101 protein-coding genes, 1 tRNA gene and 1 pseudogene (2 of these 103 only partly in view) are annotated in these 115,343 nt (G+C 71.8%); 48 read left to right on the top strand and 55 right to left on the bottom strand.

Features of this window, described 5'->3' with window-relative positions; translation table 11 throughout:
* The 7 genes from ACTWM8_RS12725 to ACTWM8_RS12755 form a co-directional block, all read left to right on the top strand.
* Positions 1–623: the 3' portion of a ParA family protein gene (locus tag ACTWM8_RS12725; protein WP_154937924.1), read on the top strand. Its footprint begins 301 nt before the window's first position; only the last 623 of its 924 coding nucleotides appear in the window; its start codon lies beyond the left edge, outside the window; the stop codon is at positions 621–623.
* 53 nt (positions 624–676) lie between these two features.
* Positions 677–1,723: a segregation and condensation protein A gene (locus ACTWM8_RS12730; protein WP_446213987.1), complete on the top strand. Its 1,047-nt coding sequence runs from the start codon at positions 677–679 to the stop codon at positions 1,721–1,723.
* 347 nt (positions 1,724–2,070) lie between these two features.
* The gene (gene scpB / locus ACTWM8_RS12735; RefSeq protein WP_446214537.1) at positions 2,071–2,859 is read left to right on the top strand and encodes an SMC-Scp complex subunit ScpB; all 789 of its coding nucleotides are present in this window, start codon (positions 2,071–2,073) and stop codon (positions 2,857–2,859) included.
* The gene (locus tag ACTWM8_RS12740) at positions 2,846–3,616 is read left to right on the top strand and encodes a pseudouridine synthase (protein WP_446213988.1); all 771 of its coding nucleotides are present in this window, start codon (positions 2,846–2,848) and stop codon (positions 3,614–3,616) included. The genes scpB and ACTWM8_RS12740 overlap by 14 nt, the downstream gene beginning before the upstream one ends.
* A 188-nt stretch (positions 3,617–3,804) precedes the next feature.
* Positions 3,805–4,485, top strand: coding sequence for a (d)CMP kinase (gene cmk / locus ACTWM8_RS12745; RefSeq protein ID WP_446213989.1), 681 nt, complete (start codon positions 3,805–3,807; stop codon positions 4,483–4,485).
* Positions 4,482–5,888 (top strand): ribosome biogenesis GTPase Der, encoded by a 1,407-nt coding sequence (der, locus tag ACTWM8_RS12750; protein ID WP_446213990.1) that lies wholly within the window; start codon positions 4,482–4,484, stop codon positions 5,886–5,888. Before cmk ends, der begins: the two co-directional genes overlap by 4 nt.
* 178 nt (positions 5,889–6,066) lie before the next feature.
* A tRNA-Pro gene (locus ACTWM8_RS12755) sits at positions 6,067–6,140 on the top strand.
* 26 nt (positions 6,141–6,166) lie between these two features.
* Here ACTWM8_RS12755 and ACTWM8_RS12760 read toward each other — a convergent pair.
* From ACTWM8_RS12760 to ACTWM8_RS12805, 10 genes are all read right to left on the bottom strand, one after another.
* Positions 6,167–7,192: a tyrosine-type recombinase/integrase gene (locus tag ACTWM8_RS12760; protein ID WP_446214538.1), complete on the bottom strand. Its 1,026-nt coding sequence runs from the start codon at positions 7,190–7,192 to the stop codon at positions 6,167–6,169.
* Between the two features lie 173 nt (positions 7,193–7,365).
* Complete coding sequence (locus tag ACTWM8_RS12765) at positions 7,366–7,590, bottom strand: helix-turn-helix transcriptional regulator (protein WP_446213991.1); 225 nt, start codon at positions 7,588–7,590, stop codon at positions 7,366–7,368.
* 57 nt (positions 7,591–7,647) lie between these two features.
* The gene (locus ACTWM8_RS12770) at positions 7,648–9,219 is read right to left on the bottom strand and encodes a replication initiator (RefSeq protein WP_446213992.1); all 1,572 of its coding nucleotides are present in this window, start codon (positions 9,217–9,219) and stop codon (positions 7,648–7,650) included.
* Entirely contained in the window at positions 9,216–10,265 is a 1,050-nt protein-coding gene (locus ACTWM8_RS12775) for a hypothetical protein (RefSeq protein ID WP_446213993.1), read from the bottom strand. The genes ACTWM8_RS12770 and ACTWM8_RS12775 overlap by 4 nt, the downstream gene beginning before the upstream one ends.
* Positions 10,262–10,942, bottom strand: a complete 681-nt coding sequence (locus tag ACTWM8_RS12780) for a hypothetical protein (protein ID WP_446213994.1) — start codon at positions 10,940–10,942, stop codon at positions 10,262–10,264. Before ACTWM8_RS12780 ends, ACTWM8_RS12775 begins: the two co-directional genes overlap by 4 nt.
* Positions 10,939–11,337: a DUF6197 family protein gene (locus tag ACTWM8_RS12785; RefSeq protein ID WP_446213995.1), complete on the bottom strand. Its 399-nt coding sequence runs from the start codon at positions 11,335–11,337 to the stop codon at positions 10,939–10,941. Before ACTWM8_RS12785 ends, ACTWM8_RS12780 begins: the two co-directional genes overlap by 4 nt.
* A gap of 89 nt (positions 11,338–11,426) precedes the next feature.
* On the bottom strand, positions 11,427–11,756 hold the full coding sequence (locus tag ACTWM8_RS12790; protein ID WP_446213996.1) for a hypothetical protein: 330 nt from the start codon (positions 11,754–11,756) through the stop codon (positions 11,427–11,429).
* Positions 11,753–12,592, bottom strand: a complete 840-nt coding sequence (locus ACTWM8_RS12795; RefSeq protein WP_446213997.1) for an FtsK/SpoIIIE domain-containing protein — start codon at positions 12,590–12,592, stop codon at positions 11,753–11,755. The genes ACTWM8_RS12790 and ACTWM8_RS12795 overlap by 4 nt, the downstream gene beginning before the upstream one ends.
* Before the next feature lie 14 nt (positions 12,593–12,606).
* The gene (locus ACTWM8_RS12800; RefSeq protein ID WP_446214539.1) at positions 12,607–13,065 is read right to left on the bottom strand and encodes a single-stranded DNA-binding protein; all 459 of its coding nucleotides are present in this window, start codon (positions 13,063–13,065) and stop codon (positions 12,607–12,609) included.
* A gap of 68 nt (positions 13,066–13,133) precedes the next feature.
* Positions 13,134–13,985, bottom strand: a complete 852-nt coding sequence (locus ACTWM8_RS12805) for a hypothetical protein (RefSeq protein WP_446213998.1) — start codon at positions 13,983–13,985, stop codon at positions 13,134–13,136.
* Positions 13,986–14,210: 225 nt separating this feature from the next.
* Here ACTWM8_RS12805 and ACTWM8_RS12810 point away from each other — a divergent pair, with 225 nt between their 5' ends.
* Positions 14,211–15,515 (top strand): helix-turn-helix domain-containing protein, encoded by a 1,305-nt coding sequence (locus ACTWM8_RS12810; RefSeq protein WP_446213999.1) that lies wholly within the window; start codon positions 14,211–14,213, stop codon positions 15,513–15,515.
* 3 nt (positions 15,516–15,518) lie between these two features.
* Here ACTWM8_RS12810 and cutA read toward each other — a convergent pair whose 3' ends face one another.
* From cutA to ACTWM8_RS12835, 5 genes are all read right to left on the bottom strand, one after another.
* Positions 15,519–15,839, bottom strand: coding sequence for a divalent-cation tolerance protein CutA (gene cutA, locus ACTWM8_RS12815; protein ID WP_446214540.1), 321 nt, complete (start codon positions 15,837–15,839; stop codon positions 15,519–15,521).
* Positions 15,840–16,279: 440 nt separating this feature from the next.
* Entirely contained in the window at positions 16,280–16,720 is a 441-nt protein-coding gene (locus tag ACTWM8_RS12820; protein WP_446214000.1) for a hypothetical protein, read from the bottom strand.
* A gap of 33 nt (positions 16,721–16,753) precedes the next feature.
* The gene (locus ACTWM8_RS12825) at positions 16,754–17,332 is read right to left on the bottom strand and encodes a hypothetical protein (RefSeq protein WP_446214001.1); all 579 of its coding nucleotides are present in this window, start codon (positions 17,330–17,332) and stop codon (positions 16,754–16,756) included.
* A 297-nt stretch (positions 17,333–17,629) separates the two neighbouring features.
* The gene (locus ACTWM8_RS12830) at positions 17,630–19,270 is read right to left on the bottom strand and encodes a GmrSD restriction endonuclease domain-containing protein (RefSeq protein ID WP_446214002.1); all 1,641 of its coding nucleotides are present in this window, start codon (positions 19,268–19,270) and stop codon (positions 17,630–17,632) included.
* 1,223 nt (positions 19,271–20,493) lie between these two features.
* Positions 20,494–20,658, bottom strand: a complete 165-nt coding sequence (locus ACTWM8_RS12835) for a hypothetical protein (protein ID WP_446214003.1) — start codon at positions 20,656–20,658, stop codon at positions 20,494–20,496.
* Between the two features lie 1,488 nt (positions 20,659–22,146).
* Between ACTWM8_RS12835 and ACTWM8_RS12840 the strand changes: the two genes are divergently transcribed.
* Positions 22,147–22,506 carry a hypothetical protein gene (locus ACTWM8_RS12840; RefSeq protein WP_446214004.1) on the top strand — a complete coding sequence of 120 codons (360 nt, stop codon included), beginning with the start codon at positions 22,147–22,149 and terminating at the stop codon, positions 22,504–22,506.
* Between the two features lie 329 nt (positions 22,507–22,835).
* Here ACTWM8_RS12840 and ACTWM8_RS12845 read toward each other — a convergent pair whose 3' ends face one another.
* A complete protein-coding gene (locus ACTWM8_RS12845) occupies positions 22,836–24,023 on the bottom strand; it encodes a PIN domain-containing protein (RefSeq protein WP_446214005.1) in 1,188 nt (395 codons plus the stop codon).
* A gap of 974 nt (positions 24,024–24,997) precedes the next feature.
* Here ACTWM8_RS12845 and fxsT point away from each other — a divergent pair.
* The 5 genes from fxsT (at position 24,998) to ACTWM8_RS12870 (ending at position 32,268) form a co-directional block, all read left to right on the top strand.
* On the top strand, positions 24,998–28,033 hold the full coding sequence (gene fxsT, locus ACTWM8_RS12850) for an FxSxx-COOH system tetratricopeptide repeat protein (protein WP_446214006.1): 3,036 nt from the start codon (positions 24,998–25,000) through the stop codon (positions 28,031–28,033).
* A 565-nt stretch (positions 28,034–28,598) separates the two neighbouring features.
* A complete protein-coding gene (locus ACTWM8_RS12855) occupies positions 28,599–29,132 on the top strand; it encodes a DUF6817 domain-containing protein (protein ID WP_446214007.1) in 534 nt (177 codons plus the stop codon).
* A 56-nt stretch (positions 29,133–29,188) separates the two neighbouring features.
* Positions 29,189–29,614, top strand: coding sequence for a pantetheine-phosphate adenylyltransferase (gene coaD / locus ACTWM8_RS12860; protein WP_446214008.1), 426 nt, complete (start codon positions 29,189–29,191; stop codon positions 29,612–29,614).
* Positions 29,615–29,727: 113 nt separating this feature from the next.
* Entirely contained in the window at positions 29,728–31,401 is a 1,674-nt protein-coding gene (locus tag ACTWM8_RS12865) for a DUF885 domain-containing protein (protein WP_446214009.1), read from the top strand.
* Between the two features lie 261 nt (positions 31,402–31,662).
* The gene (locus tag ACTWM8_RS12870; protein WP_446214010.1) at positions 31,663–32,268 is read left to right on the top strand and encodes a YdeI/OmpD-associated family protein; all 606 of its coding nucleotides are present in this window, start codon (positions 31,663–31,665) and stop codon (positions 32,266–32,268) included.
* Positions 32,269–32,473: 205 nt separating this feature from the next.
* Here ACTWM8_RS12870 and ACTWM8_RS12875 read toward each other — a convergent pair whose 3' ends face one another.
* Entirely contained in the window at positions 32,474–32,893 is a 420-nt protein-coding gene (locus tag ACTWM8_RS12875; protein WP_446214011.1) for a hypothetical protein, read from the bottom strand.
* Between the two features lie 605 nt (positions 32,894–33,498).
* On the opposite strand from ACTWM8_RS12875, the gene ACTWM8_RS12880 reads away from it, so the two are divergent.
* Both ACTWM8_RS12880 and ACTWM8_RS12885 read left to right on the top strand, forming a co-directional pair.
* Positions 33,499–34,164: a Type 1 glutamine amidotransferase-like domain-containing protein gene (locus ACTWM8_RS12880; RefSeq protein WP_446214541.1), complete on the top strand. Its 666-nt coding sequence runs from the start codon at positions 33,499–33,501 to the stop codon at positions 34,162–34,164.
* A 145-nt stretch (positions 34,165–34,309) separates the two neighbouring features.
* Positions 34,310–34,720: a hypothetical protein gene (locus ACTWM8_RS12885; protein WP_446214012.1), complete on the top strand. Its 411-nt coding sequence runs from the start codon at positions 34,310–34,312 to the stop codon at positions 34,718–34,720.
* A gap of 99 nt (positions 34,721–34,819) precedes the next feature.
* Here the strand turns inward: ACTWM8_RS12885 and ACTWM8_RS12890 are convergent, their stop codons facing one another.
* Together ACTWM8_RS12890 and ACTWM8_RS12895 are read right to left on the bottom strand one after the other, a co-directional pair.
* On the bottom strand, positions 34,820–35,929 hold the full coding sequence (locus tag ACTWM8_RS12890) for an IS110 family transposase (protein WP_446214013.1): 1,110 nt from the start codon (positions 35,927–35,929) through the stop codon (positions 34,820–34,822).
* 322 nt (positions 35,930–36,251) lie between these two features.
* Positions 36,252–37,004 (bottom strand): alpha/beta fold hydrolase, encoded by a 753-nt coding sequence (locus tag ACTWM8_RS12895; protein ID WP_446214014.1) that lies wholly within the window; start codon positions 37,002–37,004, stop codon positions 36,252–36,254.
* Between the two features lie 62 nt (positions 37,005–37,066).
* Between ACTWM8_RS12895 and ACTWM8_RS12900 the strand changes: the two genes are divergently transcribed.
* Entirely contained in the window at positions 37,067–37,594 is a 528-nt protein-coding gene (locus ACTWM8_RS12900) for a PadR family transcriptional regulator (RefSeq protein ID WP_446214015.1), read from the top strand.
* Positions 37,595–37,666: 72 nt separating this feature from the next.
* Here ACTWM8_RS12900 and ACTWM8_RS12905 read toward each other — a convergent pair whose 3' ends face one another.
* The 6 genes from ACTWM8_RS12905 to ACTWM8_RS12930 form a co-directional block, all read right to left on the bottom strand.
* Positions 37,667–38,773 (bottom strand): IS110 family transposase, encoded by a 1,107-nt coding sequence (locus tag ACTWM8_RS12905; RefSeq protein ID WP_446214016.1) that lies wholly within the window; start codon positions 38,771–38,773, stop codon positions 37,667–37,669.
* 441 nt (positions 38,774–39,214) lie between these two features.
* On the bottom strand, positions 39,215–39,658 hold the full coding sequence (locus ACTWM8_RS12910; RefSeq protein WP_446214017.1) for a low temperature requirement protein A: 444 nt from the start codon (positions 39,656–39,658) through the stop codon (positions 39,215–39,217).
* Complete coding sequence (locus ACTWM8_RS12915; RefSeq protein WP_446214018.1) at positions 39,547–40,341, bottom strand: low temperature requirement protein A; 795 nt, start codon at positions 40,339–40,341, stop codon at positions 39,547–39,549. The genes ACTWM8_RS12910 and ACTWM8_RS12915 overlap by 112 nt, the downstream gene beginning before the upstream one ends.
* A 531-nt stretch (positions 40,342–40,872) precedes the next feature.
* A complete protein-coding gene (locus ACTWM8_RS12920) occupies positions 40,873–41,382 on the bottom strand; it encodes a DinB family protein (RefSeq protein WP_446214019.1) in 510 nt (169 codons plus the stop codon).
* Between the two features lie 200 nt (positions 41,383–41,582).
* Complete coding sequence (locus ACTWM8_RS12925; protein WP_446214020.1) at positions 41,583–41,837, bottom strand: hypothetical protein; 255 nt, start codon at positions 41,835–41,837, stop codon at positions 41,583–41,585.
* A gap of 40 nt (positions 41,838–41,877) precedes the next feature.
* Positions 41,878–42,396, bottom strand: a complete 519-nt coding sequence (locus tag ACTWM8_RS12930) for a transposase (RefSeq protein WP_446214021.1) — start codon at positions 42,394–42,396, stop codon at positions 41,878–41,880.
* A gap of 55 nt (positions 42,397–42,451) precedes the next feature.
* On the opposite strand from ACTWM8_RS12930, the gene ACTWM8_RS12935 reads away from it, so the two are divergent.
* The 4 genes from ACTWM8_RS12935 to ACTWM8_RS12950 all read left to right on the top strand — a co-directional run bounded on the left by ACTWM8_RS12935 (position 42,452) and on the right by ACTWM8_RS12950 (position 47,369).
* Positions 42,452–42,682: a hypothetical protein gene (locus ACTWM8_RS12935; RefSeq protein ID WP_446214022.1), complete on the top strand. Its 231-nt coding sequence runs from the start codon at positions 42,452–42,454 to the stop codon at positions 42,680–42,682.
* Positions 42,683–42,872: 190 nt separating this feature from the next.
* The gene (locus ACTWM8_RS12940; protein ID WP_446214023.1) at positions 42,873–43,586 is read left to right on the top strand and encodes an SDR family NAD(P)-dependent oxidoreductase; all 714 of its coding nucleotides are present in this window, start codon (positions 42,873–42,875) and stop codon (positions 43,584–43,586) included.
* A gap of 639 nt (positions 43,587–44,225) precedes the next feature.
* The gene (locus ACTWM8_RS12945) at positions 44,226–46,061 is read left to right on the top strand and encodes a glycoside hydrolase family 15 protein (protein ID WP_446214024.1); all 1,836 of its coding nucleotides are present in this window, start codon (positions 44,226–44,228) and stop codon (positions 46,059–46,061) included.
* A 399-nt stretch (positions 46,062–46,460) separates the two neighbouring features.
* Positions 46,461–47,369: a hypothetical protein gene (locus tag ACTWM8_RS12950; RefSeq protein WP_446214025.1), complete on the top strand. Its 909-nt coding sequence runs from the start codon at positions 46,461–46,463 to the stop codon at positions 47,367–47,369.
* Between the two features lie 475 nt (positions 47,370–47,844).
* Here the strand turns inward: ACTWM8_RS12950 and ACTWM8_RS12955 are convergent, their stop codons facing one another.
* Positions 47,845–49,110, bottom strand: coding sequence for a PP2C family protein-serine/threonine phosphatase (locus ACTWM8_RS12955; RefSeq protein ID WP_446214026.1), 1,266 nt, complete (start codon positions 49,108–49,110; stop codon positions 47,845–47,847).
* Positions 49,111–49,587: 477 nt separating this feature from the next.
* On the opposite strand from ACTWM8_RS12955, the gene ACTWM8_RS12960 reads away from it, so the two are divergent.
* Positions 49,588–50,703, top strand: coding sequence for an FUSC family protein (locus ACTWM8_RS12960; protein WP_446214027.1), 1,116 nt, complete (start codon positions 49,588–49,590; stop codon positions 50,701–50,703).
* 225 nt (positions 50,704–50,928) lie between these two features.
* On the opposite strand, the gene ACTWM8_RS12965 is transcribed toward ACTWM8_RS12960, so the two are convergent.
* The gene (locus ACTWM8_RS12965; protein ID WP_446214028.1) at positions 50,929–51,354 is read right to left on the bottom strand and encodes a nuclear transport factor 2 family protein; all 426 of its coding nucleotides are present in this window, start codon (positions 51,352–51,354) and stop codon (positions 50,929–50,931) included.
* 267 nt (positions 51,355–51,621) lie between these two features.
* Between ACTWM8_RS12965 and ACTWM8_RS12970 the strand changes: the two genes are divergently transcribed.
* The gene (locus tag ACTWM8_RS12970; protein ID WP_446210232.1) at positions 51,622–52,740 is read left to right on the top strand and encodes an IS630 family transposase; all 1,119 of its coding nucleotides are present in this window, start codon (positions 51,622–51,624) and stop codon (positions 52,738–52,740) included.
* A gap of 30 nt (positions 52,741–52,770) precedes the next feature.
* Here ACTWM8_RS12970 and ACTWM8_RS12975 read toward each other — a convergent pair whose 3' ends face one another.
* The 4 genes from ACTWM8_RS12975 to ACTWM8_RS12990 all read right to left on the bottom strand — a co-directional run bounded on the left by ACTWM8_RS12975 (position 52,771) and on the right by ACTWM8_RS12990 (position 55,370).
* Entirely contained in the window at positions 52,771–53,199 is a 429-nt protein-coding gene (locus ACTWM8_RS12975; RefSeq protein ID WP_446214029.1) for an Imm10 family immunity protein, read from the bottom strand.
* 273 nt (positions 53,200–53,472) lie between these two features.
* Positions 53,473–54,174: a DUF4184 family protein gene (locus ACTWM8_RS12980; protein ID WP_446214030.1), complete on the bottom strand. Its 702-nt coding sequence runs from the start codon at positions 54,172–54,174 to the stop codon at positions 53,473–53,475.
* Positions 54,175–54,241: 67 nt separating this feature from the next.
* On the bottom strand, positions 54,242–54,622 hold the full coding sequence (locus ACTWM8_RS12985) for a VOC family protein (RefSeq protein ID WP_446214031.1): 381 nt from the start codon (positions 54,620–54,622) through the stop codon (positions 54,242–54,244).
* A 100-nt stretch (positions 54,623–54,722) separates the two neighbouring features.
* On the bottom strand, positions 54,723–55,370 hold the full coding sequence (locus tag ACTWM8_RS12990) for an FMN-dependent NADH-azoreductase (protein ID WP_446214032.1): 648 nt from the start codon (positions 55,368–55,370) through the stop codon (positions 54,723–54,725).
* An 83-nt stretch (positions 55,371–55,453) separates the two neighbouring features.
* On the opposite strand from ACTWM8_RS12990, the gene ACTWM8_RS12995 reads away from it, so the two are divergent.
* Positions 55,454–55,951 carry a MarR family winged helix-turn-helix transcriptional regulator gene (locus tag ACTWM8_RS12995; protein ID WP_446214033.1) on the top strand — a complete coding sequence of 166 codons (498 nt, stop codon included), beginning with the start codon at positions 55,454–55,456 and terminating at the stop codon, positions 55,949–55,951.
* 182 nt (positions 55,952–56,133) lie between these two features.
* Here ACTWM8_RS12995 and ACTWM8_RS13000 read toward each other — a convergent pair whose 3' ends face one another.
* Positions 56,134–57,177, bottom strand: coding sequence for a hypothetical protein (locus tag ACTWM8_RS13000; RefSeq protein ID WP_446214034.1), 1,044 nt, complete (start codon positions 57,175–57,177; stop codon positions 56,134–56,136).
* A gap of 463 nt (positions 57,178–57,640) precedes the next feature.
* Here ACTWM8_RS13000 and abc-f point away from each other — a divergent pair, with 463 nt between their 5' ends.
* The gene (gene abc-f / locus ACTWM8_RS13005; protein ID WP_446214035.1) at positions 57,641–59,278 is read left to right on the top strand and encodes a ribosomal protection-like ABC-F family protein; all 1,638 of its coding nucleotides are present in this window, start codon (positions 57,641–57,643) and stop codon (positions 59,276–59,278) included.
* A 12-nt stretch (positions 59,279–59,290) separates the two neighbouring features.
* Here abc-f and ACTWM8_RS13010 read toward each other — a convergent pair whose 3' ends face one another.
* From ACTWM8_RS13010 to ACTWM8_RS13020, 3 genes and pseudogenes are all read right to left on the bottom strand, one after another.
* The gene (locus ACTWM8_RS13010; protein ID WP_446214036.1) at positions 59,291–59,413 is read right to left on the bottom strand and encodes a hypothetical protein; all 123 of its coding nucleotides are present in this window, start codon (positions 59,411–59,413) and stop codon (positions 59,291–59,293) included.
* A gap of 41 nt (positions 59,414–59,454) precedes the next feature.
* Positions 59,455–59,994 (bottom strand): annotated as a pseudogene (locus ACTWM8_RS13015) (SDR family NAD(P)-dependent oxidoreductase); the annotation flags it as partial.
* Between the two features lie 77 nt (positions 59,995–60,071).
* Entirely contained in the window at positions 60,072–60,293 is a 222-nt protein-coding gene (locus ACTWM8_RS13020) for a hypothetical protein (protein ID WP_446214037.1), read from the bottom strand.
* A 160-nt stretch (positions 60,294–60,453) separates the two neighbouring features.
* Here ACTWM8_RS13020 and ACTWM8_RS13025 point away from each other — a divergent pair, with 160 nt between their 5' ends.
* Positions 60,454–61,338 (top strand): aminoglycoside phosphotransferase family protein, encoded by an 885-nt coding sequence (locus ACTWM8_RS13025; protein WP_446214038.1) that lies wholly within the window; start codon positions 60,454–60,456, stop codon positions 61,336–61,338.
* Positions 61,339–61,430: 92 nt separating this feature from the next.
* The gene (locus ACTWM8_RS13030; RefSeq protein ID WP_446214039.1) at positions 61,431–62,231 is read left to right on the top strand and encodes a Stf0 family sulfotransferase; all 801 of its coding nucleotides are present in this window, start codon (positions 61,431–61,433) and stop codon (positions 62,229–62,231) included.
* Here the strand turns inward: ACTWM8_RS13030 and ACTWM8_RS13035 are convergent.
* From ACTWM8_RS13035 to ACTWM8_RS13045, 3 genes are all read right to left on the bottom strand, one after another.
* Complete coding sequence (locus ACTWM8_RS13035) at positions 62,180–62,824, bottom strand: GNAT family N-acetyltransferase (RefSeq protein WP_446214040.1); 645 nt, start codon at positions 62,822–62,824, stop codon at positions 62,180–62,182. The genes ACTWM8_RS13030 and ACTWM8_RS13035 overlap by 52 nt on opposite strands.
* A 42-nt stretch (positions 62,825–62,866) precedes the next feature.
* Positions 62,867–63,868 carry a LacI family DNA-binding transcriptional regulator gene (locus ACTWM8_RS13040; RefSeq protein ID WP_446214041.1) on the bottom strand — a complete coding sequence of 334 codons (1,002 nt, stop codon included), beginning with the start codon at positions 63,866–63,868 and terminating at the stop codon, positions 62,867–62,869.
* A 164-nt stretch (positions 63,869–64,032) separates the two neighbouring features.
* Positions 64,033–64,692, bottom strand: coding sequence for an HNH endonuclease family protein (locus ACTWM8_RS13045; protein ID WP_446214042.1), 660 nt, complete (start codon positions 64,690–64,692; stop codon positions 64,033–64,035).
* 254 nt (positions 64,693–64,946) lie between these two features.
* On the opposite strand from ACTWM8_RS13045, the gene ACTWM8_RS13050 reads away from it, so the two are divergent.
* The gene (locus tag ACTWM8_RS13050; RefSeq protein WP_446214043.1) at positions 64,947–65,321 is read left to right on the top strand and encodes a hypothetical protein; all 375 of its coding nucleotides are present in this window, start codon (positions 64,947–64,949) and stop codon (positions 65,319–65,321) included.
* Positions 65,311–66,039 carry a Fic family protein gene (locus ACTWM8_RS13055; RefSeq protein ID WP_446214044.1) on the top strand — a complete coding sequence of 243 codons (729 nt, stop codon included), beginning with the start codon at positions 65,311–65,313 and terminating at the stop codon, positions 66,037–66,039. The genes ACTWM8_RS13050 and ACTWM8_RS13055 overlap by 11 nt, the downstream gene beginning before the upstream one ends.
* Here the strand turns inward: ACTWM8_RS13055 and ACTWM8_RS13060 are convergent.
* Complete coding sequence (locus ACTWM8_RS13060) at positions 65,978–67,198, bottom strand: PucR family transcriptional regulator (RefSeq protein WP_446214045.1); 1,221 nt, start codon at positions 67,196–67,198, stop codon at positions 65,978–65,980. The genes ACTWM8_RS13055 and ACTWM8_RS13060 overlap by 62 nt on opposite strands.
* Before the next feature lie 83 nt (positions 67,199–67,281).
* Here ACTWM8_RS13060 and ACTWM8_RS13065 point away from each other — a divergent pair, with 83 nt between their 5' ends.
* The 4 genes from ACTWM8_RS13065 to ACTWM8_RS13080 all read left to right on the top strand — a co-directional run bounded on the left by ACTWM8_RS13065 (position 67,282) and on the right by ACTWM8_RS13080 (position 71,836).
* Positions 67,282–68,373: a ferredoxin reductase gene (locus ACTWM8_RS13065; protein ID WP_446214046.1), complete on the top strand. Its 1,092-nt coding sequence runs from the start codon at positions 67,282–67,284 to the stop codon at positions 68,371–68,373.
* A 14-nt stretch (positions 68,374–68,387) separates the two neighbouring features.
* Positions 68,388–69,536 (top strand): fatty acid desaturase family protein, encoded by a 1,149-nt coding sequence (locus tag ACTWM8_RS13070; protein WP_441148312.1) that lies wholly within the window; start codon positions 68,388–68,390, stop codon positions 69,534–69,536.
* Positions 69,537–69,791: 255 nt separating this feature from the next.
* Positions 69,792–70,964, top strand: coding sequence for an alanine--tRNA ligase-related protein (locus ACTWM8_RS13075; protein ID WP_446214047.1), 1,173 nt, complete (start codon positions 69,792–69,794; stop codon positions 70,962–70,964).
* A 107-nt stretch (positions 70,965–71,071) separates the two neighbouring features.
* Entirely contained in the window at positions 71,072–71,836 is a 765-nt protein-coding gene (locus tag ACTWM8_RS13080; protein ID WP_446214048.1) for a hypothetical protein, read from the top strand.
* 40 nt (positions 71,837–71,876) lie between these two features.
* Here the strand turns inward: ACTWM8_RS13080 and ACTWM8_RS13085 are convergent, their stop codons facing one another.
* From ACTWM8_RS13085 to ACTWM8_RS13100, 4 genes are all read right to left on the bottom strand, one after another.
* Positions 71,877–72,395 carry a hypothetical protein gene (locus tag ACTWM8_RS13085; protein ID WP_231925460.1) on the bottom strand — a complete coding sequence of 173 codons (519 nt, stop codon included), beginning with the start codon at positions 72,393–72,395 and terminating at the stop codon, positions 71,877–71,879.
* A gap of 82 nt (positions 72,396–72,477) precedes the next feature.
* Complete coding sequence (locus tag ACTWM8_RS13090) at positions 72,478–73,752, bottom strand: MAB_1171c family putative transporter (protein WP_446214049.1); 1,275 nt, start codon at positions 73,750–73,752, stop codon at positions 72,478–72,480.
* Positions 73,749–74,267: an ImmA/IrrE family metallo-endopeptidase gene (locus ACTWM8_RS13095; RefSeq protein WP_446214050.1), complete on the bottom strand. Its 519-nt coding sequence runs from the start codon at positions 74,265–74,267 to the stop codon at positions 73,749–73,751. The genes ACTWM8_RS13090 and ACTWM8_RS13095 overlap by 4 nt, the downstream gene beginning before the upstream one ends.
* A gap of 82 nt (positions 74,268–74,349) precedes the next feature.
* Positions 74,350–74,805 carry a hypothetical protein gene (locus ACTWM8_RS13100; RefSeq protein ID WP_446214051.1) on the bottom strand — a complete coding sequence of 152 codons (456 nt, stop codon included), beginning with the start codon at positions 74,803–74,805 and terminating at the stop codon, positions 74,350–74,352.
* Between the two features lie 363 nt (positions 74,806–75,168).
* Here ACTWM8_RS13100 and ACTWM8_RS13105 point away from each other — a divergent pair, with 363 nt between their 5' ends.
* The 3 genes from ACTWM8_RS13105 to ACTWM8_RS13115 are packed head-to-tail and all read left to right on the top strand — an operon-like array spanning position 75,169 to position 78,917.
* Positions 75,169–76,653 carry an ATP-binding protein gene (locus tag ACTWM8_RS13105; RefSeq protein ID WP_446214052.1) on the top strand — a complete coding sequence of 495 codons (1,485 nt, stop codon included), beginning with the start codon at positions 75,169–75,171 and terminating at the stop codon, positions 76,651–76,653.
* On the top strand, positions 76,613–78,532 hold the full coding sequence (locus ACTWM8_RS13110) for an acyl-CoA dehydrogenase (RefSeq protein WP_446214053.1): 1,920 nt from the start codon (positions 76,613–76,615) through the stop codon (positions 78,530–78,532). The genes ACTWM8_RS13105 and ACTWM8_RS13110 overlap by 41 nt, the downstream gene beginning before the upstream one ends.
* Positions 78,533–78,554: 22 nt before the next feature.
* The gene (locus ACTWM8_RS13115) at positions 78,555–78,917 is read left to right on the top strand and encodes a hypothetical protein (protein WP_446214054.1); all 363 of its coding nucleotides are present in this window, start codon (positions 78,555–78,557) and stop codon (positions 78,915–78,917) included.
* A gap of 19 nt (positions 78,918–78,936) precedes the next feature.
* Here the strand turns inward: ACTWM8_RS13115 and ACTWM8_RS13120 are convergent, their stop codons facing one another.
* The 6 genes from ACTWM8_RS13120 to ACTWM8_RS13145 form a co-directional block, all read right to left on the bottom strand.
* Complete coding sequence (locus tag ACTWM8_RS13120) at positions 78,937–80,619, bottom strand: long-chain-fatty-acid--CoA ligase (protein WP_446214055.1); 1,683 nt, start codon at positions 80,617–80,619, stop codon at positions 78,937–78,939.
* Positions 80,620–80,725: 106 nt separating this feature from the next.
* Positions 80,726–81,739 carry a hypothetical protein gene (locus ACTWM8_RS13125; protein WP_446214056.1) on the bottom strand — a complete coding sequence of 338 codons (1,014 nt, stop codon included), beginning with the start codon at positions 81,737–81,739 and terminating at the stop codon, positions 80,726–80,728.
* 245 nt (positions 81,740–81,984) lie between these two features.
* Positions 81,985–82,980 (bottom strand): hypothetical protein, encoded by a 996-nt coding sequence (locus ACTWM8_RS13130; RefSeq protein WP_446214057.1) that lies wholly within the window; start codon positions 82,978–82,980, stop codon positions 81,985–81,987.
* Between the two features lie 143 nt (positions 82,981–83,123).
* Positions 83,124–83,303 carry a hypothetical protein gene (locus ACTWM8_RS13135; RefSeq protein WP_446214058.1) on the bottom strand — a complete coding sequence of 60 codons (180 nt, stop codon included), beginning with the start codon at positions 83,301–83,303 and terminating at the stop codon, positions 83,124–83,126.
* Between the two features lie 77 nt (positions 83,304–83,380).
* Complete coding sequence (locus ACTWM8_RS13140; protein ID WP_179804469.1) at positions 83,381–84,094, bottom strand: spermidine synthase; 714 nt, start codon at positions 84,092–84,094, stop codon at positions 83,381–83,383.
* 108 nt (positions 84,095–84,202) lie between these two features.
* Positions 84,203–84,805 (bottom strand): class I SAM-dependent methyltransferase, encoded by a 603-nt coding sequence (locus tag ACTWM8_RS13145; RefSeq protein WP_446214059.1) that lies wholly within the window; start codon positions 84,803–84,805, stop codon positions 84,203–84,205.
* A 142-nt stretch (positions 84,806–84,947) separates the two neighbouring features.
* Here ACTWM8_RS13145 and eccB point away from each other — a divergent pair, with 142 nt between their 5' ends.
* Entirely contained in the window at positions 84,948–86,339 is a 1,392-nt protein-coding gene (gene eccB, locus ACTWM8_RS13150) for a type VII secretion protein EccB (RefSeq protein ID WP_446214060.1), read from the top strand.
* 57 nt (positions 86,340–86,396) lie between these two features.
* Here eccB and ACTWM8_RS13155 read toward each other — a convergent pair whose 3' ends face one another.
* The 5 genes from ACTWM8_RS13155 to ACTWM8_RS13175 all read right to left on the bottom strand — a co-directional run bounded on the left by ACTWM8_RS13155 (position 86,397) and on the right by ACTWM8_RS13175 (position 91,102).
* A complete protein-coding gene (locus tag ACTWM8_RS13155) occupies positions 86,397–87,002 on the bottom strand; it encodes a class I SAM-dependent methyltransferase (protein ID WP_446214061.1) in 606 nt (201 codons plus the stop codon).
* Positions 87,003–87,042: 40 nt separating this feature from the next.
* On the bottom strand, positions 87,043–87,657 hold the full coding sequence (locus ACTWM8_RS13160) for a methyltransferase domain-containing protein (protein WP_154937800.1): 615 nt from the start codon (positions 87,655–87,657) through the stop codon (positions 87,043–87,045).
* Positions 87,658–87,885: 228 nt separating this feature from the next.
* Entirely contained in the window at positions 87,886–88,752 is an 867-nt protein-coding gene (locus tag ACTWM8_RS13165; RefSeq protein ID WP_446214062.1) for a carbohydrate ABC transporter permease, read from the bottom strand.
* On the bottom strand, positions 88,752–89,711 hold the full coding sequence (locus ACTWM8_RS13170; RefSeq protein WP_446214063.1) for a carbohydrate ABC transporter permease: 960 nt from the start codon (positions 89,709–89,711) through the stop codon (positions 88,752–88,754). Before ACTWM8_RS13170 ends, ACTWM8_RS13165 begins: the two co-directional genes overlap by 1 nt.
* Positions 89,708–91,102 carry an ABC transporter substrate-binding protein gene (locus ACTWM8_RS13175; protein ID WP_446214064.1) on the bottom strand — a complete coding sequence of 465 codons (1,395 nt, stop codon included), beginning with the start codon at positions 91,100–91,102 and terminating at the stop codon, positions 89,708–89,710. The genes ACTWM8_RS13170 and ACTWM8_RS13175 overlap by 4 nt, the downstream gene beginning before the upstream one ends.
* Positions 91,103–91,218: 116 nt before the next feature.
* Between ACTWM8_RS13175 and ACTWM8_RS13180 the strand changes: the two genes are divergently transcribed.
* The 3 genes from ACTWM8_RS13180 to ACTWM8_RS13190 all read left to right on the top strand — a co-directional run bounded on the left by ACTWM8_RS13180 (position 91,219) and on the right by ACTWM8_RS13190 (position 94,483).
* Positions 91,219–92,256 carry a zinc-dependent alcohol dehydrogenase gene (locus ACTWM8_RS13180; protein ID WP_446214065.1) on the top strand — a complete coding sequence of 346 codons (1,038 nt, stop codon included), beginning with the start codon at positions 91,219–91,221 and terminating at the stop codon, positions 92,254–92,256.
* Positions 92,256–93,074 (top strand): TIM barrel protein, encoded by an 819-nt coding sequence (locus tag ACTWM8_RS13185; RefSeq protein ID WP_446214066.1) that lies wholly within the window; start codon positions 92,256–92,258, stop codon positions 93,072–93,074. Before ACTWM8_RS13180 ends, ACTWM8_RS13185 begins: the two co-directional genes overlap by 1 nt.
* Positions 93,075–93,193: 119 nt before the next feature.
* Positions 93,194–94,483, top strand: coding sequence for an MGH1-like glycoside hydrolase domain-containing protein (locus ACTWM8_RS13190; protein WP_446214542.1), 1,290 nt, complete (start codon positions 93,194–93,196; stop codon positions 94,481–94,483).
* 15 nt (positions 94,484–94,498) lie between these two features.
* On the opposite strand, the gene ACTWM8_RS13195 is transcribed toward ACTWM8_RS13190, so the two are convergent.
* Positions 94,499–94,888, bottom strand: coding sequence for a hypothetical protein (locus tag ACTWM8_RS13195; protein WP_446214067.1), 390 nt, complete (start codon positions 94,886–94,888; stop codon positions 94,499–94,501).
* A 121-nt stretch (positions 94,889–95,009) separates the two neighbouring features.
* On the opposite strand from ACTWM8_RS13195, the gene ACTWM8_RS13200 reads away from it, so the two are divergent.
* The 8 genes from ACTWM8_RS13200 to ACTWM8_RS13235 all read left to right on the top strand — a co-directional run.
* Positions 95,010–95,408, top strand: coding sequence for an NUDIX hydrolase (locus ACTWM8_RS13200; protein WP_446214068.1), 399 nt, complete (start codon positions 95,010–95,012; stop codon positions 95,406–95,408).
* A 282-nt stretch (positions 95,409–95,690) separates the two neighbouring features.
* Positions 95,691–96,101, top strand: coding sequence for a DUF2267 domain-containing protein (locus ACTWM8_RS13205; RefSeq protein WP_446214069.1), 411 nt, complete (start codon positions 95,691–95,693; stop codon positions 96,099–96,101).
* Between the two features lie 341 nt (positions 96,102–96,442).
* Entirely contained in the window at positions 96,443–99,928 is a 3,486-nt protein-coding gene (locus ACTWM8_RS13210) for an AMP-binding protein (RefSeq protein WP_446214070.1), read from the top strand.
* On the top strand, positions 99,925–103,095 hold the full coding sequence (locus ACTWM8_RS13215; RefSeq protein WP_446214071.1) for a thioesterase domain-containing protein: 3,171 nt from the start codon (positions 99,925–99,927) through the stop codon (positions 103,093–103,095). Before ACTWM8_RS13210 ends, ACTWM8_RS13215 begins: the two co-directional genes overlap by 4 nt.
* Entirely contained in the window at positions 103,092–105,395 is a 2,304-nt protein-coding gene (locus tag ACTWM8_RS13220) for a lantibiotic dehydratase (RefSeq protein ID WP_446214072.1), read from the top strand. Before ACTWM8_RS13215 ends, ACTWM8_RS13220 begins: the two co-directional genes overlap by 4 nt.
* Positions 105,392–108,907: an amino acid adenylation domain-containing protein gene (locus ACTWM8_RS13225; RefSeq protein WP_446214073.1), complete on the top strand. Its 3,516-nt coding sequence runs from the start codon at positions 105,392–105,394 to the stop codon at positions 108,905–108,907. Before ACTWM8_RS13220 ends, ACTWM8_RS13225 begins: the two co-directional genes overlap by 4 nt.
* Positions 108,908–108,918: 11 nt before the next feature.
* The gene (locus tag ACTWM8_RS13230; RefSeq protein ID WP_446214074.1) at positions 108,919–114,390 is read left to right on the top strand and encodes a type I polyketide synthase; all 5,472 of its coding nucleotides are present in this window, start codon (positions 108,919–108,921) and stop codon (positions 114,388–114,390) included.
* Between the two features lie 27 nt (positions 114,391–114,417).
* Positions 114,418–115,343, top strand: the 5' portion of a protein-coding gene (locus ACTWM8_RS13235) for a TauD/TfdA family dioxygenase (protein WP_446214075.1). The gene runs 28 nt beyond the window's last position; only the first 926 of its 954 coding nucleotides appear in the window; the start codon lies at positions 114,418–114,420; its stop codon lies beyond the right edge, outside the window.

Consider the following 115,343-nt stretch of genomic DNA (forward strand, 5'->3'; position numbering starts at 1 on the left):
TCAACCCGCACAACCTCGACCTGTCGGTCTACAACCTGCTCATGCAGGACGACGTGACCGCCGAGGACGTCCTGATCAAGACCGACGTCGCCGGGCTGCACCTGCTGCCCGCCAACATCGACCTCTCCGCCGCCGAGATCCAGCTGGTCAACGAGGTCGCCCGGGAGATGGCCCTGGCCCGGGTGCTGCGGACCGTCCGCAAGGAGTACGACTACATCCTGATCGACTGCCAGCCCTCGCTGGGCCTGCTGGCGATCAACGCGCTCACCGTGGCGCACGGCGTGCTCATCCCGCTGGAGTGCGAGTTCTTCAGCCTGCGCGGGGTGGCGCTGCTGCTCGACACCATCGACAAGGTGCGCGAGCGGCTCAACTTCGACCTGGAGCTCGAAGGCATCCTCGCCACCATGTACGACAGCCGCACCACCCACTGCCGGCAGGTGCTCCAGCGGGTGGTCGAGGCGTTCGGCGACAAGGTCTACCAGACCGTCATCACCAAGACGGTGAAGTTCCCGGAGTCCACGGTGGCGGGTGCGCCGATCACCACCCTCGACCCGGCCTCCTCCGGAGCGCGCAACTACCGGCAGCTGGCCCGTGAGGTGATCGCCGCCCAGGCTGACCGGTAGGTCGGGGTGCACCTTGCCGCCGGTGCACCCGGGGCGTGGACTACGGTCGTCCGGTGACCGCGCCACCCCTGGACCCGCCGACGACCCCGGAGCAGCCCCCCGTGCTGGCCGCCGAGGCCGCCGCCGAGGTGGCCACGGACCCGGCCGGCGTGCCGCAGGCCGCCGAGAGCGCCGGCTTCACCGTCCGGCTGGCGAACTTCACCGGCCCGTTCGACCTGCTGCTGCAACTGATCGGCAAGCACAAGCTCGACGTCACCGAGGTGGCCCTGCACAAGGTCACCGACGAGTTCATCGCGTACATCCGGGCGATGGGCGACCAGTGGGACCTGGACGAGGCGAGCGAGTTCCTGCTCATCGCGGCCACCCTGCTCGACCTGAAGGCGGCCCGGCTGCTGCCCGCCGCCGAGGTCGAGGACGAGGAGGACCTGGCCCTGCTGGAGGCGCGGGACCTGCTCTTCGCCCGGCTGTTGCAGTACAAGGCGTACAAGGAGGCGGCGGCGCACATCGCCGAGCTGGAGGCGGTGGGCGGCCGGCGCTATCCCCGGGCGGTCACCCTGGAGCCCCGGTACGCCGAGGCGCTGCCCGACCTGGTCCTCGGCATCGGACCGGAGCGGCTGCTCAAGCTCGCGATCCGGGCGATGACCCCCAAGCCGACCCCCGAGGTCTCCATCGCGCACGTGCACATGGTGCGGGTCAGCGTCCGGGAGCACGCGGCGATCCTCACCGAGCGGCTGCGCCGCGCCGGCACCGCCACCTTCTCGCTGCTCTGCGCGGACTGTGAGATCACCCTGGAGGTGGTGGCCCGCTTCCTGGCGCTGCTGGAGCTGTACCGGGAGGGGCTGGTCTCCTTCGTGCAGGACCAGGCCCTGGAGGAGCTGACGGTGCGCTGGACCGGCCCCGCCGACGGCGGCACCGAACTGCACATCGACGAGTACGCCGGCTCCCCGGACGAGCCGGTCGAGACCGCTGAGGTCCCGGGCGAGCCGGCTGAGGCCGCTGAGGCCCCGGCCGAGTCGGGCGAGATCGCTGGGGCCTCGGGCGAACCGGGTGGGGCGGCGGACGGAAACGGGACGGCTACGACGGAGGAGCGAGCGGGATGAGCAACGAGGAGCGCCGGGACTCCCTGGCCGACCAGGCGGCGGCCTGGGTCCCACCCTGGGAGCGCCCCACCCCGCCCCCCGCCGTCCAGCCGGCCGAGCCATTCGAGCCGTCCGAGCCGTCCGACGAGCCCGCCGCGCCGACCGCCGCCGCCGACCATGGTGGGATCGAGTCGCCGGCGGAGCCCGACCTGCCCGAACCCCACGGCGAGAAGAACGCCGCGACGTCCGGTGCGGAGCCGACGGGACAGTCGCGCCCGGCCGAGGAGACCGCTCCGACGGCCGACTCCGCGCCGACCGACGCACCCGCCGGGCCGGAGGACGCCGAGTCGGCCGACGTCAGCGCGGCGGTGTCCGACGCCCCGGCACCGACCGACGCATCCGCCACGCCGGAGGACGCCGAGTCGGCCGACGTCAGCGCCGCAGCGTCTGACGCCGTGGCACCGGCCAACGCCGAGGGCGGGGCGGCCGACCCCGCGCCGACCGGTGGCACCGACGAGCCGGCGGGGGAGGGTGCGGCTGCCCGCGTACCCGGGAAACAGCCGGCGCCCCGGCGGCGGGCGACGCCCGCGCCGGAGCCGGCGCCGGTGTTGGACGACGCGGAGCTGCGCGGCGCGCTGGAGGCCATCCTGCTGGTGGTGGACGAGCCGGTCAGCGAGTTGATCCTGGCCCAGGTGCTGGAGCAGCCCGCCGAGCGGGTCGGCCCGATGCTGGATGAGATCGCCGCCGGCTACACCGCCGCGGGGCACGGTTTCGAGCTGCGCCGGGCGGCCGGTGGCTGGCGTCTCTACACCCGGCCGGAATACGCGACCTACGTGGAACGGTTCGTACTGGACGGGCAGTCGGTACGGCTGACCCAGGCCGCGCTGGAGACGCTCGCGGTGATCGCCTACAAGCAGCCGGTCACCCGTTCGCGGATCTCGGCCATCCGGGGTGTGAACTGCGACGGGGTCATCCGTACGCTGGTCTCCCGCGGGCTGGTCGAGGAGTGCGGCACCGAACCGGACAGCGGGGCGTTCCTTTACCGGACCACCACGATGTTCCTGGAGAAGCTGGGGCTGAACTCGGTGGACGACCTCCCCCCGCTCGCCCCGTTCCTCCCCGACGACGTAGAAGAGCTTGCCGATGCGACGCGATGACCGTGCCCCGAAGACCGACGCCCCCGTGTACGAGGGGACCGAGCGCCTGCAGAAGGTGCTCGCCGCCGCCGGCGTGGGCTCCCGACGCGCCTGCGAGGACCTGATCTTCCGGCGCCGGGTGACCGTGAACGGCCGGGTCGCCCAGCTCGGCGACAAGGTCGACCCCGCCACCGCCGTGATCCACGTCGACGGCGAGCGCCTCCAGGCAAACAACCGCCTGGTCTACGTGGCGATGAACAAGCCGCGCGGGGTGGTTACCACCATGGCGGACGAGAAGGGACGCAACGAGCTCGCCGACTTCATCGGTAACCGGGTGGAGCAGCGGGTCTACCACGTCGGGCGGCTCGACGCCGACAGCGAGGGCCTGCTGCTGCTCACCAACGACGGCACCCTCGCCCACAAGCTCATGCACCCGTCGTACGAGGTGCTCAAGACCTACCTCGCCGAGGTGGCCGGGCCGATCCCGCGCAACCTGGGCAAGCGGCTGATGGCCGGGGTGGAGCTGGAGGACGGGCCGGTCAAGGTCGACTCGTTCAAGGTGGTGGACACCCTGGGCAAGAGCGCCCAGGTGGAGCTCTCCCTGCACGAGGGGCGCAAGCACATCGTGCGGCGGTTGCTGGCCGAGGTGGGGCACCCGGTGTCCCGGCTGGTACGTACCGCGATCGGGCCGATCCGACTGGGGGACCTGCGTACCGGGCGGATCCGGCGGTTGACCAACGCCGAGGTCGCCGCCCTGTTCAAGGCCGTGGGTGACTGACCCGGCGAACCGGGTATCGGTGCCGGTAGGCTTCGTCGCGGCCGGTGGGCCGGCGGGTGGCGCGGGTCGCCCCCGCCGGTGGCGCGTGCGGCCACCCGCGAGGCGCGGGCATGATTGACGATGGACAACCGCTCAACGGCGCCGGAGACACCGGCGACCCGCGAGGTACGGGCTATAGGAGGACAACGGTGGAGGAAAACGTACGGGCCGGGCGCTGCGTGGTCGCTGTGGACGGGCCGTCCGGTTCGGGTAAGTCCACCGTCTCGCGGCGGCTCGCCGCCGGCCTCGGTGCCCGCTACCTCGACACGGGGGCCATGTACCGGGCGATCACCTGGGCCGTGCTGCGCTCCGGGGTCGACCTGACCGACGTCGAGTCGGTGGCCAAGGTCGCCGGCGAGGTCGACCTGCGCATCGGCACCGACCCCCAGGGGTACGGCGTCACCGCCGACGGCGTGAACGTCGACAAGGAAATTCGTGGCCCCGAGGTGACCGCTGCGGTCTCCGCCGTGGCCGCCGTGCCGGCGGTGCGGGAACTGCTCGTCGCCCGGCAGCGTCAGATGATCACCAACGCCGGCCGGATCGTGGTCGAGGGCCGCGACATCGGCTCGGTGGTGGCCCCCGACGCCGACCTGAAGGTCTACCTGACCGCCTCCGAGGCGGCCCGCGCCCAGCGGCGCAGCGCCGAGGACGCGGTCGACGTCGCGGCGACCGCCGCCGACCTGGCCCGCCGGGACAAGCTCGACTCGACCCGCAAGGTCAACCCCCTGCAGCAGACCCCGGACGCTGTGGTGCTGGACACCACCGAGCTGGGCGTCGACGAGGTCGTCGCCCGGCTGCGCGACCTCCTCACCGAAAGGGGGGTGGCATGAGCGAGGACAACGGCGGCTGGGTGGAGCTGCGCGAGCCGGACCTCGACGTCGAGGAGCCGTCCGGCCCGCAGCCGGTGGTGGCCGTGGTCGGCCGCCCCAACGTGGGCAAGTCGACGCTGGTCAACCGGATCATCGGCCGCCGCCAGGCGGTCGTCGAGGACGTTCCCGGGGTCACCCGGGACCGGGTGCCCTACGACGCACAGTGGACCGGCCGGGCGTTCACCGTGGTGGACACCGGCGGCTGGGAGCCGGACGCCAAGGACCGGGCCGCGGCGATCGCCGCGCAGGCCGAGACGGCCGTGGCCACCGCCGACGTGGTGCTCTTCGTGGTCGACGCGATGGTCGGCTCGACCGATGTGGACGAGGCCGCGGTGAAGATGCTGCGGCGCAGCGCGAAGCCGGTCATCCTGGTGGCGAACAAGACCGACAACACCGCCATCGAGATGGAGGCGACCTCACTCTGGTCGCTCGGCCTCGGTGAGCCGTACCCGGTCTCCGCGCTGCACGGTCGGGGTTCCGGCGAGCTGCTCGACGCCATCATGGACGCCCTGCCCGAAGCGCCGAAGATCATCGAGAACCGGCCGCGCGGCCCGCGCCGCGTGGCACTCGTCGGCCGTCCCAACGTCGGCAAGTCCAGCCTGCTCAACCGGTTCTCCGGCGAGGAGCGAGCGGTGGTCGACGCGGTCGCCGGCACCACCGTCGACCCGGTCGACAGCCTGGTGGAGATCGGCGGCGACGTCTGGCAGCTGGTGGACACCGCGGGCCTGCGCAAGCGGGTCGGCAAGGCCAGCGGCACCGAGTACTACGCCAGCCTGCGGACCGCCTCGGCCATCGAGGCGGCCGAGGTCGCGGTGGTGCTGCTCGACTCCAGCGAGCCGATCAGCGAGCAGGACCAGCGGATCCTGTCCATGGTCACCGAGGCCGGGCGGGCCCTGGTCATCGCCTTCAACAAGTGGGACCTGGTCGACGCCGACCGCCGGTACTACCTGGACAAGGAGATCGACCGGGAGCTGCGCCGCATCCCCTGGGCGATCCGGCTGAACCTGTCCGCCCAGACCGGCCGCGCGGTGGACAAGCTCGCGCCGGCGCTGCGCAAGGCGCTGGCGAGCTGGGAGACCCGGGTGCCGACCGCGCAGCTCAACCAGTGGCTGACCGCGCTGGTCCAGGCCACCCCGCACCCGGTGCGCGGTGGTCGGGCGCCGAAGATCCTCTTCGCCACCCAGGCGGGGGTCGCGCCGCCGCGCTTCGTGCTCTTCACCACCGCGCCGCTGGACGCCGGCTACCAGCGCTTCGTCGAGCGCAAGCTGCGCGAGGAGTTCGGCTTCGAGGGCAGCCCGGTGGAGATCTCGGTACGCCCGCGCAAGAAGCTCGGCCCCGGCGGCCGCGGCAAGGCGCACGGCTGACCCCGTACCGTCCCGATCGCCGGGTGGAGCCTCGTTGCTCCACCCGGCGTTCTCTTTCCTAGGACGCTCTAGGGGGAGTGGCGTGGGACGCCGCGACGCGGGAGGGGCCTGTGCGCGTGGTGCGAAGATCCTGCGCTAAGCTGTAGCGGCTGCCGCGGGGGAGACCGCGCGGGGGCATCGGGACGTGGCGCAGCTTGGTAGCGCACTTGACTGGGGGTCAAGGGGTCGTCGGTTCGAATCCGGCCGTCCCGACGCAGGTAGAAGGGCATTTCTCGCGATCATGCGATGCCCCGCTGGGGACCATTTGGGGACCTCAGGCCGGTGAGATGCGAGGACAGCGCCTCACCGGCGGCCCGGATCGACTGCCGATCCGGATGCAGATACCGCTGAGTCGTCATCAGCGAACCGTGGCCGGCGATCTTCCGTAGGACGTGCACCGGCACGCCGGCATCCGCCATCCAGGTCAGCCCGGTGTGGCGCAGGTCGTGCCGCCGCAGGTACTCGAAGCCCAGCGAGCTGACCACCTCATCCCAGTGCGTTGCGTCGCGCAGCACCGCCGTGCTGATCCGCCCGCCGCGTGGGCCGACGAAGAGCCGTGCGTCAGCGTCGGCCGCCCGGTCGAGCTTCGCGGCCACCATCGGCCGCAGCTCCTCGATGATGGGCACCTGCCGCGCCCGCTTGCCCTTGGTGCCTTTGTCGACCAGGCCGCCGGGGCCGGTGGTGGTCTGCCGGCGCACCGTCCACAACCAGGTTTCCCGGTCCACGTCACCCGCGCGCACGCCGGACACCTCGCCGATGCGGGCCGCCGTGCCGGCCGCAAACATCACCACCTCACCCCAACCCGAGTAGCGACCGTGCGAGCGCTTCACCAACGCCGCCGCCAGGGTGGTCAGCGCGGTCCAGTCCGGCAGCGCTAGGGAACGCGGGTTGTCCAACTCGTCCTCGGCCCGCTGATACTCCCGCTGCCAGCCGGTCAGCCGCGCCGGGTTGCGGTCGATCAGACCGTCACGCACCGCCTGCTCCAAGACCCGGACCAACACGGCGAGGCTGTTCTTCACCGTCGAGCGCCCGCAGCCCTCGGCGATCCAGCCGTGCGCGGCCCGATCCACCGCACCGTTCGTGATCATTCGGACCGGCAGGTGGCCGAGCGTCGGCACGACTCGCTTGCGCCACCCCGCCAGGTACGGGTCGAGCGTCTTGCCCTCCAGGCCGCGCAACGCCAGGCGCATCACGCTCTCGCCGTACTGCGCCAGCCGCATCGACGCCGCGTCGGGGTCGACGCCGCCCCGCGCCGCGCGCTGCATGGTGACGAGCCAAGCTTGCGCCTGCTCGGCATCCGCGAACGCCTGCGACTTGGAGCGGCGTCGGCCCGACGCCGGATCGACCCACCGGACCCGCGCACGGTACGGGTTCGGCCGGCCGGGACGGTGCTCGACGTCCGTGGAGACGGCGACGCCGATCGGGAGCAGGGGAGTAGTCACCGAGCCGAGTCCTGCGGGTCGGTGCGGTGCCGCTCCAACCACGCCCGCACATCCTCCGGGTCGTACTTGACGACCCGAGCGGACAGCCGGATGAACGCCGGCCCCTGGACGGGATTGGCGGTGCGCCACCGCCGGACGGTGGACGGGTCGACCTTCACGAGGCGGGCAAGCTCCTCAGTGGTCAGCAGCGCGCCCGGCGCTGCCGGTACATCAATGCTCATCGGATCCCCAATGTTGTCGGTCCTACTGTCAAGGTGGGCTTGACGCTGGATCGCGCGTCAGGCGACGAGGGTCTGTAGGTACTCGCGGGCGGCGTCCTGGTGCTCTCGGGCCATCGCGGCGGACGCGTTGGCGAGCAGCGCGTCAGCGGTGGTGTGCCAGCCGGCGCCCACGAATTGCAGGAAGTTGACCACGAGCGTCGTCGGCTCGGTGCCGGCCGCGGCTTCCTGCGGCCCGCTGCTCTGCGCGCGGCGGAACACGATGCGTTGGTTGCGCAGCAGGGCGAAGGTGACCGAGTAGCGGCGCGACTTGGTGAGGAAGTGGCCGCCGAAGCCGAGCATGTGCGCCCAGCGGCGCAGCCGCCGCCAGTCGCGCGGTGTGCCGAGCATCCAGCACGCGTCGACCAGGCGTTCGGTGTGGCTGCCGGTCGGGTCGGCGTAGATGTCGATCGTGTCGCCGGTCAGCCGGTTGGAGGCGTGGCCGGTCACCTCGGTCGACTTGGTGGCGTACTTGGCCAGGTACGCGGCCACCTGCGCGTCGGTCACCTCGCCCCGCCCGGCCACCGTGATCACCTTGGTCAACACCTGAGTGCCCCAGGCGATCGGCCACCCGCCGGGGTGAGCCGGGTGGTCGGCGGTCGTGAAGGCGACGGTGGCGGCGGCGTGGTCGACGGCAGCCACCAGGTCGGCCGCGTCGAGCTGCGGCGGGGCGGGCACGATGGCGTCCGGGTCGTCGGGGTCGCGGCCGTCGAGGCGGATGATGGCGTGGAAGTGCACGACGCCGCGCCGTTGCATCTCGGCGGTCTTGCCGAACGACAGCCGCACCGGGGACACCCACCGGGTCTTGCCGGTACGCGGCGAGGTCACGGGGATGTCGGGGATGCCGCGTGCGGTGGCCAGGCGGTGCATGTAGCGGTTGATGGCGATGGTGGTGCGCCGCCACAGCTCCCCGGCGGAGAGGTTCCAGACGGCTTGCGCGTCGTGGTCGTAGCAGTCCAGGCACAGCGGCGTGCCCAACCGGGCGTCGGTGTCCTCGTGGCGGGCGAAGCAGACCAGCCGCACACCGTGCGGGCAGACGGTCTGCTCCCGCCGGGCGTGGCAGGGCTCGGGCCGGCAGTCGCAGGAGGCGCGGCGGGTGCAGGTGTGCCGCTTGACGTAGCGGGTGTGCACCTCGCCGAAGGACGGGGCGGTGAAGGTCGGGAAGACCGCCGGGTGGTGGGCGACCTGCTCCGGGACGCCCTTGCCGCCGACCAGGCCGGCGCGGACGACTTGATAGGCGTCGCGCTGGTAGAGCTTGGAGCAGGTCGGGCAGACGGCGGCACGGCGGTTGCCGCACGGCTTGTAGATGACGCCGTCGGGCATGTCGGCCGTCGACCGCTCCGCCAGGAGGCGGCCGGTGGCGGCCTCGACGGTGGCCATGGTGCCGACCAGGCGTATCGGGCGGGTGCAGCCGGCGGCCGGACGGACGTGGCGAAGCCATTCGGCGAGGTCGGGTTGGGTGAGCCGGGCTGCGGCCTGGAGTCGGATGTCGGTGGAGGTGGCGTACCAGGCCGGTGTTGGGGTCGGCTCGGCGCACGGGGCCGTACCCGAAGCGGAGGCTTCGGGTACGACGGTCAGCGTCGAGACGGTCAACGGGTCGCCTTCACGGGGCGTCCGTTGGCGGATCGGACGGGTCGGGTGTTGGTGTTGGGGTCGAGGTCCAGGACCGCGAGGGCTTGCGTGGCCTCATCCGAGGTCACCTTGAGGCGGACGGCCAGTTGGCCCGGGGTGATCGGCGTGCCGTGCTCGGTGCGGTACTGCTTCGCGACGCGGGTCGCTCGGGCGAGCAGGTCCGGAGCCACGATCGGCAGCGGCAGTTGGGCAGCGTCAGACGCGGTGACAGGAGTGTCTGTGGTGGACGGTGCCAACGTCGGTGCCGGGGTGGTGTCGGGCTTGCGCGGTCGGGGACGGGCGGGGCGGGCAGTCGCATCGGGTGCGGGCGTCGACGGCTCCGGGGTGGGGGCCGGTCGCGGTGCGGTGATCCGGGTGGCGACTTGAGCCGGGGTCGGGACCTCAGGCCGGGCCGGCGTCGGTGCCGGTTCGGCGGGTTCGACAGCGGGGACGATGGGCAGCTCGGGCCGGACCGGCGTCGGTGCCGGGACGGCGGGAACGGTCACGGTTGGGGTCGGCGTCTCGGCGGGTGCCGCGACGGCGCCGGTGGCGGCGGTCAGGGTTCGGCCGCTTTCCCGGCGGATCAGGGCGCGCATGTGCACGGCCAGGCCGGCGACGGCCGGCGGTAGTGCGCCGACGATCGCGGCCATGGCCACGCGCCAGGTCTCATCGGTGTTGGCGTTGGTCTGGAGCAGGTGGTAAGCCGACTGGGCGGCGATGCCGATGCCGGCCGCACCGTAGGTGTTCTTCTTGGCGAACGCGGCGACCCGTGCGGGCACGGGAGCCATCCACAGCACCAGGGCGACGACCACGTAGCCGTCGACCGCGATGGGCATCAGCCAGGCCAGGGCGAGGCTGACCGAGGTGCCAGGGACCGTGATGTGAGCGGTGAAGCCGGCGAGCGTGGCCAGCGCGATCCAGGTGGAGGCGGACAGGCCGAACGACGCGGCCAGCACCGCCCACGAGGCGATCGACGCCAACCGGGGCTCACCGGCCGCCGGTCGAAGGTTGGTCGGGTTGGTGGTCATGCCGTAGCCCTCCCGTCAGCGAGGCCGAACAGGGTCGGTTCCTCACCGGAGGACAGCGGCGTGGGTTGGGCCGCCCTGCGGGTCGCCGTCCGGTTCGTCCGGGCGGTCTTGAGGTTGTGCAGGTCGGCGAACTGGTCAGGCGTCAGCACGGACAGCGCCTGCTTGTCCTCGCCGCGCCGCCGGTACAGCAGCGGGCGAACCGTGGCGTTGGTCGGGCAGTCCGTCACCCCGTCGGGGTAGCGGAAGCCGCAGCCCGGGCACACCGAAGCGGCCGGACTACCAGAGTGGTGTTCGGCGAATACCTGGGCGAGGGTCGCCACCGTGACACCCAGTCCGGCGCGAATGAGCCGCTCGTCCAGGGCGACGCGGTCGGCGCGGTCGCCGTAGCGCATCTGCACCGCCTGCCGGGACACGCCCAGCCGGTCGGCGATCTCTCCCCACGAGTAGCGGTAGGGAGGCTGCCGCAGACCGGTGACAGCGAGCCGGGTCATGGCGTCCACCTCGGTGGACAGCACCGCGAGCGACCGCAGTGCCTCGATGTCGCCGGCCGCCACCCGACGGGCGTACGCCCGCAGGATGCGCCGCACGAACGCGTCGAACTCGGTGGTTTCCACCGACCGCTTGGCGCGCTTGGTGCGGGTGCGCGTCAAGCCGGGCTTGACGGTGTTCTTGCTCATGCCGCACCGCCGTTGGTGCGGTCCCAGCCATCGGCCGCCGCGTTCAGCGCGGCGATGACCTCGTCACGGGTACGGCCCGGCGTGTCGTTGAAGCTGTACACGCCCATGTCGCACGGGTAGATCTCGCGCAGGTAGGTGTCGAGAAGGGTCACCGCCGCCTCGAAGTCAACGAACTCCGGGGCGTCGAACATCTGCGCCGGGGCGTCGACGGGGCCGCCGTAGCAGACCATGCCGATCGCACCGACCGTGCAGGCCGCCGGGGTGAAGCAGGTGGCGGCCTGGTCGTAGTAGGCGCCCTGGATCCAGCCGTAGCGGGACAGGTACAGGGCGGCGTCCCGCAGCGTGCGGGCCGGGGTGGTCACCTGCTCGGCGACCGTGTTTTGGGTAGCGTGCATGGCGGCAGCTCCTTCCGGGCTGTTGATGGGGCGGGTCGGCGGCTTCGGGGTGCTTTCTCAGGGCGAATCCCGTTGCTGCCGGCCCGTTCTTATGGCGTTCGGCGCTGAGGGCGGACCATCCGCCGCAGGGCCGCGTCGAACTCGGTGACGATCCGCATCAGGTGCGTCCGGGCTCCTGCGTCGCCGGGTGCGAGGCTGATGCGGGTGCGGATCTCGGCGTGTTGGCTGCCGTCGGCGGGCAACACCCGGGTCAGGACCACCACGCCGCGCCCGGGAACGCGGATCGTGACCGGCTGTGCCCGGTGCTCGCCCAAGCCGCAGGCGTGTCCTCGGGCGCACCAGTCCGGGTGCGGCAGGTGGTCATCGGCGGCAGGCCAGGTTGGCGACGTGGCCGGCTGGGGTCGGATACGGATACTCATGCCGCACGCTCCTTGCGGTCAGCCCGCATGCGAGCGGCGTGGGTGGCGATGCGGGCGCAAGCCGCGTCATCGAGGTACGCGGCTTTGATCAGTTGCGGGGTGCCGCCCTCGGCGATGAGTAGGCCCACACCCGGGTTGGTCGGGCTGATCGTGTTGGCCGACCAGCCGCGGTCTGCCCACCCGTGCCCCAGCACGATGTCGGAGGACACGTTGGTGGTGCACCGAAACGCGCACCGCGAGGCGAACAGGTCCCGCAGACTCGTCGGGATGATGTCCGACGAGGGGCGTTGCGTCGCTGCGACGACGATGATGCCGACCGCCCGGCCTCGGGCCACCAGGTCACGTAGGAGACCCGCGAAGTCCTCCCGGGTCTTCTTGTCCCCGACGGTGGCCGAGAAGTAGGCGATCTCATCGATGGCGACGAGGATCGGGCTGAACACGTCATCGCGTTGGGTCTTCCGGCGGCCGGCGACTTCCAGGTAGGCGTACCGGTTGTCCATCACGATCTGCATCCGTCGCAGCGTGGCCAGGGCATGCGTGATGTCCGGGCCGACGAACACGTCGGCGCAGCTCTTCCACTGGCCCAGCTCGACCTGCTTGCCGTCGAGCAGGCACAGCCGGCAGTCGGGCGACAGGGCCGCGTGAGCCACGATCAGGTTCAACAGCGTCGACTTGCCGCCGCCCGGCTCCCCACCGATCAACAGGTTGCGGTAGATCAGCGGGACCCGCACTGGGTGGCCGAACTCGTCCACCCCGACGTGCACCGGGTCGAAGATCGACACGGGCGGGTCGGCGGGCATGCCACCCGGTACGGCGGGAACGGTCAGCGTCGACATCAGCGACCCTCCGCTCAGGCCGCCGGCGCGGCGGTCGACCACGGGTCGTCCGCCGGCGTTTCCGGAGTGAACCCGTCCCCGTTGCGGGTGCGGGCCATCTTCTTCACCGTCGCGGTGGCGAACCGCAGCGACGGGCCGACCTCGTCCACGTCCAGGCCGTACGCGGAGCGCTTCTCGCCCTCCTCGTTCTCCCACCGCGACAGCCGCAGCCGCCCGGCCACCACCACGCGGGTGCCCTTGGCCAGGGACTCGGCGATGTGCTCGGCCAGGTCCCGCCACGCGGTGCAGGTAAGGAACAGCGGGTCACCGTCGCGGTACTCACCCGAGTTGCGGTCGAACACCCGAGGCGTGGACGCCACAGTGAACTTCACCAGCGCCACCCCGGCCGGGGTGAACCGCAGTTCCGGGTCGGCGGTCAGGTTGCCGACCACCGTCACGGTCGTGTCGTTTGCCATTGCGATCTCCTCCGAGATTGATCGAGGTGAACCGTCCTTGTGGCGGTCACCGCACACACCCCGGTCAGGGCGTGTGAGTCTTGGTTTCAGCGGCGCGGGTTGCGCTGCTCCGGTGCCGGCTCCGGCACGTCCAGAAGGTCCAGGCCCAGCGGCGGCATGGCCGGCGACACCGGGGCGTCCTCGTCGCGCATCCACGTCACCAGCGCCGACAGCGGCGACGCCACCAGGCCGGTCAGCGGGTCACGACGGGTGATGTCCACCCGCACCAGCGCGGCATGCCGGGCCGACGCGCGGACCATCCGCGCCTCACCCGCCCAGCAGGCCACCGCGAGCTTGTCCGCCTTGCCGTCCAGGTCCGTCAGGTCCAGGCCCGGCCGCAGCCACACCCACACCCGCTCCCCGGCGGGGGTCGGCCGCGCCCACAGGATCATCGGCAGCCGACCCGGGTGCAGCCGCGACGCGGACCGGATGAACTCCGCGAAGCAGAGCCGCAGCCGGTGCCGCACCACCACGCACCACACCCACGCCGACACCCGGCGGCGGATCCGACCGACGCCGAAGACCACGCCCAGCACCACCGCCAGGAGCACCAGCGGCACCGCCGGATGGGTCGCCCTAGACAGGTACGCCATGCCCACGAACACCGTGACAACAGCGACGATCTCGACCGCCCACCACCACAGCACCCGCAGCGCCGGCCACACCCGGACCAGGCACGCGACCACCAGGCCGCAAACCCCGCCGGACAACAGCCCGACCACCACCGCGAGCACCAGCGGCAGCATCACTGACGCCGTGGCGGCCACCACCAGGGCGACGGACGCCGCCACGACGAGGAACGCCACCCGTGCCTTTTGCGCGTACGACCGTGACACCGGCGTCTCCACCAGCGTCACCGCGCCCACCGGGCGCTCACCGAACATTCCTGACTTCGCCATGCCCAACCTCCCCTGTCATGGGACAGGCGTGCGACTCAGTACCGACTCGACCGTACTGACTCACTCGGTACAGGTCAAGGTGGTGACGCATCGCGCTGTGTTGATCCCTGGGTGTAAGAGTGCGAGGCTGGGAAGTGCTCTTTCGACCCTCCGGCGGGGGTACCCATGATGGGTAGGCCCACTGACGGATGTAGATGAGGAGCGACCGACGGGGTGGAGGCGTGCATGTCGCAGCGAGTCAGCGGGACCGCTATTCCGCGCCATGTCCTGGAGCGCGAGGACATGCGCGCCGCACTCGCGCGGCATGACTTCGGAACAGTTTTCATGCTGGCCCGGAAATGGGCCGGAATCAGCTATTCGCGTATTGCGGATGCCTGCTCGATAAAGCCCGAAAGGGTCGGCGCGCTTGCCCGTGGACAGGGCAGTATCGCAACATACGAAAAGATCAGCTTAATCGCAGATGCGCTGCGAATTCCGGGGCATATGCTGGGGTTGGCTCCCCGAGCCTGGGAGCCCGGCCAACCGGTGGCCCAAGATATTCGAGGTGAAGTCGTGAATCGACGTGATTTCCTGCGCGTGTCTGCCGTCGGTGCCGGCACTCTGCTCGGTGCCGTTGACGTCGCTGACCTCTCCTCCGGTCGACGCCTCGGCGAGGAGTTGCCGAAGGTTCTTGCGCGACGGACGGCGCGGCTCCGTCGACTTGATGACGTCCTGGGCGGAGGCGACACCGTTCGCCTATACCTCTCCGAATACGAGATGACTAAGAAACTCGTTGCGGACGGCTCTTACACCGAGACGGTCCAACAGCGACTGCTTGCAATTCTGGCAGAGCAGGCACAGCAAGCTGGATGGGCTGCATTCGACGCGGGGAACCTGGACCTATCGAAGCGGCTGTACGGCGAAAGCCACGGGATAGCGAATCAGGCGCATGCACCTCACATCGCCGGAAATGCTCTGGCGTTCCTGGCCTACCAGACAGTCGGCGGCGATCCCCGCGAAGCCGTAACGATCGCGGAGGCTTCCTGCGCCGCAGCTGGCGACGGAGCCCCGGCCACCGTCGCCGCTCTGCTGCACGAGCGTCGAGCCTGGGCACACGCTGTCGCTGGAAACGCCCATGACACTGATGCGGCACTGGAAACGGCGCGCGCTGCCTTGCAGCGCCGCGACGCGACCGAGGAGCCCGACTGGTCGACCTGGGTTGACGACCAGGAGGTGACCATCATGACTGGCCGCTGCTGGGCAGAGCTTGGCCGGCCGCTGCGCGCCGTGCCCCTCCTGGAGGACGTACTAGCAGGCTTCGACGACGCCCACGCCCGAGACAAGGCTCTGTATTCGTGCTGGCTGGCGGACGCCTACGCCACTGCAGGGGAGCCAGAAGAGGCCGCCCGGGTCGCCGGCCGGGTGCTGGACCTGTCCGAAGGCGTCGCCTCCGTGCGACCGCGCCAACGTCTCGACCCGGTGCTGCAACGACTACGGGTTCACGCCGCCGTGCCGAGAGTCCGGGAAGTCTTGGAACGCGCCAGGGCGTAGCTGCTACGGCTCGACGTCGAGCAGAAGCGTTCTGCTGACCCAGCCGGCGTACTCGTCCGAACTCATCACGACTGGCACCGCCGCAATCTCCGGGTTCTGCCAGGGGTGGTGATCCTGGAGGAAGGCTCGCAGGTCCTCGAAACGCTGGGCATGGGTCTTCAAGAGAAGCTGCCACTCTTCGCCGGTGCCGAACTCGCCCTGGTGCCAGAAGGCCGAGATGACGGGCCCGACGATCTGCGCGCCAGCCGCAAGCCTCGCCTCAACCACAAGGCGCGCCAGCTCGACAGCCGCGTCCCGCGTCTCCACCGCCGTTGAGACCTGCAAGACGGTCCAGGGCTGACCGTTGCTTACGTCAGCGGCGCGACTCCCGAGCCGGGGGCGGCCCTCGTGCCAGGACGTGATCGTTCGCGGGCGCCACAGGTGGGTCCGGCCGAGGGTCTTGTCAGGCTCCGGCATCTGGCCGCGGTTCCGGTAGGAACTCACCGTGCCGACCTGGACACCGAGGTACTCGGCGACCTCGGACGTCGTCCACCACTCCGCGTCGGGATCAGGGCTTGTCACGTACGCCATTCTGCCTGCGTTGGGCGATCAACGCACCTAAGCATTCCCTCGCCCGGGCCGGGCCCTCGCAGCAGGGTGTCCTTCCTCCAGCGGCCTGGGGCGTGATCCTCGCGATGACGAGACCTGGCCAGTCGGCGGGGCGGCCCCGAGGACGGGACGAGGTCTGCACTCAAGTCGGGTGCAGGCCTCGCCTCTCCGGCCTGTTACTCGACGTTGATCCGGTCGTCGATAATCACTGGCGGGATCGCCTGGCCCTGGCCGGCCGCCGGGTCTACCCTGCCAACGACCTCGGCGAAAGCTGCGTGAATCCGCAGAAGCACGACCTTTTGGTGGGAGAACGCGTCAGCCCACGGTCGACTCTTCTTGTAGGCGACCCGCAGTACCTGAGTAACGTCCGGCCCTGAGAGGGTTACCTCAATCATGCCGCCGTCGCGCAGGACGATGGCCTTGTCGTTGTTCCCCAGCTTCGGAGCAGTGAACCAGTAGGGGGCGTTGGCCACCAGGACGTCCCACGTGTCGCGGTGACAGACGGCCTTCATCGTCGACACGCCTGCCGCTCGCTTCATCAGGTCCCGCTGCCGTAGGGGAGACGGGTTCATCGCCGCTTCCCATTGAGGAATGCGGAGCTTGTCGGCAAGGGCCACTGCGGTATCTCCTTGTCGGGGGTAAGAGGTGGATCACTGGTTCGACGGGGGCACTTCATCGTCGCGGGCTGGCGCACTCACCCTGTCGCCAAGCAGCACCGGCGGCAGCGCGGCGGCGGCGGGAGCGTCCGGATCCACCTGATCCACTACCGACGCGAAAGCCCGATAGAACCGCTTCGCCAAGGCAGCTTCTCCGGCCCAGGCGTTGGCGGCTCTTTCGTTGGTGCGGAAGAGAATCAGGGACACCTGCTGGCCGGACAGGAGCACGCGGACCATGTGCCCATCAAGTTTCTCAACGCGCCCCTCACTTTGCGTGGGGCTTCGCCAGCCGGTGGTCCGATCGAGCATGATGAGCAGCCGATTCAGCGTGTCGGCGTGGCACACCAGTTCAACGGTGCCGATCCCTACCGCTGTCTCCATGCGCCACGGGTGCCGCTGCCGCTCGGTCGTCAGCGCCACTTGCCGAGCGGCGATCGCATCGGCGTCAGCAACCTGACGGGCAGCGTCAGCCTCGCGCTGCTCACGCCGGGCCCGCGCCGCTGCGTCGCGCTCCGCCAGCTCCTCGGGCGTCAAGTTGCCTCGGGCGATACGGATGAAGTCGGCAAGGCCCACGACGCGCTCCTCCTCAGGGGTGAGCCCTCATTAGACCATCTTGCACGGTCGATTCCCGGCAGTCGCATTTCTGACAGGCCGCGCGCTTCTCCCGCACTTGGCTCATTTCTAGTCCTAAACCGGGCTGTAGACCTCGGACGCCAGGCGCTCAGCGGGAAGCAGCGGTCTACGTTGGACGACCAACACACCTACGCACCGGGCAGTCCCTTGAGCGCTCGCTGCCGGCACGTAGAAGGCGTCGCTCGCTCTTATCGTCCGAACTCGTCCCCTTGACGCTCGCGAGGACGGGGTTCGGCCCTACTCTGTCGGGTCGTCGTCCGAGTCCTCGATCTCCTCGGGAGGGAGAGCCGGTCCGTAGCCCGTGCCCGCCATGGTTTGTGCCACCGCGTGGACGTGCTGAGCCCGGATCTTTAAGAAGGCTCCGTAATCATCTGCGAGAGCTGCGTCTAGGGCAGACTCCGGAACTAGATTAGATTCCATTCGCCGCACCAGGCTATCTCTCCCTTCTCGCTCGATGATTTCTCTCAGATACTCACTCGGCGCTGAATCGCGGATATCGATGTTGCTCTTGGACGTTAGAAGTACAATGTTTCCAACCACATTAGCCTTGCTCGCGCCAATTCGGCGACGCGCGAGATAAGCTTGCGGGAAGAAGTGGTGATACTCTTTGTCATTCGACCACGACAACGACTTTCCAACATCGATCCTCTGACCATTGAGGAGGTCGAGAGGCTTGTTAAAAGCCAGCATCAGGCCAAGCATCTTCGAAACAGCACTATTGGACCTAAATGGCTTCACCTCCCACAGGTTCGCGGAGGCTATGGCGGCAGGGACGCTCAGCTTTTTAATCTTGCCTTCGGCGAACTGGCGAACCGCCCTCGTATCAGTCGCCATCTGACCGCTATCCCAGCCACTGAAGTAACCAGATAGTGTGGTCAGCCAAAACCAGCGCTTAATCTCGGTGAGCTGCTCTCCGGTCGGGTGGGGTAGCACCCGGAATAGCTCGCAAAGGAAAGCGAACTGGTTTGCATACGGCAGACTTTCAGATCGAGGCGCACCGATCTCGGTGGCCAGAAAGTCGGCTGCGCGCTCTGCGGCCTTCTTGGTGGAGCCTGCCGCTCGAACCAAGTCATCGCGCTTGAGATCTCTGAGAGCATCGATGCTAGCAGACGAGAAATCGCCGCCAGAAGCTGCAGCTAGGGCTCTGAGGAAGGTTTTGTTATCGAACTCGTGGAACTTCTTTACCTCAAGAGAGGCCCGGATGCCTTCGATCGTCCTACCAAGGTCGAACTCCGGGCTCCAAGTTGCGGCCCTCATCAAGTCATAGATGGTGAGCCGAGTTCCAGTCGAATTAATGCGCTCGAAGACTGGGGCAACATCATTAATGGACATGTCGCCGAGCGTGACCAACGGGACATGGTAGTCCTTGAAACGGTTGAAGAGAAGATCAGCCCTGTCCCTAAGTTTTGGGTCGTCCAAGGCCGATAGCCGCCGGAAATAATCGGCCGGATCTGCGAGACGACGCAGGGGGATCTGATGCAGCGGCAGATCTTCGTTGTTGTCCGCGTGATGGAACTTCGTAGTCCTCAGGTCGAAGTAAACATTCCAAACACTCTTGGCATCACCCGGCTCCCAGTAGAGCACCCCACAGATCGTGGATAGCCGCTGCTGGCCGTCCAAGAGGTAGTTCACCGGATAGTTCGCGCCGCGCTGGGCAACTTCCAAGTCAGCAATAGACCGCTTGCTTGCTAGCTTTTGGCTTGATTCCCAAACCAGCATGCTGCCGATTGGATAATTGCGGAAGATCGAGTCGACCAACTCAAGGATCTGCCCCCGCTTCCAGACGAAGGGGCGCTGGAACTCCGGAAGGATGATGTCGCCGATCAGCACCCGCTGTGCAAGCTGTTCAATGCGCTCAGACGTAGGCTTCGGATCCATCGCAGTAACCGTACGGCTCACCATGGCGCCCCTCGTGTCGACAGTCGTGAAGAGCACAGTACCTGCGACTGTCTGTTGTAGGCGTACCCGCCACCTCCTCGGATCTCCTCGTCGGGAAGTTGTCAGACCGTCCAGCCTCCCCGGACGGTGGCGAGGTGGAGCTCTTCCGATCCTGTGACTGCCAAGCGTGGCCGGCGTGCCCGAACCGCCTCCGGCCTGCGGAAATCCCTCTCGGCATCTCTCAGTGTCTGAGTCTTGGGAGGCGCGCTCTGACGCGAGCGGCCTGTTTGGCCTGCGGCGACACCGCCTTGGGCACCTTCGATGGCCCGCGAGCCTGGTCAGCAAAAGCCAAGCCGGGTCGCTAGCCTGGGTGGACAGTCGCTGGAGCTACGAGAAGCAGCCTGAAGGGAACCATGATTCCTAGGCTTAACCCAAGCCCCGATCATCTTCGGCCCACCAGCACCTGGCTGCCCAATCCAACGTCGAGTCGTCACCCTCTCTTCGTAGGTCGCGCTCCGCTGCGGAAGTTGGTCGTCGTTATCGATGCGCACCTGCTTCCTGAATCCAATACATCGCCTTGGTCTCCTGCCCTCGTACTGGCTGGCCTTCTGACGCATGATTACATAAGCTGCTACCGCTACTCCGATGACGGCCCCCCAGCCGCGGCACCGACGCGCGAGTGGACACCCGACGGAGCCGTCCCTATTGGTTGGGTGACCCTTCATCGAGCTGAAATTCCGGGCGACTTACAACCTGTGCGATATTCAGATGGGGAGACGCTCACAGAGTCTCATTTTCACCGAAGCAATCTAGCGATTGCCCAACGTGACAAATTGTCGCCCGCCTACCAAGAGTTGGGCGACGAAGCGGCATTGCGGCGTCGTGTAGCCGATGCATGCGCCGCAGCCGTTGCCCAAGCCGCTAGAGCCGACGTTTTTATTACCGAGCGGCCGTATCTCCTGCAGAGACCTTCCCGCATGAGAACGGGGACGACGATATGCAATCTACACGAGGGTTTAGCAATCGTGGGTCTCTATCTGAGGGCGCAGGGAAAATACGTTGTCTGGCGGACGCTCGATGGCAGATCGACCGTAAATCTTGACAAGGGACTGTACTACGCCGCAGGTGCCCAGGATCTGCTACCGGCAAGCTGGAGGTGGTCGAACGGTTGCATTAGACACGCAAGGGCATCGTCCGATGACCACCTTATGGAACTATCGGGATCACTGCATGCGCGAATCGAGCGGGCTCTCTGGGCGAGGGATCAAGTCCACATCGCCCTTAACCGTCCTCAAAACCACGGCACGGCAGATGATGCGATGGCAAGCCTCGACATCGCCCTCCTCTTGCTCATGTCCGCCGTCGACATTCTCGCCGTAGTAGCCCATCACGCTCTCGCCGTGGAGGCGTCGCCACATATTGCCAAGTGGCAGCCTTCCAAATGGATCGACAAGGTGCGCCAAATGGAACCAGCCCTAGCCGAAATTGTGGACCCGAGCGCGGACGGCGGGCACACCTTAACAATCCTTCGATTACTCCGTAATTCGATCCATAAGGCCGCCCTTAGCTCGATTGCCTTGCACCGGGGGAATAGCCGCGACACGGAGACGCTGATGCGGCTCCCGGCAGCTGACGTTGACAAGTTGCGGAAGTCAATTAACGCGCTAGGGGGCGAGGAAAGTTGGGGCGTCGACCTTCTACTGCCCGGTGAGATACACGCGGACCCCGGCCTATTCTTGGAAGCACTCTTCCCCCGGGTGCTGGTTTTGCTTAACAGCCTCATGGAGCGAACTCCGGTTGAAAATCTCCCGGGGGTAACGCTACACGGCGAGGGTTACCGCGAGGCGCGGCCAGGCGAAGGAGGGCCCGGTCGTCTATTTAGCGCAGAGCAACGATCGAGCGTGCGATGGCAGCTAGGGCTCGCAGGGCCTGCCTAGCGGGGCTCTCCTCGTCACATCTTGGTCGACCACATTTGCAAGGAGAGACCCGTGGCACTCAATTACCAGACTTATACGACCCTCGGCTCGCCGCAAGTCTCCTGGTCAACGGACGCTAACGAATGGCTCCATCGCCTTCAGTCTGCGTTTCCCATAATTAGCCCCAACCTTTCCGCCTCTCAAATCAAATATGACGACACGACCCACCCTTTCGTCAAGGTATCTGCAGTAACCAGCGAGGGGGTACCTAGCGAGTCGCCTCTACTCATCGCGCCGTTAATCGATGGCAACATAACTCTTTTCGTAGGTCACAATGAGCCAGATGACGAGATGATCGAAATCTGGCGCAGAGCCGTCGATTACGCTACAGTAAGCCTCGGGCAAGAAGGCGACTTGCACGAATGGAGCGCCATCCTGGGGCCTCCTCAGACTCGGATAGGCGGGACCGAGGTATTCCTCACCGAAACAGGAGAGGTAGGCCCCTTTAGGCTTACGTCCGCCGACCTTCCTCTTCGCGAGGGGGCTTTCCCAGTTGAAATGCCAAGCATGCACACGCTCCACACGAATCTATCCATTCCCATCCTGGTTCGTGGAGCACACCGAGGCTATTCGTGGCAGTCAGCCAGTAAGAAGGCGGCTCGCGAGCTTAACCGGCTCTGCGCCCTTCTTTCGATAGCGTGGGAAGCATGTCTTGTAGTTAGGGAATCGCCGGCTCCGATAGAGTGGGGTGAGCGGCTACCCCCCGAGAAGATATTCTGGCAAGACCTTCCTGTGCTCTCGGATGAGCCACCCCAACCCCAACCGAGCACAGGTAGAAGGATTCCCGACTGGGCCACAGCCGGCTGGGCACGAATCGCAGAAACCCCGCGGCTTGCGGACGCCGTTTCCGCTCACCATGAAGGACTCCGCGCCCAGTCAGAGCACCCCAGTCTTGCGCTGGTGGCATTTATTGCCTCAATTGAGGCGATAAGCCAACTCCTTTATCGCGAAGATCGCTGCGACGCATGCAAAGGTCATCTCCACATCGCTGCCAAGTTTCGTCAGACTTTACGGCTTGTGCTCAACGACGATGAGGCGACGGAGCTGGGGGCCGCCTATTCTTCTCGATCTCATACCGTACACCGCGGCCGCCTACACGGCACGGAGACAACCACCGGCGCCCTCAGTATGAGCCTCTGGTCTCGTGACAGCGCATCTGAATTCCAATGGCAGGTTCTGCGCAAGATGAGCCGCGCAAGCTCCAGCCTGCTTAAGGTTGCTATTCAGGATCGACTGCCAAAGAAGACGCCTTTTCAGTGAATTGATGAGCAGAGCAACTGATGCAACGTAGCTCTTGCTCAGCCTTTCGGAAGAAGGGGTGACGATCTCCTCGTCGGGCAGTCGTAGACCTTCCAGGCTCCCAGGACGGGGACAAGGTGGAGCGCCCTACCGGACGAACAACCTTGTCCCCGGCGATCGACCGGTCCCGGGTTCAACTGTGGCCAGCCGGCGGGTCGTGGTGCCGCGCGGATGGTATTGCTGTCAGGCGCTACAGGCGGTGCGACCTTGGACTTGGCGGCTTGACCGACGAGCTCCCTTCCCTGACCTCGGGTCGCTGCGTCAGCAGGCGACCCGTCAGGTGGTGCCCTTCACGCGTGAAGGGGATGCGCGCCCTCGAACTCGCACTCCTCTACGAAGTCCATGCCTTGCTCCAGTCGGATCTGGAAGCTGAGGCGCGCATTCGTTGTGGTGCCCACGAAAGCCATGTGGTTGTTCCAGTCCCACTCAAGGACGTAGACGCGCTCCTCCTCGCCGAGGTAACCGACGATGCTCTTGTGTGCGAACCCCTCGAGAGTGATCTTAGCAGCGATCTCAGCCTGAATGAGAAGCGTGGTGTCTTGGTAAGTCTCGTAGGTCTGCCATATCAGCGTTGATTCGTCGGGCTCTACCGAGTTGATCGAAAGACCTTCGAGCTCAATAGGAATGCTCAGATCCGTGAAGTCGAGGCCTGACGTCGCTGAGTTGCCGGTCTCAACCTCCTCGCCGGCAAGCTGTTCCAGTGCCTGCATGACGGCGTGCTTGACGACCTGGTCGACCGACAGCGGGCCGTCATCCGGGCCGCAGGGGCTCGCGGCGAGTGCAAGGAACCTAGCTAGCTGCGCGGGAGTCTTGGCGAGTCCGGCCACCATCGGCGCGAGCGTGCCATGCTTCAGAAGTTCTTCGAGATCTGCTACCCGGGTTAGCTCTCCAGCAGCACTCTCGACTTCGGTACGTAGTTCAGGCACGAGGCCACCAGTCTCGTCGCAGTAGTCGGTGGAGTTGTTGGTGACCAGGAAGATCTTGTCGCCTGCTTCTGACTCCATCACGACCTGCTTAGCGGTCTCCCAGACGAGAGTGTCGCGGAAACCCTTCCCGTTGTCGGTGAAGGGCTTCTTGCGGGCGAGGTCACGCTGGAGAACAGTCTCGATGTCGACGTGGTCCGGAACTGGCTTCACCTGGATGCCCAGTGACACTAGCTTCGCGCGTGTCTCCTCCTCGAACGTGGCCCTGTCTGGCGTCGCCGTCACCGGTTTGCTGTCGACCAGGCTGCTGGCGTCGATGCCGATCTCGGTGAGCTTCTCGCGGGACTTCTTGATACCGGCGATCTTCCCGTTCGCGGTCTGGATGGCCTTGGAGGCTTCAACCTCCCAGTGCCGAGCCGTCTCCCGGAGGACCACATCAGGCAGCACCACCTGGATTCTTGACTCGTCACACAGCGTGAGCAGTTGCGTCCAAGAAGTGGACTTCATCATGACGTCGACGAACGTGGCGGTCGTGTCGACGATGACCGTGATCAACTCCTGCCTCCTGTCACAAGCTCTCCCGCACGACAGCGTCGCAACGCTAGCGGCTCACGATCTTCGGACTGGATAGCAGCTGATGAACCAAGCCTCGGGGGCTACCGGATCTGCCGCTGATCGCGCGTCTTGACCGGCGTCCAGGATCGCATGCCTCAGCGATAGGCGGCACGCCAGTTACGCACCGTGACAGCTGAGCCCGGAGAGAGCCAGCCAACTGTCGCCCTTCGAGTGAAGTCGATGTGTAACGGATCAAGTGGAGCCGGGCACCTGCCTGGATTCTCGCCGGTGAGAACTTTCCATACGTCTTCAAGGCGGCCGCAAGCGGCCGCTGCGCACCGCTCGGGGCACGCCGCGCCTTGCCGCTTCGCTCTCGGCGCGGCGACCCCGGCGGCGCGCGACCTTTAGCAGGCATGCCGGAGCCCGGCGTCCGCCCGAGGTACAGCAAACGCCGGGCTCCGGAACCACGCCGATCGCTACGGCGGCGAGCCGCAGTGCGCCGCCGACCGCCCACGGGACGCGGATCGTGCCCGCAGCCGGCCCGCTTCGGCGCCGCAGCCAGTTCCGCGTCTCTGCGGCAGATTCGGGCTGCGTCGACACGTCGCCGCAAGCGGTATGCCTCCGGCGGGTAGGGCCTCCGGCCCTACGACCCGGATCCTGCCTCCGGCGGCAAGGGCTACCCGCCCTTGAACCCGGGCGGCTCCGGGAAGGCCAGCCGATTCCCGGCCACCCGCCGCGCACCGCAGGCAGCCAGACCGCGCCCGCCCGGTCCAGGTCGTTCGTCCGGTGGGGCGCTCCACCTGGACCGGGCGGGCGCGGCCCGGCAGGGCGAAGCCTGCGCGACGGGAAGCCGGGCCACCATCGAGGGATGGGTTGGCCATAGATGCAGTTGATGGCCGATCCGGCGATGGTCCACACCGGATCGGATGTGATGGGGTATCTGGGTTCCGCGGTCGATACCGGACGGAGAGCGGATGCGGGCGCTTCGCTGGATGTTCGCGGTCAGCATGACCGCCGTGGGGTTCACGGCCACGGCGGTTGTCGCTAGTTGGGCTGGTTTGGACGCCGAGCCGGCCGTGGGTGTGGCTGCCGTCGTGGCCACGCTGATTCTGACACCGTTGGGTTGGTGGGCGTCCCGGCCCGAGCTGGAGCTTCCGCCGGTGCCGCCAGTGGATCCGGCGCCTGCGCTGGTGACACCGCCGGGTGACCCACGTCGGACCCGACCGCAGATCGTCGTCGGAGACTTGCCCGGTGAGGCGGTCGCCTGGCAGGAGCGAATCGAGGTGATGGAGCGGTTGCGGGTGGTCGGCGGCACCGGGCAGACCGCCGTGGTGTGCGCGGTCACCGGGCAGCGGGGAACCGGCAAGACCCAGCTGGCTGCCGCGTACGCCCGGGCCTGTGTTGCGCAGGGTTGGCCGGTGGTGGTGTGGGTGGCGGCGGAAACCGTCGGTGGGGTCCTGGCCGGACTCGACGTGGTGGCCGCCGCCGCCGGGGTGCGGCCAGCCGACGCCGATCCAGCTGACGGGGCCGCCGCCGCGTTGGCCTGGCTGCGGGTGCATCCCGGGCCGTGTCTGGTGGTGTACGACAACGCCGTCGACACCGACCTGATCCGCAGGTGGACAGCCTCGGTCGGTGGCGTGCAGACCATCGTGACCACCACCGACGCCGCCTTTGACGGCCTCGGCGTGCGAATCGACGTAGACCTGTTCACCGAGTCCGAAGCGGTCACCTACCTGCGGCAGCGGACCGGCTTGGCCGACGACGACGGCGCCGCCCAACTCGCCGAGCAGTTGGGCTGGTTGCCGCTGGCCCTGTCGCAGGCCGGTGCGGTCATCGGCCGGCAGCGCCGGTACACCTCCTACCGCGCTTACCTGCAGCAGTTGGAACGGCTGCCGATAGGTGACTTGCTGCCCCGGGTCGGCGGCGACCCCTATCCGCGGGGTACCGCCGAAGCGATCCTGATCAGCCTGGGCGACCTGGCCGCCGATCCCGGCGCCGCCGCCCGCCGGCTGCTGGACCACCTCGCCGTGCTGGCACCCAGCGGCGTCGACCCGACCCTGCTGCAGCACCTGGCCGCCCAGCTCGACAGTGACGGCGGTGGGGACGACGCCCACGCGTTCCGGGCGCTGCTGGCGCAGCGGTCGCTGACCACACCCACCCTTGACCAGGACCGCACCGTCGTGCACCGTCTCATCCAACGAGTCGCGCGAGAAGGCTGCCGGCAAGCCGGCGGCCTGGACGCGGTCCTGACGGCGGCAGCCGACGCCGTCCAGGCAGCAGCCGAGCACGCCGGCCAGCGGTGGGACGACCGCACCCTGCTGGTCGAGTACGCCGACCACGCCCAAACTTTGTGGACCCACCAGGTGGGTAACGCCGCCCGGCCGCGGCTGCTGTCGTTGCGCGGCCGGCTGCTGTACCTGCTCAATGTGGCACACATCTTCACTACCGCCATCGCCGTCGGTCAACCATTGATCGCCGACTGTGAGCGGGTGCTCGGCCCGGACGATCCCGAGACCCTGATCTCGCGCCACAACCTCGCCGCCGCCTACCAGAGCGTGGGGCGGTTGAATGAGGCGATTGGCCTGTACCAGCGCACTCTGGCCGATTGTGAGCGGGTGCTCGGCCCGGACCATCCCGACACCCTGACCTCGCGCCACAGCCTCGCCGCCGCCTACCAGAGTGTGGGGCGGTCGGATGAGGCGATTGGCCTGCATCAGCGCACTCTGACCGATCGTGAGCGGGTGCTCGGCCCAGACCATCCTGAAACCCTGACCTCGCGTAACAACCTCGCCGGCGCTTACCAGGGCGTGGGGCGGTCGGATGAGGCGATTGGCCTGTACCAGCGCACTCTGACCGATCGTGAGCGGGTGCTCGGCCCGGATCACCCCGGCACCCTGACCTCGCGCCACAACCTCGCCCATGCCTACCAGAGCGTGGGGCGGTTGGACGAGGCGATTGGCCTGTACCAGCGCACTCTGACCGATCGTGAGCGGGTGCTCGGCCCGGATCACCCCGGCACCCTGACCTCGCGCCATAACCTCGCCGCCGCCTACCAGGGCGTGGGGCGGTTGGACGAGGCGATTGGTCTGTTCGAGCGCACTCTGACCGATCGTAAGCGGGTGCTCGGCCCGGACCATCCCAACACCCTGATTTCGCGCAACAACCTCGCCGGCGCCTACCAGAGCGTGGGGCGGTCGGATGAGGCGATTGGCCTGTACCAGCGCACTCTGGCCGATTGTGAGCGGGTGCTCGGCCCGGACCATCCCGACACCCTGACCTCGCGCAACAACCTCGCCGACGCCTACCAGAGCGTGGGGCGGTCGGATGAGGCGATTGGTCTGCATCAGCGCACTCTGACCGATCGTGAGCGGGTGCTCGGCCCAGACCATCCCGAAACCCTGAGCTCGCGCAACAACCTCGCCTACGCCTACGAGAGGGTGGGGCGGTCGGATGAGGCGATTGGCCTGTACCAGCGCACTCTGGCCGATTGTGAGCGGGTGCTCGGCCCGGACCATCCCGACACCCTGATTGCGCGCAACAACCTGGCTGCCGCCTACGAAAGGGTGGGGCGGTTGGACGGGGCGATTGGTCTGTACCAGCGCACTCTGGCCGATCGTGAGCGGGTGCTCGGCCCGGACCATCCCGACACCCTGATTTCGCGCAGCAACCTCGCCGGCGCCTACCAGAGCGTGGGGCGGTCCGATGAGGCGATTGGTCTGTACCAGCGCACTCTGGCCGACCGTGAGCGGGTGCTCGGCCCGGACCATCCCGAAACCCTGACCTCGCGCAACAACCTCGCCGCCGCCTACCAGAGAGTGGGGCGGTTGGACGAGGCGATCGGCCTGCACCAGCGCACTCTGGCCGACTTCGAGCGGGTGCTCGGATCGGACCATCCCAACACCCTGATCTCGCGCAACAACCTCGCTTACGCCTACCGAGCGGTGGGCCGGCGAAGAAGTTGGTTGTTCAAGCTCTGGCGCGCTCTTGGCCTGAGCCGAGACAGTAAGTAACAGCAGTCCTGGCAGAAGTTGAGCCAGCCAGAGCCCGCCGAGCGTCCATCCGGCACCTACCGTGAGCCGAGGAAACCACGCCCGACTGTGGCCAAGATCGTGACTCTTAATGCGCTGGTTCGGTGTGAGTGCTCCGGTCGAGGATCTACTGATCCGGCTTGCGTCGATGGGGACCACCCGGGGACCACACGTCCTGCCGGTACACCCGCGGGCAGCGCCCCAGCCGACGCCCCGCACATGGGCATATCGGGGCTGACGTGCGCGATCGTCTAACGCGGTGTCCTGGGGGTCAAGGGGTCGTCGGTTCGAATCCGGCCGTCCCGACGCAGTTCAAAGGCCATTCGGAATCTTCCGGATGGCCTTTTCTGATCTTGTACGGCAGTGAAGTACAGCAACGGCTCATCTCCATCGTGATCGAGAAGTCCGCGTGTCTCAGGATCGCCATCGCGATCCGGGGAATGCACGTCCAGGTCGACCAGCAGCGAACCACAGGTGCGTCGGGCTGTGACATATTGCCCACACCCAGGGGCCAGCGGATCCGACAGCCGATACCTACAGTCGGGCCATGAGCACCGACAAAGGCGTGCGGGTGTGGCTCCGCCGGCATGGAGCTGAGCAGATCGCGCATCCCGGGGGCAACCTGTACGCCCACCTATGTCGAGTCAGCGAACGACTCGCCGTGCTTGGCTGCGGCAGTGAAGTGCAAGCCGCGGGCCTTACCCACGCCGTCTACGGCACCGACGGGTTCGACCTCGCCGTGCTTGATCGGGCCGATCGTGCTGTGCTACGGGATCTCGTTGGTGCCGACGCCGAGGAGCTTGTCTATCTGTATGGCGCCTGCGACCGTAGACGCAGCTGGCGGGAGCTGGCAAAGACCGGCCAGGTGTTCGACCGCTTCGTACGTCAGGTGAGAACGCCGAATGCGGCTCAGCTTCGGTCGCTCATGGACCTGAGCATCGTCAACGAACTGGACGTCATCGAGCACGATCCTGCGGTGGCGGACCGGCACGGTACCTACTTCCGGGAACTGTTCGCCTCGTGGGCCCCACTGGCCTCTGAGCAGGTCATCCGCGATGCGCAGCGGGTCTTGCGGCCGTGACACCCGAACCATCGGCAGGGCCACGTTCGATAGCACGCACCCCCGGTCGCGTACGTGTGCGAGCCGTCTACCCCGGCAGCTTTGATCCCTTCACTCCGGGGCATTTGAATGTGGTGAACCGGGCACGCGACCTCTTCGACGAAGTGGTCGTGCTCGTCGCGGTCAACAGCATCAAGCATCCGGGCACCGACGAAGAGGAGCGGGCGGCCGCTGTTCGGGCCATTCTGCCGGTCGAGTGGACCTCCGTCACCGTTGCGGCCTGGAGCGGGTTGACCTCCACCTACTGCCGTCGCCATGAAGTAGGAGTGATCGTCCGCGGCGTGCGTAACACCACCGACCTTCGGACCGAGTACCAGCTCGCCGCGATGAACCAGTCGCTGGGTGTCCCCACGGTATTTCTGCCTGCGCAGCCCGAACTGGCCGCGGTGTCTTCGACTGCGGTGCGCACGCTGGGGAACCTACCTTCGTCCACCCAGCCGTAGACTGCCGGACATTGGCGAACCCCTCGTCGGACCGCCGCCGGATAATTTTTGAGACTGCCGCGTCAAGATCAAGTGACGTTGGAGTACTAGGGCAAGGCCCTAGCATTGCCCCCATGATCGAGGACTTCGCGGATCGGCTCCTGTGCGACATGGCCGGCCTCGACCCCTGCACAGCGGTCGTCGAGGCTGGCGAGCAGGATGTCGACGGGCTTACCGACTACGGCCCGGAGGGCCACCAGGCCCGCGCCGACCTCGCAGCCCGCGCCCTGCGCGAGCTCGCGATCTTGGGTGACGCCCTGCCGGCCGCGACCCCGCTGCACGCCCACCTCGCCGAACGGCTGCATACGCGTATCGCCTTCCACGACGCCGGGGAGGACCTGCGCGAACTGCACGCGGCGGCCACCGGTCCGCTCCAGCTCATCCGCCAGGCCGTCGAGGCCGCGGTTCCCGGCCGCGGCGCCGAGGGCGCGGCCTACGAGGAGGGCTGGGCTCGTGTCGGCGCGCGCCTGGCCGCGATCCCCGCGGCCCTGGACGGGTACGCCCGCAGCCTCTTACTCGCCGCGGAGCGCGGCAATTTGCCGGCGCGGCGTCAAGTGGAGCTCGTCACGCAGCGCTCCCGCAACTGGATCGACGACGATGCCGCCCTGGTGGATCGCTACGGCGAGGGGCGTCAGCGGGCGTCGTTGCAGGCCGCAGCGACGGGCGCGCGAGAGGCGTACCAGAAACTGGCCGAGATGCTGACCGCGGACCTGGCACCGCGGGCCGTTGATGAGGAAGCGTTCGGCCAGCAGCGGTACGCACTCTGGGTGCGCACCTTCCTCGCGGCCCAGCCTGACCTGCGCGAGCTGTACGACTGGGGCTGGGACGAGTTCCGAGCGATAGAGGCAGAGCTGATCGCGGAAGCGAAGGCCCTGGGCGGGAGCGTGCCAGAGGTGCTCGCCTGGCTCGCCAGCCCCGACGCGCCCGGCACGCTGCACAGCAGGGAGGCGTTCGCCGCGTGGCTGCAGGAGCTGTTGGAGGCCGCCACCGAGCGACTGGACGGCGTGTACTTCGACATCCCTGCCCCGCTGCGGCGCATCGAGTCGCGGTTGACCACGTCGTCCGGCATTGCCTACACCGGGCCGTCGCGGGACCTGACGCGGCCGGGCCGGGTCTGGTGGTCCCTCCCCGAGGACGCAGCGAGTTTCCCCACCTGGTACGCCTACAGCACCGCCTATCACGAGGGCGTTCCCGGCCACCACCTCCACCTCGGCTCCGAGGTCTGCCGGGGAGGCCTCGGGCAGCGGCTGAACCTGCTCGGCGGCCTCTCCGGCAGCCAGGAGGGCTGGGCACTGTACGCCGAGCGGTTCATGGACGAGCTCGGGCTCTATGAACAGCCGGGTGCTCGACTGGGGTATCTATATATGCAGCTCCTGCGGGCGGCCCGGGTTGTGCTCGACATCGGCCTGCACCTGCGACTGCCGATGCCCTCTGGTGACGGAGCATTGTGGACGCCGGATGCTGCGCTGAAGCTGCTGCGGGACCGCTGTCACCAGGGGCCGTACGCGTCCGCCGAACTCGCGCGTTACCTGGGCCGGCCAGGGCAGGCGCTGGCCTACAAGGTGGGTGAGCGGGTGTGGCTGGCAGGCCGCTCGTCCTTGCCCGGCGACCGGCGCGCATTCCATCGTCAGGCGCTGGAGCTGGGTTCGCTGGGCTTGGATCAGTTGACGGACGCCCTCCAGGGTGACCGCGCACCACTCGTGCACCGCGGTGAAACAAGCCAGGGACCCGTAGCTGCACGTCCTTGACGTCCGACCAGCCTGAACCAGGGCCAGACTTAACAGCGCGTACGACCTTGGTATATCAACACGGACATGGTCTATTTCCACGTCCGGATCTGCCGCAGACCGAGTGGGTGAGGTCGCGGCTGGATCGCCGGGCGTCGCCGGCTCGTACGGCGTCTGGCGGCCACCGTGGATGGCGCTGGCGATTGGCAGAGGCCGTGCCCGACGAGTCGGGCGGTCCAAAAGGCAGAGGCTGCGGCAACGGCGCAGCGATAGCCTGCCGTCATGGCGAGCGCCGAACTGGAAGAGTTGATCGTCGCGGACGCCGACGCGCTGCGCGCGTGGTTGTCGGCCAACCACGCCACGTCGCCCGGTGTCTGGCTCGCCCTGACCAAGAAGGGCGGCACAATCACGACGCTGACCTGGCAGCAGGCGGTCGACGAGGCCCTGTGTTTCGGCTGGATCGACGGGCAGGCCCGTAAACGGGATCAGGAAACCTCCTGGATCCGGTTCACCCCTCGCAGGCCCCGCAGTTCCTGGTCACAACGCAACGTCGCCCACGTGGCCCGGCTGCAGGCGCAGGGGCGAATGCTGCCCCCAGGCCGCGCCGCGGTAGAAGCCGCGAAGGCGGACGGGCGGTGGGCAGCCGCCTACGCCCCGCCCTCGGAAGCCGAGGTGCCGGCCGACCTCCTCGCCGCCATCGCCGCCGACCCCGCCGCCCAGGCCATGTTCGACGTACTCACCAAAACCAACCGGTTCGCTCTCATCCACCGCGTCAATGCCGTCAAACGGGCGCAGACCCGCGAGCGGAAGATCGGCGAGTTCGTTGCCATGCTGGCCCGTCACGAGACGATCTACCCGCAGAAAGCCAAGTCCCCGAACTCGCCGTAATCGGCATCTTCATGATCATGTGCGCTCATCTTCCGCTGACCGCGCGCCCCTGACGGGCCGTCGAGTCCGCCCGGCTGAGTAGTAACTCGATGTAACAGCCGCAGCCCATCGCGCGGAAACCCGTAACGCGTCAAGTGGAACCAATGCGTCACGCATCAAGTGGAGCCCGAGCCGACCGCCGGCGGAGTGGACGCTCCTATTTCTGTCAACAGCCTGCTTGCCGTGCCTTAAAGCCGGTTTGGGTCACGGTCGCGTAGCTGACGCTTCCGAGGAGGGAACCGAGCCCGGCAAACAGGATGCCGTCCCACGGTTGGGGTAGCCACCCCCTCAACATCGCCGCAGCGGCCAACGCCACCGGCACTGCAGTCAGCCACGCTGCGCCGACAGCCCAGCGTGAGCGCCGGTCATCCTGGCGGTGCAGGAAGCCCAACGCGCTGAGGATCGCAAGGAAGCCCTCGGAGTAGATCCATGACAAGGCCAGGACGAGGAGAGTCCCGATGGCCAGGCCAACGGCCCAACGCCGGAGAGCAGTGCTAAGGGGCACAATTGCCTGCTGAGAGACGTCCTTTCGACCAGCGGGGTCATCGGCTGCGCTCGTCACCAAGTGCGGAGGCTGCTCGTCCATTGAACGATGGTCCCAGCGGCCGACTAACGACGGAAGGCCGGCGGGCGGCTGCCGGCGCTATCGTCAACGTGCGTCAGGCGGGTAGCGGTGCTGACCGATGGCGCCGCACGGCTGGTCACAATGTTCGAACTTCTTGACTGGCAGGGGTGCTCGACATCCTGGACGAGCACGGACCGACCGAGCTGAGCCGATGAGTCCGTGCCCTGGAGGCAGCCGACCCGAACGGCACGAAGTGGCCCCGCAACAAGGGCAGCGGCGACGCCACAGCGGTCTACGCCAACTGACCGGGCTGGCTGCCGGCGTGTGATCCGACAACAGATCCGCGACACATGTCCGCCAACTGATGTGCGACAGATTCAGCGACCTAGGGGCGGCAGGTTGGCCGCCGACGAAACGTCCTGTCATGCCGATGAGCGGTCGCCGTGACATGCGCGTCCCGCGCGCCTCGGTCGGGTGCACGTGTTGGGCGAAGTAGGACCGGGTGGAGGGTAGTCGCCCCGCCAACTGAGGGACCTCCGAAAGTGGACGCCCGAAACTACGATGAGTGCCAGCGCGGCCCTTGGTCATCAGGCACATTCTCCTTCGCGCGTGAATTCGGAGGCATCGTGAAGCTCTTGCTTACGTCCGGCGGCGTCACGAACCCGAGCATCCACTCGGTGCTCGTGCAGCTGCTCGGCAAGCCGATCGATGAGTGCCACGCCCTCTGCGTCCCGACAGCACAGTGGGGTCACCCGATGTGCGGTCCGACATCGGTACGGGACTTCGTCACCGCCGAGCCCAAGCCTGACTGGCAGTACATGTCCGGCCTGGGCTGGGCGTCGCTCGGTGTCCTCGAGCTCACCGCACTGCCCACCATCGGCGCGGAGCGATGGGTCCCCTGGGTCCGGAAGGCCGACGTGCTCCTGGTCGACGGAGGCGACGCGACATACCTGTGCCACTGGATGCGCGAGTCCGGGCTAGCCGATCTGCTGCCTTCGCTGCCCGACAAGGTCTGGGTGGGAGTAAGCGCCGGAAGCATGGTGATGACGCCCCGGATCGGGGACTACTTCGTCGAGTGGCCGTCCGCACCAGACGACCGCACCCTGGGAGTCGTCGACTTCTCGATCTTCCCGCACCTGAACCTCTTCCCGACAAACACCATGGCTGACGCGGAGCGATGGGCCGCCGACATCGGCGTCCCGGCCTACGCCATCGACGAACAGACGGCCATCAAGGTCGTCGACGGCTCAGTCGAGGTGGTCTCCGAAGGGCAATGGACGAAGTTCGGGTGATTGTCGCCGGGCGACTATCCGGATCTGCCGCTGGTCGGTGCCGACGGATCGCGCCGGGTCGGGCGAGGAAGGCGGGATCGCGATGCGGCGATTACCGTCGGCCTTTCGATGTTCGGCGATTCGGCTCCTGCCAAGAAACTGCCGGATGACCAAGACTGAAGCGATGTCTCACGATATCGGGGGTGCGCCACGCGCCCAGATAACAATCACCGCTCTGCTCATCGTCGCCGGCACGCTCATCCTCTTCGTCCCCGCCGGTGACGAGGGTCGAGTCCTCATGCCGGTCAGCGAAGGTCACGGACTATCCGCCGTAGACGGGGTCGGCGCGGCACTGCTGGCGTTGGGCGGCATCTGGCTGGAAGTGCTCGTGGTACGGCGCCTACCGTACCTCGCACTGCCCCCACGGGCCTTGTTCGGACTCGGCCTGCTGGCCGGCCTCGGCATGGGGCTCCTGATCGCCTCGGTCTTTTCGGGATTCTTCTGGTGGTGGGCTGTCGGCGCCACCGCACTTGGCGTTGCCGTCCTCGTCCTCGCGCCCCTCACGGCGCGCCGTTGAGGTCGCTGACCGTACGTCCGGTTCTGCCGCCGACCGGGCGTCACGGTGCGTCACGCGTGGTCCCCTTCAGCGAACACCCGGCCATGGCTCCCCTCTGTGTCAAGACACCGCCGGGAGGAGAGTTCTATCCTGGGTCTCGGCGGGTCCGGGAAGTGACTTCTCCGAAGAGCCGGCATGGGGATGTGAGCTGGTCACGCTGGAGTCAGTAGTCGTCTCCCGTTGTCCTCCCGGGCCCGTCGCCGTGGCCGTCGTGGCGTCGTCGATCATCCGTCGATAGACGACGTCGGACAGGCGCCGTTTCAGTGCTCGCATCGCTTCCATCGACGTCTTCCCGGACGTCTTCTTGCGGTCGAAGTAGGCGCGGCCTTCGGTGGGGTTGCGTAGCTGGACCGTGGCCATGATGTGCAGTACCCGGTTGATCTGCCGGTTCCCGGCACGGGAGAGCCGGTGGCGTACCTGCTCGCCGGAGGACGCGTCGATGGGGGCGGTGCCGTTCCAGGAGGCGAAGTGGGCCCGGTTCGGAAACCGGGTGATGTCGCCGACCTCGACCAGCAGCCGGGCGGCGCCGGAGGGTCCGATGCCGTGCAGGTCCATCAAGGTGGTGCCAGTGGAGGCCACCAGTTCGGTCAGTTCCTTGTCGGCGTCCTTGGAGCGTCGGTAGACCCGTTCGAGGTCACCGATCAGCTCCGCGGCGACCCGCCGTCGGGCCTTGCCGACGGCGTCACGGGGCCGAACCGTGGCCAGCAGTGCTTTTGCCTGAGCGGCGGACAGGCTCTTCTTCGCGCCACCCGGAATGAGCTCCAGCAACAATTGATGCAGCTGGGAGATCATCCGGGTGTGGTCCTCGCCGAGGGAGCGGCGGCGGTCGACGAGGATCCGCAGCATGGCGAGCTGCTCATCGTTGACGACAGGGCGCAGCCCGGCCATGCGGGTGCCGACCAGCGCGATGGAGTGGGCGTCGGTGGCGTCGGTCTTTCGGCCCTGGCCGGTGGCGAACACCCGCGCCCTGGCGGACAGCTTCGGCGGGACGTCGACGACCTGCTCGCCGTCGGCCAGCAGCCGGTGGGCGATGTGCCGGCCGATGCCCTGGCAGCCCTCGATCGCCCAGACCCGGTTCGGCCACCGGCTGGCGTACTTCCTCATCGCTGTGTAGCCGTTGCGGTCGGTGTCGAAGCGGCCGCCGCCGACGACGGTCTCGTTGCCGGCCATGACCTCGATCGTGGCAGAGCGCTTGTGCGGGTCCATGCCGATGACCACACGATCTGACGTGCCACTCAACGCGTCCTCCGATGCTCGATCCACCTGGGTTGTCGAGCCGGGAGGGCAACGCTACTTCGAGCCGAGCAAACCCCTCTTGAGCCTCTCCCCGCCCTGGGGCGGCACCCGGGCCGCGCAGGCCAAATGAGAGCCACACGACCAGCGTGGGCAGCCGAATTGAGAGCGACAGCCCGGGCGCCTCGACCGAAGCCTGGCCGGGCCACGGTCGCAGGTCAATGAAACAAGTAGCCGAATTGCGGATGGAACGCTTGCGCTACGCCCGCAATGCCGCAGCTGTGGCCGCGACGAAGCCGTCTGGGTTGTCCAGCATGATGTTGTGGCCGGCGTCTGGTACGGCGACCACCCGCACGCCGGCGTCGGTCAGGGCGCGCGCACCGATCGGTTCGTTGTCGGCCGGGTGGAGGTATGTGCGCGGCACTGGCAGTTCGAGCAGCAGCTCACGCATGGTGGGGGTGGTGCCGCGGTCGAGGTGTGCCGCAGTGCGGTAAAGCGCCTCCGGACCAGTGAGCCGCATCGTCGCAGCCCAGGCCGTGCCGACTCGGGTGAGCGTCTCGGATCGGCCGTCGCCGTGTACGAACTGCTCCTCGGTGTAGCGGGTGCGGATGCCGACGCCCGGAGGCTGCGGGTCGAGGGTGGCGTCGACAAGGACCAGTGCGGAAACAAGGTGCGCATGGCGGGCGGCCAGGACGATGGCGACGGCGCCACCCATGCTGTGTGCGATCACCTCTGCGGCGCTGACCCCGGCAGCTGTCAGCGCCGTAGCGAGGAGGTCGGCGTGCTCCTCCAGCGTGTATGAGGCGTCGGCCGGCCGATCGCTGATGCCGTGCCCGAGCAAATCCATCAGCAGGCTGCGCCGTCCGGCAAGGGCGGGGTTGGTGGCCACCGCCGCGTAGTACGCCGGCGAGGAGGCGCCGAGCCCGTGCAGGTAGACCCGAGTGGGCTCGGCGCCGGGGAATTCCACCCAGCGGATCGTCGTGCCATCTGGTCGCACCTGGGCGCCGCGCATCACGTACCTCCTGACCGGTACCTCGTGCTCGAGGTATCACGTTGCCGAGGTAAGCTAGCACGGTGTTGGAGTTCGCGATAATGGGCTTCCTGGCCGACGCCCCGCTGCACGGGTACGAGCTGCGCAGACGCGTGGCTGCACTCACCGGCCACGTCCGGCCGATCGCGGACGGGACGCTGTACCCGACGATCAAACGCATGGAACGTGCGGGCTTGCTGCGTCGCGACGTGCAGGCTGGCCAGGTGGCGGCACCACGGCACGTGCTGATCCTGAGCCCGGCCGGACACGCGGAGTTGCTGCGTCAGCTCCGCACACCCGACGAGCTGTTCATCACCGACGAGAACCGCTGGTTCACGCTGCTGGCCTTTCTGCACCATCTCGACGACCCAGCAGCCCAAGCGGCCGTGCTGCACCGCCGGCTCAGTTTCCTCACCCAGCCGGCGAGCTTCTTCTGGGACGGCGACCGACCGCTGCGCGCCGACGACTTTCCCGACGACCCCTTCCGCCGAGGACTGTTCCGCATCGCCACCGCCACCAGCCGCACCGAGATCGCCTGGCTGCGGGAAATGCTGACATCGCTCACGCGATGACCACCTGGACCGACGTCGGTAGGCCGACTGTCCGTAGCCCGTACCAACGCGCACATCTGGCTCCCCTCTGTGTCAAGACAACGCCGGGAGCGGGGTTCTAAGCTGAGTGGCGGCGGGTCCGGGAAGTGACTTCTCCGAAGAGCCGGCTTGGGGATGCGAGCTGGTCACGCTGGAGTCAGTTGTCGTTCCCCGGTGTCCTCCCGGGCCCGCCGCCGTGGCCACCGCGTCGCTGATCATGCACCGGTAGACGATGTCGGAAAGGCGCCGTTTCAGGGCGCGCATCGCTTCCATCGATGTCTTGCCGGACGTCTTCTTGCGGTCGAAGTAGGCGCGGCCTTCGGTGGGGTTGCGTAGCTGGACCGTGGCCATGATGTGCAGTACCCGGTTGATCTGCCGGTTCCCGGCGCGGGAGAGCCGGTGGCGTACCTGCTCGCCGGAGGACGCGTCGATGGGGGCGGTGCCGTTCCAGGAGGCGAAGTGGGCCCGGTTCGGGAACCGGGTGATGTCGCCGACCTCGACCAGCAGCCGGGCGGCGCCGGAGGGTCCGATGCCGTGCAGGTCCATCAAGGTGGTGCCAGTGGAGGCCACCAGTTCGGTCAGTTCCTTGTCGGCGTCCTTGGAGCGTCGGTAGACCCGTTCGAGGTCACCGATCAGCTCCGCGGCGACCCGCCGTCGGGCCTTGCCGACGGCGTCACGGGGCCGGACCGTGGCCAGCAGTGCCTTGGCCTGGGCGGCGGACAGACTCTTCTTCGCCCCACCGGGAATCAGTTCCAGCAGCAGTTGGTGCAGCTGGGAGATCATCCGGGTGTGGTCCTCGCCGAGGGAGCGGCGGCGGTCGACGAGGATCCGCAGCATGGCGAGCTGCTCATCGTTGACGACAGGGCGCAGCCCGGCCATGCGGGTGCCGACCAGCGCGATGGAGTGGGCGTCGGTGGCGTCGGTCTTTCGGCCCTGGCCGGTGGCGAACACCCGCGCCCTGGCGGACAGCTTCGGCGGGACGTCGACGACCTGCTCGCCGTCGGCCAGCAGCCGGTGGGCGATGTGCCGGCCGATGCCCTGGCAGCCCTCGATCGCCCAGACCCGGTTCGGCCACCGGCTGGCGTACTTCCTCATCGCTGTGTAGCCGTTGCGGTCGGTGTCGAAGCGGCCGCCGCCGACGACGGTCTCGTCGCGGGCCATGACCTCGATCGTGGCAGAGCGCTTGTGCGGGTCCATCCCGATGACCACACGATCTGACGTGCCACTCAACGCGTCCTCCGATGCTCGATCCACCTGGGTTGTCGAGCCGGGAGGGCAACGCTACTTCGAGCCGAGCAAACCCCTCTTGAGCCTCTCCCCGCCCTAGGCGACGCCCGGGCCGCGCAGGCCAGATGAGAGCCACACGACCAGCGTGGGCAGCCGCGATGAGAGCGACAGCCCGGGCGCCTCGACCGAAGCCTGGCCGGGCCACGGTCGCAGGTCAATGAAACAAGTAGCCGCGACCAGCACGCCGAGGTGTCGCAGATCAGTTGGCGAACATGTGTCGCGCATCAGTCGACGGAGAACAGGCCGGCTGCCGGCGATGCCGGGTCTCAGGACGTCCGTGACAGATCAGTCTCGGGATGCGGGTGACACTTCCGGCTAGCGAGGTGGTGACGGCGGCTCGGGTGGGCGTCCTCGGGCGCGGCTCGCATCGGATACGGCGATCCCGGCCAGAACGAGGGCAGGTGCAATGGCGACGACCAGCGGCGGCAGGAAGATCGCCGCCGGTGAGATCGCGGCCAGCAGGAGTACCCCGAGCGGCCGGGAGCGGGACACCCGACCGAACACCGCGTACTCGAACATGCCCCGTCCGGTGAGGCACAGCGCGGGTCCGCCGAGGATGACGGCGATCCAGGCCGGTTGTGTGTGTCCGAACGGGTGGGCGATGACAAGCTCGTCGCCGACGGCGATCGCCACGATGCCAGCGACCATCACCAGGTGGCCGTGCAGCGAGCTGGTAGTGGCGCGGACTGCGTCGGGGGCGGCTGCGATCGCCTCCGCCAGCAGGCCCCCGGCACGGTGGATGTAGATCCGCCACAGCAAGGCTGTGGTGAGGTCACCGGGCTGACCTTCAGCCGAAGCAGGTTCGAGCCTGACCAGATTGCCGCCGTCGTGGTCGCGTTCCTCAGGATGACCTCGCCGAGCGCGATGATGAAGAGCTGCCGGCAGCGTTCGGCCAGGTGCTCGCCGGAGATCGCGTACTCGGCTGCACGCATGAACGCGCGCCCCAGCCGCGGTGTGGGGAGCCCCAGTGCGATGGCCACGTACTCCACGGCCACCGCGAGCGCCCACAGCACGCCACGCGCCGTGTCGTGTGCGACAGCACCCGCGATCCACGGCACCGCGGACACGCCGGACCAGAAGAGTGCCCGCACGAAGGGGGCCCGCGCCTCGTGGCCCCGCAGCAGGAGCACGGCGACGGCGCCACGACCGGTCTGGGTGGCGACGTAGGCGCCTGCGAAGAACAGGCCTTGCTCGTGGAACGCCTCAGGCACCGCGGCGGCCATCATCAGGGTGCCGAACATGGTCGCGAGGACCAGCAGCTGTATCAGCGGTTGCTGCGGGTCAAACCTGTCCGTGAGCCCCGCCGTATTGATCCAAACCGACCACAGGGCGAGCAGCAGCACCAGCGTCTGGAAGGCGTCGCTCCAGTTCAGACGTTCCAGCAGCCCCTGCGAGAGTCCGGCGAGCGCGAAGACGAACACCAGGTCGAAGAACAGCTCCAAGAACCCGGCCCGCGGTTCCTCGGGTCTCCGCAGCAGTTTTGCTGCCCCACTCGTGGTCATCGGCTCGCCCGCTTCTGCCGCTTCTGCCTACCTTTCCGGCAGTCGTACCACACGACAGCGCCCCTCAAATGAAGATGTGCTGCGGTGGCCTGGGCTCGAGCGGCTTCGTTCACCCGGCGGGGGCGACGGTAGAGGTCGGTGAGTTCCTTCCATCCGTCGTCGCCCATGCGGTCAGCTCGTCGACATTGGCCCAGAGTCCGGCCGGTGCTACAGGCGGCTGAGTGTCACCCAGGTCCTGATACCGATCTGTCATGCAGGTCCTGAGACCCGACGACCGGCCGCCCGGCGATGCCTGGTCTCGCATGATGGTTGACCGAATGGCCTCGCCTGATGCTTTACATGATCACGGCGAGGCTGACCGTTCCAAGGGCCTGCACGGACCGGCCATGATGTGGTACTGCGACACGTCCGCTCATGTCGAGAAGAGGATGCGGCTCGTGCAGTCAGGCGTAGCCGCAGAGATCATCCTCACTACTCGGGTCTTGCGTCGAGTTGCTCTCGAAGGATGTCGGCGTGGCCGGAGTGCCGCGCCAGCTCTCGGATCATGTGTACGTAGATGTAGCGCAGTGACACCCTGCCCAATCGGGGATGGGGCACGCTGTCGTCCAGCTCGAAATCCGCCGCAAGCCGCCTTGATTGCCCGCAGACATCTTCGTACTCCGCGACGATGTCCGCGATGGTTTCGCTCGGGTCAAGCTCCCAACTGGCGTCGTCCCCCGTGGAGTTGCCTGCGATCTGCTCTCGCGGAAGCTGGGCCAGGCAGTGGAGAAACCAGTTTCGTTCAACTGCGGCAGCGTGTTTGACAATGCCGATGAGTGTGGTCAGCGACGGCACCAGGCGTCGCCGAGCGCCGTCCTCCGACAATCCCTGCAGCTTGCTGATGAGCTCCTCCCGGTAAGCGTCGAGGAATGCCTCGAGGACGTCACGCTCCGGGGCGGTGCTCACCCGTTCTTCGCTGTCGAGCGGTCGCTGCGCGGTCACAGCGGCACTCTAGACGTAGCGGCTTTGTGTACCTCCACCAAGCGTCGACGGATGCACGGATCTGCCGCGAGTGGCGCGGTCATCGCGATCATGTAAAGCATCATCCGAGGTCGCAGTGTCAACCATCACCCGGCGCAGAACAACCGGCCGCCGGCGAAGTGGACGCTCCAATTTTCGTCAAGTGGGGCGGGTTGCCCGGCTCAGGCGAGTCCGTAGAGCCGGTTGAGGTCGAGTAGGTGGTGACCGCAGACCGAGGAGGCATGTAGGTCGAGCACGAGGACCAGGAACACGTTGGGTGTCTCGCAGGCGACCAGGACGTGTTGGTGCGCCCCGTCTGGCGACTGCCAGGCGTAGGTGACGCGGCCTTCGGAAAAGTCGTGCCCGTTGAAGTCGTCTTCGGGGATGGAGTCGAAGTAGGGCCAGAAGTCGAAGGGGGGTTCCTGGTCCGGGCCCACTCTTGTGGGGTGGGGTCCCCACGTTGCCTTGTACTCGTCCTCAGTCAGTAGCGGTGGCACCAGGCAAGGATGCCTGGTCCAGAGGTGGCGACGCGAGCAGGTGGAAGGTTTCACGTGCGATGTAGCGCTTGAGGCATCGCATGATCTCGGTCTTGGTCTTGCCCTCTGCGGTTCGGCGGGTGACGTAGTCCTTGGTGGGCTGGTGGCAGCGCATGCGGACGAGGGTGATGCGCCAGAGTGCGCGGTTGGCGTCGCGGTCGCCGCCACGGTGCACGCGGTGGCGGTCGGTCCGTCCGGAGCTGGCAGGGATGGGGGCGACGCCGCAGAGCCGGGCGAAAGCCGCTTCGGAGTGCAAGCGGTGAGGGTTGTCGCCGGCGGTGACGAGGAGTTGTCCAGCGGTGTCGACGCCGACGCCAGGCAGCGCGACCAGGTCCGGGGCGGCGGCGGTGACGAGGGCGGCCAGGTGGCTGTCGAGGTCGTCGATCTCGGCCTGAAGGGCGAGCCAGCGTCGGGCGAGGCTGCGCAGCGCGATTTTGGTGGCGGTCGCCGGATCAGACACCGTGCCAGGCCTCAGAGCGGCGCAGACGCGGATGCGTTTCGGTGCGGACTTTCCATTGACGTCGCGTCCGATCGCGGTCGGCGACGAGGTGACCGTCTACCGCGCGTTCGGGGCGTACGCAGCCGAGATGGTCGTCCCGGCGTCGTCGGTGGCGCCCGCGACGATGTGCTGGGAGCAGGCCGGCGGCCCTGATTGGGCCGGCGCCACCGCCAGGCACGCGCTGGAGGCGGTCGGTCTCCGCGAGGGCGAGGCGGTGTTGTGTGACAGTTCGCGCCCCTGCTGGTAGCTGGTACGGCAAAGTCTTCCTTATGGCTGTATAAGCCGGCCTAATCGCTCAAACCGGTCCATCGGCTCTTCCGCCCCTTGCACCAACCAGTCAGGGCGTGCCGCGCGGACCTTCTCGACCGAAGTCGATGTTCGCGTAACAGGACGGTGAGCAGATCATGACCTCAGGACTCTCGGGTACCAAGGCTTTGGTGACCGGTGGAACCAGTGGCATCGGGAAGGCCGCGGCTACCGAGTTGGCCCGGCTCGGTGCGCACGTGGTCTTGTCCGGTCGGGACGAGAAGCGGGGCAACGACGTGGTGCAGGAAATTCGTTCGGCCGGGGGTCAGGCCTGGTTTGTGGCTACCGATCTCCACGACGAGGCCGCCGCGCGCTCGCTGGCCGTTCGGGGCAAGGAGCAGCTCGGGCAGGTGGATGTGCTGATCAACAGCGCTGGCATCTTCCCGTTCGGTCCTACCGAGCAGACCAGCGAGGAGACGTTCGACTCGGTGTACGCCCTCAATGTCAAGGCGCCATACTTCCTGGTCGCGGAACTCGCACCCGACATGGCCAAGCGCGGCCGGGGCGCGATCGTCAATGTGACCACGATGCTCGCCGAGTTCGGCGCTGCGGGGCTGGCATTGTACGGGTCGAGCAAGGCCGCGATGGTGTTGCTGACGAAGTCCTGGGCTGCCGAGTACGGGCCCAGTGGCGTACGAGTCAACGCGGTCGGCCCCGGACCGACCCGTACCGAGGGCACCGCGTCCATGGGCGACGCACTCGACCAACTGGCCAAGGGCGGACCGGCCGGACGGCCCGGCTCTGCTGAGGAAATCGCCGCCGCAATCACCTTCCTGGCCAGCGACCGGGCGAGCTTCATCCACGGCGCGGTCCTGCCGGTCGACGGGGGACGCACCGCCGTCTGAGTCCCGACCGTCCGGTCTGCTCCGCGACGCCGCATCGCGGAGCGGACCGGACCGGACCGGACCGGTCGACAGGCGCGACACCGGTACGGGGCGCGGGCGGAGTCGCTGTTTGTCCGCGACATGCAGGACAGGCCCCGGCTGCGGACGGTGCCGGCACGGTCTTGGGGATCTACGGATCAGAAGGTTAGGGGTTCGAGTCCCTTCGGGCGCACAAGATCAAGAGGCGCTGGACCTGCCACAACAGGGGTCAGGCGCCTCTTGTCGTTCGTCCCCTATGGGTAGCATGTTGCTCGAATGGTGCTCGTACGACGAGCGTGGGCGCTGTTGCTTGTGGGATCGGCAGACGTGTCGCCGGGGTCAGATCGCCTGGGCGAGGTCGGTGAACGCCGCTGCTACCCCAGAGCCGGTGGGGCGTCGAGTCCGAGTGCGTAGCGGCCGCGTCGTAGGTTCTGCATGAAGGCGTGTCCGGCGATGATCACCTGCGCTGTTCGGTCGGTCCGTAGCCCACGCATCGGTTTCCGCCCGGTTAAATCAACCGGACAGGGGTAAGTAGGCGCAAGCGCAATTCAGGGCGTCTCGGGTCGAACTACCCAGGATCCGCCCCGTCAGCTAACACGGCTATCACCCAACATGGCAAGGATGATCGCTAGGTGGCTCAGCTACTGGAAACCGACCAGTCCGGTGTTGCACGCCGTGTGCGCCGGTCGGATTGAAGACTACGGCTACCTCGCCGACGGCCGATCCGGAGCCCTGGTCGGCCGCGACGGTTCCGTGGACTGGTGGTGCCCATCTCGGTTCGACGCGCCGTCGATATTCGCCCGCCTGCTCGACGACGACGGCGGACATTGGTGGATCCGGCCCGCCGGAGACTTCCAGGTCGAGCGGAGCTACCTGAGAGACACGCTGGTGCTGCGGACGGTATTCACCACCCGGGACGGATCCGTGGCGGTCACCGACGCCCTGGCCATGGACTCGAATGTCCGCGGACACGAGATCGGCCGGAATCCGCCCGGCCTCCTCCTGCGGCTGGTGGAAGGGCTCTCCGGACACGTTCCGATGGTGATGTCCTACGCGCCCCGCTTCGAGTACGGCCGCGTGCGGGCCCATCTCGATCTGCGCGGCGAGACTCTCGTCGCGAGAGCCACGGGCACCACGCTCGGGATGACCGCGACGGTGCCGGTGCACCGCCAGCGGACCGAAGCGTCAGCGTCGTTCACGGTCGGCCCGGGACAGCGGGAATCCTTTTCCCTGTCCTACTCGTCGACCTATCACGAACGCGAGCCAATGCCGGTCGACGTACCAGGGACCCTCGCCGAGACAGTCGAGGGGTGGCGCTCCTGGATATCGGAGCACAACTACCCAGGGCAATATCCGGAGTTGGTGCGCCAGAACGTGATGATCCTGGGGGGGTTGACCTATCAGTCAAGTGGTGCGTACGTCGCCGCGGCGACCACCTCGCTGCCGGTGCGGCCGGAGGGCCACGACAACTACGACTACCGCTACGTGTGGTTGCGCGACTTCAGCCTCGCCATGCGGGCCCTGTACCAGGCGGCCTGCTCGTTAGAGGCGGAACGGCTCTTCCGCTGGTTGGCCGAGGCGATCGGCGATGTGGGCCGGCAACCCGTACCGATCATGCTCGGCGTAGAGGGCGAGCACGACCTGACCGAACGTGAGCTCGACCTGCTAACCGGGCACCCTGTCAGGGGTCCAGTGCTGATCGGCAATGACGCCTGGCGCCAGCGGCAACAGGACGCACTCGGCCAGGTGATCGACGCCGCGTGGGTGCTGCGTGACAGCCTCGAACCCATGCCCGACGACGTACGGCGGTTGCTGCGTTCCCTGGCCGAGCAGGCGGCCGAAACCTGGCGGCTGCCAGATTCGGGAATGTGGGAGGCACGGGGCGAGGAGCGGCATTACGTCACGTCCAAGGTGGGATGTTGGATGGCGTTGGACCGAGCCGTACGGTTCGGCGCCGTCCTCGGCAGTGGGGCGGACCTGGAGCGTTGGGCGGCGGCCCGCGACGAGATCCGTGCCGCGATCCTGCAACAGGGCTGGAATCCCAGCGTTGGCGCCTTTACCAGAGCCTTTGGATCCGACGTGCTCGACGCATCGGTACTCGTCCTGCCCATCATCGGGTTCATTCCCGCAGCCGACCCGCGGATGCGCGCGACTATCGAACGGATTGAACAGGAACTGACCACCGATGGGCTGGTCCGCCGCTGGCCCGACGAGTCGGCGGGCTTCGTCATCTGCTCTTTCTGGCTGGTCGAGTGCCTTGCGCTGGCCGGCGAGCGAGATCGGGCCGCCGCGCTGTTCGAGCGCCTCGCCGGGCGAGCCAACGACCTCGGCCTCTTCGCCGAGCAGATCGACCGGCGTACGGGTGAACAGTTGGGGAACTTCCCGCAGGCGTTCTCACACATCGGCCTGCTCTCCGCCGCCTTGCGCCTGACAGAGGCCAGCACGCCCGCGCCATGAGGCCTTCACAGCGGCCCAGACGGCGTGGCTAGAGTTCAGCCTCTGCCACCGACTCGCCCGTGACTACGAACGCCACCCCGAGGTCTCCGAAGCGCTTGATCAGCCCCGTGGCGTCGTGGGCTGCGCGGGTGGCGGCGTCGGCGGCGCAGATCGCCAGGACCGCGACTGCTCGCCTCGCCTCCAGAGACTTACGGCCCGGGAACCGGTGCCGACGGGGTGGTAGCAACAGCTCGATCTCAGCCCACCGCTCGTCCGGGACGACCCACGGCGGCTGCTGACCCCTCCTCTACGTCACTGCTGACATACCGAAGGGCGCCTCCGCGAGGTAACGCTTCGACCATCGTCAACGCGCTGGTCAGGCTCGCATTGCCTCAGTCAGCCCGTGACATGATTGCGCCCATGGGGAAGCAGCAGGACGTCGGCGGGCCCGACGGTCACCGCGGGTCAGGTACCACCGCTCACCGTGCGAGCGGCGGCAGCGCCGACGCGCGGCTTGCCCTCGCGCAGAACCCCGCAACGCCACAGATGACCCTCTTCGACTTGGCGTCCGACCCGTCGGCCGTGGTCCGTAAGGCGGTCGCGGCCCGGACCGACGCACCCGCGCAGGCACTGCGACCGCTGACCCGGGACCATGATCGTCAGGTCCGGGAGGCTGTGGCGAGAAACCCTTCGACCTCGGTCGCCAATCTCTTGCGTCTCGTCAAAGACGCCGACCGGTGGGTCCGCTGGGCGGTCGCCGGCAACCCGGCTTGCGACGAGTCGGTCCGCCGGGTGATGTCAGAGGCACCCGACAAGGAGCTTCGTGGTCTCCTCGCGGAGATGCGGGAGTTGGAGCCCGAACTGGCCGCCAGGCTGATCGACGACGTCTCACCCGAGGTACGGGAACGACTCGCCACCCACACCCACGACCCCGACGTGATCACCGCCCTGATGGCCGATCGCACCGTACGCGTACGCAAGGGGCTCGCCCGCAACCCGCGGACCACCGCCGAGCAGCGCAGCGCGCTTGCCCAGGACCCCGTGGTCGACGTCCGTGCCGCGCTGGTCCGCGCGGTCCAGCTGGACGAGGCGGATCTGGAACGCCTGGTTCACGACCGCTCGGTGCAGGTCCGACTGGCGATGGCAACATCCGAGGCCATCCCGCCGCACATCCGGCGGGCCCTCGGCCGCGATCCCGACGATATGGTGGCCGGCGCGGCGCGGGATTTCCGCCCGGCGTCTGGCAAGTCCCCGGTGATAAGGGCTCCACGCGTCGGTCACCGGCGCTCCGGGAGCGGCCCAGGTCGACCGGGCGGCGCCGCGCGCTAAGGCCGGCGGCATGTCTGCCACGGCCCATACAGGGCGGGCACGCGTGCCGGATCATCATTCCCGAGGACCAGCTCGAGGATGCCCTGCCGCAGAACGGGAAGCGCCAGCGCGATTTACTGCCAGCGGCCGCTGCCTGGAGAGCTGTCGCGTGCCGCGGGCGGGACGCGCCGGTTGAGTCCGGAACCGGATCAGGTCAGCAGCGGCGCGCGGCGGTGAGAGCGGCACCACGTCGTACCGCTCACTGGTGTCGACAACCGGCTGTACCCGCTGCTCGGTCTGGGCATGATCGCCCGGGCTGCTGCTCACCCGCGAGGCCCGCCGACCGTCGGTGAGGACCCCGGACGCGGTGGCGCCGCGGCCTTCCCGTCACGGCGCCGATCGGCTGTCCGGAACGACTCCCGGGCCCGGCGCGGACGCCAGACCGAGCCGTCGCAGACGAGAGTGGACGCAGACGCACGCCCTCTCGTTTCTGGTCTCAGGGGTACGGAAGGGCACTCGCTCGGTGGGGATCGGCGCCGGCCGTGGTGGAGCGGTTGTCGCCGTGGTCGCCGTGCCAGTCGAGGACGAGCATGCAGGCGTCGTCGGGCAGGGCGGGTCCGGCGACGTCGAGGATGGCGTCGCCGAGTACGCGGACGACCTCCCTGGGGTGCAGGTCGGTGAGGCCTGGCAGCCGTGCGGGCAGGTCGAGGCGGGCGGCGCCGCGTTCCACCATGCCGTCGGTGAGCAGGATGAGCCGATCGTCGGGGCGAAGCGGGACGTCGGTTGTGCGGTAGGTCCCGTGGCGCAGTACGCCGAAGGGCGGATCGACCGGTAGCGCGAGGGGCTGGACGGTTCCGTCGCGCACCAGCAGTGGGGTGGGGTGGCCGGCGTTGACCATGGCCAGCACGCCGGTGCGCAGATCGAGCCGGCCGAGAAGTCCGGTGGCGAAGGTGAACCCCCCGGGCGGATTCTCGATCAGCGCCGAGTTTGCGGCCCGGGCCTGGTCGAGCAGCGTGTGACCGCGGCGGCGGGTGTGGCGCAGGCTGCCGACGCAGAGCGTTGCGGTCAGTGCGCTGTGCACGCCGTGCCCCACAGCGTCGGTGATGCTCAAGTGCAGCAGGTTGCGAGCGAGGCTGTAGTCGAAGGTGTCTCCGCCGATGCTGGCCGCCGGCTCCAGCCACGCCGAGAGGGTGAACGAGCCGGCCTCGCAGGTGAATGAGGAGGGCAGGAGCCGGCGCTGGATCTCCGCGGCGAGGGTGAACGGAGTGGTCCGCTGGCCCCATTCGAAAAGGTCGGTGTGCCGCCGGGCGGCGATCACCACGAAGGCCAGCGCGTGCGCGGCCCGGGAGATCTCGGCCAGGACCCCGTCGTCCGGCTCGACCGGCAAGGAGATCTCCAACAGTCCGATCGCCTCGCCCCGTTGCGTGACGGGCGCCATCACGACGTGATCATCTCCGCTCGGACGGACCTGCACGCGCTGGGAGCGCAGCGCCTGTTCCTGTGGCCCGCCGTCGAACGGCAGCACGGTGGCGACGTCGTCGTCCTGCTGGCGTCTGCCGGGCCGGTCCCCGAAGGGAACGTCGTGGGCCAGCCGAACGAGAGCCCGGCCGCTCATGTCCGCGACGAGGAACGACACCCACAGTGCCCCGAGGTCGACGCCGATGCCTCGGGTCACCGCCTCCACCGCGTCGACCGGGGCGGCGTCCTCGACGGCGCGCAGCACGTTGCCCAGGTCCACGCCGCTCCACCGTTTCTTGTTCACGCGCCAGAGCATAGGCCGAGAGAGCCGACAAGCCGTCCAGCACAGGTGTCGTCGGCCCCGAGCCGGCGCCCGGGCTCAGCTGAGCACTGCCGCGGCGACCGGGTGGTCCGGACGGTCACCCGCCCGCTTTGGCGACGGCCAGACGGAAGGCCCGAAGCACGTTGTGCCGATCGAGGCGGTGCCGGCGGCGGAGGCGAAGACGAGACGGTCAAGGTCCGCATGGGCTCCCGTATCAGATCCGTCTTATTGATGCCGGGACAAGAGGGCTGAAATCTCGGAGAATGGGGCCGTGCCCGCGGAACAGGAAGCAATCCAGCGCCTGCGAGACGCGCTCGTGCGACTTCATGGACGTGCCGCAGTGCGCGACGATGACGGCCTGCACATAGCGGCCCACGACATCAGCCAGGGGGACCACTACCACTCCGAGCGGTGTCCGCAGACGTGACCCGCGCCTCCGTTGCTCCTCGGAGGTGAGACGTGCGCAGCCGGGATCGGGGTGTGCGGCCAGAGACGGTGCGGCGAGAAAGCCGGGAGGCTTACGAGCGGCTACGCACCTATTTCATCATCGCGGTCCAGGCGGGTGCGGCAGCCGGTCTGTCCTGGTTCATTGCAGACGACCTGCTGCACAACTCGCAGGCCCTGTTTGCACCCGCCGCCGCGATCGGCACGATCGCGGCGGCTCTTGGCAATCGGATCAGGCGAGCGGCGGAACTCATCGCCGGGGTATTCGTCGGGGTGTTGACCGGACAGTTGATCATCGAGGTCATCGGGACGGGACCTGTCCAAACCGGCCTGATCGTGGCATTCGCAATCTCGTCGGCAGCCGTGATTCGCGGGGGCGGTGCCGTCATGGTGCATGCAGGAAGTACCGCCCTGCTGCTGGGAACGCTGGCTGCGGAACAATCGCATCTGGCTGTGGCGCGGACCGTCAACGGGTTGGTCGGAGGGGTGACGGCCATCGCCGTGGCGCTGCTGATCCTGCCGGCCAACCCCGTGCGCGTCGTACATCGCTCTGCCGGTCCGACGCTGGACATCTTCGCCCGTGATCTCACGGCTGTCGCTCAGGCGTTGGAGCAGCGTGACCTTCAACAGGCCGAGGATGCCTCGCAGCGCTTGGCCGCGGCTGAGATGGAAAGAAACAAGACGATCGAGATGGTCGCTGCGGCGGGGGAGATCGCGGTTCTCTCACCTTGGCGGTGGCGACGACTGGGCGTCCTGCGCAGATACCAGCACGCCTCCGAGCACCTCCAATTCGCCTACTCCAACAGCCGGGAGCTGGCGCATTGGGTCGTATCGACGGTACGGCTGCGTGAGCCGTTCCCGGCCGGCCTTCCCGCGTCGATCGAGCACCTGGGCCAGGCGGTGAGGCTGCTGCATCGCGATTTCCTCGCCGGCCGAGAGCCCGAACGTTCGCGCGCGCGGGCGCAACAGGCCATCGAGGAAGTCAACCGAGCCTGCGCCGAAGATGTCGACTTCTGCGGGAGGGTGCTCGCTTCGCGGCTGCGCCTTGCCATCAGCGAAGTGCTTCAAGCATCCGGAATGCCGAAGGCAGAGGCGAATCAGCAGGCGGGGTTGGCGGCCGACGCCAGCTGATGACGCAACCTGTGATGTCGTCTTGACGCCTGCCGACGCGAGGGCATGCCCGTCGATGCAGTCAACAGAGGCGAATATTGGTTCTCTCCGTCTCCAAATGCGTGACCAGCGCTCCTTGACCGCTGGTCACCCTTCACGTGCCACACCATGCGACGGGACGAAGCGAAGACATCGACCGGAGAGATCACTTCGCGGCGTCTCGGCGCCGGCGGCGGGTGCTGGTGATCATGCGGATGGTTGGGTCGCCCGATCCATCCGCTCGACCCACTGTGCCCGCCAGGCCGGCGGCTCCCAGGGCTCCCCGAAGTAGATCCGCTCGCGGACCACCTTGCCGTCGCGGAATTCCATGATCCCGACGGCCATCGTCGGCCGGTCGTCGTACCGGATGGTGTACTCGTTGACCCACAGATCCCCGCAGCCGACGGTCCGGTGCAGCTGGAACTCCTGCCGAGCGGGGTAGCTGGACCTGAGGGCGGTGATGTTGGCCTTGCCGCGGACTCGCTCGCCGCCCTGCGGCCACTCCAGCACCGCGTCATCGGCATAGATCTCGGAAGCGCGGGCGATGTCGTCGCCCGGCCCGCCGCCGGGTGCGCTGACGTTGGAGGCCTCGAAGTGGGCTTTGATCATCGCCCGCGCCACGGTCTCGTCCATAGCCCAACCTTCCGTCCGAACGGACGTCTGCGTGTTGGCCTGCGCATATGGAAGCTACCACCGGCCGGGAGCCACTCGGTGCCGTACTTGGCGGACGCCCCTCCCGGCGGACCGCGCACCGGCAGCGTCGTCGCCGAGGAGCAGGGCGTTCGCTGCTTCCGCGAAGGCGATTCCTTGCTAGTGCTCTGACCACAAACGTTGGCGGTGTTGGTGACACGCCGGCCTGGGTGAAGGGCTGGGCCGGCGTGGGGCCGTCAGGCTGTCGGGGTGGCAGAGCCGGTTCGGGTACGTCGATTAAGTGATCAAGAGGGTCAGCGGCTGCAGCGTCTGGTGCGTCGGGGCACCGGCTCGGTCGTGCGGCTGCGGCGGGCGATGGTTGTGCTCGCCTCAGCTGGCGGGAACAGTGTGCCGGTCATCGCCCGGCTCGTGCAGGCCGACGAGGATTCCGTTCGGCAGGTGATCCACCGGTTCAACGAGATGGGCATGGCCAGCCTGGACCCTCAGTGGGCGGGTGGCCGTCCCCGCCGAATCAGTAGCGACGACGAGGCGTTCATCGTCGCGACGGCCAACACCCGTCCCGTCAAGCTGGGACGGCCGTTCACCTGCTGGAGCGTGCGCAAGCTCGCCGAATACCTCGCTGACAACCCTGATCGGAGGGTGATCATCGGGCGGGAACGACTACGGCAGGTGCTGCGCCGCCACCAGATCACCTTCCAACGCACGAAGACGTGGAAGGAGTCCACAGACCCCCAGCGGGAGCAGAAGCTGGCCCGTATCGAGCACGTGATCGAGCACTTCCCGCACCGCACCTTCGCGTTCGATGAGTTCGGGCCGCTGACGATCCGCCCGCACGGCGGCGTCGGCTGGCAGCCCAAGAGCCGCCCACGCAGGCTCGCGGCGAACTACCACAAGCTGCACGGCGTGCGGCAGTTCCACGGCTGCTACTCGATCGGCGACGACACCCTCTGGGGTGTGGTCCGCAGACAGAAATCGGCGACGAACACCCTCGCCGCACTCAAGTCGATCCGAGCCGCCCGCCCTGACGGCGCCCCGATCTACATCATCTTGGACAACCTGTCCGCGCATAAGGGCTTCGCGATCCGACAGTGGGCGGCCCGGAACAAGGTCGAGTTGTGTTTCACCCCGACCTACGCCTCCTGGGCAAACCCGATCGAGGCGCACTTCGGGCCGCTACGCACCTTCGTCATCGCCGGCTCGGACTACCCCAACCACACCGTCCTGGCCCGCGGCCTGCACGCCTACCTGCGCTGGCGCAACGCCAACGCCCGCCACCCCGACGTCCTGGCCGCCCAACGCCGCCACCGCGCCAAGATCCGCAGCGAACGACACCGCCGCTGGGGTCAACCCGCGAGCCGAGCCGCATGACCAACCCGGCCAACGTTTGTGGTCAAGGCACTAGCTGTGCAGGAGGGTGGGTCGGGCGTTCGCGCGGCCCGAGGCAAAGACTCGGGTCAGTCCATCCTTGAGCATCCGAAGCTGGTCGGGAGCGAACTCCAGGGCGAAGTTGACGTCGGCGCTCATGCCAAGGTCATGGGCAGCCTCGGGTGTCAGCTTGAGCCGTAGGTGCGTCTCGGTCACCTCGCACTCGATGACGCCGCCGTAGTGCGTCGCCTGGCCAGGGTCGACGACCAGGCAGTAGGTGTCCCAGCCGAGGTCGAGTTCCTGCTGGTCCTCCATGTCCTCTTCGGGGCACTCCATGAACGCCAAGGACCACGATTCGGGGTCGTCGGTCTCGCCGACTGCGATCACATAGATGCCGTCGTCATCCTCGCCGACATTGCCCAGGGTCGAGGGTGCGAATTCCTGCTGGGCTGTGTTCCCCATGCCGTGCGACCTCCGACCAGGTGCGATGTACGTGGATCTTGACGGATGACGGAGGTGCCCGGCAAGCCCCGAACGGCCTCCGCTCCGTGCCCGACGCGGTCATGTCGGCAGCGATCACGGCGCGGCGGTCGACGGCGGACCGTACGGGCCCCACGGCCGGCGGGGCGGTACATCTGTTCGCTGCTCGGCCTCGGGGTCGAGGCTTCGTCGTCCGGCCCCCCGGCCGCACGTGAAGCGGGAACCGGAGAGCGCCTTGGTCGTGCAGCACAGCGGTCATCGACGAGCAGCGGTTGCGGGTCGGGGGAGCAGGACTGTCGCCCCCGTTCCGGCAACCAGTCCGAGCGCCAGCGCCCCGATCAGCCGGGCCCCGGTGGTGTGCGGCAGTAACGCCCCCGGCAGTCGCGATGCGACCAGCGCCCCGACGGCGGTGACCGACGCGGCGACGGTCCAGAACAGGCGCGGGCGCGCCGGAGCGCCGGGCGGCTCGCCGTGCCACTCCGGCAGCAGCCGGCGACGCCCGACGTGTACGGCGAGGGCGAGCGCTGCCAGCGCACCGAGCACGGTGGAGGCCCAGTCCCACGCGATGGCGCGGTCCGTCAGCCGGTCCCATGCCTGGTGGGTCGCGGCCGCGAGCACGGCCGAGACGGCGCTGACCGCCATGCCCGGTCGAGAGGCGCCGAGCACGCCGTAGTCGGGCAGGGCCAGCGCGGCCGGCCGGTGCGGCAGGTGCGCGGCGACGGTCGGCGCGACCGCGCGCACGATGGTCGCGCAGAGCAGCGTCACTGGCAGGCAGAACAGGATCAGCCCGGCTGGCTGGTGCGACAGCGGGAAGACGGGCAGCCCGGAACCGTCGAGGGCGTAGGCCAGGTCCGGTGCGGCCGAGCCGACGACGAGGGCCACGCCGTCGAACCAGCGGGGGCGCCAGAGCTTCAGCGGCAGCGGCAGCGCGGCGTGTGAGGGGAAGGTCAGCGGCACCGCCGTACGCTACCGACGCGCGGCCCCGCCCGGCTGCCCCGCACGGCGCCGGGTGGGGTGGTGGCTGTCAGGGCCAGGTCCGGGCCTGGGAGTCGAAGACCTCGGGCGGACTCTCCACCGGCAGGACGCAGACCAGGTGCCCGCCCGGCACCCGCAGGACGCGACATTCCAGCCATTGGGCCACCTGGGTGGCGCCGAGGGCGACCAGCCGTGCCGTCTCGGCCTCGACGTCGTCGGTCTCGAAGTCGAGGTGGAAGCGGGGCGCGTCGTCGACGGCCTGCACGGCGGTGACCAGCCCGGGCAGGGCGCCGTGCAGGCCGACGAACTGCGGGTGCTCCGGGTCCGCCTCGGCGGGGACGCCGAGGGCGGCCGACCAGAAGGCCGCCGCCCGGGCGGCCTGCGCGTGCGGGGCGTCGATCAGGACGGCGTAGACGCGGCTGCGATGCATGCCGCGCAAGGTAGTGCCTGTCGCGGGTCCGCGCATCCCGAGTGGAGCCGGCGCGGTGGGGGAGTGGCCCGGTGGTGGGCAACTCCCGTGGCGGCCTCGCCTAGGCCGCGGCGGCGGCCGGGACCCAGAGTTCGTCGACGGCGCGCTCGGCCGCCGCGAGGCTCTCCTGGGCCAGCGGCACCAGGCCGGCCATCGCCGGGTTCACGCCGGCGAGGGTCAGCTCCGCCGTGATGATGCGCGGCTGGAGGCCGGTCATCGCCAGGCCGTGCGGCAGCCACGGCTCGGCGTGGTCCCAGCCTTCGCGTGGCGTGCCGGGGGCGTACCCGCCGCCGCGCGTGGCCAGCACGATGAACTCACGGTCGCCCAGGAGGCCGGCCTGGGTCTCCGGGTCGTAGGCCAGGCCGGGCGCGATCAGGTGGTCGACCCACGCCTTGACGCTGCTGGGGGCGGCGAAGTTGTACAGCGGCAGCCCCAGCAGGACCGTGTCGGCCCGCCTCACCTCCTCGACCAGCTGCTCGGTCAGCGCCCAGGACTCCCGCTGGGCCGGGCTGTGCTGCTCAGGCGGGGTCATCCGCGCCAGGCCGCCGGCCTGGTCCAGATGCGGCAGGGGCTCGGCGCCCAGGTCCCGGTAGTGGACCGTGCCGTCGGGGTGCGCGGCGCGCCAGGCCCTGGCAGCGCGGTCGGTGAGCCGGCGGCTCACCGACCGGTCCCCCTGGATGCTGGAGTCGATGTGCAACAGGTGTGCCATTGGTTAGTCCTCCACAACTCATTGGTGCAGTGCCAACCATTTGTGGCACGTGGGTCGTGGCCGGCGACGGTAGGCTTGGTCACATGCCTGCCGTACCGGTCGACCAGCCCGAGCACCGCTCGGCGCCCCTGCTCGACCACCTCGCGCGGCGGATGCGGCTGCGTTCCGAGACGGTGCTGGCACCACTGGGGCTGCGGCCCCGGCACCTGGTCGCGCTCACGGTGCTGCGGGCGCAGGGCGGCAGCAGCCAGCAGGCCCTCGCCGGCACGCTGGAGATGGACGGCACCAACATCGTCGGGCTGCTCAACGAGCTGGAGGCGGAGCGGCTGATCGAGCGGCGCCGTTCCCCCGAGGATCGCCGCCGGCACGTCGTCGAGCTCACCCCCGCCGGAGAGAAGCGCCTCGGGGAGGCTGAGTGCGCTCTCGCGACGGTGGAGGACGAGGTGCTCGGCGCGCTGGACGCGCGGCAGCGCGAGACGCTCTACGAGCTGCTGGAGCGGGCGGTCGGTGGCGGTCCGGCGTCCTGCGCCGGGGCGGCGGAGGGTCCGCCGTGCTCGGCCGCGGGCGGGCCGGCCTGCTGACGGCACCCGCCTGCCGGCGGCCCGCCCGGGCAGGACCCGGTTCCTGGCTGATCTTCGGCCCGCTGAGCCGGTCGCCGTCCTCGGGTGGGTTGCCGGTCCGGTGGTGCGGCCGCCCCCGCTGTCGGCGGCAGGACCGAACGACGGGACGCCTCTCAGAACGCCGCAGCCCCCGCCCGGCGGCGTCAGGTCCGGCCCTCGGTCCGGAGCCGGTCGGCCAGCTCACGGACCGCGGCGGCGAAGCGTTCGTCGGATTCGCACGGCCAGTGCCCCTTCACCGGGGGCGGGACGCTGTCGCTCGGGGGCGCCACCACGTCCTCGGGGTCCCGCAGCCGCCGGTCGACCCGGTCGCTCGGGCCGGCCCGGCTCGGTGGGTCACCGGGTCGGTGTGCGGCGAACACCCAGCCGCCGATGGGATCGGTCTCCCGCCACAGGTTCAGCCAGCGCCAGCCGACCCGCTCGCCCACTTCGTGCAGCACGTCCTTGCCCAAGTACGCGGGGAAGAGGCGGGCGTACAGGCGGTCGAGCGGGGACCCGTGGGTCAGCAGCGCGACCCGCCGGCGTACCTGCGGCGGCAGTTGCAGCACCGTGGCCGCCAGCAGCACCGAGCCGTGGCTGTGGCCGCTGAGCAGCACGCCGGTGTGCCGCTCCGCCAGGTAGCAGATCCGTTTCGCCAGCTCGGGTACGGCCCGTTCGGCGTAGCAGGGCGGCGCGAAGGGGTGGGCCGCCCGGGGCCAGAACGTGCCCAGGTCCCACACCACGCCGACGTACCGGCGGAACTCCGCCGTCCGGTAGGCGAACAGTCCGCCGATCACCAGGGCGAGCACGAGCCCGAGGATGAGATAGCTGCCCATGGTCAGCCCGAAGTTCACGAACCCGGACGGCACCCCGAGCACCCGTTCCGCCAGCGGGCTCGGCTGCAGATTGAACAGTCCGAGCAGGCTCGTGGCCAGGCCGACCGCGCCGAGGCAGGCGTACCCGACGGCCAGCGGGCCGAGCCACTCGGTGAACCGCGCCCGCGCGATCGTCTTCTCCACGCGTCGCATCCGGTCGGCGGCCTCCGGCGGGGCTGCCGGGAAGTCCCTGGCGACGATGGCCGCCGCCGCCCGTCGGCGACCCCCGAAGGAGAGCAGAGTCAGCCCGCCGGCGACCAGCACCGCCATGATCATGCTCAGGAAGAAGGTGAACAGCGCCCACTTGTAGGCCAGCGGCGGGGCCGCCATGTCCATCGGGCTTCCGGTGATCGCCGCCGGTTGAGGAAGTACGCCCTGCCGACCGGCGACCCGGAGGGCGACCGGCTCAGCGCCGTCGGCCAGTGGGACGCCATGCCGATGGTGGGTCCGGCAGCCGGCTGGCGGGGGTGCCTACCCGCGCAGGCGGGCGCCAACCGGGAAGGTCACGCGGAGGGGTGGACAATCCCCGGTCGCGCATCGACCGGCACGGCTCGCCTCCTGCGTCCCGTCGTAGGCCGGACACCGGATCGGCTGCTGGTAATGTCGGCGGCGAGTGATCGGGACAGGGAGACCAGACATGGCGGGTGACGACGACATCTCCGGGTGAGACCGGACATGGTCGGCCACCGGCAGGCGCGTAGTAAGCGCCCCGCCGCCGGTGGGCCGTGCCGTCGTCGACCAACCCCTGTTGCCCGCCGGGCGGCTGTGGCACGCCCGCATCACACCCGAGGTCCTCCGCATGTCCGATGCGTACGTCATCTGCTCCAACCTCTCCTTCTCCTGGCCCGACGACACTCCCGTCTTCGAGGACCTGTCGTTCACCGTCGGCGGTGGTCGTACCGGTCTGGTCGCCCCCAACGGCGCCGGCAAGAGCACCCTGCTCAAGCTGATCGCCGGGGAGTGCCGGCCCACCGGCGGGTCGGTGACCGTCGAGGGGGTGCTCGGCTACCTCCCGCAGAGCCTGCCGCTGGCCGGCGACCTGACCGTCTCCGAGGTGCTGGGGGTCGCCCCCGTGCTCCGGGCGCTGCACGCCATCGAGGCCGGCGACGCGAGCGAGGAGCACTTCACCACGATCGGCAACGACTGGGACGTCGAGGAGCGCACCCAGGCCCAGCTGGACCGGCTGGGGCTCGCCGGCGTCGCGCTGACCCGGCGCCTGGACACCCTCAGCGGCGGTCAGGTCGTCTCGCTCGGCCTCGCCGCGCAGCTGCTGAAGCGGCCCGACGTCCTGCTGCTCGACGAACCCACCAACAACCTCGACCTCGACGCCCGGCGCATGCTCTACCACCTGCTCGATGACTGGCCCGGCTGCCTGCTGCTGGTCAGCCACGACCGGGCGCTGCTGGACCGGATGGACCGCATCCTCGAACTCGACCGGGGCGAGGTCCGCTCCTACGGCGGCAACTTCACCGCCTACCAGGAGGCCGTGCGGGCCGAGCAGGAGGTCGCCGAGCGCAACGTCCGCAACGCCGAGCAGGAGGTCAAGCGGGAGAAGCGGGAGATGCAGCAGGCCCGCGAGCGGGCCGAGCGGCGGGCCAGCAACGCCAGCCGCAACCTCAAGAGCGCCGGCCTGCCGAAGATCTTCGCCGGGACGATGAAGCGCGGCGCCCAGGAGTCGGCCGGCCGGGCCGGCGAGACGCACGCGGCCCGGGTCAGCCAGGCGCGGGCCCGGCTCGACGAGGCCGGCCGCGCCCTGCGCGACGAGCAGCGGATCGTGCTGGACCTGCCCGGCACCAACGTTCCCGCCGGGCGCACCGTCTTCCTCGGCGAGCGGATGCAGGTCCGCTACGGCGACCGGGCGCTCTTCGCCGCAGACGGTGCCGACCTGGTGATCCGGGGGCCCGAGCGGATCGCGCTGACCGGGCCCAACGGCGCCGGCAAGTCCACCCTGCTCCGCCTGGTCCACGGTGATCTGGAGTCCGACGGCGGCCGGGTGCGGCGGGCCGACGGGCGGATCGCGTACCTGTCGCAGCGGCTGGACCTGCTGGACCTCGATCGCACGGTGGCGGAGAACCTGGCCGCGTTCGCGCCCGGGACGCCGGAGGCGGAGCGGATGAACCTGCTCGCCCGCTTCCTCTTCCGGGGCTCCCGCATCCACCTGCCGGTCGGGGTGCTCTCCGGCGGGGAGCGGCTGCGCGCCACCCTGGTCTGCGTGTTGTGCGCGGAGCCGGCACCCCAGCTGTTGCTGCTGGACGAGCCGACCAACAACCTCGACCTGGTCAGCGTCGCCCAGTTGGAGAGCGCGCTCGGCGCGTACCAGGGCGCGTTCGTGGTGGTCAGCCACGACCAGCGGTTCCTCACCGAGATCGGGGTGAACCGCTGGCTGCGGCTCGCCGGGGGAGAGCTGCGGGAGACCGGCGCGCCCGAGCCCGACTGACGCTTCCCGGGTTCACCAGGGGACGGGCCGGCCGTCGCGGAAGAAGCCGCCGGTCGGGCCGTCGTCGGGCAGGTCGACGGCCCACAGCACGCTGGCCGCGCCCTCGGCGACCGGGCGGCCGCCCGGGCCGCCCATGTCGTGGCGACCCAGCCCGGGCAGACCGAGTTGACCAGGATCCTGTCGGGTGCGAGCTGCGCGGCGAAGAGCCGGGTGACGGCGTTCAGCGCGGCCTTCGAGATGGCGTACGCGGGGGTGCCGGCGCCCATGCTGCTCAGCGAGCCGGCGCCGCTGGACACGTTGACGATCCGGCGGCCGGGCCCCTGGTGGCGCATCAACGGCAGGACGGCCTGGGACACCTTCAGCGCGCCGAGCGCGTTGACCTCGAAGGCCTCCCGGACCACGCCGACCTCGGCGCCGGCCGGGTCCTGGTCGGTGTCGTAGTGGATGCCGGCGTTGTTGACCAGGACGTCCACCCGACCCGGTGCGTCGGCCAGGCCGGCGGCGAACGCCCGGACGCTGTCGTCGTCGCCGACGTCCAGCCGGCGTACCAGCACCCGGCCCGGGCCGGGGGTGAGGGTGGCCGCGACCGCCTCCCCCCGCCCGGTGTCGCGGCAGGCGAGCACGGTGACGAAGCCGCGGTCCAGCAGTTGCTGCACCACGGCCAGCCCGATACCCCGGTTGGCGCCGGTCACCACGGCGCTGCGCTGGTCGGTCACACCGGCAGTTTCCCCCGCTGCGCCGCCGTACGCACCGCCCGGCGGTGGAACCGGGACGCGCGTACGGCGGCGTCGGGTCAGCCGGTGCCCTGCCGGTGCACCCGCCCTTCGTGCGCGACCTTGGACCGGCCGTGGTCACGTTCGCTGCCGGAGGGACCGGTCGCGGCCCGCTCGTGCCGGCGCTTGGGCGAGCGTTCGACCTCCGAGCCCTGCCGCCCCGGCGCGCCGCTGCCGGGGTGTCGCCGGCCCCGGGCCGATTCGCCACCGCTGTCGTGTTTGTTGTGCTTCTGGCTACCCATGGGCAGCGCGTACCCGCCGAGCGGACGGCTAGTCGCCCGTCACCGCCGGTCGGGGCCGCCCCCCATCGGGGATCAGGTGCCGCGCCCGAAAATCGAGGGCCGGTTCCCCACCGGCGGCCTAGGCTGCGCCGGCGGATCACGACATGACCAGGGGGGCGACATGTCCGGTGGGCGGATGCACGAGGACGAGGTGTCGACGGACGTGGGCCTGGTCCGTCGCCTGCTCGCCGCGCAGTTCCCGCGCTGGGCGGACCTGCCCGTCGAGCCGGTCCGCTCGGCCGGCACCAACAACGCGATCTACCGGCTCGGCGACGACCTGGTCGTGCGCCTGCCCCGCATCGCGGACGCCGTGGAGCAGGTCGAGTTCGAGTACGACTGGTTGCCGCGCCTCGCCCCGCACTCGTCGGTGCGGGTGCCGGAGCCGGTGGCGCTGGGCAAACCGGACGAGGGGTATCCCTGGCCGTGGGCGGTCAACCGCTGGATCGACGGCGCGACCGCGACCGAGGCCGACGGCGGCCGGGCCGGCGCGGCCGCGGAGCTGGGCGGGTTCGTCGCGGCCCTGCGTCGGGTCGACGCCACCGGCGCCCGACCGGGTTACCGGAGCGGGCCGTTGCGGGCGCGGGACGCGTACGTCCGCGAGTGGACGGCGGCGGCCCGGGGCCTCATCGACACCGACGCGGTGCTCGCCGCCTGGGAGCAGGCGCTCGCCGTGCCCGAGTGGGACGGTCCGCCGGTCTGGACACACGGGGACCTGCTCCCCGGCAACCTGCTGGTCGAGGGCGGGCACCTGAGCGGTGTCATCGACTTCGGCGCGGCCGGCGCCGGCGACCCGGCGTGCGACGCGCTGCCCGCCTGGGTGCTGTTCACCGCCGAGACCCGGGAGGTGTTCCGCGCGGCGGCCGGCTTCGATGACGCGACGTGGGCCCGGGGGCGCGGCTGGGCGCTGCCGTTCGTCAGCGCGCTGACCTACTACCGGGAGACCAACCCGGTAATGGCCGCCCTGGGCCGGCGGGCGATCGAGGCGGTGCTGGCCGACCTGGCGTGACAGGACCGCCCCGCCAGTGCGCCCGCATTGTCGGCCGGCACCCGGAAAAAGCGGTTGGAGCGCCCCCGACCGGCCGGCCTACCCTCGGCGGCGTGACCACCCACCCCGGCCGCGAACCCGTCGACTCTTATCTGGTCTGCGCCACGCCCCGCACCGGCAGTTCGCTGCTGCTCGGGCTGCTCGCCTCCACCGGGGTCGCCGGCCGCCCGCAGGCGTACTTCCGGGTGCCGGACGAGCCGCTGTGGGCCGAGCGCTGGGGGATCGCCGTGCGCCCCGACGGGAGCGTCGACTACCGGGAGTACCTGGCGGCGGCGCTGGCGGCCGGGCGTACCGACAACGGCGTCTTCGGCGCGAAGCTGATGTGGGGGACGCTGGACGAGCTGGTCGATCGGCTGGCCACGGTGTACCAGGGCCCCGCCGGCGCGGACCTGGCGCTGCTGGAACGCGCCCTCGGGCGTACCCGTTTCGTGTATATGCGGCGCGACGACGTCGTCGCGCAGGCGGTGTCCTGGCTGCGCGCCGAGCAGACCGGCACCTGTTACCTGGGCGGCGACGGTGAGATCAGCGGCGGCGACGGCGGTGGGGGCGCGCCGGCCTTCGACGCGGACGCGATCGGCCGGCTGGTCGAGGTGATCGGCCGGCACGACGCGGCGTGGCGGGCGTGGTTCGCCGCGTCCGGCGTCCGGCCGTACGTGGTGTCCTACGAGGACCTCGACGCGGACCTGGTCGGCGTCACCCACGCCGTCCTCGACTTCCTCGGGCTCACGCTGCCCGCCGGGGCCGCCGTCGTACCCCGGCACCGACGGCAGGCCGACCAGCTCAACCGGGAGTGGATTCGCCGCTACCGGGCGGTCTCGACGGGCGCCGGCACCCGCGTCGTCCGGCCGAGGTAGGTGACCGGGCCGGGGTCGGGCACCGGGATCTCGTGGAAGCCCAGCCGGTCGTAGAAGCCGCGCGCCCGCACGTTGGCGGTGACCATGCCGACGTGCAGCCCCGGCGCCCCGGCGCGGGCGGCGGCGCGCAGGAACGTCTCGACGAGCCGCCGGCCGTGACCCCGGCCCTGGTGCCCGGGCAGCAGGTCGATGTGCAGGTGGGCGGGGTAGCCGGCGAGTTCCGGCAGCAACATCCGCTCCGGCCGGTGGTGCAGCGCGATCATCTTGTCGTCCCGGGTGGCCGGCGGGCGGGTCGGCACCGGGTACCTGTCGGCCAACCGGGGTATCCACTCCCGCCGGTAGGCCCGCACGAAGGCGGGCGTGTCCGCCGTGCCGATCACGTAGCCGACGACGACGTCCCGGTGCGTGAGCACGAACGCCAGCTCCGGCTCCAGGTGCAGGTACGGCCCGGCGAAGAGGTCGGGCATCAGGTCCTCGCTGGCGTACCGGCCGCGGGCGTCGCCGCCGGCGTCGGCCGTGCGGACGCAGATGTCGTAGACCGCGTCGTGGTCGCGGTCCCGGTAGCCGCGGATGGCGGTGGCGGTGCTGTCCATGCCGGGACGGTACGGGGTGGAAGCGCTTGCACCGCAAGCCGTTCAGGCGCTGCCCCGCCGGACCAGAGTCGACGGGTGTACCACCGGCCGGTCGGCGGCGGCGTCCCCGGTGAGCAGTGCGCGCACCGCCCCGGCGGCGATCCGTTCGACCGGATGGGTGCCGGTGGTCAGGGCCGGCAGGGCCGAGGCGGCGGCCGGAGCGTCGTCGAAGCCGATCACCGCGACGTCGTCGGGCACCCGCACTCCGTCCTCGGCCAGGGCGCGCAGTGCCCCGATCGCCACGGCGTCGGTGATGGCGACGACGGCGTCGGTGTCCGGCCAGCGGCGCATCAGCCGGCGTAGGCCGGCGCGGCCGGTGCTGTCGGTGAGGCCGCCGGAGGTGGTACGGCCGGGCAGCCCGTGCGCCCGCATCCCGTCCCGGTACGCGGCCACCGGCCGGCGCAGGCTCGCCGCCCAGTCGGGGCCGGTCAGCATGGCGATGCGCCGGCGGCCGGTGGCAGTCAGGTGGCCGATGGCGGCCGCCATCGCCGACGTGGTGTCCACGTCGTACGCCGGGACCCGGCCGAAGCCGGGGCCGATCGCGACGATCCGGCCGCGCAGCGCGGCGGGGAGCGCCTCGACCAACTCGGCGCGGTGGTTGACCAGGACCAGCCCGCGTACGCTCCGGTCCCGCGCCAGCTCGTCGAGGTCGGCGGGGTCGCCGGGGCGCAGCCGCCGCGCCGAGACTCCCACGGCGTACGGGTCGGCCGCCCGGGCCGCCGCGGTGACCAGGCGGGCGACGTACTGGTCGCTGAGGAGCCGGGGCGACGGCGCGACGACGCCGACCACGACGCGGTGGCCCTCGCCCCGGGCCAGCGACACCGCCACCGGGTGCGGCGCGTACGCCAGCGCCGCGGCGGCCCGGAGCACGTCGGCCCGCGCGCCGGCGGAGACGGGGCCACGGCCGCTGAGCGCCCGGGACGCGGTGGCGGTGGAGACGCCGGCGGCGCGCGCCACGTCGGCCAGGGTGGGGGTACGACGCACGCTTTTGCTCGCCCGACTCACCCCGGCGATTCTGCCGCCCTGCCCTTGGCCGCGGCGCCGGGCCTGCGGTGGCTCGGACGAGCCGAGGGTCGAGAGTGGACTCACCTGCCTCCCTGGCGACCCCGCATCGGTGCCGAAACCGGCCGGCAACGGCCGGCCCGCCGGGTGGCGGGCCGGCCGGGGCGTCACCAGGCGTAGGTGACCGAGACGGTGGTGGCGGGGCAGTTGTTCGCCCAGCTGGTCAGGGTGCTCTTCTCGGCGCTGTCCACGGTGAGCCGCCAGCGGATCTTGGTGGCGACCCACTCCTTGACGTAGCGGCAGCGGGCCGAGGCGTACGGCGGCAGCCAGGTGGCCGGGTCCTGGTCGCCCTTGGCCTGGTTGACGTTGTCGGTGACGGCGGCCAGCGGGCGGCTGTCGCCCAGGTCGTTGGCGTACGACTGGCGGCGGCTGGTGGTCCAGCTGCGCGCGCCGGAGTCCCAGGCCTCGGCGAGCGGCACCATGTGGTCGATGTCGAGGTCGCCGGTGAGCGTCCAGTACGCGTTGTCGTAGTAGGAGTACCACCGCCCGCCGGACAGCGTGCAGCTCCCGCTGACCGTCGGCGCGGAGACGGCCTCGGCGATCAGCACCTCGTTGCGGGTGTTACAGCCGTCGCCGTCGGCGTCGACCCAGTGGGGGAAGAGGTCGCGGCTGTAGCCGGTGCGGACCTCGGTGGCGACCGAGAGGCCGGCGACCGCGGTGGTCAGCGAGGCGGAGTAACTGGCGGCCCAGGCGGGGTGGGCGAGGCCGAGGGTGGCGGCCAGGGCGGCGGCGAGGATGGTGGCCGTCGCGCGCAGGGTACGGGTCATGGTGCTCCGTCCGATGAGGGGGGCGGGATCGCCTGCGTACATATGGACAGAGAAGACGGCCAATATCCAGATCAACTTTGTGAACGATGGGCGACGCAGCGTCGCCGAACCGATGACAAGCTCGGTGTGGGTGCCGGCCCTCGCGCGGAAAGGCGGTCTGACCGCGGCGCCGACGCGATCGGCAGGGGGGAGCGGAAGCCGACGGGCTCCACTAGGGTGGGCCGGCCGAATCACCGACCCGTGGGAGACGTCCCTTGCCGGATGCCGCACCCGAAGCCCTCGTCGAATGGCGGGGCTGGCTGGAGGAGTTGGTCGAGCGCTTCGACCGCTTCCTGCCGCTGGTCACCGACGACCGCGCGGACGTGGCGCTGGACGCCTGGGAGCGGGCGGTGGCCCACCTGGTCACCGTGGTGATGGACCGGACCTGCGCCGACGGCGGCTGGGAGCACCACTGCCGCCAGGTCCTGGGCTGGTTCCTCACCCTGGCGGGTGTGCCTGCCGAGCGGCACGCGCCCCTGGTGGAGCACGCGATTGGCGGTCGCTTCGACAGTTTCGTGCCCCCGCCGGACCGGCTCATCCGGGAGGTCGCCGAGCGGTTCGCCGTGAAGGTCGACCGTCGTGCGCGATGACCTGCTGACCTGGCTGTCGGTGCGGGAACGGGTGCGCTGGGCCGAGGTCGCCCGGCCGGTCGGCGGGCCGGTGCGGGGCGGGCGGGACGGGGTGGTCGACTTCGTACGTACCGACGTCGCCGCCCGGGACCCGCAGCTCGCCGCGCGGCTGCTGACCGCCCTCGACCGGGTCCGGGTCGCCGCCGACTGGGGCGGGCCGCTGACGTACGAGCTGCTGGCCGACTGGCAGCGCCAGGTGCTCGCGTCGCCGGAGGTCGGATTCCGCACCGGGCCCGCGTACGCCAAGGGCGGCCGGGAACGCTACGGCCTCGCACCGGACACTCCGGACCGGTTCCGGCGCTGCCTGGGGCAGGCGACCGAGCCGGGTGTGCCGCTCGCGGGGCGCGCCGCCCGCGCCTACCTCGACGTGGCGTTCTTCCACCCGTTCGCCGACGGCAACGGGCGGGCGGCGATGCTGGCGCTGTACTTCCTGCTCGTCCGCGACCGGGCGGTGCCCGACCTGGCCGCCCCGGTGCTGCGCACCGTCCGCCGGTCCGACGACCCGGACGGCGCGGCGGACCTGGTGCGGCTGCTCGACGTCCTGATCGCCGCCACCCGACGCCGCCGCGCGCGGCCCGAGACCGGGCGGACGCAGCCAGCCGTGCCGGCCGGCCGGCTCACTCCGCCGGCAGGAAGGCCAGCGCCAGGGTCAGCTCCAGCACCGTCGCCGGGTCGTTGAGGCGCTCGCCGTACAGCTCGCGCAGCTGACCCATCCGGTAGCGCACGGTCTGCGGGTGGACGAAGAGGTCGCCCGCGACGTCGTCGCGCCGGCCCTGGTGCAGCAGCCAGGAGCGCAGCGTCTCGGCCAGCCGCCGGGCGGTCGCCGGGGGCAGCGCCGACAGCGGTTGCAGCACCTGCGCGCGCAGGTCCGCCAGGGCCTCCGGATCGGTGCTGAGCACCAGCCGGGCCAGGTGCTGCTCGGTGTCCAGCGGCGCGCCGTCCGCCGGCCGGTCCAGCCCGAGCGCCAGCGCCCGCAGCACCCGCTGGTACGACTCGGCGACCCGGGTCCACGGCCGGGCCGGCCCCACCACCGCCCGGTGCCCCTGCACCGCGCCGATGAGCCGCCGCCGGCGCCCGCCGTGCACGTCGGGAACGAGCAGCACGGCGGACTCCTCGGCCAGCTCCACCCCGGGCAGGTCCTCGCCGCTCTCCAGGGTGTGCGGGCTGAGCATCGCGAGCACCGCGCGCAGGTTGCTGCGGGGCAGCACCGCGACGGTGAGGGTCTGCGGGGGCGGCCACTCCGCCCGCTCGGCGCTGCGGCGCAGCACCTCCTCCGGCTCGCCGGCGAGCAGCTGCTGGACCAGCCGTTCCAGGTAGCGCCGGTGCACCCGGCCGGCGCTGGCCAGCTCGTCGGTGTGCCCGGCCACGCTGGCGGCGGAGAGTTCGTCGATGTAGGCGAACATCAGCTCGGCGAACTCCGCCACCCGCTCGGCGGAGAGCCCGTCGCGCACGGTGGTGGCGGAGACCTCCCGCCAGGCGACCCGGGCCCCCACCCGGTACGCGGCCAGCAGCGCGTCCATGCTCCGCCCCGAGCGGGCCTCGCCGCTGCCGAGGGCGTATGCCGCCTCCAGCGCCCGGCTCAGCGGGGTGCTCGGGTCGGCGGCCTCGGCCCGCTCGATGAGCTGGAGGAACGTGCCCAGCGCGATGCGGACCGCGTTCTCGATCTTCTCGCGCATCTGCCCGGTCAGGGTGCCCGAGTAGTCGGGGACCTCGGCGGTGATCGCGGTGACCGTCCGCTCGGCCACCGCGGGGAGCTGGCCGCGCAGCCGCTCGGCCACCCGTTCGTCCAGCTCCAGGTGCGCCGCCCGGTGGCTGGTGGCCCCGGAAGGATCGGTCATGTTGTTCTCCCCGAACAAGAACGCGTGGTCAATTCACCTTCACCGGTCAAGATGTTATCCGCACGGGCGACGACCCTGGAGACATGACCACCACCGTCCCGCGTCCCCCGACGAGGCTCTCCGTCCGGGACCGGCTCCTCCGGCTCGCCGAGACGGTCACCACCCCGCTGCTCCCCGAGGACTACCTCGACCTGGTCGCGCCGCTGCGTGCCGGGGCCGCGCTGCGCGGTCGCGTGGTCGCCGTCGACGCCGAGACCCGCGACGCCGCCACGCTGACCATCCAGCCCGGCCGCGCCTGGCGCGGTCACACCGCCGGGCAGTACGTGCGCCTCGGCGTGGACGTCGACGGGGTCCGGCAGTGGCGGGCGTACTCGGTCACCTCGGCTCCCGGGCGTCCCGACGGCCGCATCTGCGTCACGGTGAAGGCGATCCCCGACGGGAAGGTCAGCGACCACCTGGTCCGGCGCATCCGCCCGGGCGCCATCGTCCAGCTCGACCAGGCGCAGGGGGACTTCGTCCTGCCCGACCCCGCGCCGGCCCGGGTCCTCTTCCTCACCGCCGGCAGCGGCGTCACCCCGGTCATGGGGATGCTGCGCGCCGGCGCGCTCGGCCGGTCGGACGTCGTGGTGGTGCACTCCGCGCCCACCCCGGCCGACGTGGTCTTCGGCGCCGAGCTGCGGGCGCTCGCCGCGCAGGGCGCGATCCGGCTGGTCGAGCGGCACACCGACACCGACGGGCTGCTCGGCGTCGAGGAGTTGGCCGGGCTGGTCCCCGACCACCTGGAGCGCGAGACCTGGGCCTGCGGCCCGATCGGGATGCTCGACGCGGTGGAGGAGCACTGGCGGGCGGCCGGCGCGGCGCAGCGGCTGCACACCGAGCGGTTCCGGCCGACCGTGATCTCACCGGGGGAGGGCGGCACCGTCACCTTCACCAGGGCCGGTCTCAGCGTGCGGGCCGACGGCGCGACCCCCATCCTGGATGCCGGGGAGGCTGCCGGTGCGCTGATGCCGTCGGGCTGCCGGATGGGCATTTGCTACGGCTGCGTCCTCCCGCTGCGCCAGGGGGCGGTTCGCGACCTGCGTACCGGGGACATCACCACCGCCGTCCCCGGTGACGGCGTACTCATCCAGACCTGCGTGTCGGCGGCGGCCGGTACCTGCGACATCGATCTGTAGACAGGAGGCCGGACGTGACCGCGATCCAGAAGAAGCCGGACAACCCGATCGCCCACCTCAGCGCCGAGGACATCGAGATCCTGGGCAAGGAGCTCGACGCCATCCGGGACCGGGTGATCGCCGAGCGCGGCGAGTCCGACGCCCGGTACATCCGCAAGGTCATCAAGACCCAGCGGACGCTGGAGATCAGCAGCCGCGCGGTGCTGCTCTTCTCGCTCTTCCCGCCGGCGTGGGTGGTCGGCACCGCCGGTCTGGCGGTGGCCAAGATCCTGGAGAACATGGAGATCGGCCACAACATCCTGCACGGCCAGTACGACTTCATGCGTGACCCGAAGATCCACTCCACCACCTGGGAGTGGGACCACGTCTCCCCGGCCGACCAGTGGAAGCACTCGCACAACCAGCTGCACCACACGTACACCAACGTGCTCGGCAAGGACAACGACCTCGGGTACGGCATCATGCGCGTCGACGAGGACCAGAAGTGGCACCCGATGCACCTCGGCCAGCCGCTGTGGAACTTCGTCAACGCCTGCTTCTTCGAGTACGGCATCGCCGCGTACGACCTGGAACTCGGCCGCAACCTGCAGAAGGACCGGCGCAAGGCCCCGGAGTTCCGGGCCCGGGCCCGCGCCGTCGGCCGCAAGATCCGCCGTCAGGTGCTCAAGGACTACATCGTGCACCCGCTGCTGTCCGGCCCGTCCTTCCTCAGCACCCTGGCCGCCACCTTCACCGCGAACCTGATCCGCAACCTGTGGAGCCACTCGGTGATCATGTGCGGGCACTTCCCGAACGGCGTGGAGACCTTCGAGAAGACCAGCATCGAGGGCGAGACGCGCGGCGAGTGGTACCTGCGGCAGATGCTCGGTTCGGCCAACATCAGCGGCAGCCGGCTGATGCACATCATGACCGGCAACCTGTCGTTCCAGATCGAGCACCACCTCTTCCCCGACCTGCCGAGCAAGCGCTACCAGGAGATCGCCCCGCAGGTCCGGGCGCTCTTCGACCGGTACGGGCTGAAGTACACCACCGGCCCGCTGCCCAAGCAGGTCGCCTCGGCCTGGTGGAAGGTCATCCGGCTGTCGCTGCCCAACCGGACCCCGGCCGCGCCGAAGCCGGCCGACGACCTGTCCACGCGTACCCTCGCTCCCTCGGGGGCCTGAGCACCCACGACGGCGCCGCCGACCCACCCGGAATCGCGGTGGCCGGCGGCGCCGTCGTCGCGGTACGGTCGGGCCATGCAGATCAGGCGCACCACCGCCGCGGCCGCGCGAGCTTCCCGCTCGCCGGTTGCCGCCGCCTGATCACCTGACCCCACGCCGGCGACCGGAAACGGTCCGCCGGCGTTCGCGCGTCTGCACCCCCGCGTCCGCGCGGCGGGCCGTACCGGTTCGCACCCTCACCGGAAGGCCCGCGCCATGACACCCGAGCAGATCGTCCGCACCTTCGTCGACCACTTCCACCGGCGGGGCCACCGGTCCGCGCCGGAGAGCCCGCTGATCCCACCCCCGGGCGATCCGGTCCTCTTCACCACCTCCGGAATGCACCCGCTGACGCCGTACCTCGCGGGCCGTCCCCACCCGTCCGGCCGGCGCCTGGTCAACGTGCAGCGCTGCCTGCGCACCACCGACCTGGACGAGGTCGGCGACCCGACCCACCTGACCGTCTTCGACATGCTCGGCACCTGGTCGCTCGGCGACTACGGCATCGGGCCGAGCCTGCGTTGGGGCTACGAGCTGCTCACCGAGGGCTTCGGCGTCGACCCCGGCCGGCTGCACGCCACCGTCTTCGGCGGCGACGACCAGGTCGGCCCCGACGAGACCGCGCTGGCGACGTGGACCGAGCTCGGCGTGCCGGTGGAGCTGACCCGCGCGGAGAACTGGTGGTCCAACGGCCCCACCGGGCCGTGCGGGCCGGACTCGGAGATCTTCGTCTGGACCGGCGACGGCCTGCCCACCGGCACCCCGGGCGGCGACGACCGGTGGATGGAGGTCTGGAACCACGTACGGATGCGCTACCACCGGCACGACGACGGCCGGCTGGAGCCGCTGCCGCAGCCCAACATCGACACCGGGATGGGCCTGGAGCGGCTGGAGATGGTGCTGCGCGGCGGCCGGTCGGTCTTCGGGTGCGCCGGCCTGACCCCCTGGGTCGAGGCGGTCCGCGACCGGTGGCCGCTGGACGAGACGGCGCACCGGATAGTCTGCGACCACCTGCGCTCGGCGGTCGTGGTGCTCGGCGACGGCGTCCGGCCCGCCAACACCGGCCGGGGCTACGTGCTGCGCCGGCTGATCCGGCGGGCGCTGACCACACTGTGGCGCGACGACCCGTCCCGGACCCTCGCCGAGCTGCCCGATCAGCCGTACGCGGACACGCTGCGCCGGTTCCGCCAGGGCGGCGACGTCGGGTCGCTGCGCCAGGTGCTGGTCGACGAGGAACGGCGCTTCCGTGCCCTGCTGCGGCGGGGGCGGCCGGTGGTCGATCGGTGCCGGTCCCGGGGGCCGCTGACCGACGCGGACTACGCGTGGCTGCACGACACCCACGGGCTGCCCCGCGAGCTGGTCGACGGGCCGCTCGGCGCGGCGGGCTGACCCCGGGCGCGGACCGGCGGGGGTGGATTGGGGGCGCCGCCACCTGAGTATCCGCTGTGGACCGCCGTCGGACGGCCGGCGGCGGTCCGCCCTCGGGGAGGTGTCCGGTGACCGTCCGTGCCTCGGCGAGCGTGCTCGCCCTCCTGCTCACCCTGACCGGCTGCGGCGTGGCGCGGGACCTCGCCACCGGCGACGCCGCGACCCCGTCCGGGCCGTCCGCGCCCGACGAGCTGCGCCAGGCCGCGCAGGCGTTGGACCGGGGCCCCTACAGCTTCCAGTTCCGCACGCCCACCACCATCGGCGCCGGCGCGGTCGACGGGCGCGACGGCTGGCTGCGGATCAGGGTGGTCGGCGGCGAGATCGCCAAGGCCCGGGTGACCTTCGAGGTGCTGCACCGGGACGGTCAGCACCTGGTCCGCAGCAACCCGCTGACCGAGGACCGGTGGACCCGGCTGGACATGACGAAGGTGAGCCCGGCGCGCCGGGTCGTGCTGGAGCGGTTCGGCGACCCGGCCCACGCCGAGGATCTGCTCGCCGGGGTCGGCACCGCCGAACGCAACGGCGAGCGCGGCTATCGGGGCACGTTGGACCTGACCCGGGCGACCGAACCGGGCGCCAGCCGCCTCATCGACGACGCGCACCTCCGATCGCTCACCCCCGAGCAGACCAGGGCGGTGCCGTTCGAGGCGACCGTGGACTCCCAGCGGCGGCTGCTGGGCCTGCGGTTCACCCTGCCGGCCGCCGGGGGCCGACCGGAGCAGCCGTCCGAGATCAGCTACTCGGGGCACGGCTTCAAGCCCGACCTGAGCGCGCCGTTCCAGGGGAAGATCGGCCCGGCGCCGGCGGAGGTCTACGAGTTCGTCAACAGCTGACCTCGTCCACCTCGATCACCTCGGCGGCGGGACCGGTGGCCTAGCCGAGCAGCAGGTACGTCGGCACCCCGACCAGCACGCCGGCCACGCCGCCGGCGAGCACCTGGGCGGTGGTGTGGTCACCCAGCCGCACCCGGGACCAGCCGATCAGGGCCACCAGGCCGAACGCCACCAGCAGCGCCGGCCCGAAGACGACCACCAGCACCCCGACCGCCCCGGCGGCGACGGCCGCGTGCGCGCTGAGCTTCCAGACCTGGTTGACCGCGGTGACCACGAGCAGCACCGCGAACATCACCACCACCATCGCCACCAGCGCCCGGGGCGCCCCGAGCAGGACCAGCGCCGCGATACCCGCCAGCACCGACAGCAGGCCGCCGACCAGCGGCCCGCGCCGCTGCTCGCGTACCCCGATGTGGTGGTCGGTGAGCCGGCCGCGCCGCACCCCGAGCCAGATGATGCCGTACGGCACCACCGCGCTGAACAGCATCGCCAGCAGCGCCCAGCCGAGGCCGGTCAGCCAGGCCGGCGCGGTGGCGTGCAGCGCCACGACCACCGGCATCGCCGCCGCCCACACGGCCGGGGTGAACACCTCGGTGACGATCCGCGCGACGCCGGGGCCGGCGGGCGCGATGACCCTGGTCTCACTGGACACGCTGTTCCCTCTCGCTGTCGTCGGCGCCCGCCGCCGGGCCCAGCCCGGCCCGTAACCGGGTGACCTCCGGGGAACGGTAGGCCCTCGCCACCCGGACGAGCCAGGCGACCTGCTCCGCGGCCTCCCCACCGTCGGCACCACCGGCGGGCAGGTTGGGCAGCTCCTCGTGGTCGGCGGCCGGCGGCGCCCCGGCGGCCCGCGCCTCCAGCGCGGCGGCCAGCACGGTCGCCTCGGCGGCGGCGGCGAGCCGTTCACCGCTCCAGCCGGCCCGGCGGCCGGCCGCCTCGGCGGCGCGCAGCAGCGCGGCCGACATCCAGGGGCGCAGCGTGGCGTACCCGTCGAGGATCTCCACGGTGGCGCGGACCCGGCGCAGGTACGGGTCGCGCAGCACCGCCAGCAGCCCGGCGGGTCCGCGCGGCTCGGGCAGCAGCGCGATCTCCGGCAGCACCCGGTGCACCGCCGCCTGGAGCGGACGCAGCCGGTCGTGGTCGACGACGGCCCCCAGCCGCGCGCCGAGCCGGTCGAGACCGACCAGCGGCCCCCAGGACGGCAGCGTCGAGCCGATCAGGATGAGCAGGATGGAGACGGTGAAGCTGAACACCACCACCGCGTCGGAGACGAGCGCGGAGCCGGGCCAGAGCGCGCCGACCGCCACCGCGGTCAGCTTGCCCAGCACGTAGACCAGGCCCCAGGCGGCGCCCGCCACGATCAGTCGTAGGCCGAGGCGGAGCAGCGGCCGGCCGGCCTGCCGTGCGTACCGGTGGGCCAGGGCCACCACCTGGGTCATCGACCAGCCCAGGTAGGTCAGGTATACGTAGAGGAAGGGGGCGTCGAACGGGTCGCCGTAGTAGCGACCGCTGACCACCCGGGGGTCGTCCAGGGAAGTCGGCGCCGGGGTCAGCGCGAAGAGCACCGCGATCGCGGCGATGCTGACCAGCAGCGCGACGGTGCGGCGGCGGACCCGGCGCCGGGTGCGCTCGTCGTCCCCGGTCATGTGCAGCAGGAAGGCCTGCGCGGCGGTGGCCGAGACCAGGGTGAGGCAGTTGGACAGCAGCCGGGCCAGGTCGAGCACGCCGAGCGCCCGGTCCAGGGCCGGCATGAACGGCTGGATGGTCAGCGAGACCGTGATGCCGACCAGGGCCAGGCAGAGCGCCCGCAGCGGCCGGTAGCGCGGGTTGCGGGCCAGGTCGCGCAGCTTGTAGAGGCTCATCACCCAGCAGGTCAGCGTCACGCCGATCATCAGGTCACGGACGAGGCTGATCACGGGTGGCGGCGTCCTTCGAGGGCGGCGGCGAGTCGGTCGGCGAGGGCGATGTCGGCCGGGGCGGTGACCGGTATCTCCGACCAGCTCTCCGCGCGCTGCACGGCGAGGCTGCCGAAGATCTCCGCCCGGCGCTCCTGCGGCACGTCGTACGAGCTACGGGCCAGCGGCACCGGCGCGGCGGCGGCCCGGTCCAGCCCGGACGCCGGGGAGGCGTCGTCGAAGAGGGCGTGCCCGTACTCGTGCCCGATGATCAGGCGCTGGCGGACCGGGCTGGCGTTGGCGGCGTAGAAGATGTAGTCGGCCTGCTCGCCGGCCACCCAGAGCCCGTGCGGGGCCAGTGCGGGCAGCTCCCGGGGAATCAGGTGCACCGGCCGGCCGCGTCGCCGTTCCACCCGTTCGTGCAGCTCGCCGAAGGTGAAGCCGTCGGTCAGTCCGAGCGCGTCCAGGGCCTGCTCGGACTGGCGGCGCAGCTGCCGGAGCTGGTCCTCGCCCGCCGCGCGTCGTCGCCGGATCATCGGGCCGGCGCCGGGTGGTGGGCGTACCCGTTTCGCAGTACGCGCAGCCGGACGCAGCCACCGCCGGTGGCCCGCGCCGTCCTCACCTCGCCTCCGCCGGGCGCTCGCCGGAGCGGCGGGCGCGGGCGGCGGCCTCCAGGCGTTCCACCTGCTCGATCATGGCCACCACGGCGGCGTGGCCCTCGGGGGAGAGCCGGGCGTCGGCAAGCCGCATGGCCACCTGCTTGATGTGCGGGTTGGCCAGGGCGTGCGCGAGGTCGCGCCCACCGTCCACGTCGTCTTGACCGGGGGCGAAGAAGCTCGACGGCTGGCCGAAGAAGGCGGCGATGGCGTCCACCACCGACTGCCGCGGGTCCGGCGCGCGCCCCTGCCGCAGGTTGCTCAGGTGGGTGTGCGAGATCCGGCAGCCGCGCCGAGTCAGCTCCTGGGCCACGTGCCGGACGCTGTACGGCCGGCCCTGCGGGTCGGTCACCGTCCGGAAGAGCCCGTCCAGGCGGGCGGCGAAGGAGTCGTCGTGCGGCTCGGTGACCTGGGGCAAGGGGACTCCTCCGCACACGCGCGATGACACCGGCCGGGACGGTGGCACCGACTGTTGACGCCGCTACCGCGAGTATGTATAGCATTGCCACCCCTGGCACGGGCAGTGGACACTTTGGTGTGATCATGGCACCGCCCAATGCCAGGGGCGTCCTGGCAGGTTCGACGGGAGCGCGCAGCCATGCGCCATCGGGGGTCCGTCGGAATCACCACGGGACGCGGGCGGCCGGGCTGGGGCCCGGCCCGCCGCAGGGGTGCGGTACGACGTGCCGCACCCCTGCCCACGACGTCCGCCCGGTGGCAGCCGGGGTGGCCGGGTGTCAGACTTGCCGGCGGGGGACCCAGCGGCGAGGGACGTGGACGCATGACGGGACACGGGTACGCACTCCGGCCGGACACCGAGACCATGACGCTGCTCGGCGCCCGGGTGACCCTCGTCGACCCGGCCGACCTGCTCGCGGCGGCCGTCGCCGGTCCCGTCGCGCTGCTGGCCGACGCCACCTTTCCCGACCCGGTGCGCCGGGTGCGGTTCACCGTGCACGTCGAGGCGGGGGAGCACCGGTTCGACGCCTCGGTGCGGGCCGGCGTGCCGGCCACGGCGGTGGGGCTGCTCGCGCTCGGCCTGGCCGGCCCGGCCGGGATGCTGCTGGCCCAGCGGCTGGCCGCCGGCGATCCCCGCGCCGACCGGGTGGCCGCCGCCGCCGGTCGGGTGGCCGCCGGGGCGTCCCGCCGGCTCGGGTTCCGCCCGCCCGCGCCCGCCGCGCCGCCGCCCGACGCCGCCGGGGCCGCCGTGCTCGACCGCGCCCGTGAGCTGGGGCTGCGCCCCGAGATCAGCCACCACGCCGAGCCCGGCGGGCGGCTGGTCACCGTGCGCGGCGCGACGCCCAGCGCCGACGTCACCCCGGCGCACCTGACGGCGATGGTCGCCCTGGTGCTCCAGGCCGTCCGTGAGCTGGCCGGCGACACCCCGGAGCCGGCGGTGCTGCGCGGCCGGGCGTACACCCTCGGGGTCCGGCCGGAACCGGCCGCGACGCCGCCGGGCAGCGCGGCGGTGACCCTCGCCCAGGTCGGCGGCCTCGACGAGGTGGTGGCCCGGTTCCGGGAGATCGCCGTGTCGTTCCGGCACCCTCAGGTGATGGCCCGCTGGGGCGCGCGCCGCCCGCAGGGCATCCTGCTGTACGGCCCGCCCGGCACCGGCAAGACCATGCTGGCCCGCGCGCTGGCCAACGAGATCGGCGCCGACTTCCGGGAGATCCGCACCCCGGAGATCCTCGACAAGTACCTCGGCGGCTCCGAGCGCAACATCAAGCAGATCTTCCGCGAGGCGCGCGGCTACCGGCAGCCCACGGTGATGCTCTTCGACGAGTTCGACAGCATCATCAGTTACGCCGGCGCGGGCGGGGACGCCGCCAGCCAGGCCGTCAACGCGGTCGCCGGCATCTTCAAGCAGGAGATGAACACCCTCATCGAGGAGAACCCGGACGTCATCGTGGTCGCCACCACCAACTTCCCGCACCGGGTCGACGCCTCGCTGACCCGCTCCGGGCGCTTCGACGTCAAGCTGGCCATCCCGGCGCCCGACGAGAGCGGCCGCGCCGAGATCATCGCCAAGATGGTCCGCGAGCTGATCGACCGGCACGAGCGCCCCGGCTTCCGGATGTTCGCCGACGACGTCGACCCGCGCGGGCTGGCCGCGCTCACCGCGGGTCTCACCGGCGCGGACCTGCGCGAGGTGCTGCGCCGGGTGCAACTCGCCAAGGCGATGCGCGAGGCCACGGAAGGTGCGCCGGCCGGCCCGATCAGCCAGGATGACCTGCGTGACGCCATCGCCGGGCTGCGGCTCGGTTGAGGCGTACGACGGAAGGAGATCCGTGTCGTCCACCCTGCTGTCCCGTCGTGACCTGCGCTTCCTGCTCTACGAGTGGCTGGACGCGCCCCGGCTGACCGATCGCCCCCGCTACGCGGAGCACTCCCGGGAGACCTTCGACGACGTGCTCGACCTCGCCGAACGGGTGGCCGCCGAGCACTTCGCCCCGCACAACCGGGCCGCGGACACCAGCGAGCCCGTCGTCGACGGCGGGCGGGTCCGCATGATCCCGCAGGTCAAGGCCGCGCTGGACGTCTTCGCCGGCACCGGGCTGCTCGGCGCGAGCATGGACGAGAGCGTCGGCGGGCTGCAACTGCCGCACGTCGTCTCCGCCGCCGCGTTCGGCTTCCTCCAGGCCGCGAACGTGAGCACCGCGGCGTACCCGTTCCTGACCCTGGGCAACGCCAACCTGCTGCTCGCCCACGGCAGCGCCGCCCAGGTCGACACCTTCGTCCGGCCGATGGTCGAGGGCCGGTTCTTCGGCACCATGTGCCTGTCGGAGCCGCAGGCCGGCAGCTCGCTGGCCGACATCACGACCCGCGCCGAGCCGCAGGACGACGGCAGCCACCGGCTCTTCGGCACCAAGATGTGGATCTCCGGGGGAGACCACGAACTCGCCGAGAACATCGTCCACCTGGTGCTCGCCCGGATCCCCGGCGGACCGCCCGGGGTGAAGGGCATCTCGCTGTTCATCGTGCCGAAGGTGCTGGTCGGCCCCGACGGCACGCTCGGCGCCCGCAACGACGTGGTGCTGGTCGGCCTCAACCACAAGATGGGGTACCGGGGGACCACCAACACCCTGCTCAACTTCGGCGAGGGCGTGCACCGGCCGGACGGCCGACCGGGGGCGGTCGGCTACCTGGTGGGGGAGCCGCACCAGGGCCTGGCCCAGATGTTCCACATGATGAACGAGGCGCGCATCGGTGTCGGGGCCGGCGCGACCGCGCTCGGCTACACCGGCTACCTGAAGTCCCTGGCGTACGCCCGCCAGCGCCCGCAGGGCCGGCCGCTCGCCGACAAGGACCCGACGGTGCCGCAGGTGCCGATCGTCGCGCACCCCGATGTGCGCCGGATGCTGCTGGCCCAGAAGAGCTACGTGGAGGGCGCCCTCGCGCTGGTGCTCTACTGCGGGCGGCTGCTGGACGAGGAGAAGACCGCCCCCGACCCGGCCGACCGGGCCCGGGCGCACCTGCTGCTGGACATGCTCACCCCGATCACCAAGAGCTGGCCGTCGCAGTGGTGCCTGGCCGCCAACGACCTGGCGATCCAGGTGCACGGCGGCTACGGCTACACCCGCGACTACGACGTCGAGCAGCACTGGCGGGACAACCGGCTCAACCCGATCCACGAGGGTACGCACGGCATCCAGGCGTTGGACCTGCTCGGGCGCAAGGCGACCATGGACGGCGGAGCGGGGCTGTCCCTGCTGCTGGAGACGATCTCCGCGACGGTGAGCCGGGCCTGGAAGGCCGACGGGGAGGCCGCCGAGCTGGCCGCCCAGCTCGGCGCCGCGGTCGACCGGATCGCCGGCACCACCCGCCGGCTGTGGGCCACCGGTGACCCCGCGCTCGCCCTGGCCAACGCCAGCCTCTACCTGGAGGCCGTCGGGCACGTGGTGGTCGCCTGGATGTGGCTGGAGCAGCTGCTCGCCGTCGACGCCGCGAACGGCGCGGCGGCCGGCGGTGCGGCGGACGGCGGTGCGGCGGCCGGCGGCGGCGACGCGGACGCCGCCTTCTACGCCGGCAAGCGGCAGGCGGCGCGGTACTTCTTCCGCTTCGAGCTGCCCCGCACCACCGCCCGGTTCGACCTGCTCGACGGCCTCGACCGGACCACCCTGGACATGCGCGACGAGTGGTTCTGAGCGGCAGCTGTCCGTGGCCCCGATGGACCCTCCCGGGACGACCCCGTCGGGGCCGGTGGACCGCGACGTCCGGCTGGAGACGCTACGACGGTGGTGGCGACTGCCGGGGCCGGTGCGGGCCGAGGTCCGTCGGCTGAGCCTGGAGCGCCGGCATCACCCGGACGACGAGGTCGCCTGGACGGCCTGGCGCTGGGCGCAGGCGGTGCTGCCCCCGGGCGCGCCGGAACCGGGCCGGGCCCGCAACATTCTCAGCGCCGCCGGCTTCTGGACGCGGCTCGTGGTCGAACTGCTCACCGGCACGGACCCGACCGACCCGCCGGCGCCGCACTGGCTGGACCGGCGACGGGCCCGCCGCATCCTGCGCCTGGGGCCGCCCGTCCGCTGACGGCGCCTCTGTCCCCGGCTCAGTCCTGCGCGAGCAGCCGCTCGCGGACCTCGCGGCGCAGGATCTTGCCGATCTGCGAACGGGGCAGCTCCTCGACCACCAGCACCCGGCGCGGCACCTTGTACGCCGTCAGGTGCTGCCGGCAGGACGTGCGCAGGCTCTCCGGATCGGCCGTGCAGTCCTCGTGCAGCACCACCGCCGCGACGACCTCCTCGCCGCCGTGCTCGCCGGGCAGCCCCACCGCGGCGGCGTCGGTCACCCCGGGCACCCGGCGCAGCGCGTCCTCCACCTCGGACGGGTAGACGTTGAAGCCGCCGGTGATGATCAGTTCCTTGATCCGGTCGACCACCGTGACGAAGCCGTCCGGGTCCATCACCACCACGTCCCCGGTACGCAGCCAGCCGCCCGGCAGCAGCACCGCCGCGGTCTCCTCCGGGCGGTTCCAGTAGCCGGAGAACACCTGCGGGCCCCGGATCAGCAGTTCCCCGGCCTCGCCGGGGCCCCGGTCGACCGACGGGTCCTCGGGGTCGACGATTCGGACCTCGGTGGACGGGAACGGCACCCCGACGGTGCCCGGCCGGCGGGCGGGCGAGACCGGGTTGCCCAGCGCCACCGGGGAGGTCTCGGTCATGCCGTACCCCTCGACCAGCAGCCCGCCGGTGACCGACTCCCAGAGCTGGACCGTGGACGGCGGCAGGGCCATCGCGCCGGAGATGGCGTACCGGACGGAGGTGAGGTCGACGCCGCGCTCGCGAGCGGCGGTGGCCAGCTTCTCGTAGATCGGCGGGACGGCGGGCAGGAACGTCGGTGGGCGGCGGCGGACCGCGTCGAGCACCTGGTCGACGTCGAAGCGGGGCAGCAGCACCAGGGTTGCGCCGATGCTCACCGAGAAGGTCAGGCAGAGCGTCAGCCCGTACGCGTGGAACAGCGGCAGGACGGCGTAGACCGTCTCCTCGCCGTCGCGCAGCCCCGGCACCCAGGCGCGGCCCTGCGCGGCGTTGACGCGCAGGTTGCGGTGGGTCAGCACGGCGCCCTTCGGGATGCCGGTGGTGCCGCCGGTGTACTGCAGCAGCGCGGTGTCGTCCGGGCCGGGCGCGGGGTGCTCGGCGCGCAGCGGCGGCGCGGCGGCCAGCAGCGCGTCCCAGCTCAGCGTGCCGGGCGCCGGAGCGGTCATCGCCGCGCGGGCGGCCCGCGCCTTCGCCAGCGGCAGCCGCAGCGCCCAGCGCTTCGCCCGGGGCAGCGCGCGGGTGAGGTCCACCGCGACCACGGTCTCCACCGCGCCCGCGCCCCGCACCTGCGGCGCCGCCTTGTCCCAGACCACGGCGACCCGGGCGCCGTGGTCGGCGAGCTGGTGGGCCAGCTCCTGCGGCGTGTAGAGCGGGTTGTGCTCGACCACCACCGCGCCGAGGCGCAGCGCGGCGTAGAAGGCGATGACGTGCTGCGGGCAGTTCGGCAGGACGAGGGCCACCCGGTCGCCCGCGCCGACGCCGAGCCGGCGCAGCGCCTCCGCCGCCCGGGCCACCTGGGCGTCGAGCTCGGCGTAGGTGGTGGTGGACCCGAAGAAGTCCAGCGCGACCCGGGAACCGAACCGGCCGGCCGCCGCGCGCAGCAGGTCGACGAGGGACTCCTCGGACGGCGCGACGGTCGCCGGCACGTCGGGGGCGTAGCTGCGCAGCCAGGGCCGCTCGGCGGTCAGGTCCATCGGGTCTCCCCTCGCTGGGCACGACGGTCCGCCCGCCGGTCGCGACCGGGCGTACCGCCCCCAGCCTAACCTACCTACCGGTAACCTACGCCTGCGTAGGTCCGGGTCAGCAGCCGCTCCACCGCACCGGCCGCAGCCCGGTGCCGTTGGTGGAGCCCACGATGGTGCCGTTGTCCGCGATCGCCCAGGCCATGATGATCACGGCGCCCGGGACCGCGCCCGGGAGCGGGACGAGCCGGTCACCGCGGTCGACCGCCCGGTCGCCGAGCACCGCGCCCCGGGCGTTGACGTCCTGCACCGATGGCAGCCCCGGGTGCACCGGGACCGTCGCCCCGCTGCGCAGGTTCCAGCGCATCAGCACCTGGGCACCCTCGGGGCCGGCGCCGCCGACCGCCCAGTCACCCTGGGCGGCCCGTATCCAGGTACCCGTCGTGCCCGGCGCGGTGAGCCGGCCGATCCGTCCGTCGGGCCGGCGAACCCAGGCGGTAGGCCCCGTCGCGCCGCCCGAGGGGCCGGCGGTGCCGACGATGGTGCCGTCGTCGAGGATTTCCTGCGCGGCCGAGTTCGCCGGCGCGTCCACCACCTCCACGGTGCCGGGCCGGTCCGCCGGCCAGAGCAGCGGCAGGGCGGTTTCGGTCTCCTCCACCGAGCCGTGGCCCACGATGTCACCCCGGGCGTTGATCCCGAGCGGCCAGCTCTGGGAGACCGTCGCCGGTGCCGGCAGCCACTCCAGCCGGCCGTCCCGGTAGCGCCATGGGCGGTAGGTGCCGTCGACGAAGGCGCTGCCGACCATCACGCCGTACCGATTGACGGCGGCGAGGTACCGGTGCGGGTCGGACGGCGCGACGGTGACCCTCGGCCCGTCCCAGAGCAGCAGCAGTTCCTCCCGTACGTCTCCGGCTATCCGCAGGCCGCGACCGGCGACGAACCGCCCGGTCGGGTCGATCGCCCGCGCCTCGCCGTGGGTCACGTCGGCCGGCATCGGCAGCGGGCGAATCGTGCAGAGCGTCGCGCTGCGCGGCCTCGTCGCGGCCGTGGCGATGCCGGGCGCGCCCAGCGTCGCGGTGAGGACGCCGACGGTGAGGCCGGCGAGGAGGCTGTTCGGGATGGTCCGCGTCATGGCTGCTCCCGGCACTGGCGCCCGGGTTTCCGGGCGGTGTCCATGCCCTGTTCACGGGTGAGGGCACCGCCCGGTTGCACCGCGCCGCGGCCGGAATCTGCCGCGGCACCGGACGGACATGGCGGCGACCGGGCCGCTCGGCGGTCAGGTCCCTCCGGTTCCCCGCCGTCGACGGTGCAGGCGGGACACCCGCACCGTCGACGGCGCACCTGACGCCGCCGATGCGGGCGGCGCAGTCGGTGGAGTCAGCAGCCGCTCCAGCGCACCGGGGTGACCCGGCCGTCGTTGCGGAAGCCGACCACCGTGCCGGTGTCCGAGATGGCCCGAGCGCCGACGCCCACCTCGGCTCCCGGCAGCAGACGGGAGGTGCCGCCGCGGGCGATGCGGTTGCCGCCGACCACCGTCCCGCGACTGTTGACGTCGCTTACCCACTCCAGTTCGTCGGCGAGTCGCGACCAGGAGCCGTCGCGCAGGTCCCAGCGCACCCCCACGTCGGAGGTGCCGCCGAGGTAGACCCGACCGATCGCCCAGTGGCCCTGCCCCGCGTCGACGTTGGTGCTGCGGGCCCCCGGCACGGTCAGGGACTGGATGCGTCCGTCCGGGTGTCGCACCCAGCCGGTCCACGCCGCGAAGTCGCCGGCGGTGCCGACGATGGTGCCGTCCTCGGTGATGCCCTGCGGCATGGCGCCGGCCGGGGCGTCGAGCACCTCGACGGTGCCGGGCCGGGCCGCCGGCCAGCGCAGCGGGAAGTTGCGGCCGGTGTCGGAGTCCACCCCGTAGCCGACGATGTCTCCCGCCCCGTTGATCGCCGTCGGCTGAGCGCCGCCGGCCGGCGACGGGAGGACCTCGACGACGCCGTTGCGGAGGACCCACGGCCGGATCTTGGCGTTGATCCACCCGTAGCCGACGACCGTGCCGGCGGTGTTGACGTCCGTCACGTACTCCGCGAGCGACGACTCGATCGTGGTGAGCCGCCCGCGCTTCCAGACCAGCAGGAAGCTCTGGTTGCCCTCCTCGTCGACCCGCAGGGCGGTGCCGGCGATGAACCGGCCGGTCCGGTCGATTGCCTCCGCGTCGGCGCGGTAGACGTCGGCGGGGTAGGGCAGGGTGGACAGCTTGCAGGCGCTGGCGGTGGCCGTCCGCGGTGCGGCGGTCGCCGGTGCGGTGGCGACGCCGAGCGCGGCGGACAGCAGCCCGGCGGTGGCCGCCGCCAGCATCCTGCGTCGAGCGAGGTGGGTCATCGGTATCTCCCCGTGGTCGGTCCGGGTGCTCCGGACGGTGTGACGGGAGAACCGTCGACGACCACGTCCGGTTGCGAACTGTCCGATACCTGTCAACCCGTTCGCGTTCCCGCCCGCGCCCGCGGCCGGCCCAGGCGGGTCGCCTATCGGCGGCCGGGGGAGTGCTGCCGCATCATCCGCCGTCCCCGCACGAACGCCAGCACGATCACCACCACCAGCGCGATCGCCCCGATGACGACCAACCAGCGGACCGCCTCGAGGAGCAGCCCCAGCAGGACGAGCGCGCCGCCGACGATGCCGACGATCCAGAGCACGGTCCGCATCTTCGCCTCCCTGATCGACTGTCCGCGCGCCTTCCCCCCGGCCGGCCGGACATGCCGGCCGGGCGCGGAAACGTCGGTCAGCGTCGGGCGACGTAGACGGTGTTGGCGCTCTCGCCGCCGGTCAACGGATTGGCGAAGCGGACGACGTGGGCCTGCGAGGTCGGGAACACCTCGGCCAGCACCCGGCCGAACTCCTCGTCCGGCGGGTCGTCCGACCAGAGGGCGAACACCCCGTCCGGGTGCAGCAGGTCGGCCAGCCGGCGCAGCCCGTCCGCCCGGTAGAAGGGGGCGTGGCTGGGGTGCAGGACGTGCCGCGGCGAGTGGTCCACGTCCAGCAGCACGGCGTGGAAGCGGCGGTCCGGGTCCGCCGGGTCGAGGCCGGTGCCGCCGGCGACGGCGGCGAAGAAGTCGGCCCGCACGAACCGGGTACGCGGGTCGGGCGCCAGCCCGGCGGCGAAGGGGAACAGCTGCCGGCGGTGCCAGTCGATGACGTCCTCGATCGCCTCGACCACCACCAGCGAGCGCACCCGGGGGTCCTCCAGCGCGGTGCGCGCGGTGTATCCGAGGCCGAGGCCGCCGACCGCCACGTCCAGGGCGTCCCCGGTCAGCGGGGCCAGACCCAACCGGGCCAGCTCGATCTCCGCCACCGGGAAGAGGCTGGACATCAGGAACTCGTCGTCGAGCTTCACCTCGTACACGTCGACGTCGAGCGCCGGGTCGCGGCGCCGGCGCAGGCTGATCTCGCCGATCGGGGTCTCCCGCCAGGCCAGTTCCTCGAATCGCGCGCCCACCCGGCCTCCTCGCCGCCACCGTCCGTGCGGGATGCTACCGGTCGGGTCCGGCTCATCCCGCGACCCGGACCGGCCGGCGCGCTCTCCGGTGATCCCCCCACCCGGCAGTCACACCGGCCGGGTCGCCACCACCACCGTGTCGAGCGCGTCCACGGTGTCGCCGTCGACGGTCACCGGGCGGCGGGCCGTCTCCGCCCGCCGCACCCGCAGCCCGTCGAGACCGGCGGTCACCTCCTCCGGGGTGAGCAGGATCGCCGGCTCGCGCGGGCCGCCCACCCCGCCCTCCAGGTTGGCCCGGTCGTGCCCGACCACCACCACCGTGCCGCCGGGCCGCAGCGCGTCGCGTGCCCCGGCCAGCACCGTCGCCCGCGCGGCCGGGGGCAGGTGCAGGTAGGCGACCAGCACCAGGTCGTACCGGCCGGGCTCGGGGGCGTCGACGGTGACGTCCGCGACCCGCCAGTCCACCGGTACGCCCCGGCGCGCGGCCAGCTCCCGGCCGCGCGCCACCGCCACCGGTGAGAAGTCGACCGCGGTCACCCGCCAGCCCCGCCCGGCCAGCCAGACCGCGTTGCGCCCCTCCCCGGCGGCGAGGTCGAGCGCGTCACCCGGGGGCAGGTCGGCGGCCGCCTCCACCACGAAGCGGTTCGGCTCGGCGGTCCACACCAGCTCCGTCGAGGCGGCGTACCGCGCGTCCCATTCACTGCTGTCCACCGTCCGGTTATACGCGACCCGGCAGCCGGGGCGCGACATCCGGGCTGGGCGGCACGCCGCTGGAGCCGTGACGACGCAGGGTCGCCGGGACATCGACGCAGCGCATATCCTGTCCGCCGACGACTCGCCGGGAAGGGACGCCATGCCGTCGCGGCAGGACCAGCTCCACTCGTACCAGTTCACCGTGCAGCGGGCGGTCGCCGCGCTGGTGATGCGGGAGACCGACCCGGCGCGGTCGCCGTTCCGGCGGCTCGCCGGCGCCGGTCTGGCGAGCGTGCTGGTGGCCGCGATCGGGCTCGGGGGCTTCGCCCTGTACGGCCTCTTCGCCGGCGGCGGCAGCAAGTGGCGCGATCCGGGCGCGGTGATCGTCGAGAAGGAGTCCGGCGCCCGGTTCGTCTATCGGGACGGCAAGCTGCACCCGGTGCTCAACTACGCCTCCGCGCTGCTCATCATCGGTGCCGAGCGGTCCAGCACGGTGCTGGTCTCCCGCCGGTCCATCGACGGGGTGCCCCGGGGCCTGCCGCTGGGCATCGCCGACGCGCCGGACTCGCTGCCCGCCCCCGGGCGGCTCTCGACCGCCGGGTGGACGGTCTGCTCGGTCGCGCCGGCCGAGACCGGGCGTCCGACGCCCCGCTCGGCGCTGCTCATCGGTCGGGAGGCCGCCGGCGGGCGGCCGACCGGCGAGGAGGGGGTGCTGGTCCGGCACCCGGACGGCACGCTGCATCTCGTCTGGCGGCAGCGACGCTTCCTGCTGCGCGACACCAGCCGGGTGCTGGCGGCCCTGGCCGCCACCCGGGAGCGGGCGGTGCCGGTGGCGCCCGCCCTGCTCAACACGTTGCCCGCGGGCGCCGACCTGGCCCCGCCGGCCCTGCCCGAGCTGGGCCAGCCCGCCGCCCGGGTCTCCGGCGCCGCGGTCGGCGACGTCTACCTGGTCCGCAACTCCGGCGGCGGCCGGCAGTACGCGGTCGCCGAGCGGGACGGCCTCGCCGGCATCACCGAGTTGCAGGCGGCCCTGCTGATGGCCCGCACCGGTCAGGGCGACCCGAAGCCGATCACTCTCGGCCGGTTCGCCGCCCTGCCCAAGCTGCCGGACCTGGTGCCCAGCGGCCCGACCGCCCCGCCCGCGTCACCGCCCCGGCTGGCGGGCGTGGACGGTGGCGGGCTCTGCGCGCGCGTCGGCGACGACGGCGAGGTCCGCGAGATCCGCGTCGGCGCCACCCTGCCCGACCTGACCGCTGTGGCCCGCACCGGCGCCGCCACCGGGCGGGGTGCGGTGCTCGCCGACCACGTCGTGGTCGAGCCCGGCCGGGGCGCGGTGGTGGAGTCCGTCGCCGCGCCCGGGGCGACCGGCGGCGCCGTCTCCGTCGTCACCGACCTGGGCCGGCGGTACGTGCTGGCCGGCACCGAGGTGCTGGGCATGCTCGGCTACGGCGACGTGCGGCCGGTGCGGCTGCCCGCCGGCCTGGTCAGCCTGGTGCCCGCCGGCAGCCCGCTCGACCCGGCCGCCGCGCGGGCGGTGGCCGCCCCCGCCTGACCCGGGACTGGCAATGGTCAGGCCAGACGGGCGGATCAGGGCGCCGGCGGCGCGGGGTCAGGCCATGGGGCGGCGGAGCACGCTGACCGCGAAGTCGGCGTCGTCGCGCCACGGACGCAGGTCCCAGGTGGCGAAGCGGTGCTCGGGGCGCAGCCCGGCGGCGACCGCGTCGCCGTCGAAGTCCGCCAACCGGTAGCCCCGGTCGGTGCCGAAGCCGACCAGCACCACGCCGTCGGGGCGCAGGTGCGCGGCGATCCGGGCCAGCACGTCCCGTTCGGTGCCCGGAGCTACGAAGGCCATCACGTTGCCCGCCACCACGGCCGCGTCGAAGGGCTCCGGCTCGCCGGCCGCGGCCAGGTCCAGTGCGGCGAGGTCGCCGACCAGCCAGCGGGGGCCGGGATGGTCGGCCCGGGCGGCCTCGACCAGCGCCGGATCCGCGTCCACCCCGACCACCCGGTGACCGCGGGCGGCCAGCGCGGCGCCGACCCGGCCGGTGCCGCAGCCGGCGTCCAGGATCCGCGAGCCGGGCGCGACCATGGCGTCCACCAGGCGCGCCTCGCCGGCGAGGTCGGCGCCCTCGGCCGCGAGCTTGCGGAACCGGTCGATGTACCACTGCGAGTGTCCGGGACCGGTCTCGGTCGCCCAGCGGGTCGGGTTGGTCATGCCGCCACGGTAACCGGCGCCCGGCCGGGCCGGCCGGCGGTCAGGGCAGCCGGGCGACGGTGACGAACTCGTTGTAGGTGAAGAGCTTGCCGAGCGCCCGGGGGAAGGGGAACGAGTACTGCCGCACCACGGTCATGCCGAGGTCGCGGGCCGCCTCCGCCGCCTCGGCGAACCCGACGAACCGGACGTGGCTGGCGTCGCTGGCGTACCCGCGCTCCTGCGGGGTGATGAAGACGGCGGTGCCGCCGGAGCGGACGAACGGCAGGTACGAGGAGACCACCTCCAGCGCCTGGCCGGCGGGGAGGTGCTCCAGCAGGTGGGCGGCGAGCAGCGAGTCGAAGGCGTCCGGGCGGGCGTGCTCGGAGCGGAAGAACTCCTCGACCGTGTACGCCTCGTGCCCGGCGGCCCGGGCGTGCGCGATCGACGTGGCGTTGTGGTCGACCCCGACCGCGCCGCCGCCGAGGTTGGCGAGGTTGCGGCCGAGCCCGCAGCCCACGTCGAGGGTGCGGCCCAGGCCGAGCCGCCGCAGGTTCCACCGGTACGGCGCCTGCACGTCGAGCAGCTGCTTCCAGCGTGCGCCACCCAGGCGTTGCAACCGACGGGTGTAGTCCTCACCCTGGGTGCCCGTTGGAGCGTCCTGCCGTGCTCGACCCATCGCCGGCCCCTTTGCCTGTCGCGGATACGGATGTGCGGTGCTCGCGCACCTGCCGGTGGCACGCGCAGGGCGTTCCACCGGCCTCCCCCGTACCCGCCAGGGCGGGCTTTCGAACGATGCTACGGATGACGTGGCCGATCGGCACGAGGATCTAGCAGGTGTTTCGAGGCGTGATCGCGGTGTCCACGGACGGTGACCGGAGGTCGGCCACCGTCCGTGGGAGGGCGGTCAGCCCTTCTCGGCACCGGCGGTGAGACCCTCGGTGAGCAGCCGCTCACTGGCGAAGAAGAGGATCACGATGGGCAGGGTGAGGATCACCGACCCGGCCATCAGCACGGTCTTGGGTACCTCGACGCCGTCGGCGAGCAGGGAGAGCCCCAGCGACACCGTCCACCGGTCGGGCTTGTCGACCAGGAAGAGCAGCGCGAAGAGGAACTCGTTCCAGGCGATCATGAAGTCGTAGAGCGCGACCGCCATGATCGACGGGGCGGCCAGGGGCAGGCTGATCCGGCGGATGATGCCGAACCGGCCGGCCCCGTCGATCGCCGCGGACTCCTCCAGGCTGATCGGGATGGTCTCGAAGTAGTTCTTCAGCATGTAGACCGAGACCGGCAGGGTCTGCGAGATGTAGACCAGCACCAGCCCGAACAGGGACCCGCGCAGCCCGGCCCGGGTGAAGACCACGAAGAGCGGGATGGCGATGACGATCGACGGGAACAGGTAGACGGCCAGGAACAGGGCGTTGACCTGGCGGCGGCCGAAGAACCGCAGCCGGGAGACGGCGTACGCGCCGGGGATCGCCACCACCAGCGTCAGCAGCGTCGCGGCCACGGCGACCAGGCCGCTGTTGCGGATGAAGGTGAGGAAACCCTGGCCGCCGTCCTCGGCGGCCTTCAACACCTCGGTGTACGTGGCCACGGTGAACTCGCCCAGCGGCACCCACAGCGAGCCGGGGTCGAGCAGCAGCCGTTCGATGGGGCGTACCGAGAGCACCAGCATGTACCAGAACGGCAGCACGGTGACCAGCAGGAACGCGGTGATCACCAGCCGGCGCAGCCAGCGCAGCGAGATCGTTTCGATCCGGTCGCGGTCCATCACGCCTCCCTGCGTCCGGCGAAGAAGCGCAGGTAGATCGCGACGAAGACGATCAGCACCACGGCCAGCACGACGGCCTGCGCCGCCGCCGCCCCGATGTCGGTCCGCGCGGTGAGGAACTGGTAGACCCGGACGCTGACCACCTCGGTGCCGGCGGAGCCGCCGGTGAGCAGGTAGACGTCGTCGAACTTGTTGAACGTCATGATGAACCGCAGCACCCCCAGCAGGGCGATCACCGGCATCAGCTGCGGCAGCAGGATGTACCGGAAACGCTGGGTCGGGGTGGCGCCGTCCACCCGGGCGGCCTCCTCCAACTCGCCGGGGACGGCCTGGAGCCGGGCCAGCAGGAACAGGAACGCGAACGGGAAGTAGCGCCACGCCTCGAACGCGATCACCGTGGCCAGGGCGGTCGAGTCCTGGGACAGGAAGGGGATCGGGGCGTCCCAGCCGAGGAAGCGCTGCCCCCAGTCGTTGACGATGCCGAGCTGGGGGTCGAGCATCACCTGCCAGACGAAGGCCACCGCGACCACCGGCGCCACGTACGGCAGCAGCATCGAGGCCCGGACCAGTGTCCGGCCCCGGAACGGCCGGCGGACCACCAGCGCCGCCGCGAGACCGAGCGCGATCGACCCGAGGGTGCCGCCCAGGCTGTAGAGAACGGTGGTCCAGAGCGTGTCGGCGAAGCCCGGCGTATTCAGCACCCGGTCGAAGTTTCTCAGTGTCAGCTCACCGAAGAGCCCGGTCTTGCGCAGGGTGGCCAGGCGTACCCGTTGGAAGGCCAGCAGCACCGTCCAGACGATCGGGATGCCGATCACCGCGACCACGACGAGCAGGGTCGGCGCAACCAGGGCGAGCCCGGCGCGCGACTCCCGGCGGCGCAGCGTGAGCGGGCGTCGGCGGCCGGGGCCGGGCCGCTCCCGGGCGGGGGAGCGGCCGGTCTCCGGTGGCGCGGTGGTCAATTGACGCCCGCCTTGATCGCCTCCACGTCCTTCTTCGCCCGGGCGGCCGCCGCACCGGCGTCGCTCTTGCCGCCCACGACGTCCGCGAGGGCCTTGGGCACGGGCAGTTCGCCCAGGATCGCGCCAACCAGTTTGCCCTGGCCCTGGGTCAGGCCCCAGCGCTGGAAGGTGTCCGGGCTCGTGCGCAGGCCGGTCAGCACCTCGTCGCCGTACACCTCGGAGAGTGGCTTCTTCGCGTCCACCCCGGCCTGGCTGGTGTTCCAGGCGGTGAGGAACTTCTCCTTGTCGTCGGCGGTGCCCTTGCGGACCGGGAAACGCCCCTCGGGGGACATGCCGAACCAGCGCGGGTAGCCGTCGGAGAGCAGGTACTCCACGAAGGACTTCGCCGGGTCGGCGGCGGCCTCGTCCAGCACCGCCCAGGAGCTGATCTCGCCGTACTGGGCCGGCTCGGCGCCGTTGGGGCCCTTGATGGCGGTGACGAAGCTGCTGTTCTTCGCCAGCCAGCTCGGATCCTTCGCGCACTGGGGACAGGTCGGCTTGGCGTCGTTGCGCAGCCCGGCCAGCTCATCGAGGATGAACGGCGACCAGATCAGCATGGCGGCCTTGCCGGCGAAGTAGGTGGCCCGGGTGGTGTCCACGTCCTGCGCGCCCTTGACGGAGTGGTTGCGCATCAGGTCGCCGTAGAAGCGGAACGCCTCGACGCATTCGGGGGAGTCCAGCTTGACCGCGCCGGAGTCGTCGGTGAGCTGGCAGTTGTTGGCCAGGGCCAGGTGCTCGAAGGTCTGCTGGGTGAAGACGTCGCCCGGGGCGGTGGCCGCCGTGATGCCGGCGACCCCGCCGGTGTTCAGCTTCGCCGCGGCGGCGGCGATCTTCTCGTACGTGTCGGGGGCGGGCAGGCCGGCGGCGTCGAAGAGGTCCTTGCGGTAGACCAGCAGCTGCCCCCACCCGTCGCTGGGTACCGAGAGCTGCTTCCCGTCGTCGGAGGTCAGCTCCAGCGCCCGTGGCGAGAAGGTGTCCCGCCCCAGCTTGTCGACGATCTCCTTGTTGGCGTCGGGATGCAGCAGCTCGTTGCCGGCGAGGGTGCGGATGCCGGCGAGCGACACCGACCCGACGACGTCGGGCAGCTCCCCGGCGGCGGCGCTGGAGGCGATGAGGGAGGGGAACTGGTCCTCGTTGACGGTGACCAGATTGACCTTCACGCCGGTCTTGGCGGTGTAGTCGGCGATGATCGCCTTGGTGGCGGTGACCCGGTCGGCCACGTCCTCAAGGCTCCAGACGGTTATTTCGGAACTGTCGCTTTTAGACTCGTCGTCGCTGCAGGCCAGCAGGCTCGCCCCGGTTACTGCGAGGATCAGGGTGGCGGCCAGCATCCGCATCGGAGGGGATGACATCTGTGGCACTCCTCTCGAAGGGTACATGAGGGATTCAACGTGCTGGATTGATCAATCACAAGACATATAGCGATTTTTTGTTAAGATTGAGCCCGGTACGTCCCGGGAGTAGCGCCATGGGCAACTGGGTTGTCTCGCTGGCCGGGCCGCGGCGCGTGAGCCTCGAGCCCTGCCCCACCGATCCGCTCGGCCCGGGCCAGGTCCGGGTCCGCACCTGCTATTCCGGCATCTCCGCCGGCACCGAGCTCACCCTGTTCCGCGGGAGCAACCCCCGGCTCAGCAAGGACTGGGATGACGCCAGCCGGATGTTCGTCCCCCGGCAGACCCCCGTGCCGTACCCGCTGGTCGGGTTCGGCTACGAGGAGGTCGGCGAGATCATCGAGGTCGCCGACGACGTGGCCGACCGACATCCGGGCCAGCTCGTCTGGGGCATCTGGGGGCACCGGGCCGAGGCCGTCCTACCGGCCGGCGCGGTCAACCCGCTCGCCCCCGGGCTCAACCCGCTCGCCGGCGTCTTCGCCCGCCCCGGCGCCATCGCGCTGACCGCCGTGCTCGCCGGGGACCTGCACCTCGGCGACTGGGTCGGGATCTTCGGGCAGGGCGTCATCGGGCTGCTCGCCACCCGGCTGGCCAGCCTCTCCGGGGCCTGGGTGGTCGCCGTCGACCGGGTGCCCGCCCGGCTGGAACGGGCCGCCCGCCTCGGGGCCCGGCGCACCGTCGACGCCGGTGTCGACTCCGCCGCCGCAGTGCTGCGCGAGGCCACCAACGGCCGGGGCGCGGACGTCTGCCTGGAGCTGTCCGGGGCGTATCCGGCGCTGCACGAGGCGATCCGCGCCACCACTCACGCCGGCCGGGTCGTGGCCGGCGGCTTCTACCAGGGCCAGGCCGACGGGCTCGGCCTCGGCGAGGAGTTCCACCACAACCGGATCCAGCTGGTGGCGGCCCAGGTCTCCGGGCCCGCCCCGGCGCCCGGCCTGGCCGGCCGGTGGTCCGGTGCCCGCATCGCCCACACCTTCATGGACCTGGTGGCCGAGGGCAGCGTCGACCCGCTGCCGCTGGTGAGCCACGTCGTGGACGCCCGCGCGGTGGCCGACGCGCTCGCGTTGCTCGACCGCGGTGCCGGTGACGTCCTACAAGTCGTGCTGGAGTTCTGATGTCCATCCCACTCGCCTGCCAGGAGCAACTGCTCCCGGGCACCAGCCTGCCCCAGAAGTTCGCCCTCGCCACCGCCCTCGGCTACCAGGGCATCGAGCTGCGCGGCCGGGGCGACCTCGCCCTCGCTCGCCGGCTGCCGGAGCTGCGCCGGGCCCGCGCCGAGGGGGTGGTCATGCCCACCGTCTGCGTGGAGATGGACCACTTCATCGGCGACTTCGACCCGGCGCGCTCCCGCGACGCGGTCGCCAACCTGCGCTCCCAGCTCACCGTGATCGCCGAACTCGGCGGAATCGGCGCCATGACCCCCGCCGCGTGGGGGATGTTCTCCCGCCGGCTGCCCCCGTTCGAGCCGCCCCGCCCGCCCGGTGGCGACCGGCAGGTCCTCGTCGACGCCCTGGGTGACCTCGGCGAGCACGCCCGCGGCGAGGGCGTCACCCTCTTCCTGGAACCGCTCAACCGGTACGAGGACCACATGGTCAACCGGCTCGACGAGGCGGTCGCGCTCTGCGCCGCCGTCGGCCTGCCCTCGGTGCGGGTGGTCGCCGACACCTTCCACATGAACATCGAGGAGGACGACGTGCACGCCGCCCTGCGTGCCGCCGCGCCGTACCTGGGGCACGTGCAGGTCAGCGACTCCAACCGGTTCCAGCCCGGCGCCGGGCACCTGGACTGGCCGGCGCTGCTGCGCACGCTGCGCGACATCGGCTACCCGGGCTGGCTGGCGCTGGAGTGTCGGCTGCGCGGCGACCCGGTCCGGGCGCTGCAACAGGCGGCGACCGTGCTCCGGCACGCCCAGCCCCGGCAGGCGGCGGCGTGAGCACCGGCGCCGCCCGCCCGTCCGGCCTCGGCGCGCCCCCCGCCGACGACCCGGACGGCGGCCCCGCCCCGAGGGCCGGCGCGCCGGCCCGTCCGGCGCCCGCCGGGCACCTCGCCGACCTGCGCCGGCTGGCCATCGCCACGCTCGACGCCAACTGGGAGCACGACCACACGGTGCCCTCGCGCACCCTCTACCCGCACCAGTGGAGCTGGGACTCGGCGTTCATCGCGATCGGGCTGGCCCACGTCCGCCCCGACCGGGCCTGGCGGGAGCTGCGCACCCTGTTCGCCGCCCAGTGGGCCGACGGGCGGGTGCCGCACATCGTGTTCAACCCGGCGCTGCGGGTCGGCTCGTACTTCCCCGGGCCGGAGTTCTGGGGCTCCGCCGCCGCCGAGGGCGCCCCGGCCGCCGCCACGTCCGGCATCGTCCAACCGCCGGTGCACGCCCAGGCGGCCTGGCTGGTGCACTGCCGCGCCCCCTCCGAGGCGTCGGCCCAGGCGCTGCGCTGGCTGTACCCGAGGCTGGTCGCCCAGCAGCGCTACCTCACCGGCCGGCGGGACGTCGGCGGGGCCGGGCTGGCGGCCATCGTGCACCCCTGGGAGTCCGGCCTGGACAACAGCCCGGCCTGGGACGCGCCGATGGCGGCGGTACCGGCCGACGCCGCCGTGATGCGGGCGTACCGGCGGCACGACACGGCGCACGCCGACGCCGCGCACCGCCCCACGGACCTGGACTACGCGCGGTACGTCGCGATCGTCGCCTCCTACCGCGGCCGTCGCTACGCCGACCAGGCGCTGGCCGGGTGGCATCCGTTCCTGGTGGAGTGCCCGCTGTTCAACGCGGCGCTGGGCGCGGCGGAGCACGCCCTGGCCCGGATCGCCGCCGTGGTCGGAGCCGATCCCGGCCCGCACCGCGACCGCGCGGCCCGGATCACCGAGGCGCTGGTCCGCCGGCTCTACGACCCGGTCACCGGCACCTTCCACCCGCGCGACCTGCGCACCGACCGGCTGGTCCCGACCCGTACCGTGCTGGGGCTGATGCCGCTGATCCTGCCCGACCTGCCGGCGCGCCAGGTGCGGGCGGTGCTGACCGAGGCGTGCTCGGCGCGGTTCGGCCTGGCTCCGCGCATGCCGCGTCCGCTGCCCACCCACGACCGCACCGCGCCGGACTTCGAGCCCCTGCGCTACTGGCGCGGCCCGAGCTGGATGAACACCAACTGGCTGCTCTGGCGGGGGCTGCGGGCGCACCACCGGCCGGACCTGGCCGCCGGGCTGCACGAGTCGATGCTGGCGCTGGTCGCCGCCGGCGGCTGCCATGAGTACTTCCACCCGGACACCGCGGCGGGGCTCGGCTCGGCGGCGTTCAGTTGGACGGCGTCGCTGCTGCTCGACACCCTCGCCGAGGGGTGAGCGGCGGTCGACCCGTCAGTCAAGTCGCCGCCAGTCGGGGCCGGCCGGGGGTCCGTCCGAGGTCAGCGCCGCCAGCATCACCGACTCGACCTGCTCGGGTGTGAGGTGTTCGCGGTGGTCCGCGCCGGGGACGTAGGCGGCCCACGGGCGTCCCTCGGCGTCCGACATCACCACGCTCACCGGATCGCGGTGGTCGCTGACCGCGGCGACCGTCCCCCAGGGGCGGTGCACGAAGACCTGCTGCCCCAGGTCGGGATCGAGTTCGCGCAGCCACCGCAGTACGGTCTCCCGGTCGCCGAGCTCCACCTGTTCGCTGGCGACCCGGAACGGTCCCGTGCTGGTCAGGAGTTCGGCCACGTTCTCCGGCGGCTTCCGCCGTCGCCACCGGTCGCGCCACCAGCTCATCCGCGCCCTTCCTCCGGGAGCACCCCGTGCGGTCGGAATGCCCCGCCGGCCCCCGCCGCCAAACCCGACGCGTCGGGGACGCCGTCTACAGTGGGTGCCCGCCCGCACCGGAGGACCGCCCGTGGACCCCATCGACAAGATCGCCTGGATCCGGATCGCGCACGGCCGGATTCTCAGCACCCGCTCCCGGGGCAGGGACGTCTGGTACCTGCCCGGCGGCAAGCGCGAGCCCGGCGAGACCGACCGGGAGACCCTCACCCGCGAGATCGCCGAGGAACTGGGCGTGGTGATCGACCCGGAGACGGCCGTGCACGTCGGCACCTTCACCGCCCAGGCGCACGGCCACCCGGCGGGCACGCTGGTACGGATGACCTGCTACACCGCCGAGCACCAGGGCGAGCCCCGGCCGGACCACGAGATCGAGGAGGTCGCCTGGCTCGGGTACGCCGACCGGGACCGGGTCTCCCCGGTCGACCGGATCATCTTCGACGACCTGCGCCGGCGGGCCCTGTTGGCCTGAGCGATGCTCGGCGGCGGGCTACCGGTTCGGTCCCGGAGGCGGTGGGGGAGGGCCGCCGCCGCGCCCGGCTGACCCCTGCGCCGGTGTGGCGCGCCGATCCGCAGCGACCGACCGGGCCGGTGCCGAACCGGTCGGGTGAGGTGGCCGTTTGCGCCCCGCCGGGGCGGGTAACCGCGGTCGGATTCCCGACCCGGCGGGACGGTCGCCGACGGTCGGATTCCCGATGGCGACCCGCGGACGGGTCGGAGGTGCGGCCGATCGGCGGAACGACAGGAGGACCCGGTGCGCTTTCCCCTCTTCGTCGACGCGGTCGCCCGGCGGGCAGAGTTGCCGCCGGAGCGGGCCGCCGCGATCGCCCGCGCCGTGCTGGTGACGGTGGCCGAACGGGTCCAGGCCGGCGAGGTCGACGACCTGAGCGCCCAACTCCCGGACGAGCTCAGCGCATACCTGGCCGGACCGCCGCCGGAGACCACGCCGGGCGCGCCGGAGACCTTCGGGCCGGTCGAGTTCCTGCGCCGGGTGGCCGACCGGGCCGGCGTCGAGCCGGCCACCGCCCAGGTCGGGGTCCGGGCGGTCTTCGCTACCCTGCGCGAGGCGGTCACGGTCGGCGAGTTCCAGGACCTGGTGGCGCAGTTGCCGAAAAGTTTCACCAGGGGTGTCGATCCAGCGCCACCACGGCCGTACGATGAGTGACGCCGCCGCCGGCCCGCGGCCCGCCTGAGCTGCCGTTAAGGAGCTACCGGAGCGGAAAATCGCCGGTCTGCAACCTCATTCACGGGAAAATTACTTGCTGGTAAACCCTTAGGCTGAAACTCCTCTCCGCGCTAGGGGGATGATCGGCCGAATTTCGACGCCCGATCACCGAGGTGTCGTGGCCCCTTCGGGCTGACTCCGATCGATGGCCTGTTCCAGGAGGCATCGAGGCCTATTCTGGCTCCATTGTGAAGTCCTGGGGGGGATCATGATCACAATTGTCGATGCCTGCGCGCCTGTCCATAGTGGAGTCGAGCCGACTCACTGAGATGGCGCAACCAATGATCATCCAGCGTTTCGTGGACGTCGCTGCCGCCCATCCCGACCGGCCGGCGATCCTGGGCGAGACCCACGAGGTCGACTACGCCGAGCTGGCCGGCAGCGCCGGTGGCCACGCCGCCGCGCTCGCCGCCGCAGGCCTGCGCGCCGGCGACCGGGTCGCCCTGCTCACCGGGCACGGCGCGCCCACCGTCGCCGCCGTCCTCGGCGCCCTCGCCACCGGCTGCGCGTACGTGCCGTTGGACCCGGGGTTCCCCGACGCGCGGCTGCGCCACCTGCTCGCCGCCGCCGACGTGCGCGCCGTCGCCTGCGCCGCCGCCCACCGGGAACTGGCCGAGCGGCTCTGCGCCGACCGGCCCGGCACCCCCGTGATCGTCCTCGACGGGGTCGGCCCCGCCCCGCTGCGTCCCGTGCCGGTCGATCCGGACGCGCCGGCGTATGTGCTGTTCACCTCGGGCTCCACCGGCACGCCCAAGGCCGTCGCGCAGACCCACCGCAACCTGGCGCACGTCGTGGACAACCAGATCCGCGACCTCGCCCTCGGCCCGGACGACCGGCTCAGCCTGCTCGCCTCGTTCAGCTTCGACGCCGCCATCCCCGACCTGTACCCGGCCCTGCTCACCGGTGCCGCCGTCGTCCCGGTGGACCTGCGCCGGCACGGGCTGGCCCACGCCGCCGACCAGCTGGTCCGGCGTCGGGTGACCGTCTACCACTCCACCCCGACCGTCTACCGGTTCCTGCTCGACACCCTCGGCGCGCGCCGGCTCGGCTCGGTGCGGGTGGTGCTGCTCGGCGGCGAGCAGGCCACCCACGTCGACGCCGCGCGCGGCCGGGACCGGTTCGCGTCGGGCTCCGTCCTGGTCAACGGCTACGGCGCCACCGAGATGACCTTCGCCGCCCGGCACACGCTGCCGTTCGCCGAGGCCGACCCGACCGCCACCGGGCCGCTGCCGATCGGCACCCCGCTGCCCGGGTACGAGCTGTCGCTGGACCGGGACACCGGCGAGATCGTGGTGCGCAGCCGGTACCTCGCCCCGGGCTACCTCGGGCAGGACAGCGACCGGTTCAGCCTCGCGGACGACGGCGTCACCCGGGCGTACCGCACCGGGGACCTCGGGGCGCGGCTGCCCGGCGGCGAGCTGGTCTGCCTCGGCCGGCTCGACCGGCAGGTGAAGGTGCGCGGGTTCCGGGTCGAGCTGACCGAGATCGAGGCGGTCCTCGCCGACCAGCCCGGCGTCGCCGCCGTACGGGCCATCGCCCGCGACGGCGAGCTGCTGGCGTACGCGACACCCGCCGGCGGGCCCCTCGACCCGGCGGCCCTGCGCGCCGCCCTCGCCCGGCGGCTGCCGGAGTACGCCCTGCCCCGCGCGGTGGTCGCGCTCGACGCTCTCCCGCTCACCGTCACCGGCAAGGTCGACGAGCGGGCGCTGCCCGATCCGCCCCGGGACGTCCCGGCCGGGCAGGGCCCGACCACGGAAACCGAGCGGGCGGTGCACGACATCTGGTGCGCGGTGCTCGGCCGCGAGGCGGTCGGCCGGCAGGAGAGCTTCTTCGACGCGGGCGGCCAGTCCCTGCTCCTCGGCCAGGTGCAGCAGCGCCTCGCCGAGCGGTTCGGGGTGGCGCTGCCGATGGTGCGGCTCTTCGCGCACCCAACCGTGGCGGCGCAGGCCCGGCTGCTCGACGCAGCCGCCAGCGGTGACCGGCCGGCCGCCCCCGCCCCCGCGCCCAGCCTGCCCACCCCGGCCGCGCCGACGGTCGCCGCCCGCGAGTACACCGGCGACGAGATCGCCGTCGTCGGGCTCGCCGGGCGGTTTCCCGGCGCGCCCGACCTGGCCACCTTCTGGTGGAACCTCTGCGCCGGGGTCGACTCGATCCACGATCACAGCGACGCCGAGCTGGCCGCCCTGGGCATCGGGCCCGGCCTGCGGGCCGACCCCCGGCACGTCCGGGCCGCCGGCCGGCTCGACGGCGTCGCCGACTTCGACGCCGAGTTCTTCGCCATGGGCGAGCAGGAGGCCGCCCGCACCGACCCGCAGCACCGGCTCTTCCTGGAGACCGCGTGGGAGGCGGTGGAGGACGCCGGGCACGACCCGACCCGGTTCCCCGGGCTGGTCGGGGTCTACTCGGCCACCTCGGCCAACCGGTACTTCCTGTTCCATCTGCTGGACAACCCGGCGGTGGTGGGCGACGTGGACCCGGACGACTGGGAGGCCCGGCTGATCGGGCGGCAGTTCACCGACCACCTGCCCGGCCAGGTCGCGTACCGGCTGGGGCTGACCGGGCCGGCAGTCGCCGTGCAGAGCGCCTGCTCCAGCTCGCTGGTCGCGGTCTGCCTGGCCGCGCAGAGCCTCGCCGACTACCAGTGCGACCTCGCCCTCGCCGGCGGCGTCAACGTCACCTGGCCCCGCTATCGGCACACCCCCGGCGGCCTCGCCTCACCCGACGGCCGGTGCCGGGCCTTCGACGAGGCCGCCGACGGGGCCGGTTTCGGCTCCGGCGTCGGGGTCGTCGCGCTGCGCCGCCTCGCCGACGCCCAGGCCGACGGCGACCGGATCTACGCGGTGCTGCCAGGCTGGGCGGTCACCAACGACGGACCCGACCGGGCCGGCTTCGCCGTGCCCGGCCCCGCCGGGCAGGCCGCCGCCGTCGCGAACGCCCTCGCCGCCGCCGAGGTGGCGCCCGGCGAGGTCCGCTTCATCGAGGCCCACGGCAGCGGTACGCCGCTCGGCGACGCCATCGAGGTCGCCGCGCTGCACGAGGTGTACGGCGGCGCCGCGCCCGCCGAGTCCTGCGCGCTCGGCTCGGTCAAGACCAACATCGGTCACCTCGACGCCGGAGCCGGCGTGGCCGGGCTGATCAAGACGGTGCTCGCCGTGCAGCACGGGGTGATCCCGCCGAACCTGCACTTCACCCGGCCGCACCCGGAGATCGACCTGGCCGGCGGCCCGTTCTACGTGCCGACCAAGGCGCGCGACTGGCCGCCGGGCCCGCGCCGGGTCGCCGGGGTCAGCTCGTTCGGCCTCGGCGGCACCAACGCGCACGTGGTGGTCGAGCAGCCCCCACCGGTCGAGCCGGTCGAGGCGCCCGAGGGTGCCGCGTACCTGCTGCCGGTCTCGGCGCGTACCCCCGGGGCGTTGCGCGCGGCGCTCACCCGGCTGCGGGCCCACCTGGCCGGCGCGGCGCCGGCGCTGCCCGAGGTGGCCGCCACCCTGGCGCTGGGCCGGCGAGCCTTCGACTGCCGGGCGGCGGTGGTCGCCGCCGACCCGGCCGGCGCGATCGCCGCGCTGGACGAGCTGCTGCACGCCGACACCCGGATCGCCGGCCCGGCCGGCCGGCTGCGGGACCTCGCCGCCGACTGGGTCGCCGGCCGCGACGTCGACTGGGCCGCGCTGCACCCCGGCGAGGGCGTCCGCCGCACCGGACTGCCCGGCTACCCGTTCCAGCGCCGGCGGTACTGGATCGACCCCCCTCAGAAAGGCGCGCGGTGAACTGGTTCGTCTCGCCCGGAAGCCGACCCCAGGCGCCGGTGCAACTGTTCTGCCTGCCCTACGCCGGGGCCGGCGCGAGCGCCTTCCGGCGCTGGCAGGAGGGGATCGGCCCGGACGTCGAGGTGCTGGCGGTGCAGCTGCCCGGCCGGGAGAATCGGATCAGCGAGGACCCCCGGTTCACCGTGCCCGACGTCGCCGCCGCCATCGCCGGTCGGGCCGACCGCCCGTACGCGATCTACGGCCACTCGATGGGCGGCCGGGTCGGCTTCGAGGTGGTCCGCGAGCTGCGCCGGGCCGGCCGACCGCTGCCGCTGCGGCTCTACGTGGGTGGCGCCCGGGCGCCGCACGTCACCGCTCCCAGCCTCTTCGACGGGCTGTCCCGGGTGGACGACGACGAGCTGCTGCGCCGTCTCGGCGCCGGCGGCGGGCTCCCCGCCGAGCTGCTGGCACACCCCGAGCTGGTGCAGCTGCTGCTGCCGCTGCTGCGCGCCGACTTCGGCCGGGTGGACAGCTACCGGTACGTCCCCGGCGAGCCGCTGCCGGTGCCGCTCGTCGCGTTCAGCGGCCGGCACGACCGGGCGGTCAGCCGGGAGCAGAGCGCCGCGTGGGCCGCGCACACCGCCGCCGGGTTCACCCTGCACGAGATCGACGGCGGGCACTTCTTCCTCACCGACCGGCTGCCCGAGCTGCTCGCCGCGATCCGCGCCGACCTGGCCGAGGCCGTCGCCGCGACCGCCGCCGCTTCGACCGCCGCCCGGTCCGGCGCTGCCCCGTCCGGCGTTGCCGCCTCGGGCGCTACCGCGTCGGGCGCCGCCGCGTCCCGCGCTGCCGGTGCGGCGGGTGCCGGGTCGACCGGGGCGCACCGGGTGCCGCTGGGGAAGACCGGCTGGTCGGTGTGGCGGGACGCGGTGCTGCGCACCACCGGCTTCCCCGCCGACGGGCTGACCATGTTCGCCGCGCCGTCGGCCGCCGCGGCCGCCGACGAGCTGATCGCCACCGGCGCCGGCGCGGAACGCTTCGACAAGGAGTTCGCGGAGGCCACCTCGGCCGCCGCCCGGCGGCTCGCCGCGCTGGCCGCCGACCCGTTGCTGCGCGAGGCGGTCACCTGGCAGAACCGGGGCGCCCTGGTCATCCTCGACGCGCTGGTCGCGGGCGGCCCGGAGCCGCGGCGCAACAACAAGCACCGGGACCGGGAACGGGCCCTGCTGAAGTACTGGCAGCGCTACTGCGGCAAGAACGAGACCGTGGGCTTCTTCGGCCCCGGCTGCTGGGTGACCGTGGACCCGACGCGAGCCGAGGTGGCCGACGTCCGTCCCGGGCCCGGCCTGACCCGCCGCCGCTGGGTGCCGTTCGAGTCCTGGGCGCTGGCCGCGTACGCCGACCGGCTCGCCGGGGACCTGGCCGTCCGGCGGTGGTGGCCGCCGCTGCTCGCCCCGCACCTGAGCCTGCGCGGCCGGACCGTGCTGCGCCCCGGCCGCCCACCGCTCACCCTCACAGCGGTGGAGGCGGCCCTGCTCTCCGCCGCCGACGGCCGCCCCGCCCACCAACTGGTCGGCGACCCGGCCGCCGGGCTGCGCCGCCCCGAGGACGGGTACGCGCTGCTCGACCGGCTGGTCGAGCGGGAGCTGATCAGCTGGGACGCCGCCCTGCCGGTCAGCCCGGACGCCGAACGGGTGCTGACCGAACGGATCGACGCCATCGGCGACGAGGCCGTCCGGGCCGGCGCCCGGGCCGGGCTGGACCGGCTCGTCGCCGCCCGGGACGCGGTCGCCGCGGCCGCCGGTGACCCCGAGCGGCTGCGGGCCGCCCTGGACGCGCTCGACGCCACCTTCACCGAGCTGACCGGGCAGGCCGCGCGGCGCCGCGACGGACAGATGTACGCCGGCCGGACCCTCTGCTACGAGGACACCAGCCGGGACCTCGACGTGACCTTCGGCCGGCCGCTGCTGGACGGGATCGCTGCCCCGCTCGACGTGCTGCTGCGCGCCGCCCGCTGGCTGGTCGGCGCGCTGGAGCAGGCGTACGCGGCGGTCTTCCGCGAGCTCTACGACGACCTGCGCGGCGGGGCGGGCGACACCCCAGTGTCCCTGGCCGACCTGTGGTTCCTGGCCCAGGGGCTGTTCTGGGGCGACGGCGAGCGGCCGGTGGACCGGGTCGCCGCCGACTTCGCCGCCCGCTGGGCCGGGCTGTTCGGGCTGGACACCCTGCCCGCCGGCACCACCGAGGTGACCGTCGCGGTCGCCGACCTGGTCGACCGGGTCGACGCCGCCTTCCCGCCGCCCGGCCCCTCGGACTGGCCGCTGGCCCGGCTGCACAGCCCCGACCTGCAGATCTGCGCCACCGACAGCGCCGCGCTGGCCCGTGGCGACTACACCGTGGTGCTCGGCGAGCTGCACGCCGCCTGGGCGTCCTTCGACACGGCACCGCTGGTCACCGGCCATCCGGACGCCGAGCGGCTGCGCGCGGCGCTCGCCGCCGACGTCGGCGGGCGGCGGCTGCGACTGCTCTACCCGGCCGACTGGCCCCGCCGGACCAGCCGGGTCGCCGAGGCCCTCGCCGCGCCGACCGATCGGCAGTTGGCGTTCGGCGCGGCACCCGGCGCCGACCGGGCGCGGGTGCTGCCCACGGTGGACCTCACCGTCACCGCCGACGGCGACCGGCTGGTGGCCACCGGCCCCGACGGGCAGCGCTGGTCGCTGACCGAGGTCTTCGCCGAACTGCTCAGCGCGCATGCGGTGGACGGGTTCAAGCTGGTCGCCGCCGCTGCGTACACGCCCCGGATCACGCTGGACCGGCTGGTGGTGGCCCGGCAGACCTGGCGCACCACCGTCGGGGAGAGCGGACTGGGACCGGCCACCGGGGAACGCGACCGGTTCCTCGCCGTCCGCCGCTGGCGCGCCCGCCTCGGCCTGCCCGAACAGGTCTACGTCAAGCTCGGCAGCGAGACCAAGCCCTGCTTCGTGGACCTGACCAGTCCCGGGTACGCCAACATGCTCTGCGCGATGGTCCGCTCGGCGACCATGACCCACGGCGACGGCGTGCCGCTGGTGGTGGGCGAGATGCTGCCCGGCCCCGACGACGCCTGGGTGCCCGACGCCGCCGGCCGCCGGTACCTCAGCGAGCTGCGACTGCACATCGTCGACACCACCGGGGAGCCTCGCCGATGAGCCACCGCATCCCCCTCGGCGACACCGGCTGGTCGGTCTGGCGGGACCTGGTGCTGCGTACCGCCGGTTTCCCCGCCGCCGGCCTGGACCGCTTCGCGGCGCCCGACGCGGCCGCCGCCGCCGACGCGCTGCTCGCCGGGGAGGTCGCCCCGGAGGTCGTCGACAAGGCGCTGCGCGAGGCGTTCGCCGACTCCTCGGCGGTGGCCGGCGAACTGGCCGCCGACCCGCTGCTGCGCGAGGCGGTCACCTGGCAGAACCCGGACATGCTGATCGCGCTGGACGGGCTGCTGCGCACCGACCCGGCGGTACGCAACGTGCGCCGCCGCAAGCGGGAGCTGAGCCTGCTGCGCTACTGGCAGCGCTACTGCGGCAAGGCCGAGACGATCGGCTTCTTCGGCCCGGTCTGCTGGGGCACCTTCGACCCGGACGACCCGCGTACCCGGCTGACGCCCGGACCCGGGCTGGTCACCCGCCGGCACGTCGGGTTCGAGGCCTGGGCCCTGATCGCGTACGCCGACCGGCTCGCCGACGACCTGGCGGTACGCCGCTGGTGGGCCCCGGCGCTGCAACCGCACCTGAGCGTCCAGGGACGGCAGCTGCGCTGGCCGCTGCACCCGCCGATCCCGCTGTCGGCGGTGGAGGCCCGGCTGCTGGCGTCCTGCGACGGGCGCACCGCCGCCGTCGAGCTGGCCGAGCGGGCCCGCGCCGACGGCGACGTCCGCACCGTCGACGACGTGTTCCTGCTGCTGGACCGGTTCGTCGAACGCGGCCAGCTGACCTGGGACGCGAACCTGCCGAACAGCCCGGACGCGGAACGGGTGCTGGCCGAGCGGATCGCGGCGATCGGCGAGGAGGCTGTGCGGGCGGCGGTGGCTGCCGACGTCGACCGGCTCCGCGCCGCCCGGGACGCGGTCGCGGCCGCCGCCGGCGACCCGGACCGGCTGGGCGGCGCGCTGGCCGCGCTCAACACCGAGTTCACCGCGGTCACCGGCCGTCCCGCCACCCGGCAGAGCGGCGAGATGTACGCCGGGCGCACCGTCTGCTACGAGGAGACCGCCCGCGACCTCGACGTCACCGTCGGCGCCACCGTGCTGGACGCGCTGGCCGCCCCGCTCGCCGTGGTCCTCCAGGCGGCCCGCTGGCTCACCGCCGAGATCGGCGCCGGCTGCGAGGAGATCCTCGCCGACCTGCACGACGAGCTCGCCGCCGACGCTCCGGTCCGGCTGGCCGACATCTGGTCGCTGGCCCAGGGGATGCTGGTCGCCCCGGACGGCCCCATCGCCCGCGCCGGGGTGGGCTTCACCGACCGGTGGGCCGAGCTGTTCGGGCTGCGGCACCTGCCGGCCGGCACCGTCGAGCTGCGGCTGCGCGCCGAGGACCTGGCCGGCCCGGTCCGCGCGCTCTTCGCCGCCGAGCGGCCCGGCTGGCCGTCCGCCCGGATCCACAACCCCGACCTCCAGGTCAGCGCCGTCTCCGCCGAGGCGATCGACCGGGGCGAGTTCCTGCTCGTCCTCGGCGAGCTGCACCCGGCCACCGTCGCCTACGACAGCGCGGTGCTCACCCCGTTCCACCCGGACCCGGTGGCGCTGCGGGCGGCGCTCGACGCCGACCTGGGACCGGCCCGGATCCGGGTGCTCTACCCGGAGAGCTGGCCCCGGCTGACCACCCGCACCACGTACGCCCTCACCGGCCCCGCGGACCGCCAGCTCGGCATCGACACCGCGCGCGGCGGCGACGTCGACCGGCTGGTCCCGGCCACCGCCGTCACCGTGGTCCGCGACGGCGACGCGCTGACCGCGGTCTTCCCGGACGGGTCCCGCTGGCCGGTGATGGAGATCTTCGCCAACCTGCTCGGCTCGCTGCTGGTGGACACCTTCAAGCTGCTCGACCCGGCCCCGCACACGCCCAGGATCACCATCGACCGGCTGGTGGTGGCCCGGCGCACCTGGCGGACCACCGTGGCCGGCAGCGGGCTGGCCGGGCACGGCGACGAGACCGCGCGCTACCTCGCGGCGCGCCGCTTCCGGGCCGCCCTCGACCTGCCCGAACGGGTGTTCGTCAAGGTCGGCACCGAGGTCAAGCCCTGCTACGTCGACCTGACCGGCCCGCTGTACGCCCAGTCGCTGTGCGCCATGGCCGACGCCGCCGCGAAGACCGGCCCCGACGTGGCGGTGGTGGTCACCGAGCTGCTGCCCACGCCGGCGGACGCCTGGGTGCCTGACGCCGCCGGGAGCGGACACGTCAGCGAGCTGCGCCTGCAGATCACCGATCCAGCCACCTACCGGGGAGAGCACGGGTGACCGACATCCTGTCCATCAGCGCCGTCGCCGGGCCGCAGCTGCCCTGGCCGGACGGGACGCTGGCCGACCTGATCGCCGCCCGGGCCGCACGCTGCCCCGACGCGGTCGCGGTCCGCCAGTGGGACGACCGGCTCACCTACCGGGAACTGGTCGGCCGGGCGGCCGGGGTGGCCGCCGCGCTGCGGGCCCACGGCGTCGGCCGGCAGACGCGGGTCGGGGTCTGCGGCCGGCGCCGGCCCCGGCTGGTCGTGGACGTGCTCGGGGTGCTCCTCGCCGGCGGCTGCTACGTGCCGCTGGAGCCGGACGGCCCCCGCGAGCGGCAACGCGAGATCGTCGCGGACGCCGGGGTGTCGCTGCTGGTGGGCGACGCGGCGGCCGAGCTGGCCGACCTGCCGGGCGTCGAGGTGGTCGAGTCGGACGGCCCGGCCCCGCTGGGGCCCTGCCCGGCCCGGCCCGGCGACCCGGCGTACGTGCTGTTCACCTCCGGATCCACCGGCCGCCCCAAGGGGGTGCTGACCACCCACCGCAACGTGGTCGAGTTCGTCACCGGGTGCGCCACGATCAGCGGCGCCGACGCCGGGGTGCGCAGCCTCGGCATCGCCTCGCTCGGCTTCGACGCGGCCACCATGGACCTCTTCCTGCCACTGCTGCTCGGCGGCGCGGTGCAACTGCTCGGCGCCGACGACCGCGCTGACCCGGCCCGGCTCGCCCGGTTCATCGCCGCGCACGAGGTGAACTGGGGCTTCATCACCCCGACCGTGCTGTCCATGCTGGACCCGGCCGACGTGCCGGGCTGGCGTACCGTGCTCTGCGGCGGCGAGGCCGTCCCCGCGAAGCTGGCCGCCCGCTGGGCGCCGGGGCGACGCTTCCTCAACGGCTACGGCCCCACCGAGACCACCGTGCTCGCGGTCACCGGCGAGCTGACCGGCGCCGAGACCGACCCGGTGCCGATCGGCCTGCCGCTGCCCAACCACCGGGCGTACGTCGTCGACGCCGAGCTGCGGGCGGTGCCGCCGGGGGAGACCGGCGAGCTGCTGATCGGTGGCCCCGGGCTGGCCGACGGCTACCTCCACCGGCCGGGGCTGACCGCCGACCGGTTCGTCCCCGACCCGTTCTCCGGGCTGCCCGGCGAGCGGCTGTACCGCACCGGCGACCTGGTCCGCCAGGCGGCCGACGGGCGGATCGTCTACCTCGGACGCAGCGACCGGCAGGTGAAGATCCGGGGCCAGCGCATCGAGCTGGGCGAGGTCGAGGCGGTGTTGGCCGGCGCCCCCGGCGTCGACCGGGTCGCCGTCGAGGCGGTGCCCGGGCCGGCCGGGACCGAGCTGGTCGCGGTCCTCACCCCGGCCGGCGCGCCCGGCGACGACACGATCCGGGCGTACGCCCGGGCGCGGCTGACCGCCGCGATGCTGCCGGCCCGGCTGCTGCGCCGCGACGACCTGCCGGTCAGCCCGGTCACCGGCAAGCTGGACCGGCCGGCGTTGCGCGCCCTGGCCGTGGCCGCGCTGACCGCCGGATCCACCGCCGAGGAGCCGGCCGGTCCGGCCGACCCGGTGACGGCAACGGTGACCCGGATCTGGACCCGGCTGCTCGGCGCGACCCCCGGTCCGGGCACCGACTTCCTCGCCGCCGGTGGCAACTCCATCGCCGCGATGCGCCTGGTCGCCGCGCTCCGCGCCGAGCTGGGCCGGCACGTCGAGATCCGGGACGTGCTCGCCGGACGCACCCTCGGCGGCCTGGTCGCCCGGCTGCGCGCCGCCGCCCCGGCCGACACCGAGCCGCTGACCACCGGCAACCCGCCCACGCTGTCCCCACCGCAGCGCCGGCTCTGGTTCGTCGACCAGCTCGCCCCCTCCAGCGCCCCGTACAACATCGCCGTCGCGCACCGGCTGCGCGGTCCGCTGGACACCGCCGCGCTCGGCGCGGCGCTGCGGGCCGTCGCCGAGCGGCACGACGTGCTGCGCTGGCGGATCCCGCAGACCGCCGGGGTGCCGTACGCGGTCTGCGAGGAACCCACCGACGTGGCGGTGCCGGTGGTCGACCTGACCGGCAGCGCCGACGCCGAGGCGGAGCTGGCCGGGATGCTCGCCGCCGGCGCCGCGCACGCCTTCGACCTGGCCACCGGGCCGCCCTGGCAGGTGACCGTCTACCGGCTCGGCAGCGACGCGCACGTGCTGGCGATGACCATGCACCACGCGGTCTTCGACGGCTGGTCCGAGGCGGTCCTCTACGCCGACCTCGCCGCCGCGTACGCCCAGGCCGTCACCGGGGCCACCCCGACGTTGCCGCCGCCGGCCGCCACGTATGCCGACTACGCGGTCTGGCGGGCCGGGCGCGACGCCCGTCGGGGCACGGTGGACCTGGCCTGGTGGGCCGAGCACCTGCGCGGCGTGCCCACCGTGCTGGAGCTGCCCCGCGACCGGCCCCGCCCGGCGGTGCAGACCTACGCCGGCGCCGAGGCCGCGGTGCGCCTCCCGGAGCCCGCCGACCGCGCGGTCCGCGCCCTGGCCGCCCGGCGCGGCACCACGGCCGCCGCGGTGCTGCTCGCCGGCTTCGGCGAGCTGCTGCGCCGGCTCACCGGCGGCGACGACCACGTGGTCGGGGCGATCGTCGCCGACCGGCGGCTGGCCGCCTTCGACGACGTGGTGGGCTTCTTCATCGACACCGTGCCGGTGCGGCTGCGTACCGGCGGGGCCACCTTCGCCGAGCTGGTCGACCGGTGCGCCGCCGAGCTGCACGAGGTCACCGCCCACCCGGGCGCGCCGCTGGAACGCCTCGTCGAGGCCCTCGGCGTCGGCCGGGACACCTCCCGCGCCCCGCTGGTGCAGGTGCTGTTCAACGTGCTCAACTTCGCCCCGCCGCGGCTGGCGCTGACCGGGCTGGCCGCTGCGCCGGTCCCGGTGCCCAAGCCCGGCTCGCCCTTCGACATCACCGTCTACGTGGTGGAGCGGGACGGTCGCTTCGGCGTCGAGGTGGTCCACAACCCGGACCTGTTCGACGCCGACCGGATCGACGCGCTCCTGGCCGACCTGGCCGAGCTGGTCGGCGCGCTCGCCGCCGACCCGCACGCGCCGGCCGCCGCGGTCGCCGCCGCGCTGCCCCGGCCCACCGTGCGCACGCCGCAGCTCGGCGCGATGACCGTGGCGGTCGCCGAGGCGCCCCGCACCCCGATGCCGGCCGGTCCGGGCGGGTTGACCGACACCGAGGAGCTGATCGCCGGCATCTGGCGGGAGGTGCTCGGCACCGACCGGGTCGGGGTCACCGACAACTTCTTCGACATCGGCGGGCACTCCCTCGCCCTGGCCGCGGTGCACGCCCGGCTCACCGCCGCCACCGGCCGCTCGATCACCATGCTCGACCTGTTCCGCCACCCCACCGTCCGGGCGCTCGCCGCCAGCCTCGACGGCGCCGCCGACCGGCCGGAACTGGCCCGCGCCGCGCTGCGGGCCGCCGCCCGCCGCAGCCGCACCCGCCGCAACCCACCCCGCCGCCCCGGCGGCACCGCGCAATGAAGGACATGCAGATGGACAACCCGATGGCACCCGACCTCCCCGCCGACGACGGCATCGAGCCGATCGCGATCGTCGGGCTCGCCGCCCGGCTGCCCGGCGCGGCCGACGTCCGCCAGTTCTGGCGCAACCTGGTCGACGGCGTCGAGTCGGTCACCGAGCTGAGCCGGGAGGAGCAGCTGGCGCGGGGCGCCACCGTGGAGGAGGTCGACGACCCGGGGTGGGTCAACCGGGCGCCGCTGGTCGATGGGTACGACGAGTTCGACGCCGGGCTGTTCGGGATGACCGCCCGGGAGGCGGAGATCACCGACCCGCAGCACCGGCTGTTCCTGGAGAGCTGTTACACCGCGTTGCAGGACGCCGGCTACGACCCGGCCCGCTACGACGGCGCGGTCGGCGTGTACGCCGGCACCGGCGGCAACACCTACCTGCACCGGTACGTCATCCGCAACAAGCGCGTCGGTGGCAACCCGCACGGGGCGGTCTCCATCGCCACCGGCAACTCGCCGAACTACGTGGCCACCAACGTGTCGTACCGGCTGGACCTGCGCGGGCCGAGCCTGACCGTGCACACCGCCTGCTCCACCTCGCTGGTCGCGTTCCACCTGGCCTGCGAGGCGCTGCGCAACGGCGAGTGCGACATGGCGCTCGCCGGCGGGGTCAACATCGAGCTGCCGCACGTCGGCTACCTGGGCATGGAGGGCTTCACCTCGCCGGACGGGCGGTGCCGGCCGTTCGACGCCGCCGCCAACGGCACGGTGTGGGGCAGCGGCGTCGGCGTCACCCTGCTCAAGCGCCTCTCCGACGCGATCGCCGACGGCGACGCGATCCGGGCCGTGGTGCTCGGCAACGCCATCAACAACGACGGCGCCGGCAAGGTCGGCTTCACCGCCCCCAGCATCGACGGGCAGATGGAGGCGATCGCCCAGGCCGTCGGGATGGCCGGGATCGACCCGCGCAGCATCAGCTACGTCGAGGCGCACGGCACCGGCACCGCGATGGGCGACCCGATCGAGGTCGCCGCCCTCTCCGCCGTCTACACCCGGGACACCGACGACCGGGGCTGGTGCGGCATCGGCTCGGTGAAGTCCAACATCGGTCACCTCAGCCAGCCCTCCGGCATCGTCAGCGTGATCAAGACGGTGCTCGCGATGGAGCACGGCCTGATCCCGCCGAGCATCAACTTCGAGCAGCCGAACCCGGCGATCGACTTCGCCGACACCCCGTTCTACGTGGCGAACACGTTGACCAAGTGGGACACCGACGGCGGGCCGCGCCGGGCCGGGGTCAGCTCCTTCGGCATCGGCGGCACCAACGCCCACGTGGTGCTCCAGGAGGCGCCGGTGGCGTACCGGGCCGACCGCAAGGTTCGCCCGGCGCAGCTGCTGCACGTGTCGGCGAAGACCGCCACCGCCCTGGACACCGCCGTGCTGCGCCTCGCCGAGCACCTCGAGGGCGCCACCGACGGCGGGCCGCAGCTGCTCGCCGACGTGGCGCACACCCTGCGGGTGGGCCGGCAGGAGTACGCGCACCGGCGCGCGGTCGTCGCCACTGAGCCGCCCTCCGCGGCGGCTGCCCTGCGTGATCCGCGCCGCGGACATCGCGGTCTGACCGACGGTCCAGCACCAACCGTGTGTTTGCTCTTCTCCGGGCAGGGCTCCCAGTACGCCGGGATGGGCGCGCAGCTCTACGCCGAGGAGCCGGCCTTCGCCGCCACCGTGGACGAGTGCGCCGAGCTGCTCCGCCCCGAGCTGGGGCTGGACGTCCGCGACCTGATCCTCGGCCGCGACCCGGCGGCGGGGGAGAAGCTCACCGAGACCCGGTACACCCAGCCGGCCCTCTTCGTCGTCGAGTACGCCCTCGCCACCCTCTGGCTGCGGGCCGGGGTGCGGCCCGCCGCGATGATCGGTCACTCGATCGGCGAGTACGTCGCCGCCACCGTCGCCGGGGTGCTCAGCCTCCCGGACGCGCTGCGGGTGGTCGCCGCCCGGGGCCGGCTGATGCAGTCCCTGCCGGCCGGCTCGATGCTCGCCGTGGCGCTGGACGAGTCGGTGGTCGCGCAGCGCCTCCCCGAGGGGCTGGCCATCGCCACCGTCAACGGCCCGGGCACCTGCGTGGTGGCCGGCGAGAGCGACAAGGTCGCCGCGTTCGCCGAGACGATCAAGGGCAAGAGCAAGGCGCTGCGCACCTCCCACGCCTTCCACTCGCCGATGATGGAACCGATCCTGGCCGAGTTCACCGCCCTGATGGCGGGGGTGCCGCTGCGCCCGCCGGCGGTCCCGTTCCTGTCCAACGTCACCGGCACCTGGATCACCGCCGAGCAGGCCACCGACCCGGCGTACTGGGCCGCGCACCTGCGCCGGCCGGTGCGCTTCGGCGACTGCGTGGCCGCCCTGCTCGCCCAGGGCACCTGGGCGCTGCTGGAGTGCGGCCCCGGCCGGCAGTTGGCCAACCTGGCCCGGATGCAGGTCGCCAAGGCCGGCCCGGCGCAGCGGGCGCTGACCCCGCTGGGCAGCCTGCCCGGCCCCGGTGAGCGCACCGGCGACCTGGCCACCCTGCTCGCCAGCGCCGGCGCGCTCTGGTGCGCCGGCGTCGGCGTGCGGCTCGACGCCGATCCGGCGGCCCGCCGGGTGCCGCTGCCCACGTACCCGTTCGAACGCCGTCGCTACTGGGTGGACCCGGACCCGGTGGACCAGGCGCCCGCGCCGGTGGAGCGCGGGCCGCGCCCGCTGCCGGAGTGGTTCGCCGTGCCGGTCTGGCGGCAGGCCGCCGCCGAGCCGCGGACCGCGCCGCTGGGCCGCTGCCTGGTCCTGGCCGACGGTCCGCGCGGCGACGCGCTGGTGGCGGCGCTGCGGGCCGCGGGCGCCACGCCCACCGTGGTACGCGCCGGCGAGCGCTTCGCGGCGGTCGACGGCGGGTACCGGCTGCGGCCCGGCGCCCGCGAGGACCACGACGCCCTGGTGGCGGCGCTCGCCGCCGACCCGCCGGAGCGGCTGGTGCACGCCTTCGCCCTCGACGGCGACCCGGCCGGCACCGACGTCGCCGCCGCCTGGGCCGCCCAGGACCGGGGCTTCTTCAGCGCGCTGCACCTGGTGCAGGCGCTCGCCGGGGCCGGGCTGACCGCCGACGAGCGCGCCCGCACCCTCGACCTGGTCACCGCCGGCATCGGGGACGTGACCGGCGCCGACCTCATCCGCCCCGAGCACGCCACCCTGGCCGGACTGGCCCGGGTGCTCCCGGCCGAGCTGCCCGGGCTGGCCGTCCGGCTGGTGGACGCCGACCCGGCCTCGTCCGACGTGGACGCGCTCGTCGCCGAGCTGCGCCGGCCGGTCGACCCGGCCCGCGCCGAGCTGGCGTTGCGCGGCCCGCGCCGCTGGGTGACCGGCTACGAGCAGGTCACCGTCGACGCCGAGGGCGAGCCGGGCGCGCTGCGCGAGGGCGGCCGGTACGTGATCACCGGCGGTCTGGGCGGCATCGGCGTCACCCTGGCCGAGGACTTCGCCCGGCGGGCCCGGGCGAAGCTGGTGCTGCTGGCCCGTTCCGGCCTGCCGCCGCGCGAGCGGTGGGACGACCACCTGGCCGTGCACGGCGGCGCGGACCGGGCCGGCCGGGCGATCGCGGCGATCCGCCGGATGGAGGCGGCCGGCGCGTCGGTGCTGGTGCTCGCCGCCGATGTCACCGACCCGGCCGACCTGCGCCGGGTCCGGGCGGCCGCCGAGGCCGAGTTCGGCGGGATCGACGGCATCGTGCACGCCGCCGGCCTGCCCGGCGGTGGCATGGCCGAGGTCAAGGAGCGGGCCGAGGCGGAGCGGGTGCTCGCGCCGAAGCTCGCCGGCACCCTCGCCCTCGCCGAGGTCTTCGGCGACCTGCCGCTGGACTTCGTGGTGCTCTGCTCCTCGATCACCGCGGTGGTCGGCGGCTTCGGCCAGGTGGACTACTGCGCGGCGAACAGCTTCCTCGACGCGTACGCCCGGGCCGGTGCGGGCTTCCGGGCGCCGGTGCTGTCGCAGAACTGGGGCGGCTGGGCCGAGGTGGGCATGGCCGTGGAGACCGACGCGCCGGCCGGTTTCCGGGCCGCCGGGCGGGACACCGTCACGCATCCGGTGGACCACCCGGTGCTCACCACGGCGGTGACCGGCCCGGACGGCGTGGTGCTGCACGGCCTGGTCTCCGCCGACACGCACTGGCTGCTGGACGAGCACCGCATCGGCGGCGTGCCGGTGGTGCCCGGTACCGCTCACCTGGAGTCGGTCCGGGCGGCGGTGGCCGCCGGGCTGCCCGCCCCGGCCGGGGACGCGGCGGTGGAGCTGCGCGACGTGGTCTTCCTGGAGCCGTTCTCGGTGCCCGACGGCACGGTCGCGCAGTACCGGGTCGAGCTGACCCCCGCCGAGGACGGCGTGGACTTCGCGGTACGCAGCCTCGCCGCCGGGCAGCTGCGCACCCACGTACGCGGCGCGGCCGGCTGGACCGACGAGCCGGCCCCGCCGGCGCGGGTGCCGGCGGTGACCGGCCGGCGGGTGGACGACGACGCCTCGTTCGGCCGGGGGCGCACCAGCATGCTGACCTTCGGGCCGCGCTGGGCCGCGTTGGCCGAGCACCACCTGGGCGAGGGGGAGGAGCTGGCCCGGATCGACGCGCCCGCCGCGGCGGTCGGCGACCTGCCCTCCTGGGGGCTGCACCCGGCGCTGCTGGACGTGGCCACCGCGTTCGGCCGGGGCCAGGGCAGCGGCACCTACCTGCCGCTGTCGTACGGGCGGATCGTGGTGCGCGGTGCTCTGCCGGCGCAGTTCCACAGCCACCTGCGGCACCGCGACAGCGCCACCGACGAGGTCGTCGCCGCCGATGTGTCCCTGCGGGACGCCGACGGCCGGGAACTGGTCGCGATCAGCGACTTCGTGCTGCGCCGGGTCGACCAGGGCGCGGTGACCGGCGGGCTGGCCCCGGCGGGCGCACCGGCGCAGGCGCCCGCCCCGGAGCCGGGTGTGCCGACCGAGGACATCCGGCCGGTCGACGGGGCCGAGGCGTTCCGCCGCAGCCTCACCGCCGGGCTCGGCGCGCAGGTGGTGATCGCCACCCGGACCGTCGACGACATCCGCGGCCGCGCCTCCCGGGTCACCACCGGGAGCCTGGAGACCGCCGACGAGCCGGCCCTCGTGGTCCCGGCCGGCGGCGGCGCCGCCTCCGCCGCGCCGCGTACCGAGCTGGAGATCACCATCGCTCAGGTCTGGCGGGACGGGCTGGGGGTGGCCGAGGTGGGCGTGGACGACGACTTCTTCGCCCTCGGCGGCAACTCCCTGGTCGCGGTCCAGCTGATCGCCGCGATGCGCAAGGCGACGGGGGTACGGCTGCCGATGCGCAGCCTCTTCGAGACCCCGACCGTCGCCGGCCTGGCGGCCCGGATCGAGGAGCTGCGCGCCACCGCCGCGCCCGCCGACGAGCCCGCCCCGGCCACCATCCCCGCCATCCCGCGGCTACCCCGCGACTGAGCGTCGAGAAACAGGAGTGACAGAGCAATGAGCGACACGATCGCCACGCTGCCGGTGGTCGTCGAGAACGACGGCACACCACTGACCGAGCTCATCGACCGGCGGCGGACGGAGCTGCGCGCCACGCTCGCCGCACACGGCGGGCTGCTGTTCCGCGGCTTCGACGTCGGCGGGGTGGACGGCTTCGACCGGGTGGTCCGCGGGTTCTCCGGCGAGCCGCTGACCTACACCGAGCGGTCCTCACCCCGGCACGCCATCAAGGGCCGGGTCTACACCTCGACCGACTACCCGCCGGACGAGGAGATCTTCCTGCACAACGAGAACTCGTACCAGGCGCGCTGGCCGCTGACGCTGTTCTTCTACTGCATCAGCCCGCCGGACACCCTCGGCGCCACCCCGCTCGCCGACGTCCGCCGGGTGTACGCCGAGATCGACCCGGCGGTCCGCGAGGAGTTCGTCCGGCGGCGCTGGATGCTGGTGCGCAACTTCCACGCCGACTTCGGCACCCGCTGGCAGGACGTGTTCGGCACCGACGACCGGGCCGAGGTCGAGGCGTACGCGGCGGCGAACCGGATCCGGCTGGAGTGGGTCGGCGCGGACGGGCTGCGTACCCGGGCGGTGCGCGACGTGGTGCACCACCGGCCCGGCTCGGACACTCCCCGCTGGTTCAACCACGCCACCTTCTTCCACGTGAGCACCCTCCCCAAGGACTACCAGGAGGGGCTGCTGGACATGTTCGGCGCCGACGGGCTGCCGGCGAACACCTACTACGGCGACGGCGGCGAGATCCCCGCCGGCGTCATGGACCACCTGCGGGCCGCGTACCGGGCCGCCAGCGTCCGCTTCGACTACCGGCGCGACGACGTGCTGGTGGTCGACAACATGACCGCCGCGCACGGCCGGGAGCCCTTCACCGGGGCCCGCCGGATCGCCGTGGCGATGGCCGAACCGCA

The sequence above is a fragment of the Micromonospora sp. IBSANI012 genome (assembly GCF_052814045.1).

Coding starts and splice junctions, on each gene's coding strand:
- ACTWM8_RS13000 (WP_446214034.1), bottom strand. CDS start 57,177: ATGGACATGGCGGCCCCGCCGCTGGCCTACAAGTGGGCGCTGTTCACC.
- ACTWM8_RS12885 (WP_446214012.1), top strand. CDS start 34,310: ATGACCAAGACTGAAGCGATGTCTCACGATATCGGGGGTGCGCCACGC.
- ACTWM8_RS12975 (WP_446214029.1), bottom strand. CDS start 53,199: ATGGGGAACACAGCCCAGCAGGAATTCGCACCCTCGACCCTGGGCAAT.
- ACTWM8_RS12895 (WP_446214014.1), bottom strand. CDS start 37,004: ATGCGCGGCGCCCAGGTGCGACCAGATGGCACGACGATCCGCTGGGTG.
- ACTWM8_RS13165 (WP_446214062.1), bottom strand. CDS start 88,752: ATGGACCGCGACCGGATCGAAACGATCTCGCTGCGCTGGCTGCGCCGG.
- eccB (WP_446214060.1), top strand. CDS start 84,948: ATGCCGTCGCGGCAGGACCAGCTCCACTCGTACCAGTTCACCGTGCAG.
- ACTWM8_RS13130 (WP_446214057.1), bottom strand. CDS start 82,980: ATGACCCACCTCGCTCGACGCAGGATGCTGGCGGCGGCCACCGCCGGG.
- ACTWM8_RS12865 (WP_446214009.1), top strand. CDS start 29,728: ATGATCGAGGACTTCGCGGATCGGCTCCTGTGCGACATGGCCGGCCTC.
- ACTWM8_RS13180 (WP_446214065.1), top strand. CDS start 91,219: ATGGGCAACTGGGTTGTCTCGCTGGCCGGGCCGCGGCGCGTGAGCCTC.
- ACTWM8_RS13125 (WP_446214056.1), bottom strand. CDS start 81,739: ATGACGCGGACCATCCCGAACAGCCTCCTCGCCGGCCTCACCGTCGGC.
- ACTWM8_RS12765 (WP_446213991.1), bottom strand. CDS start 7,590: ATGAGCATTGATGTACCGGCAGCGCCGGGCGCGCTGCTGACCACTGAG.
- ACTWM8_RS12795 (WP_446213997.1), bottom strand. CDS start 12,592: ATGTCGACGCTGACCGTTCCCGCCGTACCGGGTGGCATGCCCGCCGAC.
- ACTWM8_RS13025 (WP_446214038.1), top strand. CDS start 60,454: ATGTCCGGTGGGCGGATGCACGAGGACGAGGTGTCGACGGACGTGGGC.
- ACTWM8_RS13185 (WP_446214066.1), top strand. CDS start 92,256: ATGTCCATCCCACTCGCCTGCCAGGAGCAACTGCTCCCGGGCACCAGC.
- ACTWM8_RS13195 (WP_446214067.1), bottom strand. CDS start 94,888: ATGAGCTGGTGGCGCGACCGGTGGCGACGGCGGAAGCCGCCGGAGAAC.
- ACTWM8_RS13020 (WP_446214037.1), bottom strand. CDS start 60,293: ATGGGTAGCCAGAAGCACAACAAACACGACAGCGGTGGCGAATCGGCC.
- ACTWM8_RS13160 (WP_154937800.1), bottom strand. CDS start 87,657: ATGGGTCGAGCACGGCAGGACGCTCCAACGGGCACCCAGGGTGAGGAC.
- ACTWM8_RS12835 (WP_446214003.1), bottom strand. CDS start 20,658: ATGGGCTACTACGGCGAGAATGTCGACGGCGGACATGAGCAAGAGGAG.
- ACTWM8_RS13085 (WP_231925460.1), bottom strand. CDS start 72,395: ATGCCGGTGGTCGTGGCGCTGCACGCCACCGCGCCGGCCTGGCTGACC.
- ACTWM8_RS12810 (WP_446213999.1), top strand. CDS start 14,211: ATGTCGCAGCGAGTCAGCGGGACCGCTATTCCGCGCCATGTCCTGGAG.
- ACTWM8_RS13045 (WP_446214042.1), bottom strand. CDS start 64,692: ATGACCCGTACCCTGCGCGCGACGGCCACCATCCTCGCCGCCGCCCTG.
- ACTWM8_RS12990 (WP_446214032.1), bottom strand. CDS start 55,370: ATGGCACACCTGTTGCACATCGACTCCAGCATCCAGGGGGACCGGTCG.
- ACTWM8_RS13120 (WP_446214055.1), bottom strand. CDS start 80,619: ATGGACCTGACCGCCGAGCGGCCCTGGCTGCGCAGCTACGCCCCCGAC.
- ACTWM8_RS12785 (WP_446213995.1), bottom strand. CDS start 11,337: ATGCACGCTACCCAAAACACGGTCGCCGAGCAGGTGACCACCCCGGCC.
- ACTWM8_RS13060 (WP_446214045.1), bottom strand. CDS start 67,198: ATGACCGATCCTTCCGGGGCCACCAGCCACCGGGCGGCGCACCTGGAG.
- der (WP_446213990.1), top strand. CDS start 4,482: ATGAGCGAGGACAACGGCGGCTGGGTGGAGCTGCGCGAGCCGGACCTC.
- ACTWM8_RS13010 (WP_446214036.1), bottom strand. CDS start 59,413: ATGGGCGGCCCGGGCGGCCGCCCGGTCGCCGAGGGCGCGGCCAGCGTG.
- ACTWM8_RS13175 (WP_446214064.1), bottom strand. CDS start 91,102: ATGTCATCCCCTCCGATGCGGATGCTGGCCGCCACCCTGATCCTCGCA.
- ACTWM8_RS13135 (WP_446214058.1), bottom strand. CDS start 83,303: ATGCGGACCGTGCTCTGGATCGTCGGCATCGTCGGCGGCGCGCTCGTC.
- ACTWM8_RS13230 (WP_446214074.1), top strand. CDS start 108,919: ATGGACAACCCGATGGCACCCGACCTCCCCGCCGACGACGGCATCGAG.
- abc-f (WP_446214035.1), top strand. CDS start 57,641: ATGTCCGATGCGTACGTCATCTGCTCCAACCTCTCCTTCTCCTGGCCC.
- ACTWM8_RS12870 (WP_446214010.1), top strand. CDS start 31,663: ATGGCGAGCGCCGAACTGGAAGAGTTGATCGTCGCGGACGCCGACGCG.
- ACTWM8_RS12950 (WP_446214025.1), top strand. CDS start 46,461: ATGGGGAAGCAGCAGGACGTCGGCGGGCCCGACGGTCACCGCGGGTCA.
- ACTWM8_RS13105 (WP_446214052.1), top strand. CDS start 75,169: ATGACGGGACACGGGTACGCACTCCGGCCGGACACCGAGACCATGACG.
- ACTWM8_RS12875 (WP_446214011.1), bottom strand. CDS start 32,893: ATGGACGAGCAGCCTCCGCACTTGGTGACGAGCGCAGCCGATGACCCC.
- ACTWM8_RS12740 (WP_446213988.1), top strand. CDS start 2,846: ATGCGACGCGATGACCGTGCCCCGAAGACCGACGCCCCCGTGTACGAG.
- ACTWM8_RS12855 (WP_446214007.1), top strand. CDS start 28,599: ATGAGCACCGACAAAGGCGTGCGGGTGTGGCTCCGCCGGCATGGAGCT.
- ACTWM8_RS12945 (WP_446214024.1), top strand. CDS start 44,226: ATGATCGCTAGGTGGCTCAGCTACTGGAAACCGACCAGTCCGGTGTTG.
- ACTWM8_RS12780 (WP_446213994.1), bottom strand. CDS start 10,942: ATGAGCAAGAACACCGTCAAGCCCGGCTTGACGCGCACCCGCACCAAG.
- ACTWM8_RS13075 (WP_446214047.1), top strand. CDS start 69,792: ATGACACCCGAGCAGATCGTCCGCACCTTCGTCGACCACTTCCACCGG.
- ACTWM8_RS12805 (WP_446213998.1), bottom strand. CDS start 13,985: ATGGCGAAGTCAGGAATGTTCGGTGAGCGCCCGGTGGGCGCGGTGACG.
- ACTWM8_RS12905 (WP_446214016.1), bottom strand. CDS start 38,773: ATGGCCCGCGACGAGACCGTCGTCGGCGGCGGCCGCTTCGACACCGAC.
- ACTWM8_RS12890 (WP_446214013.1), bottom strand. CDS start 35,929: ATGGCCGGCAACGAGACCGTCGTCGGCGGCGGCCGCTTCGACACCGAC.
- ACTWM8_RS13220 (WP_446214072.1), top strand. CDS start 103,092: ATGAGCCACCGCATCCCCCTCGGCGACACCGGCTGGTCGGTCTGGCGG.
- fxsT (WP_446214006.1), top strand. CDS start 24,998: ATGCGGGCGCTTCGCTGGATGTTCGCGGTCAGCATGACCGCCGTGGGG.
- ACTWM8_RS13110 (WP_446214053.1), top strand. CDS start 76,613: ATGACCTGCGTGACGCCATCGCCGGGCTGCGGCTCGGTTGAGGCGTAC.
- ACTWM8_RS12760 (WP_446214538.1), bottom strand. CDS start 7,192: ATGCAGCGCGCGGCGCGGGGCGGCGTCGACCCCGACGCGGCGTCGATG.
- ACTWM8_RS12965 (WP_446214028.1), bottom strand. CDS start 51,354: ATGGACGAGACCGTGGCGCGGGCGATGATCAAAGCCCACTTCGAGGCC.
- ACTWM8_RS13095 (WP_446214050.1), bottom strand. CDS start 74,267: ATGATCCGGCGACGACGCGCGGCGGGCGAGGACCAGCTCCGGCAGCTG.
- ACTWM8_RS12790 (WP_446213996.1), bottom strand. CDS start 11,756: ATGAGTATCCGTATCCGACCCCAGCCGGCCACGTCGCCAACCTGGCCT.
- ACTWM8_RS13065 (WP_446214046.1), top strand. CDS start 67,282: ATGACCACCACCGTCCCGCGTCCCCCGACGAGGCTCTCCGTCCGGGAC.
- ACTWM8_RS12985 (WP_446214031.1), bottom strand. CDS start 54,622: ATGCATCGCAGCCGCGTCTACGCCGTCCTGATCGACGCCCCGCACGCG.
- ACTWM8_RS13115 (WP_446214054.1), top strand. CDS start 78,555: ATGGACCCTCCCGGGACGACCCCGTCGGGGCCGGTGGACCGCGACGTC.
- ACTWM8_RS12775 (WP_446213993.1), bottom strand. CDS start 10,265: ATGACCACCAACCCGACCAACCTTCGACCGGCGGCCGGTGAGCCCCGG.
- ACTWM8_RS13210 (WP_446214070.1), top strand. CDS start 96,443: ATGATCATCCAGCGTTTCGTGGACGTCGCTGCCGCCCATCCCGACCGG.
- ACTWM8_RS13155 (WP_446214061.1), bottom strand. CDS start 87,002: ATGACCAACCCGACCCGCTGGGCGACCGAGACCGGTCCCGGACACTCG.
- ACTWM8_RS12830 (WP_446214002.1), bottom strand. CDS start 19,270: ATGGATCCGAAGCCTACGTCTGAGCGCATTGAACAGCTTGCACAGCGG.
- ACTWM8_RS12995 (WP_446214033.1), top strand. CDS start 55,454: ATGCCTGCCGTACCGGTCGACCAGCCCGAGCACCGCTCGGCGCCCCTG.
- ACTWM8_RS13035 (WP_446214040.1), bottom strand. CDS start 62,824: ATGGACAGCACCGCCACCGCCATCCGCGGCTACCGGGACCGCGACCAC.